The organism is Streptomyces sp. NPDC048419, from assembly GCF_043200415.1.
In the GTDB taxonomy this organism is placed as follows: Bacteria; Actinomycetota; Actinomycetes; order Streptomycetales; family Streptomycetaceae; genus Streptomyces.
In genome coordinates this window covers 1-108770 of record NZ_JBICXT010000021.1, presented here as the reverse complement: position 1 = coordinate 108770, position 108770 = coordinate 1, and the positions used below count along the sequence as shown (strand labels likewise).

Here is a 108770-nt window from a genome sequence, read left to right as displayed (position 1 = left end):
GGGTGGTCGGGCCGGCGGCGTCCAGGGTGTGTGCGAGTGCGTGGAGCCGTTCCCGCTCGACCCCTTCTCCCGTGAGGTCGATCTCGGCGAAGGGGCTGCCGTGTTCGATCACGCCCGGGGCGACGCGGGTCGACTCGACGCGGATGACGGCCGGGGCGACGCGGTCGGGGCGGTAGCGGGCGCGCAGGGCCGCCGGGTGTTCGACGCCGTTCAGGAACGGGACGACGAGTCCGTCGCCGATCGCCGTGGGCGGGACGCGGTCCAGGGCGGCGTCGAGGCTGGTGTGCTTGACCGCGATCAGGCATGCGTCGACCGGTTCGCGCAGCACGGTGTCGGCCTCGACGCGCGCCGTGAAGTCGCCGAACGGTCCGCTGCGGACCTGGATCCCGTCCGTGGTGAGCGTCTTGGCGGTTTCTTCGCCGGCCAGGCAGATCACCCGGTGTCCGGCACGGGCCAGGAGTGCCGCGAGCAGACCGCCGATGCCGCCGGGGCCGAGGACGGCCACTGTGAGTTCTTCGTTCGCCATGATTCGTATGTCCCTCCGTCGGTCGGCCCCGATCGGTGGCCGCCTGGCAAAGGATCATCGCAGCCGCGCGGGAGTTGGGCGAGACTTGTCTCATGTGCCGAAGCATCAAGACACTTCGCCCGCCCGCGTTGCCCGAAGAGGCGACGGAGGAAGACATCAGGGCTGCCGCGCTCCAGTACGTCCGCAAGGTCTCCGGCTTCCGGGCTCCCGCCGCCCACAACCAGGAGGTCTTCGACCAGGCGGTCACCGCGATAGCGGAGGCGACCGCCGAGTTGCTGGCGGGTCTGGAGGTACGGGGCCAGAAGGTACGGGCCTGAGGGCGGGGCCCGGCGGGCGGCTGGCGCAGGGCCCGGCGGGCGGCTGCTGCGGGCCTGTGCGTGTGGCCGCCGGGCTGCCCGCTCCCTGCTGCCGTGTGCCCGGGTCGTCCGGGGGCGTGATCTCGCGGGTGCGTCGCGGGTGGCGCCGGAGCTGAGTGTCGGCGGCCGGTGGGCGGGGCCTCGCGGCTGATGGGTCGTGCGGGCCCCGGGGCCTGCCCCGTCGGACTGACCGCCGCCGCGCGCGGAGAGGCTGGCCGGGGCGCGCCTTCGCGGGCGCAGGGTCGGGCAGGTGGTGCTGGGCTGGAGGATGTCTGTGTTCGGGGCCCGCCAGGCCGGCTGCTGCTGCGCGCCAGTTCGAACCGGGCCCGACCTCGCGGTCGCCGCGCCGCGCAAGGTGGTGCCGGTCGCGACGGCCGGTGAGCCCGTGCACGGGCCCGCGCGTGCCCCGGACCCCCGCCGTCAGGCCTTCGCCGGGCGGCGCATGACGAAGGGCGCGCCCGCGCCCGCGTGCCCCCGGACCTCCGCCGTCAGGCCCTCGCCGGGCGGCGTATGACGGAGGCCGTGCCCGCGCCCGCGCGTGTCCCGGACCCCCCGCCGTGAGGCCTTTGCCGGGCGGCGTATGACGGAGGCCGTGCCCGCGCCCGCGCGTGTCCCGTACCCGCGCCGTCAGGCCTTTGTCGGGCGGCGCATTACGAAGGCCGCGCCCGCGCCCGCGCCGAACAGGGCCAGGACCGATACGGCCGTGGCCAGCCAGGTCGTGCCGAGCCACTGGCCGCCGTAGTAGCCGAGGGCGACGCTGTAGATGGCCCAGGTCAGGCCGGCCAGGGCGGACCAGGGGAGGAAGTCGCGGACTCGGCGGTGGGCGGCTCCGGCGCCGAGGGAGACGACCGAGCGGCCGGCCGGGGCGAAGCGGGCGAGGATGACCAGGGCGCCGCCGCCGCGGGCGAGTGCCGCGCCGAGACGTTCCTGCGCGCCGGTCAGCCGGCGTGAGCGGGCGATCGCGCGGTCCAGGCGTTCGCCGCCGCGCCAGGCCAGCCGGTAGGCCACCAGGTCACCGAGGACGGAGGCGACGGCCGCGCAGGACGTCAGCGCCAGGATGTCGGGGACCGCGTGCGGCACCTTGCCGGTCGCCGAGCCGGCGGCTGCCGCCGTGGCCGCCGTGATCACCAGTACCCCGCTCGGCAGGACCGGCAGGAACACGTCGAGCAGGACCGACAACGCGACCATCGCGTAGATCCAGGGGCCGCCGGTCAGCGACTCCACACTCTCCAGCACCGCATACTCCCCGTGATTCCCCCGTGGCCGGACCCGTGCCGCGACGTCGCGAGGGAGCGGCGGGGGCGGCCATGACAGCCATACAGCGTACGCCCGGAGTGTGGCAGGAGATTCATGGGGGGCGCGTGTGATCGGCACAGGTCGTTCACGATTGTGACCGCGGGCGCGCCCGGGTGCCTCATCCCGACGTCAGCGTCGTGTCCTCCACCGTCTCCAGCACCCCGTTCCCCCGTGCCTGCTCCAGCCGTAGCCGTGCCGAACGGCCCCTCAGCGTCAGCGTCATGAGCTGGTTGCCGAACCAAGGGCCGCCCTTCTTGCGCCACTTGACCGGCGGCTTCTCGCACCGGCCGTGCCGGGCGAAGCGTCGGCCGAGGGCGCGGGCGGGCGCGCTCCAGCCGAAGCGGAAGCCCCAACGTATGTATCCGGGCACGGAGTTGTGGACGGGGGAGCAGGTCAGCTGGAGGACGCGGGCGTCCGGGCCGCCGTCCGGCCACGTCGGCTCGGCCATGTACGCGTGATGGACGTCTCCGGACAGGACCAGCACGCTCGCCGGCGCCTCGGGCCCGGAACCCGCCTCGGCGAACAGGTCGGCCAGTGCGGTGAAGGAGGACGGGAAGGCGGCCCAGTGCTCCAGGTCGGCCTTGCGCCGCAGTTTCTCCCCGAACCGCGCCCAGCGCGCCCCGCGCTCCCCGCGGGACAGGGCCGCGTCCCACGCCTCGGCGTCGTGCACCAGGTGCGGCAGCAGCCAGGGCAGGGAGGTGCCGACGAGGAGGTGGTCGTAGGAACCGCGCTCGTCCAGCGTCTGCTCGCGCAGCCAGGCCTCCTCGCCCGGGTCGAGCATCGAGCGCGCGTCCTCCTTCAGGACGCGGGCCGCCCGGCTGTCCACCATCAGCAGCCGTACGCGGCCGAAGTCGCGCCGGTAGCTCCAGCGCACGGAGGCGGAGTCGGCGTCCGCCTTGCAGGCGAAGGTGCGCAGCTGGTCGGTGGCGTCGGGGCTTTCCCGCACCGTCGCGTAGAGGGGGTCGGTGGCGAGTTCGGCCGGTGAGAGGTTTCCGAGATGCTGGTAGACCCAGTACGACATCAGGCCGCTCAGGATCCGCTCCCGCCACCACGGCGTGGCCCGCATGTCCTTGAGCCAGGCGGCGGAGGTGTTCCAGTCGTCGATGACGTCGTGGTCGTCGAAGATCATGCAGCTCGGCACGGTGGACAGTAGCCAGCGGATCTCGGGGTCGAGCCAGGATTCGTAGTAGAGCCGGGTGTACTCCTCGTAGTCCGCGACCTCGCTGCCCGGCGGGTCGCTCAGGTCGCGCCGTGCGGCGAGCCAGCGCCGGGTCTCCTCGGACGTCTCGTCGGCGTACACCTGGTCGCCCAGCAGCAGGAGTACGTCCGGGCGTTCGCCGTCCGGGTCGGCCGCGACGCGCCCGGCGAGCGTGTCCAGGGCGTCCGGGCCGACGGGGTCGTGCACGTCGGCGTCCGGTGCGGCCCAGCGGCAGGAGCCGAAGGATACGTGGAGGTCGCCGCCTTCGAGGGAGGTCCGGATGACGGAGGGTGGGAAGGCGGAGTCCGGCAGCGGCCACACGCGGGTGCCGTCCAGGAACACCTCGTACGGCGTGGTCGTGCCCGGGGTCAGCCCGGTGACCGGCACCAGCGCGTAGTGATGGCCCGCCACCTGGAAGGTGCGGGCCTCGCCGCGGGCGCCGTCCGCGCAGCGCACCTCGGCGGTGCACGGACGGCTCGCCTCGACCCAGACGGTCGCGGACGAGCCGTCGGCGTACCTCAGCAGTGGACCCAGGCGCAGTTCGACCACGTGATCACTCTCCTCCGTCGACCCGTACGGTACGGAACGACGGAGGCGGGCGGGGAGGTCCGGTGCGTAACGATCAGCAGGACGACAGGTAGTTCGTGAGTGCCGTCTTCTCGGCGGAGTCGACCGAGAGCTTGTAGTAGTACTTCACCTGGACCCAGGCGCGGACGTAGGTGCAGACGTACGCGGACCGGGACGGGACCCAGGTGGAGGGGTCCTGGTCGCCCTTGGACTGGTTGACGTTGTCCGTGACGGCGAGGAGCTGCGGGCGGGTGACGTCGTTGGCGAGGGCCTCGCGCTGGGCCGTGGTCCACTTGCCGGCCCCGGAGTCCCAGGCCTCGGCGAGCGGGACGAGGTGGTCGATGTCTACGTCCGAGGCGGCGGTCCAGGTCGCTCCGTCGTAGGGGGAGTACCAGCTGCCGCTGGTGGCGGTGCAGGCGGAGTTGGTGACGACGTTCGTGCCGTCCCGCTTGAGGATCCACTCGCGGGTGTTGCAGGTGCCGCTGATCGTGTCCCAGGTCGGGAAGAGGTCGCGGTTGTAGCCGGTGCGGTTCTCGGCGGCCACGGTGAGGGAGGCGAGGTAGGTGCGGGCGGTGGCGGCGCTCACCGGGGTGGGCAGGGCGGCGGAGGCGGTCGGGCCGTTGAAAAGGCCGACGGAGGCCACCATTCCGGTGAGCGCGGCGAGTATGCTGAGCCGTCGACGCGCGTAGAATTTCGACATCCGAACTCCCTTGCTGTGTGGGGGTGTTTGGCGGGCGGGCGAGGGAATGCTCGCCGCGCCGCGTTGCGGGAGAGTGTGTGTTCGGTTAGAAGCTAGTGACGTGTGCATGACACGACAAGGTTCAGGTTCGAACTTCTGTCGCGTACCATGGACGGCGCAGAAGGGGAGTAGCTCTTCGCCGGACCGTCGACACACTGCTCAGCTCGTCTGAGCCGGCGCCCGGAGGCAGGTCCTGATCAGGGGCCGGCCAGCGAGACCTTCGGCAGAGCAGTACACATCCGTGTGTGCTGCCGTGCCGAGGTGTCTATCGCGATCACGCACTCTCGGTGGGGCAGCCCCGACCGATTGAGGAATCTTGATCAGCATCACCGTCACCGCGCTCGTGTTCGGCGTGATCTTCCTGGCCGAGCTGCCGGACAAGACCGCCCTCGCCGGGCTCGTGCTCGGCACCCGTTATCGCGCCTCGTACGTCTTCGCCGGCGTCGCCGCGGCCTTCCTGGTGCATGTGGTGCTGGCCGTCGCGGCCGGCAGCGTGCTGACGCTGCTGCCGCAGCAGATCGTGCACGCGGTGACGGGCATCCTTTTCCTGGGCGGCGCCGCGGTGCTGCTGCTGAAGAAGGACGAGGACGACGAAGAGGTCCGCAAGCCCGAGAACCAGACCTTCTGGAAGGTCGCGAGCGCCGGGTTCATGCTCATCCTGGTCGCCGAGTTCGGTGATCTGACGCAGATCATGACGGCGAACCTGGCCGCCCGTTACGACGACCCGCTCTCCGTCGGCCTCGGCGCGGTGCTGGGTCTGTGGGCCGTGGCCGGTCTCGGGATCGTCGGCGGAAAGGCCCTGATGAAGCGGGTTCCGCTGGCCCTCATCACCAAGATCGCGGCGCTGCTGATGATCGCGCTCGGCGTGTGGAGCCTGTGGGAGGCCGTGGCCGGCTGAGCTGAACGGCGGGTGAACTGTTGCCGGGAGCGGTGGCGGATTCGGGCCAGGTTTTGTACCGTGGAGAAACAAAGTGGTCCCCGCCCGTTTTCCCTGACCGGCGGGCGGGGCGCTTTGTCTTTCCGGGGGTCCACCCGCGCACCCCTCACCTTTGTGCCTTGGAGCTGCCGATGACGGTCACCACCGTGCCCACCGTCCTCACCGCCCGCGCCCTCCTGCTGGACATGGACGGCACCCTCGTGAACTCCGACGCCGTCGTCGAGCGCATCTGGCGGCGCTGGGCCGAGCGGCACGGTCTGCACGCGGGCGAGGTCATGAAAGTGGTGCACGGACGTCAGGGCTACGCCTCCATGGCGCTGCTGCTGCCCGACCGCCCCATGGAGCACAACCTCGCGGACAACGCGCGCATGCTCGCCGAGGAGACCGCCGACACGGACGGCGTCGTCGAGATCCCCGGCGCGTCCGGATTCCTGGCCTCCCTGCACGGCCTCCCGCACGCCCTGGTCACCTCGGCCGACGCGGCGCTCGCCACGGCACGGATGGCTGCCGCCGGGCTTTCGCTGCCCGAGGTGCGCGTGACCGCGGAGTCGGTCGGCGCGAGCAAGCCGGATCCCGAGGGGTTTCTCAAGGGCGCCGCGGAACTGGGTGTCGATCCGGCCGACTGCATCGTCTTCGAGGACTCCGCGGCGGGGATCCAGGCGGGGCGCTCCGCGGGGATGCGGGTGGTCGGCGTCGGGCCGCGCGCCGATCTGCACGAGCCTGATGTCGTGGTGTCGGATCTCACCCGGGTGCGGGTGGAGACGGCCGCCGACGGGACGATCGAGTTGTACGTGCGGTAGTCGTGGGTCGCGGTGGTGCTGGGGGCTGCGCCCCCGGACAGGCTGAAAACCAGCCCACCGGCGCTCTTACGGCTCCCGTGTCTCCGACTCCAGGTGTGACCGCGTCTCGGCGCCGTAGACGCCCTGCTCGTCGTCCTGGATTCCCCGGGCCCACTGGTAGCGGCTGACCGCGCTCTCGACCCACTTGTCGTAGTAGCCCTGGGCCTTTCTCGTGTAGAGGCCGAGCTGGGTCAGGCGCAGTTCGAGCTCTGTCACCTCCGCGCCCTGTGAGCCGGGGCGCAGGACGGGGGCCGCGGTCGACTGCCGGTCGGACGGGCCCAGGCTGGCTGTCGCGGTGGCCTTCGGGGAGGGCGATCCGGACGGGCTCGGCGAGGAGCTCGCCGGGGACGGGGGCGCGGAGAGCGAGGGGCTCGTGCTGCCGGTCGGCGTCGGCGTGCCGGACGACGGCGCGGACTGCCGGGCCGAGGTCGCGTTCTCGGGTGAGGGCTCGGACGCAGGGCTCGTGGACGCGTCCGGCACGCTCGCCCGTACGTCGGGGAGGGCGTGGTCGCGCGACGGCTTCTCGTAGGAGAACAGCCCGCTCGCCAGTCCGGCCGCCGCCACCACCGCGACGACGGCACCGCCCGCGCCGAGCAGTACGGTGCGGCGTCTGCCGCGCGGCCGCTTCGCCGCCTCGTCCGCGCCGGCGTACGTGGCCTCGGGGCCCGCCCCCTCGAACAGGCGCAGATCGGCGGGGCTCGGTGTCTCGGGGGACACGGCCCGCAGCGGCATCGTCGCCTCGGCCGGCGCCACCGCGGGGGTGGCCGCGGGAGTCGCCGAGTGGCCGGCCTCGTCGTGCTCCAGCTCCACGTACGGCCGTATGCGCAGCGGATCGAAGTCCTCGGCTGCGGCCTGCTCCGCGGTGCGGGCGTCGCGCAGGGCGTCGGACGCCCGCCGCGTGCAGCCGCAGGACGGAGTGCTGTCCGCCCCTCTGGGCGCACCGCACTCCGGGCACTGGTGACCTGTCGGGTCTGTCACGTGTTCGTCCCTCCCTTCACACGCTCCCCTCGCGAACTCCAGAGGTTATCCAGATCATTTAGCGGCCGTTGCCACCGGCCCCCGGAATATTGCGTTCCAAGGGCACTCGACAGGCCATAACCGGTCACACCGATCACCATGGACGTGTAACGAGAGCCTCGGGAGGTCTTCATGGCCGGGGATGCGCACGGTATGACGGGTGGTGTGCGAGATGCACAGCCCCCGGTCGAGCCCCCGCAACGGGGCAGCGCCGCCCAGGAACACGTGTCCAGGAACGTGCTCGTCTCCATCGGCGCGCTGCTCCTCGGGCTGCTGCTCGCCGCCCTCGACCAGACGATCGTGTCGACCGCGCTGCCCACCATCGTCAGCGACCTCGGCGGCCTGGAGCACCTGTCCTGGGTGGTCACCGCGTATCTGCTGGCCTCGACCGCCGCGACACCGCTGTGGGGCAAGCTCGGCGACCAGTACGGGCGCAAGAAGCTGTTCCAGACCGCGATCGTGATCTTCCTGATCGGCTCGGCACTGTGCGGAATGGCGCAGAACATGCCCGAGCTGATCGCGTTCCGGGCGGTGCAGGGCCTGGGCGGCGGCGGGCTGATCGTGCTGTCGATGGCGATCGTCGGGGACGTCGTCTCACCCCGTGAACGCGGCCGCTACCAGGGCCTGTTCGGAGCCGTCTTCGGCGCGACGAGCGTGCTCGGCCCGCTGCTCGGCGGCCTGTTCACCGAACACCTCAGCTGGCGCTGGGTCTTCTACGTCAACCTGCCCGTCGGTGTCGTCGCGCTCGCCGTGATCGCGACCGCCCTGCACATCCCGCGCAAGTCCACGCAGCACGTCATCGACTACCTCGGCACCCTGCTCATCGCCTCGGTCGCCACCTGCCTGATCCTGGTCGCCTCGCTCGGCGGGACGACCTGGGGCTGGGGCTCGCCGCAGATCATCGGTCTGATCGTGCTCGGCGTCGTGCTGGGCGTGGCGTTCGTCGCCGTGGAGCGCCGGGCGGCCGAACCCGTACTGCCGCTGAAGCTGTTCCGTATCCGCACCTTCACGCTCTCCGCGATCATCAGCTTCATCGTCGGGTTCGCCATGTTCGGCGCGATGACCTATCTGCCGACGTTCCTCCAGGTCGTCCAGGGCGTCACGCCGACCATGTCCGGCGTGCACATGCTGCCGATGGTCTTCGGCATGCTGCTGTCGTCCACCGCGTCCGGGCAGATCGTCAGCCGCACCGGCCGCTGGAAGGTGTTCCCGATCGCCGGCACGGGGGTCACCGCGATCGGGCTGCTGCTTCTGCACCGGCTCGACGAGAACAGCTCCACCGCCGTGATGAGCGTCGACTTCTTCGTCTTCGGCCTCGGCCTGGGCCTGGTCATGCAGGTGCTGGTGCTCATCGTGCAGAACGCGGTCTCCTACGAGGACCTCGGCGTCGCCACCTCGGGCGCGACCTTCTTCCGCTCCATCGGCGCCTCGTTCGGCGTGGCCATCTTCGGCACCGTCTTCGCGAGCCGGCTCGGCGACAAGCTGGCGGAGGCCTTCCAGGGCGTCCGGCTGCCCGGCGGCGTCTCGCCGGACGCGCTCGAGTCCGATCCGCGCGGCATCGGTTCGCTGCCGCCCGCGCTGCGCCCGGCCGCCCTGCACGCGTACGCGTCGTCCATCACCGACGTCTTCCTGTACGCCGCCCCCGTCGCGCTGCTCGGCTTCGTGCTGGCCTGGTTCCTCAAGGAGGACAAGCTGCGCGGCTCGGTCACCGCGCCGGACATCACCGAGACGCTCGCCAGCAACCCGGTCGAACGCTCCTCCGCCGACGAGGTGTGCCGGGCGCTGTCCGTGCTCGGCACCCGCGAGGGCCGCCGGCAGATCTACGTGAAGATCACCGAACGGGCGGGCTACGACCTGCAGCCCGCGTCGAGCTGGCTACTGCTGCGGATCAAGAAGTACGGCTGGGCCGAGCCGGCCGTGCTCGCCGAGCGGACCTCGCTGCCGATGCAGGTCATCATCGCCGCCGCCCGCCAGGTCGAGGAGCGGCGCCTGGGCCGGCGTGAGGGCCTGGATCTCGTCCTCACCGCCAAGGGCCACGCCACGGCCGAGCGGCTCTCCGAGGCGCGCGAGGAGTCGCTGGCCGAACTCCTCGGCGACTGGTGGGGCCCGGACCGGCCCACCGACCTGACCCGGCTGGTCGCGGAGCTCAACGACGAGATGTGCGGCTCGGATCGTGAGCAGCCGCACAGCGGTGCTCCAGAACAGGTCCTGTGAGGTCCTTGCGGAACCAGTGCTCGGCGTAGACGTCGTCGTTGTGCGGCTCGGTCTCGGTGTAGCCCAGCCGCGCGTACAGGGCGCGGGCCTCGACGAGATCGCCGCGGGTGTCGAGGACGATCTCCCCGGCGCCGAGGCCCCGTGCGGCGTCCTCGGCGGCCCGCACCAGGAGCGGGGCGCCGCCCCTGCCGCGCCTCACCTCGTCCACGAACACCCTGGTCAGCTCGGCGGTGGCCGCGTCCAGCAGCCGCACTCCCGCACAGCCGGCCGGGTCGCCCGCGTATCGCGCGACGAGCAACTGCCCGGTGGGCGGCGCCAGTTCGGACCCCGAGCGGGCGGCGATCTCCCGCTCCAGCTCGTCCGGGTCGGTCCGCCGCCCCTCGTGCAGCAGGTACCAGCGGTCGCTGACCTCGGTGTAGTAGGCCCGCCAGAGCGCGAGGGCGGCGGGGGAGTCGTAGGGCTCGGGGGCGACGGTCCAGGTCATGCCCGCCATTGTCGGGAGGCGTGGCCCAGTGGCCGCAACCGAATATGGCCCACCGCTCGGCCCCGCACCGATCGGCCGTTCGCCCTGGTGGAGGGATCGGCTCCGGACCCTCGCTGTTTGAGGGGGGCCATTGGGGCAACTCGAACGTGGACCGGCCCGTCGGGCCGGCTCAGCCGATGTAGCCGACCCGAATCGGAAGGCATCCATGTCCACAGGCTTGATCATTGCTTTGATCGTGATCGTGGCGGCCGTGATCGTAGTCGCGGCCGTGCTCGGCATGCGTAACCGCGGCCCGCGCGGTGGCCGGGACCTCAAGCGGCGCTTCGGTCCCGAGTACGACCGGACGCTGGCCCGGCACGACGGGGACACCAAGGCTGCCGAGCGTGAGCTCGGCGGGCGGGTGGAGCGGCACGGCTCGCTGCGTGAGCAGCCGCTGGAGCCGGCGCAGCGCGAGCAGTTCGAGGCCCGCTGGGCGGCCGCGCAGGAGCGGTTCGTCGACGCACCGCGCGAGGCGGTGGCCGAGGCGGACCAGCTGCTGTCGGAGCTGGCCGCCGTGCGCGGCTTCCCGGACGGCGGTGAGTACGAGGAGCAGCTTGCCGCGCTCTCCGTCCACCACGCCCACCATGTCCACGGATACCGGCACGTCCACCGCGTCGCACGCGTCAGCGCGAGCGGGCAGGACGGCGACCGGGCCGACACCGAGGAGATGCGTGAGGCCATGGTCGAGGGCCGCGCGCTGTTCGAGGAACTGACCGCCGAGGGCCGCCACACGGGCAGGAACGACGGCACCGACCGGACCGAGAAGTCGCCGGCGCGGGCCGCGGACCGTACGGACGGCCGCGACGAGAGCCGCAGCCCTCTGCCCTGGTCCTTCAACCGACGTCACGCGAAGGGGAGTTGATCGACATGACGGACGCGACGACCGGGCGCGGTGCGGGCGATCCCGCGGGTCGTGAGACCCCGGCGGGCCACGACAGGATCGTGACACCGACACCGCACGAGGTGAGCGACCCCGAGGCGCCGGCTCCCGGCACCAGGGCGACGACGGACTTCGACGAGCCCGGGCGCACCGGAACCACGGAGCGCAAGGGTTCCGCGGAGCCCATGAGCCCTGCGGAGCGCATGAGCACCACCGAGCGCAGGAGCCCCACCGGCTCCGGGACCGGCCTGCTGCCCCACGACGAGTGCGACAAGCTCGAACTGCGGCTGCACAACGCCGTCTCCGGGTTCGTCGACAGCCCCAAGCAGGCCGTCGAGGAGGCCGACCAGGTGGTCGAGGAGATCGCCGGCCGCTTCACGGAGGCGCTGACCCGGCGCCGCCGCACCCTGCGCACGTCCTGGCAGGACGGCGGGGCGGACACGGCCACGGACTCCGACACCGAACAGCTCCGGCTGGCCCTGCGGGACTACCGGGAGCTGGCCGATCGGCTCCTGCACAGCTGACCCACGGCTGGTAACGCGCCTACGCGGACGACTCGTCCGCAGCCGACGCCCGGCCCTCCCGCCACCGCGCTACGACCTCTTCGACGTCGTAGGGCTTCATCCCGAGCGGGGGGCCGGGCGGCGGCTTGAACATCATGTCGCGGATCTTGACGTTGACTTCGGTGATGATCTTCCGTGCGATCCGCTCCGAGGAGGCCGCGTACGCCGCCTCGAGCGCGTCCTCGGCCTCCTTGCGCAGGGCGAGACTCGGCGGCAGCACCGAGAGGCCCTCGCGGGCCATCTTGCCCTTGATCCACCACAGTTCGTCGTACGCGGTGTCGGCCGGCAACGGCTTGCCCGCGCCGGGCAGTCGGGCGAACTCTCCGCGCCTCTCGGCGTCACGGATCTGCTTGTCGACCCACGACTCGAACGGGACGCCCGGTGGCTTTCGCTCGGTCATGACTTCATTGTGCCGGACGGGATGTGCTCGGGCGATCTAGTATGCGGCCGCTGTGTCACGACACTTCATGAGGAGCAGCGCGTGCTCGAACTGACCATGGCCACCGTCTCCGGGGAAGAGGGGGCCACGGCCGGCATGCTGATGGCCGACGCGCCGAGCGAGCCCGGTGCCGTGCTGCGGGTGGGCCGGGACAAGGGCGTGTGCCGGCTGGTGACGCCCGACGACTGGCTGTTCGTCTCGCGGGTCCACCTGGAGTTCCAGTGCGGCCCGGAGGGCACCTGGCAGGTCACCTGGCTGCGCGGTTCGCAGCCCGACCCCTCCTCCGAAGTCCGCCTGGTCGTCGGGGAGTACGCCCAGCCTCTCGTCTACGGCGGGACCGTGGCACTGCCCCGCGGCGGCAACGGCGAGATCGTCGTGCAGGACCGCACCGCGCCGCGCAGCGTCAACATCGGCTTCTACCACGAGTTCTGAGCGGCGCGGGTCTGCGTCCGGGCGGCCGGGGTCACGCCAGCACGCGTACGAGCGCGAAGCCGTCGTGGCCCTTGCTGCCCACCGTCTGCAGGGCGGTGCCGCTCAACCTCGGGTGGCGGGCGATCAGTTCGACGGCGGCGCGGCTGCCGACGACGTCGGGGTCGGTGCTGTCCGCGTCGGCGACCCGGCCGTGCCGTACGACGTTGTCGACGACGATCAGGCTGCCCGCGCGCGTGAGGCGCAGCGCCCACTCGACGTAGTGCGGGTTGTTGGCCTTGTCGGCGTCGATGAAGACCAGGTCGAAGGGGGCGGGGTTCTCGTCGGCCAGCTTGGGCAGCGACTCCAGGGCGGGGCCGACGCGCACCTCGGCGATCCGGTCGAGGCCCGCGCGGGCGATGTTGCGGGTGGCGATCTCGGCGTGCCGGGCGCTGTACTCCAGCGAGATCAGGCGGCCGTCCTCGGGCAGCGCGCGGGCCATCCAGATCGTGCTGTAGCCGCCGAGGGTGCCGATCTCCAGGATGGTGCGGGCGCCCTGGATCCGGGCGAGGAGCTGCAGGAACTTGCCCTGCGGGGCGGTGACGGCGACCTGCGGGAGGCCGGCCGCCGCACTGTCGCGCACGGCCGCGTCGAGGGCCTCGTCGTTCGGCGAGAGCTGGGTGGTGAAGTAGTCGTCCACGTCGTGCCACAGCTGCGACTCGCTCATTCACCTGTGCCTTTCGTAGGGCTCGCTACGGCTCCTGATCAGCCGGCCTAACGAGCCCCAGTATGCGCCGGTTGCGGGCGGCGGGAGCGGCGCACGGCGAACACCGCCACGGCTGTCACCAGGACCGCGAGGGTGCCCACGAGGGTCAGCAGCCAGGCCGGGATGCCGGCCACCGTGCGCAGGTGGTCCTCGTAGACGACCTGCTCGAAGGGGGTGTCCGAGGAGGCCCGGCGCAGCTCGTGGTCGCCGGAGATCGAGGACGGGCGGGGGAACTCCTGGCCGATCGCGGTGAGGTACGGCGCGCCCTTGGCGAGCTCGGACAGGGGGCCCCAGTTCGTGCCGACGCGCCCGGCGTAGGTGATGCGGGGGCGCTCGCCGCCGATCGCCGAGCTGGTCCTCATGCGGTGCGCGGCGAGGACGTACAGGCCCAGGGACTGCGGTGTGCGGGCGAGGCGGGACAGGCGCATCGGGTAGACGGGGCTGCCGGCGGCGAAGGTGAGGTGGAGCGGGTCGAGCGTGCCGGTGAGCGGGGCGCCCGCGCGGTCGGGGGCGAGGCGGACGGCGACGTACTCCCAGTGCTGGTCCACGTACGGCTGGAGGGCGTCCTTGAGGCGGGGCGGCATGACGAAGCCGTGGGCGCCGAGCCAGGTGTCCAGGGCGGCCGGGTCGGTGGCGGTCAGGCGGGCCACGTCGAAGGGGCCGAGCTTCTGCCGGCCGACCACGCCCACGCCCTGCGGGGCGGCGGCGCCGGGGAGCGGGGCGCCGGAGTCGTCGCCGGTGACGAGCGGCCAGTCGCCGTCCTGCGGCCAGAAGTGGTAGCGGTCCCGGTGGACGGGGGCGGTGGCGGTGCGGAGCTGGGTGAACAGCTCGGGGTCGCCGAGCTTGACGGTCGCCCGGTGCGGGACGGGCATGATCCACGCGGCCGTGTCGGCGTCCCCGTCGACCGTCAGGCTCATCACGATCTGCTCCTGCCGCCCGTCCCACCGGACGACGGACTCCTCCCGGTCGACCCCCACCCGCTGCCGGGCCCCCGGAATCATGGCCCCGCAGCCACACGCGTACGCGGGTGCGATCAGCGAGCCCAGCTGAATGCCGAGCAGCGCCAGCACGACCGTCAGCACACGCGCGTGCACCCATTTCCGCAGGAAACGGCCCATTCCTCAAAGCCTCCGTAATGCCGTGGACGGGGCTTCAGACGCTTGGGGGGCCGGGGTGGTTCCGGGGTGTTGTTCGGCGGGTTGCGGCGGGTGGGGCGGGAGTTGGACCACGCGGGGCGCTACGTCGCCACCAAAGGGCCGCGTCCGGCGGCCGTGGCACCGTCGCGGGCTCCGTCGCCCGCCGCCGCCGGAGCCTGCGGGGCTACTTCTCCAGCGAAGGTGCCGAGCCCGGCAGCGGGGCCGTCGGCCGGTTCGATCACGAACCGTGTGGCGGCCGGCTGGTCGTGATGCGCGCCGTCATGGGTCGGAGTCCGGTCCAGGCGCGTGCAGCGGTCGCGCGGCCGTGGTGGGCGCCATCGCTCGCCGCCGCCGGAGCCTGCGGGGCTACTTCTCCACCGAAGGTGCCGAGCCCGGCAGCGGACGGCCGGCGGATTCGGTCATGAACCAGACCGCGATGCCGCCGACGACGGCCGCGGCCATCATGTAGTACGCGGGCATCATCATGTTGCCGGTGGCGCCGATGAGAGCCGTGACGACCAGGGGGGTCGTGCCGCCGAAGAGGGAGACGGAGACGTTGAAGCCGATGGAGAGGGAGCCGTAGCGGACCCGGGTGGGGAACAGGGCCGGGAGGGCGGACGGCATCGCGGCGGTGAAGCAGACCAGGAGCAGGCCGAGCGCGGCCATGCCGAGGGCGACCGCGGCCAGGCTGCCCTGGCGGATCAGCAGGATCGCCGGGACGGAGAGGAACAGGAAGCCCGCGCAGCCCGCGGCGATCACGGGGCGCCGGCCGACCCGGTCGGTCAGCGCGCCGGCGAAGGGCTGGACGATCATCATCAGCGCCATCACGCCGAGCACGACCAGCAGTCCGTGCGTCTCGTCGTAGTGGAGCTCGCTGGTCAGGTAGCTCGGCATGTACGACAGCAGCATGTAGTCGGTGACGTTGAAGACCAGGACCAGGCCGACGCAGAGCAGCAGCGCCCGCCACTGCCCGGTGATCATCTCGCGCAGCGGCACCCTCGGCCGGGCCGACTCCGCCTTCTCGACCTCGGCCGCGAACGCGGGCGTCTCCTCAAGACGCATCCGCAGATACAGGCCGACGATGCCCATCGGGCCCGCGATCAGGAACGGGATGCGCCAGCCCCAGGTCACCAGGTCGTGCGAGGACAGCAGCGCGGTCATCAGGGTGACCAGCCCCGCCCCGCCGATGTAGCCGGCCAGCGTGCCGAACTCCAGCCAGCTGCCGAGGAACCCGCGCTTCTTGTCCGGCGCGTACTCGGCGATGAAGGTCGACGCGCCCGCGTACTCGCCGCCGGTCGAGAAGCCCTGCACCAGCCGCGCCAGGAGCAGCAGCAGCGGCGCGCCCACGCCGATGGTGCCGTACGACGGAATCAGGCCGATCGCGAAGGTGCCCGCGGCCATCATGATCATGGTCACCGCGAGGACCTTCTGGCGGCCGACCCGGTCGCCGAGCGGCCCGAAGACCATGCCGCCGAGCGGGCGGACCAGGAAGGCCGCGGCGAAGGCGCCGAAGGTGGACAGCAGCTGGGCGGTGGGGTTGCCCGACGGGAAGAAGACCTTGCCCAGCGTCACCGCGATGTAGCTGTAGACACCGAAGTCGAACCACTCCATCGCGTTGCCCAGCGCGGCCGCCTTCACTGCGCGGCGGACGAGGGCTGAGTCGGTGGTGGTGGTGACTGCGGGGGTGGTGCGTGCGGGTGGGACGGTGACGGTGGCGCTCGCCAAGACTTCGCTCGCCTGCCTTTCGACGGGGACAAGGACGCGGCCCGCTCGGCGGCGATGGCGGGCGGGCCGGACAGCGACCATAGAGGCACTTGTCGCCCTTACGGGTCGCACACAACTCGTTGCGCAGTGCACGGAAATACCGCGCTACAGGCTCGTATGCCCAGGTGTCGATCAGCTTCCGCGAGTGTCCGCTGTGATCCTTCTCGCGTCCGGCGCGGGCAACCTACCCCCCGGCGCACTATCGTCTTTACGACAAAAGCAGGACGGACGCCAGGTGAAGCAGGGGTAGCCTGCGTCTCTCCCAGGGGGACGAAAAAGCGGGGCGGGAGGCCTACGGGGCGTGGCGAACGTGGAGCACAGCGGGCGACCGGCGAAAGCCTTCGGAGCGACCGCCGTCGGCGGCGTCAGAGGCCGGCTGCGCGTGGCGCGCCTGGGTCTGTGGCTGGTCGCGGCGGTCCTCGCCGTGCGTCAGGTGGCCGTCGTCCTCAGCACCCCGAGAGGCGAGCGGCTGACGGACCTGGAGACCTGGGTCGGCCCGAACGGCGTTTTGCATGTGAAGGGGTCGCTCTACGACTCCACGCAGTTCACCGGCACACCCTTCGCCGGACTCGTCCTCAAGCCCCTCACCCGCGCCGCCGAGCAGGCCCTCGGCTGGGGCTGGACCTTCGGCACGCTGCTGCTGGTGGTCGCTCTCGGGCTGGTCGCGGGCCGTGCGCTGCCGCAGCCGGTGAGCAGACGGACCTCGCTGCTGGCCGCGCCGGTGGCGGTCAGCCTGCTGATGCTCTCCCTGCCCGTGCGCAACGCCCTCTGGCTCGGCCAGATCAGCATCCTGCCGGTGCTGCTCGTACTGGTCGGCTGCTTCATCGTTCGCGGGGAGCGCAGCAGCGGCCTGCTCATCGGCGTCGCCGCCGCCCTCCAGCCGACGATCCTGCTCTTCGCGCCGCTGCTGTGGTTCACCGGCCGCCGCCGGGCCGCCGTCTCCACCGCCGTCGCCGCCGCCGCGTGCACCGCGCTCGCGTGGGCCGCGATGCCGCACGACTCGTACGCCTACTGGGTGCACCACATGGCGGGCACCGGCCTGGGCGGACCGGCCGACGACCTCGCCAACCAGTCCCTGCACGGCGGGCTGCTACGGCTGGGCCTGACCGGCCCGCTGGAGATCGCCCTCTTCTTCACCCTCGGCACCGCGGTCGCCGTCCTAGGCGTGCGCCGCGCCGTGCACTACGCGCGCGACGGGCAGCTGCTCCTGGCCGTCGCCATCACCGGCTGCGCGGCGATCGCCGTGTCCCCGACCACCTGGCAGCACCAACTGCTGTGGGTGCTGCTCGCGGTCGTCGGGCGGGTCGGCAGGCGGGTCTCGGACCGGTACGTGTGGCCGGTGGCCGTCGTGCTGGTGATGACGCTGCCCGCGAAGATGATCCTGCCGAACATGTCGGCGCTGTACACGCTGCGCGACGACATCGTCCTGCTCGCCGCCCTCCTCGCGGCGACCGCCGTGCCGTTCCTGTCGCGGACCTCGCCGTACTACCAGTCGCCGATCCCGACCGAGTACGCCGCCCCGGTGCCCGCGCGCTGGAAGCGCGTCCCGCTGCTGCCGTTCCTGCGCCGGGTCCTGACCCGCCCGAACCTGCTGCTGGAACTGCTGCTGATCCGCGTCACCTACGCCGCCTACCAGAAGGTCAGGCTCGCGGCGACCGGCGGCTCCAACTCGGCCGGGCGGGTGCGCGCCGAGCACCACGGCCACCAGATCCTCGACATCGAGCGCTTCCTGCACATCGACATCGAGCACTGGGTCAACCACGCCGTGTTCAAGGTCGACTGGCTGCGCGGCTTCTACGACTTCTACTACGAGTCCTTCCACTTCGTCGTCCCGCTGACCGTGCTCGCCGTCTTGTACTGGCGCCGCCCGGTCGACTACCGCTGGGCGCGCTCGTCGCTGGGCTTCGCCACGCTGCTGGCCCTGGTCGGCTTCTGGCTCTACCCGCTGGCCCCGCCGCGCCTGCTGCCCGGCCTCGGCGTCATCGACACCGTCCACGGCGTCCAGGACTTCTCCAAGCCGGACTACGGCACGCTGACCGCGCTGACCAACCAGTACGCGGCGATGCCCTCGCTGCACTTCGGCTGGGCGTTGTGGTGCGGGGTGGTGATCGCCGTCATCGCGCCCAAGTGGTGGATGAAGGCCCTCGGCCTGCTGCACCCGTTCTTCACGGTCTCGGCGATCGTGGCCACCGGCAACCACTGGGTGCTGGACGCGGCGGGCGGAGCGGCGGTGGTGGGCGCGGGCTTCGGGCTGTCCTACCTGTTCCAGGGACCGCGGGCCGAATTGGCCGTGGCGACGGCCGCGAGCAAGGAGCCGGCAGCACAGAAGGAACCGACGCCGAGCTGACAGGGGTGCCCCGCTTGCGGTGAAATGTGAGCGGAGGCGCCATGGACAGGGACGCTCAAGTCGTACGGGGGCGGGAGGCCGCCCGCGCGCTGGCCTGGACCGAGGCCTACGAAGCGCTGGGCGCGGCCGACGCAGAGCGGCCGCTGGAGAGTGCCGACCTGGAGTTGCTCGCCGAGGCCGCGGACATGCTGGGCAACTGCGACGACGCGGTGGCGCTGCTGCGGCGCGCCTACACCGCGCACGCCGAGTCCGGGGCCGTCGGGCGGGCGCTGCGCTGCGGGTACTGGCTGTGCAAGGCGCTGGCGTGGGGTGGTGAGTTCGCGCAGTCGGGGGCCTGGCTGGCCCGCGCGCGGCGGCTGGCGGCGACCGAGCCGGGTTGCCCGGAGTGCGCGTACCTGGTGCTGCTGGAGATCGAACTGCACTTCCGGGCGGGCGAGTTCACGCAGATGCTGGAGGTGGTGAACCGCCTGCCCGAGACGGCGCGCCCCGGCACGGACCCCGACCTCGCGGCCGGTACGACGATGACGCGCGGCACCTGCCCGTCTTCTGCCCGGACGGCGAACCGGCCCAGCGGCGCGGGGTGGTGGAGTCGCAGCCGGGCCTGTACTTCGTCGGCCGGCTCTTCCAGTACGCGATGGCCTCGTCGATGATCCAGGGCGTCGGCCGCGACGCCGAGCACGTCGTACGGCACCTGGCGGCGCGGGCGCCCGGGGGGCCAACTGGCTCCGTAATTCCCGCCGTTGACGCGCACGGCCGTTCGCCGTCCGGATGAGATCCTGCCCAAGTGGGCAACGGGCCGGCGGCGCCGGGATGCCGCCGGCCCGAGTTCGTCAACCGGCCTGTACCTGGAGGTGTTTGACGCCGTTGATCCAGGCGGAGCGCAGGCGGTCGGGGTCGCCGGTCAGGGTGAGGCCGGGCAGGGCGTCGGCGATGGCGTTGAAGATCAGGTCGATCTCCAGGACGGCCAGGGACTTGCCGAGGCAGTAGTGCGGTCCTCCGCCGCCGAAGCCGAGGTGGGGGTTGGGGTCGCGGAGGATGTCGAAGGTGTCGGGGTCGGTGAAGACCTCGGCGTCGTGGTTGGCGGCGGCGTAGAAGATGCCGACCCGCTCGCCCTTCTTGATCTGCTTGCCGCCGAGTTCGAGGTCCTGGGTGGCGGTGCGCTGGAAGGCGTTCACGGGTGTCGCCCAGCGCACGATCTCCTCGGCGGCGGTCTGCGGCCGCTCCCTCTTGTAGAGCTCCCACTGGTCGGGGTGGGTCAGGAAGGCGTGCATGCCGTGGGTGATGGCGTTGCGGGTGGTCTCGTTGCCCGCGACCGAGAGCATCAGCACGAAGAAGCCGAACTCGTCGGAGTTCAGGTTGCCTTCGTCCTCCGCCGCCACCAGCGTGGTCACGATGTCCTTGGCGGGACACTGCTTGCGGTCGGCGGCCATGTTCATGGCGTAGGCGATGAGTTCGGTGGCCGACTCGGCGCCGACCTCCTCGGTGATGGCGTACTCCGGGTCGTCGTACGAGATCATCTTGTTGGACCAGTCGAAGATCTTGGCCCGGTCGTCCTGCGGGATGCCGATGAGCTCGGCGATGGCCTGCAGGGGCAGTTCGCAGGCGACCTCGGTGACGAAGTCGAAGATGCCGTCCTGGGCGCGGGCGTTGTGCGCGATGGCGTGGGCGCGGTCGCGCAGCCGTTCCTCCAGCGCCCTGATGGCGCGCGGGGTGAAGACACGCTGCACGATCTGGCGGACGCGGGTGTGCTCGGGCGGGTCCATGTTGAGCAGGATCAGCCGCTGCATGTCGATCGCGTCGCGCTCGATGTGCTCGTTGAAGCGGATGATCGCGGTGTTCTGCCACGACGAGAACAGCTCGGGGTGGGTGGAGACGTACTTGACGTCCGCGTGCCGGGTGACGGCCCAGTACCCCTCGTCCCGGAAGCCGGCGACGTTGTCCGACTGCGGGATCCAGCGGACCGGTTCGGCCTGCCGCAGTTCGGCGAACTCCGGCAGGGGCACGCGGTGGTGCAGCAGGTCGGGGTCGGTGAAGTCGAACCCTTCGGGGAGTGCTGGACAGGGCATGGGCGACTCCAGCCTGTGTTCTGACGCTCCATCAGGTTTGCCGTGAAGGTAATAACGGGTTCTACAAGAGGCAAGGGGTGCGGCATACCGAATTGCGTGCACGACCCTTGCGGTTGTGACCGTGGGGTCAGCAGACTGCATACAGAACTAGAACACGTACTAGTTCAGCGTGGCGGGGCCGGCCGGGACGCCCCCGCGCCGCGCGGGTACCGGAGGAGAGGATCCCCCACCATGGCCGCGGAACCCGTGATCGTCGAAGCCGTACGCACCCCGATCGGCAAGCGCGGTGGAGCGCTCGCCAACCTGCATCCCGCCTATCTCCTGGGCGAGACCTACCGTGAACTCCTCGGCCGCACCGGCATTCCCGCCGACGCGGTCGAACAGATCGTCGGCGGCACGGTGACCCACGCCGGCGAGCAGTCCATGAACCCCGCGCGCACGGCCTGGCTCACCATGGGGCTGCCGTACGAGACCGCCGCGACGACGGTCGACTGCCAGTGCGGGTCCTCGCAGCAGGCCTCGCACATGACGGCCAACATGATCGCGGCGGGGGTCATCGACGTCGGGATCAGCTGCGGGGTCGAGGCGATGTCGCGGGTGCCGCTGGGGTCGGGGTCCAAGCACGGCCCGGGCAAGCCGTTCCCCGACGAGTGGAACGTCGACCTGCCCAACCAGTTCGAGGCGGCCGAGCGTATCGCCCGCCATCGCGACCTGAGCAGGGAGAACGTCGACTCGCTCGGCCTGATCTCGCAGGAGCGGGCCGCCGTGGCCTGGGCCGAGGAGCGGTTCAAGAAGGAGACGTTCGCCGTCCAGGTGCCGACCACCGAGGACGAGCAGCGGGCCGGCCAGGGCATGTGGCGGCTCGTCGACCGCGACGAGGGGCTGCGCGACACCACGATGGAGGGGCTGGCGCGGCTGAAGCCGGTCATGCCCACCGCCGTCCACACGGCGGGCAACTCCTCGCAGATCAGCGACGGTGCGGCCGCGATCATGTGGGCGTCGAAACGGATGGCGCGTGCGCTGAAGCTGAAGCCGAGGGCGCGGATCGTGGCCCAGGCGCTGGTGGGCGCCGACCCGCACTTCCATCTGGACGGCCCGATCGACGCGACGCGCGCGGTGCTCGGCAAGGCGGGCATGTCGCTCAAGGACATCGACGTCGTCGAGATCAACGAGGCGTTCGCCTCAGTGGTGTTGAGCTGGGCACAGGTCTTCGAGCAGGACCTGGAGAAGGTCAACGTCAACGGCGGCGCGATCGCCCTCGGGCACCCGGTGGGAGCGACCGGGGCGCGGCTGATCACGACCGCCCTGCACGAACTGGAACGCAGCGACAAGGAGTTCGCGCTCGTCACGATGTGCGCGGGCGGCGGCCTGGCCACCGGGACGATCCTTCAGCGGCTGTAGTTACCGACGGTGGTGAGCAACCACTTGTCGGGGTTGACGCGAACTGATCAACTTACCCCATGCTGATCAACGTAATCCTCCGCGTCCTGCCCTTCTACATCCGTGAACCGCTGATCCTCGCGATCTGCGCCTTCTTCTCCGGCCTCGCCTTCTACTGGTTCTTCACGGCAGGAGGCCTGGGCCGGGCCGGTATCGGCCTGCTGTTCCTCGCGGTCGGCGCCCTGCGCGCCTACTTCTTCCGCAAGGAGTGGAGATCCCACAGAGCGGCGAAGGAAGGCGGTGCCGTGCAGGAGGCGTAACACCGTTCAGTCGTGGTGGAGCGCGGCCAGACGCGGCAGGCGGCGGGTGATCTCGCCGGTGTCGTCGAAGTCGAAGGACCAGGCCGGGTCCAGCGGCGGGTAGGTGATGGTGAACGCGCCGGCCGGCAGCTGCTCGCCGGTCGCCGTCAGGTGCGCGCTCCACGCGATGCCCAGCACGTCCTCGCACTCCAGCTCGCACCACTCCTCCGCCGAAGTCCGCACGACGGGCATCTCCGCGAGGGCGTCGGGGTCGGCCGTCACACGCTCGAAGACCTCGCGCCCCTGCGCGATCAGCCAGCCCCGGAAGTAGTCGAACCCGTCGTCTGAGCAGCCGCCGTTGACGACGTAGGCGGCGGCCCACAGCGGGTTCGTGTACGACTCGGCCAACACGTCCCACAGCGCCTGCTGAGCCGCGACGATCTCCGGCACCGGCCGTTCGGCGAGCAGGGCGGAGGCCCGGCGGGCGACCGCCTCGGCGTCGTCCGGGTCGGGCACCTGGTCGCGGGCGGCCTCGATGAGCTGCCAGAACTGCTCTCTGTCCATGGCCGTGGAGCATGCCACCCGGCACTGACATCCCGGCACTGCCGTCCGGCCGGGACGGCGCACCGCACTACCCTTGCCGCCCGTAGCGGCAACGCGACGGACGGGGTAGGTGGACCATGGACGAGATCGAGGTCGCGATGGGCGGCCCGGTGACGGTGCGGGAGATGCGGCCCGAGGACGAGGCGGGCGTGGGGCGGCTGTTCGTCGCCTGCGAGGACTACTTCGTCGCGGCGACCGGGGCGCCGGCCCTCCCGGCGGACGTGCAGAGCCTGTACTACGCGCTGCCCGAGAGCGCCGACTTCGAGCAGAAGCGGCTGCTGGCGGTGTGCCGGGCCGCGGACGACGTCGTAGGTCTGGTCGATGTGGTGGACCGGCATCCCGATGGGGGCAGTTGCTCGGTCGGGGTGTTCCTCGTCGCGCCCGAGGCCCGGCGTCAAGGAGTCGGTGCCGGGGTCGCGCGGCGGCTGATCGAGGAGGCGGCCGGGCGGGGCATGCGGACCGTGCTCGCCACGTGTCCGGCGGACTGGGAGCCGGGGACGGGATTCCTGCGGAGCCTGGGTTTCGAGATCGGCCCGGCGCAGGAGGCGGCCGGTGCGGCCGTGGGCAACCGGACCCGGCACTCCGGTGAGAACGGCCTGCTGACGGCGCGGCTGAAGGTGGCGGCGGACCGATGAGTTTCGTGCGCCGCTGACGTCTGCCCCTGTGAGAGGGAGGTGGTCGCGGTGGATGCTGCGGCACGGCAGGCAGCGCTGGCCCGGCTGGACGTCCTGGTCGGGGAGTGGGTGGTCGAGGTCGAGTTCCCCGGGCTCGAGGCGCCGCCCGGACGGAGTGTCTTCGAGTGGGCCCTGGACCGGCAGTACGTCGTCCAGCGGGTGGAGGCGCCCAATCCCGCACCGGACGCCATGGCGATCATCGCCGTGGACCCGGAGAGCGGCGGCTACACCCAGCACTACTACGACTCTCGCGGCGTCGTACGGCTGTACGCCATGACCTTCGAGGACGGGGTATGGCAACTCCTGCGCGAGAAGCCGGACTTCTCGCCGCTGAACTTCCGCCAGCGCTACGTCGGTCACCTGAGCGCGGACGGCGACACGATCCGCGGCGCCTGGGAGATGGCCAAGGACGAGACGGGCCCGTACGTGCGGGACTTCGTCCTCAACTACCGCAGGAGCGGCCGCTCATGAGGCCGGACGAGACCGTGCGCGGCATCGTCGACGCCGGCCTCTACATGGTCCTCGCCACCGCCGACGAGGACGGGCGGCCGTGGAGCTCGCCCGTCTACTTCGCGCACGTGGACTGCCGGGAGTTCGTGTGGGTCTCCTCGCCGGACGTGCGGCACTCGCGCAACATCGCGGTACGGCCCGAGGTGGCCATCGCCGTCTTCGACTCGACGGCGGCGATCGGCACCGGGCAGGGTGCCTACATGTCCGCCGTCGCCGGGCTCGTCGAGGCGGAGGACGTCGCCGAGCGCGCGCTCGACGTCTTCTCGCGCCGCTCGCTCTCGCACGGCGGCCGGGTGTGGACACTCGACGACGTGCGGGGCGACACCGGGATACGGCTCTACCGTGCGGTCGCCGAGGACCACTCGATCCTGGCCAAGGACGGCAGGCCGGACCACCGGATCGCGGTCGAGCTGGACTGAGGCCGAGCCGCTGAACACGCGGCTGCGCCGGTCACTCCCGGCCCGAGGACACCACCGCCAGCAGCCCCGCCGCCCCCGCCGCGACCAGCAGCGGGATGCCGAGTCCGTGGTGGAGCACCAGCCATGCGCCCAGGCCGGCGCCCACCGCCATCGCGACCACGGAGGCCGAGCGGCGGGGCGAGCGGTGGCCCGAGCCGCCGCCGGCGCGGGAGTCGGCGGCGAGGCCGGTCAGCGTCATCGTCAGGACCGTGGTCGTCAGGTCGGCGACGCCCAGCTTGCGGACCGTGGCGTTGCGCAGGCCCATCGCGAAGGCGGTGAGGGCGATCAGCGCGTAGACGGAGACCGTGGCGTGCGGGGCGGCGAAGGCGACGGCGGCGGACGCGCCGACCAGGGTCGCCTCGGCGGCGAGGACGAGCCGCGCCCAGGTGCGGCGCGAGCCCTCGCCCCGCCACCGCCCGACCCGGCCGCCGGCCACCGCGCCCAGCAGGAAGCACACCAGGGAGGTCGCGGTGTGCGGCACCGAGAAGCCCGGTGCGCCGGCCGCGGCGAACCCGAGCACGACCACGTTGCCGGTCATGTTCGCGGTGAAGACGTGCCCGAGCCCCAGATAACTGACGGCGTCGATCAGCCCGCTGACCACGGTCAGCCCCAACAGGACGGCCACCAGCCGCAGTCCGCGCGCCTCCCGGCCCGGATCGGCTGCCTGCGTGTCGGTGTTCTGCTCGGCCATGGCCTCTCCGGTGAGCGGTAGGGACGCGGTGTACCCAAGTCCACCACGGAGGCGGGGGACGCTCGGATGTCGGCACGCGGGTCGCGTACGTAGCGTCTAGAACATGAGTGATGAGACGCGCAAATCCCATGAAAGCAGGAGCAGTTGGCGAACGCGGCGGGGACTCGCCGGAGCGGCCGCCCTGCTGCTCGCGGGGCTGGCGGCCGCGCCGGTCGCCGCGGCGGCCGTGCAGCCGGACAGCGGCGGCCACACCGGCGGCCCGACCGGTCACCGCGGCGCCCTGGTCTCCGTCACCCCGGTCGTCGACCACGACGCCGCGCAGGTCAGGGCGTTCCTGGCCGGGCGGCACGTCGCGGCCGACAGGGCGCGGTACGGCGTACGGGCGTACCGGCTGACGTACCGGACGGTCGACCCGCAGGGCAGGCCCACGACCGCGACCGGCCTGCTCACGCTCCCCAGGGGCGGCGCGCACCGGCTCGACCTGGTCTCCGACACGCACGGCACGATGGTCACGCGCGGCTACGCGCCGTCCGCGAGCGAGGACACCGGGCGGGTGCCGTCGTATCTGAACGCCTCGGCCGGGCGGGCGGTCGCCGCGCCCGACTACCTGGGCCTGGGCGAGGGGCCGGGCCCGCACCCGTACATGGACACCCGCTCCTCCGTCACCGCCTCCCTCGACATGCTGCGCGCCGCCCGCACGGCCGCGGCCAGGCTCGGCCGCCCGGTCACCGGCGACGTCTACGCCACCGGGTTCTCCCAGGGCGGCCAGGTCGCGATGGCGCTGGGGAAGGCGCTGCAGTCAGGCGCCGACCGGCACTTCCGCCTCAAGGCCCTGGCACCGATCAGCGGACCGTACGACCTTCAGGGCCAGGAGGTGCCGGCCCTCTTCGACGGCCGCGTCAACGACACCAGCGGCGTCCTCTACATCTCGTACTGGCTGGTCGCGCAGAACAGGCTCCACCACTTCTACGGCGACCCGGCCGAGGCCTTCCGCGCCCCGTACGCGAGCCGCGTCGAGCGCCTCCTGGACGGCGGCCACGAGCAGGGGGAGGTGGTCGAGGGCCTCGCCCCGACGGTGCGGAAACTGCTCACGCCCACCTTCTACGTGCGTCTGCGGCACCCGGCGGGGTGGCTGCTGGCCGCGATGGGCGCGGCCGACCACACCTGCGACTGGAAGCCGGACGTGCCGGTGCGGTTGTACGCGGGCGACGGCGACACCGACGTGCCCATCGGCAACGCCCGGACATGCGAGCGCACCCTCGCCCGGTTCGGGGCGAGGGTGCGCTTGGTGGACCAGGGGGACGTGGACCACTTCGGTTCGCTGGCGGTGTCGGCACCGCAGGTGGTGCGGTTCTTCGACCGTGTGGGCTGATCAGTACCAGCCGTGGGTCTGCCAGAAGGACCAGGCGCCGGTGGGGCTGCCGTAGCGGGAGTTCATGTAGTCAAGGCCCCACTTGATCTGGGTCTTGGCGTTGGTCTTCCAGTCCGGACCGGCGGAGGCCATCTTCGAGCCGGGCAGGGCCTGGACCAGGCCGTAGGCGCCGGAGGAGGAGTTGGTCGCGGTGACGTTCCAGCCGCTCTCCCGCTCGACGATCTTGCTGAAGGCGTTGTACTGGGCGGCGCTCGGGATCATCTTGTGCGCGATCGACCTGGCCTCGGTGACGGAGTTGGCGGTCGCGGCGTGGGCGGGAGCCGCGGTCAGCACCATGCCGGCGGTGGCGGCGGCCACGGCGGCGGAGGCGAGGGCCTTCTTCGGGTTCGTGAGGTGGCGGGCGATGCGGGAGACAGTCACGAGGAACCTTTTCTTCGGGGACAGGGAGCCGCTCGCAAGCCGGGGCATACGTTGACGCCGAGACCCCGGGGGGTACGTCGGCGCCGTGCGACGTCGTCCAGAGAAACAGGCTCGGAAGGCGTCCGCAATGCCCCCTTTTACTAGTTGTGGTCGCATCTGGGATCGGTGGGGTTCGTGTGATCTGGCTCTCAAAGCGCAGGTCGGACGCTGTTTTGGCGTGAACATGGCGTCCGAAATGCACTACTAGGGGGATTAGTGAGTGACGTGAGTCATGTGGGGTGCTTCACCGCTCAACGGGGGTCGAATGTGACCGCGGTCTCGAAGGCGGCACGGCGGGTGGCTCTGCGTAGTGCCTTGAGTACGGCCGGGCCGAGCGCGAGCGTCAGCACCACCGTGACGAGGGCCCGGCCCATGTCCCAGCCCAGCGAGGTGGCCGTGCAGTACGCGACGAAACGGGCCAGGTTGGCGGAGACGGCGGCATGCGGGTCGAAGGCGATGCCGGAGGCCAGCGCGCCCATGAAGGGCCAGCCGGCCAGGTTCATGATCGTGCCGTAGGCGAACGCGGCCAGGAAGCCGTAGCCGGCGAGCAGGCCGATCTCACCGCGGCCGCGCAACCGGTCCGGGCCCGGCAGCAGGCCCGCGCCCATGGTGAACCAGCCCATCGCCAGCATCTGGAACGGCATCCACGGGCCGACCCCGCCCGTCAGCAGCGCCGACGCGAACATCGTGAGCGAGCCCAGGGTGAAGCCGAAGCCCGGGCCCAGGACCCGGCCGCTCAGCACCATCAGGAAGAACATCGGCTCGATACCGGCGGTGCCCGCGCCGATCGGGCGCAGGGCGGCACCGGTCGCCGCGAGCACGCCGAGCATGGCCACGGCCTTCGGGCCGAGCCCGGACTCGGAGATCGTCGCGGCCACGACGGCGACCAGCAGGACCAGCAGACCGGCGAAGAGCCAGGGGGCGTCCTGGGCGTGGGCGTTGAGCGCGGAGCTGGGCGGGGCGAGGAAGGGCCAGCCGAAGGCGGCGACGCCGATGACGCTGACCAGGGCGAGGGCGGCGACGGAACGGGGGCCCAGGCGGATGGCCTTGGCCCGGGTGGGTGCCGCTGTGGTGCGGGTGGCTTCTTCGGCCGGCGCGGTCATCCCAGTGCCTCCCGTACCTGCGCGACCGTGAGCCACTCCTGCGGGGCCAGGATCTTGGTGACCTGCGGGGCGAAGGAGGGGGAGGAGACGACGACCTCGGCGGTGGGGCCGTCGGCGATCACCTCGCCCTCGGCGAGCAGCACCACCCGGTGGGCCAGCTCGGCGGCCAGTTCCACGTCGTGCGTGGCCAGGATGATCGCGTGGCCCTCCGCGGCGAGGGCGCGGAGCAGGGTGACGAGGCGGGCCTTGGCCGCGTAGTCCAGGCCGCGGGTCGGCTCGTCCAGGAGGAGCAGGGGCGGGCTCGCGGTGAGGACGACCGCGAGCGCGAGGGTCAGGCGCTGGCCCTCGGAGAGGTCGCGGGGGTGGGTGTCGTCGGGGATGCCGGGGAGCAGCTTCGTCACCAGGGCGCGGCAGGTGCCGGGATCTGTCTGGGCGTCGCGGTCGGCGGCGGCGCACTCGGCTGCGACCGTGTCCGCGTAGAGGAGGTCGCGGGGTTCCTGGGGGACGAGGCCCACTCGGCGCACGAGGTCCTTGGGGGCCGTGCGGTGGGGGATGACGCCGGTGGTCAGGACCTCGCCGGTGGTGGGGGCGACCAGGCCCACGAGGGTGTTGAGCAGGGTGGATTTGCCGGCACCGTTGCGGCCCATGAGGGCGATGGTCTCGCCGGGGGTGACGGTCAGATTCACGTCGCGCAGGGCCTGTACGGGGGAACGGCGGACGGAGAGGGAGCGGACCTCCGCCACGAACGTCGGAGCCGGACTCACCGGGTTCTTCCGGCGGAAGCGGCGAGAGGAGGGAGCGGGGGTGGGGCGGTGCGCCACGGCGGGAGGTTCATGAGGCGCCGCGGTGAGCCCGGAGAGGCCATCGCGGAAGGCGCCGGCCCGGCGCCGTGCGTCGCGCACCGTCAGCGGCAGCGGGGACCACTCGGCCAGGCGGCCCAGGGCCACCACCGGGGGATACACCGGTGACACGGCCATCATCTCGGCCGGGGCGCCGAGTTGGGGCGGCGCGCCGGGGGAGGGCATCAGGGCGACCTGGTCCGCGTACTGGATGACCCGTTCCAGGCGGTGTTCGGCCATCAGGACCGTCGTGCCCAGGTCGTGGACCAGGCGCTGGAGGACGGCCAGGACTTCTTCCGCGGCCGCCGGGTCCAGGGCGGACGTCGGTTCGTCCAGGACCAGGACCTTGGGGTGCGGGGTGAGGACCGAGCCGATCGCGACGCGCTGCTGCTGGCCGCCGGAGAGGGTGGAGATGGAGCGGTTGCGGAGGTCGGTCAGGCCCAGGAGGTCGAGGGTTTCCTCCACGCGGCGGCGCATCACGTCGGCGGCGAGGCCCAACGACTCCATGCCGTAAGCGAGTTCGTCCTCGACCGTGTCCGTCACGAAGTGGGAGAGCGGGTCCTGGCCCACCGTGCCCACCACGTCGGCGAGTTCGCGCGGCTTGTGGGTGCGGGTGTCGCGGCCCGCGACCGTGACGCGGCCGCGCAGGGTGCCGCCCGTGAAGTGCGGGACCAGGCCGCTGACCGTGCCGAGAACCGTGGACTTGCCGACCCCCGACGGGCCGACCAGGAGCACCAGTTCGCCTTCCGGAACCTCGAAGTCGACGCCGCGCACGGTGGGTTCGGCCATGCCGTCGTACGTCACGCAGACATCCTCGAAGCGGATCACGACGGCTCCTTGGGGGCGATGAAGGCGGGGAGCAGGCCGAGGAGGACGGCCGCGGCCGGCCACAGCGGGAGGGCGGGGGCGACGAGCGGGACGACGCCCGGGTGCAGCGCCGGGTCGTCAGCGGCGGCGAGCGTGAGCAGCGCGGCGACCGCGGCGCCGGAGCCGGCGACCAGCCAGGCGCGGGCGTCCCAGCGGTCCGGGCGGTAGCGCGTGCGCAGGCTGCGGCGGCCGCCCAGGCGCAGGCCGGCCAGGGCCGCGGCGACCCCGGCGAGCAGCAGGGGCAGGCCGTAGGTGCCGCCTTCGGCGGTGAGCAGGCCGTACGTTCCCGCGCAGACGCCGAGCAGGCCGCCGAGGGTGAGGGCGGCGGTGGTGCGGCGTACGGCGGGCGGGACGTCGGCGGTGCGGCCGTAGCCGCGCGCGTCCATCGCGGCGGCCAGGGCGACGGAGCGCTCCAACGCGCCCTCCAGGACCGGCAGTCCGACGTGCAGCAGGCCGCGGACGCCGCTGTCGGGACGGCCGCGCAGCCGGCGGGCGGCGCGCAGCCGCTGGACGTCGGCGATGAGGTTCGGCGCGAAGGTGAGGGCGACGACGACCGCGACGCCCATCTCGTACAGCGCGCCCGGCAGGGACTTCAGCAGACGGGAGGGGTTGGCGAGGGAGTTCGCGGCGCCGACGCAGATGAGGAGCGTGGCCAGCTTCAGGCCGTCGTAGAGGGCGAAGACGAGTGATTCGGCGGTGACCTGTCCGCCCAGGCGGATGCCCTGCGCCCAGTGCGGGAGGGGGACTTCGGGGAGGGTGAGAAGCACGTGCGTGCCGGGGATGGGGGAGCCGAGGGCCACCGCGAAGAACAGGCGGATGACGAGGACGGCGAGGGCGAGCTTGAGGAACACCGAGTAGGAACGGGCCCAGGGGGCGCGGGGGCGGCAGGTGACCACGACGTAGGCGGACGTGGCTATGAGCAGCGCGAGGACGAGCGGGTTGGTGGTGCGGGTGGCCGCGGTGCCGAGGCCGAGCGACCACAGCCACCAGGCACCGGGGTGCAGCGTGGGCCGGCTAGCCATGCCTGCGTCGCCGTGCCTGCCACACTGCCGCCGCACCCAGCAGGGCGACCGCGCCCGCGCCCGCGAACAGGCCCACGGACGGGCCGCTGTCGCTCTTCGGCGCCTCTCCGGCCTTGTTCGCCTTGTCGGCCTTGCCCGTCTCGCCGGGCGCGGCCGTCGCCTTCTTGCCGCCGCTGACCTGCTCGCCGCAGCCCGTCCGCGGATATCCGGCGATCGCGCACAGCAGGGCGTTGGTGTCGTAGCGCAGCGGCTTGGCCACCGAGGCCAGGGCGTCGGCCGTCGTGGCGTCGGCGGGCACCCGTGCGCAGGCCGTGCGCCCCGCCGGCGGGGTCTCGCCGGACGGGGCGTCCGCCGCTGTGCCGAAGTCGAGGACGAGCGCCACGCGCTTGGTGCCCTCTTTCGCCGGAGTCCGCGCGCAGATCGCCGAGAACGACGTCGTCCCGCGCGGCTTCGACGCGTCGCCCGAGTCCTCGCTCACCGAGAAGCGGAAGCCCTGGACGTCGCCGTCGGAGGGGCGGGCGGTGGCGGGGCCCTGGGTGGCGTAGGTCCACCGACCGGCGGCGTGGTCCCAGAAGGACCAGTAGCGGTAGCCGGTGGCGTGGGCCTGGCCGGTGGCGGTCAGGGCCAGCAGCAGCGTGGCGAGCAGGACGGCACAGCGGCGGATCACGGCTGTCACCTCTTGTTGCGGGCGCTGAGCAGGAAGCCGATGCCGATGCCGGCGACGAGGAAGACGGCGACGATCCACCAGACGCCGAAGCCGGAACCGGAGCCCGAGTCGTCCTTCTTGTCGGAGGTCTTGTCCGCGGCCTTGGCCGAAGTGGTGGCGGTGGCGGCCGGCTTCGGGCCGGTCGCGTTGAGGAGCCGCACCAGGTCCTGGCCGCCGAAGTCGTGCACGTTTGCGCCGTAGGCCTTCGCGGCGAGGATCAGTTCCGCGTACGCCGCCGGTCCGGCCTGCTCGGCCCACGGCCCGGCGTTCGCCTCCAGCCAGCGCACGGCGCCGGCCGCCTGGTCGCCCTGGCCGGCGGTCGTGAGGGCGAGGACCGCGTCGGCGGTGTTGCCGTAGTCGGGCTGGGGCTTGGCGCCGGGCAGGGCCGTGGTCAGGTGGTGGTCCTTGGCCAGGGCCTTGGTGAGGTAGGCGGCGCCGTTCTGCGCGGCCTGCTCCGGGGAGCTCGCGTCCTTGCACGTCGCGGCGGTGCCGGTCGGCTTCGCGGCCGCGCCGGTCAGGCCCTTGCCGAGCGCGCCCACGACGGCCGCCGCGGTCGCGTCCGGGTTGGCGGCGAGCTTGCCCTTCTTGTCCGGCTGGAAGGCGAAGGCGCCCGCGTCGGCGCCCGCGTCCTTGCCGTCGCAGGGCAGGGCGAACGTCAGCAGGGCGTCGTAGGGGGACTTGCCGCCCTTGGCGACCTGCGCGGGCTTCTCCCCGGCGGCGTTGAGCGCGCCGATGACGACGGCGGTCGAGTTGGCGTCGCTCGGCCCGCCCGCCGTGTAGCCCCAGCCACCGTCCTTGTTCTGTACGGACTTGAGCCAGGTGACCGCCTTGCCGCGGGCGGCGTCGTAGCCGCCGAGCGCGGCGAGGGCCTGGACGGCGGCGGCCGTGTTGTTGGTGTCGGCCATGACCTTGGCGTCGCAGGCCTTGGCGGCGTCCGCGCGGAACGGCGCGAACGACCCGTTCGCGCACTGCTGCCCGACCAGCCAGTCCACGGCCTGCGCCGCCGGCTTCACGCCGGCCTCGTCCTGCGCGAGCAGGGCCAGTGACTGGCGCCAGACGCCGTCGTACTTGGGGTCGGAGGTGCCGTACAAGCCGGCGGGCAGTGCGGCGGACGGGGACGGCGAGGGGGTCGCGGCGACGGCGGGCGCGGCCGCGCCGATCACGGCTGCGGCTGCCAGGGCCGCTGCGCTGCGGCGGAAGACGTTCATGATCGGCGGGTGCCTCTCCTGCTGGAGCGGGCAGCACGGGGACACCCCGGGCGGCTCGGCTCCGTATGCCTCGACGGTGCGGTGCGCCGGCGGGCTGCCGGCACTGGTGAGCCGGTCACGACCGTACGGAGCAGTCCGGCTGGCCGCCCTGGGCGGGGCGGTTCACGGTTGCGGGTCAGCGCCGGAATTGCACCGGCTTCCCCCCGTACGGGTGTGATACGACCTGGCCACTCTACCGGCCCGTAGAAATGGGCTGAGAGCCGCCTGTGGACAGGGCGGCGCATCAGGTCGGCCCTGTGTCCGGCCGGCCTGGCGGGCTCAGATCGTCCGGCGGGTCGCGCTCATGATCCGTGCCGGTGTCTCGGCCGGCTGGCACAGGACCAGGGCGAGGTCGTCGGTGCGGCGGACGCCGGCGTGGGCGACGACCCGGTCGTAGAGGGAGTCGAGCGCGTCGTCGGGCAGCGGCTCGCGCAGGGCGCCGGTGGCCTCGGGCAGGAGCGGGAAGGGGGTGCCGTCGGGGGAGCGGGCGTCGGTGAGGCCGTCGGTGTAGAGGAGCAGCCGGTCGCCGGGCTGGAGGTGGAAGCGGTGCTGGCGCGGGTCGGGGTGCAGTCCCAACGGCGTTGCCGCAGCGTGGGGTTCGAGCAGTTCCACGCGCTGTCCGGCGCGCAGCGGGGCGGGGTGGCCGCAGTTGACCAGGCGGACCTCGCCGGGTGCGAACTCGGCGAGCACCGCGGTGACGAAGTCCTCGGCGTCGAGCTCCGGGGCGAGCCGCTTGTCGAGGTGGGTGACGAGGGTGGGCAGATCGGGTGCGGTGTAGGCCAGTTCGCGGAAGGCCGCGATCGTCGCCGCGGTCAGCCGCAGGGCCTCCATGCCGTGGCCGCGGACGTCACCGACCAGGATCCTGAGGCCGTACGGCGTCACCGCGACGTCGTACAGGTCGCCGCCGATGGCCGACTCGGCGCCGGCGCAGTGGTAGCGGGTGCACACGTGGGTGCCGGCCAGGTCTCGGGAGAGGGGGCGCAGGATCAGGTGCTGGGTGCTGCGGGCCACTTCGCGGGCCTGGGCGAGTGCCGCCTCCAGGGCGAGCAGGGTGTGCCTGACGTTCAGCCAGACGCAGGTGAGAAGCGCTCCGATCAGGATGGGTGCGATCGGAAGTGTGTGCATGGCATTCATCGGCGTTGCCCTTGCCACCCTCTCTGCTGCCCCCGCACGACGATGTCCGAATATCTCCCTTACGTCGCGCGCCGACATGGACTTGAGCGCAACTCATCGGAATATGCCGCGAACTGTCCAATTCCCGTGATCTTTCTGTCGTGCTTGGCCATGTGGTGCAGGGGTTCGTCCGAGGCGGCGACACTGGTGCGCGTGTCTCGGAAGAACGTGGTGCACAGGCCCGGGAACCTGCCCGCCGACGCCCGTCTGTTCGTCGGAAGACTGGGCGAACTCGACTGCCTGGAAGACGAGTTGGGACCGGGCGGAAACGGGCGTCTGCTGACCCTCCTCGGGGTCGGCGGCGTCGGTAAGACGCGGCTCGCGCTGCGGGCGGCCGAGCGGGCGTCCAAGGCGTACGCCGACGGGGTGTGGCTGGTGGAGCTGTCCGCGCTGCGCGCCCGGGGGCAGGTGCCGCTCGCCGTGATGGAGGCGCTGCGGCTCGCCGACCAGTCGACCGGCCCGGTGACGGACGCGCTGTGCGCATGGGCCCAGGACAAGCAGCTGCTGCTCGTCCTCGACTCCTGCGAGCACCTGCTGGCGGACTGCGCGGACCTCGTCGCCGATCTGCTGATCGCCGCGCCGGGGCTGCGCGTCCTCGCCACCAGCCGCGAACGGCTCGGGCTGCCGGGCGAACGGGTGCTCGCGGTCGACCCGCTGCCCGTCGGCGACCCGGAGGATGATCAACAGGCGGACGCCGAGACGCTGTTCACGCAGCGGGCGGCGCGCGTCGACGCCTGCTTCGAGCTCGACGAGCGGACCCGCCGTGAGGTGGGCGACATCTGCCGTGCCGTCGACGGCATCCCGCTCGCGCTCGAACTCGCCGCCGCCCGGCTGGCCACCCACAGCCTGGGTGCGCTCCACGCACTCCTCACCGACCGCCTGCGCTCCCGCTTCGAGGTCCTCGAGACGGAGGAGTGCGAGGGCGAAGGGCCGCCGCGGCACTGGACCCTGCGCACCACCATCGGCTGGAGCCACGAGCTGTGCGCGCCGCTGGAGCGGCTGCTGTGGGCGAGGCTGTCGGTCTTCGCCGGTACGTTCACCGGCGCCGCCGCCACCTGGGTGTGCGGGGGCGGTCCGCTGGTCGGCGACCAGGTCCGGGGCCTGCTGCTGCGGCTGGTGCAGCAGTCGATCGTGCTGCGCGACCCGGTCGACCCGGACCGCTTCCGGCTCCTGGACACCATCCGCGAGTACGGCGCCGGCTGGCTGCGTGAGCTGGGCGAGGAGGAGGCGCTACGGCTGCGCCACCGCGACCACTACCGGCGCTTCGCCCGCGAGGCGTGCGCCGACTGGAACACGAGCCGGCAGGTGGCCTGGTGCGACCGGGTCGTCGCCGAACACGCCAACCTGCGGGCCGCGGTGGACTGCGCCCTGGCCGCGCCGGGCAGCCCGGTCGCGCTGGAGACGGCGGGCAGCGTCGGCTTCCTGTGGCGCAACTGCGGGATGCCGCGGGACGCCCAGTTGTGTCTGGACCGGGTGCTCGCCGAGGAGCACGCGCCGGGGCCGGACCTCGTGCTGGCGCTGTGGTCGCGCGGGGCCGTGGCGATGAACCAGGGCGACCTCGAAAGGGTGCACGGCTGGGGTGTGCGGTGCGCCGACGTGGCGCGCGAACTCGGCGACCCCGCCCTGATCCGGGCCTCCGCCTACCTCACCGGCGGGTATCTCGCCCTCGTCGGCCGGCTGTCCGAGGCGGTCGACGCCCTGGCGCCGAACCCGCAGGTGCTCATCGGGACGGACTGGCGGGGATCCGCCCTCGTGATGAACAGCCTGGGAGTGACCTACAGCCACCTGTACAGCGGCGACCACGACAAGGCACGCGAGGCGGCCCGGGCGACGAGGGCGAGCAGTGTGCGGTGCGGTGAACGCTGGTCGCGGTCCTTCATCGACGCGATCCTCGCCCAACTGGACGTCGCCCGCGGCGACACGGACGCGGCACGGCGCAACTGCCGCGACGCGCTGGCCGGGCACCGGTCGCTGCACAACACGCTCGGCCTGGCCTTCACCCTCGACATCCTGGCCCAGGCGGAGGCGACGGGCGGCGACGGCCGGTTCGCCGCCCGCGTCCAGGGCGTCAGCGAGCGCATCTGGGAACTCCTCGGGCGCGCCCAGATGGACTCCCCCCAGCAGATCGACGCCCGCCGCGCCCGCGAACGCACCCTGCGCGCCCGCCTCGGCGACGAGGCCTACGAGCAGGCGTACGGGGAGGGCACGGCGATGTCGTACGACGAGGGCCTCGACCACGCCCTGACCGGCGACGCCTGACCCATCGCCCCGGCCGGGTCACGTAGGTAGTTTTCAGCCCATGGGGATCACGGGGAGACTGCTCGGCTCGGGGCGCGTCAACGACGTGTACGAGATCGACGGAACATGGGTGCTGCGGCGGAACCGGGAGGGGTGGGGCGACGCGCTCGCCGAGGGGGCAGTGATGGAGCATGTGCGCGCGTACGGCTATCCCGTGCCCCGCGTCCGGCTCGCCGAGTCGACGCCGACGGAGCTGGTGATGGAGCGGTTGCACGGGCCGACGATGCTGGAGGCCTACGGCGCAGGGCTCATCGGTGCGGCCGAGGCCGGGGAGGTACTCGGCGGGCTGCTGCGGCAGTTGCACGGCATTCCCGGTCGCCGGTCGGCCGATCGCCGCATCCTGCATCTGGACCTGCACCCGGAGAACGTGATGCTCACGCCCGACGGGCCGCGCGTGATCGACTGGAGCAACACCGAGGAGGGCGACCCCGGTCTGGACTGGGGCATGTCCGCCGTCATCCTCGCGCAGGTCGCCGTCGGCGACGAGCCGATCGCCGCTCCCGCGCGCGAACTGCTGGACGTGCTCCTGGCCGATCCCTCCCACCTCACCGAAGACGGGCTGACAAAGGCCCGGCGCCGCCGTGCGGCCGACGTGATGATGAGTCGCCGGGAGGTCGAACTCCTCGGGGAGGCCGAGGAGTTGATCAGGTCGTACTGGCCGTGACCCGTGCCATCGGCACCTGGGCGGACCGTGCCGCTCACCCCACCACGGCCACCGCGTCCACCTCCACCAGCACCCCTTCGCGCACCGGCCGCACCACCACCGTCGTACGGGCGGGCAGCGGTGTGGAGTCGGCGAAGAAGTCGCGGTAGACGCGGTTGAAGTCGCCGAAGTGGGCGCGGTCGGCCAGGTAGCAGGTGCAGCGGACGATCGAGTGCCGGTCTCCGCCGGCCGCCGCGACGACGGCCTCGACGTTGGTGAGGACCTGCTGCGTCTGCGCGGCGAAGTCGGCCGGCATGTCACCGGTGGCCGGATCCAGCGGGCCCTGCCCGGAGGTGAAGAGGTAAGGGCCGCTGCGCACCCCCTGGGAGAGCGGAGGTTCGGTGCCGTCGGGGAAGGGGATGAAGGGGGCCGCATCCGTCTGCACACGCACGGGGCCGCCGCCGAAGGGCAGGACCAAGGTGCGGCCGGCGAGCAGCCAACTGCCGTCGTGGCCACGGCGGAAGGTGTCCTCGTAGTGGCCGACCTGGAACGGCGGCCCGGCCGGCAGCATGCCGCCGCTGTGACCGTCGACGCGGTACGTGGTGAAGTACGAGGTCGCCGAGGCCGTGTCCGCGGAGGTCACCGTCACCAGGACGTTGGACATCATGCGGCGGGAGAGACGGTCGGCGGGACGGGATCCGAAGTACCTGCGCAGCGCGTCCCGGCCCTCGACGCGCCGCCCGTCCCCCGGAGCCGGCCACTCCCACGCCCCGTCCTCGGTGAACAGCTCGGCCACGGACGCCGGTTCGTCCAGATCGAGGCGGTGGACGAAGTCGAGGATCAGGCGTTCACAGGCACGTTCGGCGAGCAGTCGCTCCAAGGGCTCCATGAGTACGCATTCATACGTTGCCGACGGCCAGGTACGCCACCGGATCACTGCCCGCCACCGCCTCCGCCCGCCCCAGCTTCACCAGCCGCCGCAGGTGCGCCTCGGCCTCCGAGACGGCGATGTTCCGTGATCCGTAGGGGATTTGGGCCCAGGGGCGGTTCCACTCCATGCGCTCGGCGAGCTGCCAGGGCGTGAGCGGTTCGACCAGCAGGGCCTGGAGCCCGGTGAGCCGTTCCTCGTGGTGGTCGAGCAACTCCCGTACGCGGGCGGCCGCGTCGGAGAAGACGTACTGGTGGGCGGGGAGTACCTCGGCGGGGGCGAGCCGGCCGACGCGTTCGAGGGAGTCGAGGTAGTCGCCGAGGGGGTCGGTGACGGTGGCGTCGTCGGGGTCCTCGTACAGGCCGATGTGGGGGGTGATCTCGGGGAGCAGGTGGTCGCCGGAGAACAGGCGCCCGCGGCGGCCGGGTTGGCCCGGCGTCCGGGCGGGATGCTCCTCCTCCAGGTGCAGGCAGACGTGGCCGGGTGTGTGGCCCGGGGTCCAGATCGCGCGCAGCCGCCTGCCGGGGAGGTCGAGGAGTTCGCCGGGGACGATCTCGCGGTCGGGCAGGGCGGGGGAGAGGCCCGGAAGGGTGGGGCGGGGAGCGGCGTCGCGCAGGGGTGCCACGTGCTTCTCGGGGGCGCCGGCGGCGGTGAGTTTGGCGGCCATGTAGGAGAGCCAGCGGCCGGGCCTGGTGTCGCGGGTGCGCCGCACGATCGCGGTGTCCGCGGCGTGCATGGCGATCCAGGCGCCGGACGCCTCGCGCACCTTGCCGGACAGGCCGTGGTGGTCGGGGTGGTGGTGGGTGATCACCACGCCGTGGATCTCGCCGGTGGAGGTGCCGCAGGCGGCCAGTCCGTCCGCGAGGGTCTGCCAGGAGTCGGGGTCGTCCCATCCGGTGTCGATGAGGACCGGGCCGCGGTCGGTGTCGACGACGTACACGAGCGTGTGCCCGAGGGGGTTGTCCGGGATGGGTACCTGGACGGACCGTACGCCTCCGCCGTGGTCGGTGACCTGTGCCATGGGTTCCCCTGTCGCCGCGTTCCCGTCACTATAACTAGAACCAGTTCCAATGGGAGCCCAAGTCACCTTTCGCTGCGCTGCGGACTCCTCCTCTGCGACTCCTCCTCTGTGGACTCCTCCGGGGGGAACTGGTATCAGTTCCCGTATCTGATGAACCGTCAGAGCCAGCTCCGGGGAGGCAGTCGGTCATGACCGAGCTCGTGGAACACGGACAGCTGTTCATCGGCGGGGAGTTGACCGATCCCCTCGGCAAGGACGTCATCGAGGTGATCTCCCCGCACACCGAGGAGGTCATCGGACGGGTGCCGCACGCCTCGCCGGCGGACGTGGACCGGGCGGTCGAGGCAGCGCGCCGCGCCTTCGACGAGGGGCCCTGGCCGCGGATGTCGCTGGAGGAGCGCATCGAGGTCGTCACCCGGATCAAGGACGCGATCGCCGTACGGCACGAGGAGATCGCCCGCGTCATCTCCTCCGAGAACGGCTCGCCCTACTCCTGGAGCGTCCTCGCCCAGGCCCTCGGCGCGATGATGGTGTGGGACGCGGCGATCACCGTCGCCCGCAATTACACCTACGAGGAGACCCGCGACGGCGTGCTGGGCAAGATCCTGGTGCGCCGCGAACCGATCGGGGTCGTGGCGGCCGTCGTGCCGTGGAACGTCCCGCAGTTCGTGGCCGCCGCCAAGCTCGCGCCCGCGCTGCTGACCGGCTGCACGGCGATCCTCAAGCCGTCGCCCGAGTCGCCGCTGGACGCCTACATCCTCGCGGAGATCGCGCGCGAGGCCGGGCTGCCGGAGGGCGTGCTGTCCGTCCTGCCCGCCGACCGCGAGGTGAGCGAGTACCTCGTCGGGCACCCGGGCGTCGACAAGGTCTCCTTCACCGGTTCGGTGGCGGCGGGCAAGCGCGTGATGGAGGTCGCTTCCCGCCATCTCACGCGCGTGACACTGGAGTTGGGCGGCAAGTCGGCGGCGGTCGTGCTGCCGGACGCGGACGTGGAGTCCACCGTCGCGGGAGTCGTCCCGGCCGCGTGGATGAACAACGGGCAGGCGTGCGTGGCCCAGACCCGCATCCTCGTACCGCGCTCGCGCTACGACGAGTTCGCCGAGGCCTTCGCCGCCGCCGCGGGTGCGCTCGTGGTCGGCGACCCGCTGGACACCGCGACCCAGGTCGGCCCGCTGGTCGCCAAGCGGCAGCAGCAGCGCAACCTCGACTACATCCGCATCGGCCAGGAGGAGGGCGCCAAGATCCTCACCGGCGGCGGTCGTCCGCCGGGCCTGGAACGCGGCTGGTACGTCGAGCCGACGCTCTTCGGGAGCGTCGACAACTCGATGCGGATCGCCCGCGAGGAGATCTTCGGCCCCGTCATCTGCCTTCTCCCCTACGGCGACGAGTCCGAGGCCGTGAAGATCGCGAACGACTCCGACTACGGGCTGAGCGGCAGCGTGTGGACGGCGGACGTCGCCCACGGCATCGACGTGGCGCGGCAGGTCCGAACCGGCACGTACTCGGTGAACACCTTCAGCCTGGACATGCTCGGCCCCTTCGGCGGCTACAAGAACTCAGGTCTGGGGCGGGAGTTCGGGCCCGAGGGATACGGCGAGTACCTCGAACACAAGATGATCCATCTCCCGGCCGGCTGGGAGGGATGACCGGCATGGGCGACCGCTGGCACGTCGAGGTCGACCGCTCCCTCTGCATCGGCTCGGCCCAGTGCACCCACCGCGCCGAGGGCGCCTTCCGCCTCGACTCCGCCATGCAGTCCCACCCCGTGGAGCCGGAGACCGACGCCAACGAACGCATCCTGGACGCCGCGGAGAACTGCCCCGTCGAGGCGATCGCGATCACCTTGCTGGGCAGCGGGGAGCCGGTCTTCCCGCCGGAGGACTAGGACCGGTTCAGCCTCGGATCATGTGGTTGCGGCGAGGACCTTCAACCACATGATCCGAACCCCGATCAGCTCTAGGCGAGGGGCAGGGTCAGTACGTAGTCCGTGCCGCCCGCCGCTACCAGGTGACCTGCGTGGTAGGTGAGCTCCGCGGGGATCGTGCACGACATCGACATGGCGTCCACCGGGTGGTCGGGCATCGTGCAGCGGTTCGAGGACGGGGTGGCCTTGGCGACGGCTCGTACGCTGCCGGGGCGCACATGGAGGACGTACTCGCTGCTACGGCTGTAGACGTGGGCGTAGACGCCGTCGGCGCCGTCGTCGGTGAGCCAACCCACCTGCAGTGAGGTCAGCTTCTCGGACACGCCCTCGGCTCTCGCGGGCAGTGCCGGACGGCTGACGGTGCCGTCGGGGGCGATGGTGCGCAGGCCGGCGAGTGTCTGGGCGTGGAGGGGGCCGGACGCCGTCCATACCGTGCCCGACCGGTTCACGGCGCCGGCCTCCATCAGCGTGTTGGCGACCTCCTTGGCGCCCGTGGCGGGCAGTTGGAGGAGGCGGGTCAGCCGGCCGTCCTTGAGGGACCACAGCACGTCGGTGTCGACGAGGACGAGGGAGCCGTCGGGACGGACGCCCGCGAGCCACGGGGCGTTGTAGGTGGCGTGGACGGAACCGACCGGCGCGGAGGCCGGCTCCGGGGTGCCCACCTTGCGGTCTTCCGCCGCGAAGGCGGCCACCACCTGGGACGTGCCGTCGGGCCGCCACCGCAGGACGTCGGTGCCGCGGGCGGTGAGGAAGGTCCCACCAGGCTCGGCGACCAGGCCGTGGTTCTCCCAGTCCACCGACTTGCCTCCGCTGACGTCGGTGGCGTGTATCGCGTGGTCGGCGTCGAACCGCAGCAGGTAGGCGGCCATGACGCGCAGCCGCCCGTCGGAGCCGTAGGCGATGCCGGTGGCGTTCGTGTTGAGGGCGTAGAGGGCGCTGACGACGTCGGAGGGCAGCTTGCGCATCGCCGCGGTGTCGTTCACGTCCCACTTGAACTGCTTCGCCGCCTGGCCCTTGTGCGGCTTCTTGCTGCCGCCGCCGCAGCCTGCCACGCCGGCCAGCGCGACCAGGGCCAGTGCCACGGCGAGGACGCCGTTACGAGTGCGCCGCCGGCCGATCCGAATCCGCATGTGTGCGTGCCCCCCAGGCTCCGCCGGCCCGCGTGAGCCGACGTCAGGTGGGACGCGGGAGGAGCACGGGGCGTTCCGAGCGACACCCGGTTGTGATCAATGAGCTGGCGGGAGGCCGGCGCAGGACCTCGAAGACACCCCCTAGCCGGCTTGGAGAGTGGCGACCACGCCCCTGACGCGGGTGCCGTCGGGCTGCGTCCAGGCGCCGCTGACATGGCCGACGGCGTCTCGCGCAGGCGCGTCGCTCCCCACCGGTGTCAGCACGCGGTGCAGCCGCAGCGTGGTGAGCAGCTTGCCGAAGCAGCGCGGCCGGTCTTCGCGTCGGCGGACTCGACCTTGTCACCGGTCTCGATCTTCCCGATCGCCATACGACGCTCTGCCCATCGCGCGCACTCCGCATCCCTTCATGGACAATTCCGGTGGAGCCGGCGCGTATTACCTCTCGCACGCGGAGAAGCAGGCTTCCGTCCTGAATCCGGGGTATGCGATATCGGTCAGCCGAGAAATGTGCGATGACTGCATATCCTGGTTCCAGAGCCGATCCCGGCAGCTTGGAGTTCCGATTTTCGTTTCCGATCCGACAGCGATCCATGTATTCCTGCCGGATGGTGGTTGGCATTCCTTCGACTATCCGTCCTGGTGAAATCGGCTCATCTGAGGTGATGCAGTAGAATCACGCACGGATCTTTTGGTTCTGGAGGCGCATATGGGCGAGAGTGTATTGGATTGGCATCTTTTTCCGGCCGGTGTCTCTGTGGCGGAGTTGATCAGGCGGGCAGAGGATGCCGATGCTCGGGGTGACCTGGTCGGCGCCGGAAACTGGTACTTCCATGCCAAGCGCCGTGGAGCGGCAGGCGTGCGGGACAGGATCGCTGCGCTCGTTCCGGGTCTTGAATCGGCTGTGGCTCAAGGGGACGTCGATGCGAAGGCGCTGCTCGCCGCCATTCTGCTCGATCGGAAAGGCGATCTGAGTCGCGCCGCGCGCCTTTTCGGCGAGGCTGCGGACGCGGGCGTTGTGGAGGGAATGCGCGAGTTGGCGTTCATGCTGACCAACGGTCTGGGTGTGGGGCGTGACCCGGCCCGAGCCAATGCCCTGTTCCGGGCGGCGGCCGACGCTGGGGACGGTTATGCCGCCTTCAATCTTTCAGTCAATTATCATCAGGGTGTCGGTGGCCCACGCAATTTCCGGGATTTCTCGCGCTGGCTGCAGGTTGCGGCCGATCTGCGGATTCCGGAGGCCTGTGCCGTCCTCGGTGACCAATTGGCCAGGAAAGGAGAAGACCAGGAGTCCCTCGGCTGGTATGTCAAGGCCGCTGAGTCGGGGCATGCTCCTGCGATGTTCGCGGCGGCCCGCAGATACCGTGACGGCGTCGGCTGCGAGGCCGATCCCGTGCAGGCGGTGAGATGGTTTCTCGCCATGCTCGACCGGGGCAACGGCGACGGAATTCATGAGGCGATCAGGCTGGCGCCGTCCATGACGTCCGATCAGATCCGGCAGGCCGGGCGACTGTCCGGCCGTGAATCCGAGGCGGAGTCGTTGATACGGCCCTCGTGATCGAGGCCCTGTCCGCGACGGCCTGGCGCCGTCAGCCTTTTGCCGGCGCCTCGGACAACTTTCCTCTCGACGGCCTGGAGGGCTGACCTCATGTCGTATCTGATCACGGGGCTCGTCGGCGTGCTTGCCGGCATCCGGGCGCTCAGGCTGCGGCGGCGGCAGCTGAGTGCAGCTGCCACGCCGTCCTCCGCGCTGGTTCTCCGCCCGGCGCTTCTCGCCGTGGTCGCCGGAATCGCCATCGTTGGCGGGCTCTTTCTGCTGGCGGGCGGAATCCTCGTCCTGGTCCAGGGCTGAGCGCCCAGCCCTGACAGTCCGGCCACAGCGCGGCCAGACGGGCCGGTGCTTGCTGCGCGGGGCGCAGGCATCTGGGTCATGCCGGGCATGAACCGCTGAGTCTGACGGAGGCTCCGGACTGTGCCGAGTTGGGTGGAGCCGAGTCACTTGGTTTCGTGCTACCGCGGAGTTCGAAGTTCGTACTCCACCCGGCTGAGCATGCTCAGCACCGGACATGGGCAGGACCAGGCAGGAGCTCAAGTCCAGTGTTCGTGGTGCTGGCCTGCGCGGCGCGGGACTCGTACTGATCTGTAGGCGTCGCCATCCCGCGGCCACAACTGCGTCATGAGCTTAGGTGGCTTGGAGAGTGGCGACCACGCCCCTGACCCGGGTGCCGTCGGGCTGCGTCCAGACGCCGCTGACGTGACCGACGGCGTCTCGCGCAGGCGCGTCGCTCTCCACCGGTGTCAGCACGCGGTGCAGCCGCAGCGTCAGGTCGCCGCCCGCCACGGTGAACTCGGTTGCGTCCTTGGTGTCTTGGGGTGCGCCGAGGTCGCCGATCGGTCCCTTGCCGGTGTAGGAACGGGCGACCTCCCGGTCGAGGGTGTCGCTGAGACTCTGCGCGTGCGCGGGGGCGCGTCCCTCGACCAGGGCGAGCAACTCCGCGGTCAGTACCGGGTCGTGGCAGCCGTCGTAGGCCCAGCGCGGACCGAGCACGCCGTGCTCCATGGTGCCGACGAGTGCTTGCTCGGCGCCCTCGAGCGGGGCGGCGCGGTAGGTCAGGGGCACGAGGTACGCCCCCGACGCCGCCTCCCTGACGACCATGAACTCGATCCCGACCTCGCCCTCGGGGTCGTCCAGCCGGAACCCGCCGGCCTTTACCAGCTCGGGATCGGCGGTGCCGCGGTACCAGGGGCGGGTGGGCAGCCAGGTGTGGAGGAGTTCGAGCTTGGTGGGTGTCACGGTGGTGCGGTGGATGATCGACATGGAGCGATTGTCCGGCCGGGCCGGGACGTCCCGCCAGACAATTTCGGCCGCGTGTCACACGGGCACCTCGCGCCCCGCGGGACGTCACGCGTGCGCGTCCGGGCGGCCTGTTCCCTTGACCTCCGTGAGGTCTATCAGCCGGCACACCGTCTCGATGTCGATCTTTACCTGGGCGATGGAGGCGCGGCCCGAGAGCCAGGTGATCAGGGCCGAGTGCCAGGTGTGCTCGATGACGCGGACCGCGGAGAGCTGCTCGGGGGTGGGGTTCTCCAGGCCCATCGCGTCCAGGATGATCACCGTGGTCTGGCGGGAGACCTGGTCGACCTCCGGCGAGACGCTGCGGTCGGCGAAGGTGAGCGCGCGGACCATCGCGTCGGCCAGATGCGGCTCGCGCTGCAGCGCGCGGAAGGCCCGCATCAGGGTCTCCGCGACGCGCTGGGCGGCCGTGTCACCCGTCGGCGGCTTCTTGCGCAGCGTGCCGTGCATGTGCTCCAGCTGGTCCTGCATGGTGGCCACCAGCAGATGGATCTTCGAGGGGAAGTACCGGTACAGCGTGCCCAGGGCGACCTGCGAGGACTCGGCGACCTCACGCATCTGCACGGCGTCGAAACCGCCCCGGCTGGCCAGCTGCGCGCTCGCGTGCAGGATGCGTCGGCGACGCGCCTCCTGCCGCTCCGTGAGGGGCGGGGAGGCTGGCTGCGAGGTACTGGCTTCCACCTTGGCCACCTTGGCTTCCGCAGGCATGGGTCCCGATCCGTGACAGTCGGTGAGGGCTGGTGATCGCACCGAGCATGCCAGGGCGTCCGCCGTGGCGCGAATCACCTGATCCACTGCTCACAGCACCCCTACCTGCCGGTAGATTCAGAGCCTCCTGGACGATCAAGTCTGAAACTTGTTCTAGATTAGCGTCCCGGCGTAATCTCGCGGGACAGTGCATGCAGAAGGGGGCCCAGAGTGACCGCTGAGGCCAGTCCGGCAGGGCCCCAGGAGGACCCGGCCGTCGACGGCGAGCGACCGCTCCACATCGCGCTCCTCACCTATAAAGGGAACCCGTTCTGCGGCGGCCAGGGTGTCTACGTCCGCCACCTCTCGCGCGAGCTGGCCCGTCTCGGGCACCGCGTCGAGGTCATCGGCTCCCAGCCCTATCCGGTCCTCGACGAGGGCGCGGACTACGCGCACCGCCTCACCCTCACCGAGCTGCCGAGCCTGGACCTCTACCGCTCGCCCGACCCGTTCCGCACCCCGGGGCGCGACGAGTACCGCGACTGGATCGACGCCCTCGAAGTGGCGACGATGTGGACCGGCGGCTTCCCCGAACCGCTGACCTTCTCCCTGCGCGCCCGCCGCCATCTGCGCGCCCGGCGCGGCGAGTTCGACGTCGTGCACGACAACCAGACCCTCGGCTACGGCCTGTTGGGCGACGTCGGCGCACCGCTGGTGACCACGATCCACCACCCCATCACCGTGGACCGCCAGTTGGAGCTGGACGCGGCGGTGGGCCGGCTGGCCAAGCTGTCCAAGCGGCGCTGGTACGCCTTCACCCGCATGCAGAAGCGGGTCGCGCGCCGCCTGCCCTCGGTCCTCACCGTGTCGGGTACCTCCCGCGCCGAGATCGTCGACCACCTGGGTGTCCGCGAGGACCGTATCCACGTGGTGCACATCGGCGCGGACACCGACCTGTTCTCGCCCGACCCGTCCGTGCCCGTCGTGCCGGGCCGGATCGTGACGACGTCCAGCGCGGACGTACCGCTCAAGGGACTGGTCTTCCTCGTCGAGGCGCTGGCCAAGGTCCGCACCGAGCACGCCTACGCCCACCTCGTCGTCGTCGGCAAGCGCCCCACCGAGGGCCCGGTCGCCCAGGCCATCGAGCGCTACGGCCTGGAAGGCGCTGTCGAGTTCGTCAAGGGCATCTCGGACGCCGAACTGGTCGACCTGGTCCGCTCCGCCGAGGTCGCCTGCGTCCCCTCGCTCTACGAGGGCTTCTCCCTCCCGGCGGCCGAGGCGATGGCCACCGGCACGCCCCTCGTCGCGACCACCGGCGGAGCGATCCCGGAGGTCGCCGGGCCCGACGGCGAGACGTGCCTGGCGGTGCCGCCGGGTGACCCGGGAGCGCTGGCCGCCGCCCTGAGCCGGCTGCTGGGCAACCCCGAACTGAGGGTGCGGCTCGGCCGAGCGGGCCGTGAGCGGGTACTGGCCCGCTTCACCTGGGCCCGCGCCGCTCAGGGCACGGTGTCCCACTACCGCGACGCCATGGCCGGCTCCGCCGGCACACCCCCCGGCCGCTCCGCGGCCCCCCGAACCCCCGAGGCCGGCAGGGCGACGCCCGCACCAGAACTAGCCGTATCCAATCCCGAAAGCAGGGCCACGTGCTGACCGTCGACTTCTCCCGGTTCCCGCTCGCGCCGGGCGACCGCGTCCTGGACCTCGGCTGCGGGGCTGGCCGGCACGCGTTCGAGTGCTATCGGCGGGGCGCGCAGGTCGTGGCCCTGGACCAGAACGCCGAGGAGATCCGCGAGGTCGCCAAGTGGTTCGCGGCGATGAAGGAGGCCGGCGAGGCGCCCGAGGGCGCGAGCGCCACGGCGATGGAGGGCGACGCCCTCGCGCTGCCCTTCCCCGACGAGTCCTTCGACGTCGTCATCATCTCCGAGGTCATGGAGCACATCCCGGACGACAAGGGCGTACTCGCCGAGATGGTACGGGTGTTGAAGCCCGGCGGCCGAATCGCGATCACCGTCCCGCGCTACGGCCCCGAGAAGGTCTGCTGGGCGCTGTCCGACGCCTACCACGAGGTCGAGGGCGGCCACATCCGCATATACAAGGCGGACGAGCTGATCGGCAAGATCCGGGAGGCGGGCCTCAAGCCGTACGGCACGCACCACGCGCACGCGCTGCACTCGCCGTACTGGTGGCTGAAGTGCGCCTTCGGCGTCGACAACGACCAGGCGCTGCCGGTGAAGGCGTACCACAAGCTGCTGGTCTGGGACATCATGAAGAAGCCACTGGCGACCCGGGTCGCCGAGCAGGCGCTGAACCCGCTGATCGGCAAGAGCTTCGTGGCCTACGCGACCAAGCCGCACCTGCCGTCGGTGGACGCCCGGTGACCACTCCCCGGACAGAACACCTCGTCCTGCCCGGGGTCCTCACCGCCGGGCAGGCCGCCGCCACCGTGCAGGGCATCCTCGCCGTACAGCGGGAGGACGGCGCCATCCCGTGGTTCCGCGGCCACCACCTCGATCCCTGGGACCACACCGAGGCCGCGATGGCGCTCGACGCGGCCGGTGAGCACGACGCCGCCGAGCGGGCCTACGAGTGGCTCGCCCGGCACCAGAACGAGGACGGTTCCTGGTACGCGGCCTACGCCGACGGGGACTTCGCGGACGTCACCGACCGCGGCCGGGAGACCAACTTCGTCGCCTACATCGCGGTCGGCGTGTGGCACCACTACCTCTCGACCGGCGACGACACCTTCCTGGACCGCATGTGGCCTTCCGTCTACTCGGCGATCGAGTACGTCCTGGGGCTCCAGCAGCCCGGCGGGCAGATCGGCTGGAAGGGCGAGGACGACGGCACCTTCACCACCGACGCGCTGCTCACCGGCTCCTCCTCCATCCACCACGCGCTGCGCTGCGCGCTCGCCATCGCCGAACAGCGTGAAGAGCCGCAGCCCGACTGGGAGTTGGCTCTTGGAGCCCTGCGGCACGCGATCCGCCGCCACCCCGAGCGGTTCCTGAACAAGGACCGCTACTCGATGGACTGGTACTACCCGGTCCTGGGCGGTGCGCTGACCGAGGCGGAGGCCAAGTCCCGTATGGAGGAGGGCTGGGAGCGTTTCGTCGTCCCCGGCCTCGGCGTGCGCTGCGTCGTCCCCAACCCGTGGGTCACGGGCGGGGAATCGGCCGAACTCGCCCTCGCTCTATGGGCGATGGGCGAGTCCGACCACGCGCTGGACATTCTGAAGTCGATCCAGCACCTGCGCGATGCGGACACCGGCCTGTACTGGACGGGCTATGTCTTCGAGGACGAGGCCATCTGGCCCCGGGAACTGACCACGTGGACCGCCGGCTCCCTCCTCCTCGCCGTCGCGGCCCTCGGGGGCGACGAGGCGACGTGCACGGTGTTCGGAGGGGGAAGCCTGCCGCGAGGGCTCGACCCGGACTGCTGCTGAGCCCCCGGCGGCGATGGATGGGGTGTGCCTTCGCGTCCTTGGTGACGTCTCAGTGACGGTGGACGCGGTTGGCGATGGCATGGCCGATGAAGAGGTAGACGACGGCTGCGAGACCGTAGCCGGCGACCACTCGGGCCCATGCCGCGTCGAAGGTGAACAGGTCGTGCGACCAACCCGCCAGCCACAGAGCCGCGTTGTGGATGAACTGCACGAACTCGTTCGCGCGGTTCGCGTCCAGCAGGTACATCAGGATCCACAGGCCCAGGATGAGGGCCATGATGTCGGCGACGACAGCGATGACCGTTCCGGCCTGATTCGCACCGCGATATCTGGGGGACATGCCTAACGGGTTGCCGCCGAAACGTGGGGCAAACCCGGGTGGTTGAAACGTGCGTGCGATCTGCGGGTCGGCACTCTAGGAGTTGAGCTCGGCCAGCACGCGCAGCGACTCCCGGTCGGGGGAGAGCGCGAGCAGGTCGGTCACCGGGCCCTTGCGCCACAACTCCAGCCGCTCCGCGATCCGTTCACGTGGCCCCACCAGCGAGATCTCGTCGGCGAAGGCGTCCGGGACGGCGAGCACGGCCTCCTCGCGCCGCCCCTCCAGGAACAGCTGCTGAATACGCCGCGCCTGCTCCTCGTAGCCCATGCGTGCCATGAGGTCGGCGTGGAAGTTGCGGGAGGCGTGGCCCATGCCGCCGATGTAGAAGCCGAGCATGGTCTTGACGGGCAGCAGGCCCTCCTTGACGTCGTCGCAGACCTGGACGCGGACCAGGGGAGCGACGAGAAACCCGGGCCGCAGCTGCGCGATGGCCGGCCCGTACACGTCCGGCCGCGTCGGCGACCAGTACAGCGGCAGCCAGCCGTCGGCGATACGGGTCGTCTGCTCGACGTTCCTGGGCCCCTCCGCGCCGAGGAGGATGGGGAGTTCGGGGCGCAAGGGGTGCGTGATGGGTTTGAGCGCCTTGCCCAGCCCGGTCCCGTCCTCGCCCCGGTACGGATGCGAGTGGAAGCGCCCGTCCAGCGCCACCGGCGCCTCACGACGCAACACCTGCCGTACGACGTCGACGTACTCCCGCGTAGCCGTCAGCGGTGACTTGGGGAACGGCCGCCCGTACCAACCCTCCACCACCTGCGGCCCCGACAGCCCCAGCCCCAGCATCATCCGGCCGCCGGAGAGATGGTCGAGGGTGAGGGCGTGCATCGCGGTGGTCGTCGGCGAGCGGGCGGCCATCTGCGCGACTGCCGTACCCAGCTTGATCGTTGAGGTCTGCGCCGCGATCCAGGTGAGCGGCGTGAAGACGTCCGACCCCCAGGACTCGGCGGTCCACACCGAGTCGTACCCGAGCCGCTCGGCCTCCTGCGCGAGCGGCACGTGCTCCGCGGAGGGGCCGCGGCCCCAGTAGCCGAGGGCGAGACCGAGTCGCATGACGCCTCCATCTTCTGACGGCCAGTCAGCTATGTGGCTGTGAGCTGCGACTGTACGACAACGGCCCCCCGCCCGGAAGGGCGAGGGGCCGTGAGCGGTTCGGCGTCGATCAGCCGCGCTGAATACCGGAGGTGTCCTGCAGCACGCCGCGACGGCCGTCCTGCGTCTGCGCGACCAGACCCGGACCGCGCTGCTCGACGGCCAGGTACCAGGTACCGGGCGCCAGTTCGGCGATCGGCGCCGGCGACCCGTCCTCGGCGAACAGCGGCCGCGCGACGGGCACCGCGAACCAGAACGGCGAGAAGTCCCCGGCGGTGGGCTGGGGCTGACCCGGCTGGCCCGGCTGTGGCTGCCCCGGCTGAGGCGCCCCCGCCTGCGGCTGGGCCCCGTAGGGCTGCCCGGGCTGCGGCTGACCGCCGTACTGCGGCGGCTGCTGGGCGGCACCCGGGTAGCCGTAACCACCGGGGGGCTGGGCGCCGTAGGGCGGCTGCGGGGCCTGGGGCTTGGGCGCGGGGACCAAGGCGGCCTTGAGCGCGGGCACGAGAGGCGTGGCGATGGCAGCCGCGGCCATGACCAGGGTCGCGATGAGCGCGAGGATCAGGCCGGTGCCGGCACCGACGCCGTTGCCCGAACCGGAGCCGACGTTGTCCATGCCGCCGAGCGGGTCGAAGACGTTCCCGAGCGCGCACCAGGCGGCGAAGACGGTGAACGCCGTGCCGAACGCGCCGAGCTCGATGCCCGCGACCTTCGGGACCTGCGGCAGCCCGTGGGAGACCACGACGAGCGCGGCGCCGATGATGCCCGCGAGGACGACGCCCATCAAAACGGGACCGCTCTCCCAGGAGTTGGGGAGATTGGCACTGTCAGGTGCCCCATCGACAGAGTAGATGTCGAGAAACGACGCGATGAACAGCAATACCGCTGCTCCGATCACCACGCCGTCGCCTCGAGTGAGGGAGCGGATATTCACTTCAGGTCCTTCGTAGGTCGTCTCGTCGTCGGTAGACACTATCGTCCCCCGACCAGGGTGTCCGCCGGGATCAGCCCGCCTATCACGAAGCGTGCAGGAAACTCACGATTCCATCAGAGATCCCTTGCGCCGCCTTCTGGCGCCACGTGCCACTGGTGAGTAGCGCTGCGTCCTTGCTATCGCGCATGTTGCCGCACTCGATGAAGACCTTGGGAACCGTTGACAGATTGAGACCGCCCAGGTCCTTACGCGTGACGAGACCGGTGCCGTCGCCGATGTAGTTGGAGGGCGCACTGCCCGTGACCCGCACGAAGTTGCCGGCGATGCGCTGGCCGAGTTCGGCGGAGGGGCCGACGATCCTGCGGGTGTCCGCCGAGCCCGCGTCCACGAACCCGGGCATGATCACGTGGAAGCCGCGGTTGCCGGCGGCGGAGCCGTCCGCGTGGATGGAGATCGCGGCGTCGGCATGGTCCTTGTTGCCGATCGCGGCCCGCTGGTCGACACAAGGCCCCCACGCCGGGGAGCCGTTGTCGTGGGTCAGCTTCACCGTGGCGCCCTGCTTCTCGAGCAGCGCCTTCAGCCGGTGGGAGACGTCGAGCGTGAACTGGGCCTCCGCGTAACCCGCGTTGGTGGAGGTGCCGGTGGTGTCGCACTCCTTGCGGTTCGTGCCGATGTCGACCTGGCGGTTGATCTCCGCGGTGTGCTGGAAGTTGCCGGGGTTGTGGCCGGGGTCGATGACGACGACCTTGCCCTTGAGGGAGCCGGTCGCGGCGGGCGCAGAGGAGCGGGGCGAGGAGTGGGTGGCCGACGGGCTCGGCTGCTTGTCGTCGTCGGTGGTGGCGGAGCCGGGCGCACTGGACCGCGCCGACGTGGACGCGGGCGTGGACGCGGACGTCTGCACGGTCGCCTTGTCGTCGCCTCCACCTCCCGTGCCGCCCACGGCTTCGTACACGAGCCACCCCAGCAGGGCGCCGGGTACGAGCGCGGCGATCGCGACGGTCAGGGGACCGCGGCGGGGGCGGCGGGGCTGGGGAGGATCGAAGTCCGGGCCTACGTACGACACGTCTGCCACCCTAGCGGGCGTCCATGTTGTCCATAGGGTGCATGGGCGGTCGACGCAGTGTGCCTGAAGGTGCTCGGGCAGCCGCTCAACTGGGATCAGCCATCCAACTGGGATCAGTCATCGGCTTGCTGCTCGCGACGATGCGAGACCGTGGCCAGCTCCTGCAGCAACTCGTGCTCGCTCTTGCCGGTCTCGCGCGCCATCTTGTGCAGCAGCAGGGCACAGAGGGCGGCCGCACCGTCCATGAGCGTCTCCACCGCCTCGGGATCCTCCCGCCGCCGCTCGACGACGTACTGCGTGAGCAGCTCGTTCCCGGAGACGTAGGCGGTCATGAACTCGATGCCGTTGCGGATGCGGTCGTAATCGTTGCTCATGGCCACACGATCGCATGTCAGGCGGCGAGCATGCGTCCGGGCGGTCGTAGGGGTCCGGCTCAGTCCTCGACCTGCCTCACGCCGACGTCATACTCCAGATCTGGAAATGCTGTGAGCTGCTCCCTCACCGCTTCACGCATGTCACCGGCCAGCGACAGCGATGCCCCGGCCGGGGCGTCGGGAGCGCCTGAGCGGGTGACGGAGGACACGATCGCGTCAGGATCCACGTTCTCCAGAGCGTGCAGAACCTCGTCCAGACGGTCGTTCCGCACGGTCGTCGAGACGTAGGTGCGAACAGTCATGGTTCCTCCCTTGTGCTGGCCCGACTCCTCCGGCCGCCGCTCGATCAGCTCGGCCCTGGCCGCCGTCGGACAGGTAGACGACTACGGGCGTTACGGAGGCCATGCCGCCACTCTGGCCCGCGACTGGTCCGTACGCATCCTCAAGGCCCTCTCGGACTACATAGCCCCGGGGTAGCAGACCAGACGTCGGGAGCGGCCCACCCCGACCCACACGTCCCCCTTCGCACCATTGGGCGCAACAAGAAGCAATATGCGCAACACTGGCAGGCAGGTCAAAACCAAATGCGCGGCGCAGAAGGACGTGGCGACCGCCATCCTCGAATCGACCATCGCACAGGTGGACGCGGTGACCGAGGCCGGCGGTGGACCGGACACGATCGGGTCGCGCCTGCACCGGCCGGCCGAGGCGTACGTCCTCGTCGTTCGCGGCAAGAGCGAATAACGACGCACGTCAACGCCCTGTCGCCCCACTCGGACGACGGTGCGTTGCGCTGTCCGAGTGCGCGCAACCGCGATATAGGACATCGGGCGCGCAATCTGCCGCAATCCTCGGGCGGCCCCATGAGATCCCGCGCATCCTGGTCCTCCAACCTGCACGTACGGAGGAGCGACATGACGCTCAGGTTCCTCGGCACGACCAGCGACGGCGGCGACTGCCCCACCCTCTACGAGGTGGAAGGCACAGGCGAGATCCTCGTGCAGGGCGACATCGAGACCGAGCCCGAGCACCTCGCCCAACTGCGGGACGTGAAGGACACCGAGACCTTCGTCCGTGTCCCACGTGAGCTGCTCGCCCGCTTCGCCCCGCGCAGCGAGCCGTCCGAGGTCATCCCGTTCCGCGAGGTGGCCCACGTCTTCACCGACTTCCGTCACACCGCGTGGCGTCTGGAGACCCGCCGCGGCTACGCCACCGACCGCGGCATCGAACCCTGGGCACGCTGGCAGGCCGGCGAGGACGTCGCCCACGACGAGCCGGACGCGTGGCGCCGCAACGTCGCCGAGCAGGTCGCCCAGGGCAAGACGTTCGGGCGCGTCCGCCTGGTCGACCAGCCGCTGACCGAGGGGCAGCGGTTCCTGCTGACGCGGGCGCCCAGCAACGTGGCCGTGGGCGACGAGATCCGCTACCTCTGGCGCGCGGAAGCAGAACAACTGGGCCTGCCGGGCTTCGACTTCTGGCTCATCGACTCCCGGACCCTGCTGCGGTTCGTGTTCGACAAGCAGGACTCCACGGTGGGCGTCATCGTCTCCGAGGACCCGACCGAGGTCCTGGCCGCCTGCCAGGCCCGCGACGCTGCCTGGCATCACGCCGTGCCTGCCGCTGAGTTCGCCGAGCGGGTACGTTCCACCATGTGACCAGCGACTACCAATCCGGGCGCGTCGCCCTCGGCGCCCGCATGCGTGAGCTGCGCACCGAGACCGGCCTCAACGGCAAGGACTTCGCCGAGCGCCTCGGCTGGCAACGGTCAAAGGTCAGCCGGCTCGAGCACGGGAAGCAGACCCCGAGTCGCGAGGACCTGCGGGAGTGGGCCACGGCCGTCGGCCGCCCAGATGTCCTGACCGAACTGGCGGGGCGTCTCACGGGACTTGAGACCCGCTATCGGTCGCTGCGCAAGCAGTACTCCAACGGCCACCGCGCCCGCCAGGAACAGGGCGTGGTGGAGAGTGAGCAGACGAAGTTGCTGCGCGCCGTCGAGGTGATCCGGATACCCGGCATCTTCCAGACACCCGAGTACGCGCGGGCCGTATTCGCCGCCAACGCCGCATTCCGCGACGTGCCGATCGACGACATCGAGGACGCCGTCCGTGCCCGCATGCGCCGCCAGCAGGCCCTGTACGAGCCTGAGCGCAGCTTTCGCGTCCTGCTGTGGGAGGGCGCCCTTTACGCCTTGAACGCCCCCCGTCCGGTCATGGCTGCGCAGCTGGACCGGCTGCGGTCCATGGTCGGCATGGACACGGTGCAGCTCGGCATCATCCCCTTCGCCGCCGAACTGCGCCGCAGCCCGTCCCACGGGTTCTGGATCTACGACCGGCGCCTCGTCATCGTGGAAACGCTGAGCACGGAAATGTGGCTGGACGACGAGGAGTCCATCGTCCTGTACGAGCGGGCATGGGACTGGCTCGCCGACTCCGCGGTCTACGACGCGGCAGCACACCGTCTCATCGGCCGGGCCACAGCCGCCGTCCAGAAGCTCTCCTGAACAACCCTCGGCAACGCCGCCCACCGCGCGCGCAATCCCGCGCAATCGCCACCCGGCCGCGCAATTGCCCTGCCTACGGTGCTGCTCATGGCCCTCTCGTGGATGCGATTCACTGCCGTGTACGAGGCCGGGGACGCGTGGCTCGCCACTTTCTCCGCGCACCCGACCCTCGTCCGTACGGCGTGGAACTCCGACATGCTCGCCCCGATCACTTCGGGCGCGCGCTGGCTCGTCGCCGAGGCGGCGCTGATGACCACCTTGAAGGCGATCAACCGCATTCGTGAGGAGTACCGCGGGCCCGTCCTCGCCGATTCGGAGGTCGACAAGGCCTGGTGGCTCGTGCCGATCGACGCCGCGAAGGATCTGGCCGACGTACCACAGCTGACGGTTCAGGTACCGGGCCGGCCGCTGCACGTCCCACCGGCGGGCGGGCACCTCGAGACCCGCATGTGGCTGCAACGCCCCGACGGCTCCGGCCTGCTGACTGATCCCGCCGTACTGGCCGCCGCATTCGGCCCCGACGGATACCGACACGCTGCCGAGGCATCGTGACCGCCACAACAAGCAGAGCGCAGGGCGCCACCAGTCCGGACACCCCAGAAGGGACAGTTCATGACCGTCACGCTCGAACAGCCCGCCAGCACGCGCACGAGGGATCCGAAGGAACTCCTCAACGCCGTGGCTCCGCACATCACGGAGCTGACCGTCAACGTGTTCGACTCCGGCATGAGCCTGTGGGACCGCGAGGTCGCCCTCCTGCTCCGCGACCACACCATGGTGCGGGACATGGCCGAACGCATCCTCGGCAGCGCCGTCATGTACGTCATGGGATCCATCGAGAACCCCGGCCGGCACCTCGGCGTGGGCAAACTCGTCGACATCGGCGTGCACCAGCTCATCCTCGACACACCCGTCTGGTGGGGCATCTGCCGCCTCTACAACGGCGGCCGGTTCAAGCACCACGCACCGTTCATCGAGCGACGACGTGACGGCCTGTGCCTGCGCACCGGCGACCTCCTGCGCTTGCAGGGCTGGCCCATCGACGAGGAGCTGTGGGCCATCGACGGCGCGGACTGCTCACCGTGCGACGACAAGGTCCCAGACAGCCATTGACACAGCTACAGTCACCCCCGCCCTCGCTTCCCTCGGAGGGCGGGGGCCCGCCCCGGCCACGACCCAGAGGAACCGCTGTGCCCGTACCTCACGACATCGCTGCCGAGACCGAACTGTGGGACGCCTACGCCGAATCCGCGTTCAAGGCTGACGCTGAGCCCGCGTTCTGCTGGACCCAGTACACGGGCCACGGCCCCGGCCCTGAGCTCCTCGGCTCTCCGGAATCCGCTCTGGAGATCGGCTGCGGTACCGGCCGTGCCCTCGCCCACCTTGCACGACTGGGCGTCAAGGCGACCGGGGTCGACCTGTCCCCGTGCATGGTGCAGCGCGCGGGCGAGAAGTGGGCGCCGCTCGGCGCAAGGATCGAGCAGGGCGAAATCCTCACCTGGCTCGCCGCTGATGGGGACCGCTACGACGCGGTGTACTCGATCTTCGGCGCGGCCTGGTTCGCCGACCCCTCGCGCCTGTTCCCCCTCGTGCGAGAGCGCGTGGCCCCGGGCGGGGTGTTCGTGTTCTCGCAGCCGCCGGCGATCCCCGGTGCGTACGGCCCGCAAGGCATGTACAAGGGCGGCTTCGCGGGGAAGGCCATGTTCACCTATCGGTACAGCTACAAGCCCGCGGTATGGGAGCGGCACCTGCTCCGGGCCGGCTTCTCCACCGCAGCAGCCTGCGTGTTGGACGCGCCGAAGCCCGGACATATCGGCACCCTCATCGTCGTCGCTCATGTGTGAGCGACGGCTGGAGCGGGCGAGCGTGCCCGGTCAGCAAGCCCCGCGGCTCAGGGAACTCGTGGACCACCTGGATCTCGCCGACGATGTGGGCGTTGAAGTCGTCTAGCTCCTCGGCCGGAACCCAGAGCTCTCGGATCGTCTGTCAGCGGTTACGGGACAGCACAGCCCCGAGGAGCTGAACGATCGACCGCCGGGGGGCATCAACCCGGTCCTCAGATCCCTGCGCCCGTTCGCCGCAGGACGCGCAGCGAGTCCGTCGCCGAGATTTCCGTGAAGGCGCCGGACTGAAGGGCGCGGAGGTAGACGCGGTACGGGGCCTGGCCGGTGAACTCGTCCTTGGGGTCCGGGAAGACGTCGTGGATGAGGAGGAGGCCGCCCTCGGCGACGTGCGGGGCCCAGCCCTCGTAGTCGGCGTTGGCGTGCTCGTCGGTGTGGCCGCCGTCGATGAAGACCAGCCCCAGCGGGGAGCCCCAGACCGCAGCCACCTGCGGCGAACGCCCGACCAGCGCCACCACGTGCTCCTCCAGCCCGGCCTGGTGCAGCGTCCGCCGGAAGGTCGGCAGCGTGTCCATCAGGCCGATCTCGGGGTCCACCGTCTCCGGGTCGTGGTAGTCCCACCCGGGCTGCTGCTCCTCGCTGCCGCGGTGGTGGTCGACGGTCAGCGCCATGACCCCGGCCTCGCGCGCGGCGTCGGCCAGGAGGATCGTCGAGCGGCCGCAGTACGTCCCGACCTCCAGCAGCGGCAGCCCGAGCGCCCCCGCCTCGACGGCCGCCGCGTACAGCGCCAGCCCCTCGTCCGCGGGCATGAACCCCTTCGCCGCCTCGAACGCGGCCAGAATCTCGGGCTTGGGTGCGGCGGCCGCGGTCATGGGGGTCCTTCCGGTCATACGTCGCGCGTCGTACATCAGCGGCCCCATGCTGCCGCACCCCCGGCCGAAAATTCGACCGGGGGTGCGTGCAGCAGGTTTTTCGCTTTTGTCTTTAGGGGCGCGGGGAACTGCGCGACCAGCCACAACATCGCCGCACCCGCCGAACAACGAGCCGCGGCACCGCATGTGGCGTTACGCCGTCACAGCCTCACCAGGCAGCGACAGATCCAGATCCTCCGCCCGCTCCGCACCGGAGTGCGTCGCAGAGGAAGCCAACGGCCCATGCCCCGCCGCCCGTGCGGCCAGCACATACGCCCCCTCGGTAGGCACGGCCAGCACATAGCTGCCGTCCTCCTCGGACAGCGTCGACCCCGCCTGCCGCCCACGCCGGTCGATCAGCGTGACCTTGGCGCGGGCGACGGGAGCCCCGTCAGCGCCGAGCACCCGCCCACGGAACCCCCGCAGAACGGCTTCCGCGCGAGCGATCCCCGCCTCCTCGTCGCTGCTGACCCGCAGCTGCGGCGCACGGTTCGGCTTGGGCAGGAACACGGCCATCAGCAGACCGACGGCCACCGCAGCGGTAGCGATCATGAAGGAGACGTGGAAGCCGTGCATGGTCGGGATCGCGACGCCGCCCACGTTGTGCGCGGTGTTCGCCAGCACCATGCCGATGACGGCGCTCGACACGGACGTACCGATCGAGCGCATCAGGGTGTTGAGACCGTTCGCCGCACCCGTCTCGGAGGCCGGCACCGCGCCCACGATCAGCGCGGGAAGCGAGGAGTAGGCGAGGCCGATGCCCGCGCCCAGGATCACCGCGATGACGGCGCTCTCCCACGGCGCGCTCATCAGGCCGAGGCCGGCGCCGTAGCCGATGCCGATGATCAGCATGCCGAGGATGAGGGTGACCTTCGGGCCGTACCGCGCGGACAGGCGGGCGTAGACCGGCGCCGTGACCATCATCGTCAGGCCCAGCGGAGCGACCAGCAGGCCGGCGACGACCATCGACTGGCCGAGGCCGTAGCCGGTGGCCTTCGGCAGCTGGAGGAGCTGGGGCAGGACGAGGGAGACGACGTAGAAGGAGACACCGACCATGATCGAGGCCAGGTTGGTGAAGAGGACGGCCGGGCGGGCCGTGGTGCGCAGGTCGACCAGCGGGGCGGCCTTGCGCAGCTCCATCACGCCCCACAGGAGCAGGACGAGGGCGGAGGCGCCGAACAGGCCGAGCGTGGTGCCCGAGGTCCAGCCCCAGTCGCTGCCCTTGGTGATGGGCAGCAGGAAGAGGACCAGGCCGGCGGAGAGGCCGAGTGCGCCCAGTACGTCGAAGGTGCCCTTGGCGCGCATCGGGGATTCCGGTACGACGGCGAGGGTGAGGACGATGGAGAGGACGCCGAGGCCGGCGGCGCCGTAGAAGAGCGCGTGCCAGTCGGCGTGCTGGGCGATCAGGGCCGCGAGCGGCAGGGCGAGGCCGCCGCCGACGCCGATGGAGGAGCTCATCAGGGCCATGGCCGAGCCGAGCTTCTCGCGGGGCAGCATGTCGCGCATCAGGCCGATGCCGAGGGGGATCGCGCCCATGGCGAAGCCCTGGAGGGTGCGGCCGGCGATCATCGTGAGCAGGTCGCTGGTGAGGGCGCTGACGAGGGCGCCGACCACCATCACGGCGAGGCTGAGGATCAGCATGCGCCGCTTGCCGTACAGGTCGCCGAGCCGGCCCATGATCGGGGTGGCCACGGCGCCGGAGAGCAGTGTCGAGGTCAGGACCCAGGTGGCGTTGCTGGGCGCGGTGTCCAGCAGCTGCGGCAGGTCCTTGATGACCGGGACGAGCAGGGTCTGCATCACCGCGACAACGATGCCCGCGAAGGCGAGGACCGGGACGACGGTCCCGCTCGCCCTCCTGGTGGGCTGTTCGGTCGTCGTGTGTGTCATTGCGTGAGGCCTCCCGCGTTGGATAAGTGCTGGGTAAACCTCGTATGCACAGGCAACTATTCCGTTGCTTCGGGTCTCTAATCAATTCTTGACCCGGCCATGGGAATCTGACTCGTGGTCAGGTCTGGTGGGTGAGTGGAACGTGTTCTAGTCTGCGCGCCATGAAGGCCTACGTCGCCGGTGTCGGCATGACCCGATTCGAGAAGCCCGAGACGCGTGAATGGCAGTACTGGGACATGGTGCGGGAGGCCGGCGGCGCTGCTCTGGCCGATGCGGGGGTCTCCTACGCCGAGGTGGAACAGGTTGCTGCCGGCTACTGCTTCCAGCCCTCGACCGCCGGGCAGCGCGCCGCCTACGAGCTCGGCCTGACCGGCGTCCCCGTCTACAACGTCAACAACAACTGCGCGACCGGCTCGACCGCCCTGATGCTCGCCCGGCAGCTGGTCGAGGGCGGGGCGGCCGACTGCGTGCTGGCGCTGGGCTTCGAAAAGATGAAGAGGGGCGCGCTCGGGGGCGGGGCCGACGGCGGGGACTTCTCCACCTCTCCCGTCGCCCGGCACTACGGTGTGATGGCCGCCCGGCACGGCTTCGAGATGACGCCGCCCACCGCGCAGATCTTCGGCGACGCGGCCCGCGAGCACATGGAGAAGTACGGCACGACCGAGGCGCAGCTCGCCGCCGTCGCCGCCAAGAACCACCGGCACTCGGCGCACAACCCGAACGCGCAGTTCCGGGACGTGTACGAGGTGGCCGACGTCCTCGCCGCCCGTACCGTCCACCGGCCGCTCACCAAGCTCCAGTGCTCGCCGACCTCGGACGGGGCGGCGGCCGCGGTCGTGGTCTCCGAGCGGTTCGCCGAGCGGCACGGGCTGACCGGGCCGGTCGAGATCGTGGCGCAGGCGATGACCACCGACACCGAGGAGTCCTTCGCCTCCGGCTCGTGCATCGACGTCGTGGGACAGCCCATGTCGCGGGAGGCGGCCCGGCAGGTCTACGAGCGGGCCGGACTCGGGATCGAGGACGTGGACGTCGTCGAGCTGCACGACTGCTTCTCGATCAACGAGCTGCTGACGTACGAGGCGCTCGGCATGTGCGCGGCGGGGGAGAGCGGCAAGCTCGTGGAGTCGGGCGCGACGACGTACGGCGGGCGCTGGGTGGTCAACCCGTCCGGCGGGCTGATCTCCAAGGGGCATCCGCTGGGCGCGACCGGGATCGCCCAAGTCGCCGAGCTGGTGTGGCAGTTGAGGGGCGAGGCGGGGGAGCGGCAGGTACCCGGTGCCAGGGTCGGGCTCGCGCACAACATCGGGCTGGGCGGGGCGGCGGTGGTGACGGTGGTGCGGGCGGCCTAGGCCGCCGCCCATGCCGTCGGTCCGCACCCGGTCGGGCAGGCGGTGTGCTGGGTGACGCACGCCGGGGACACCACACATGGCGGTGGCGCGCGCCCCACCGGATCTATTCGGCCCAGGCCTGCTCCAGCAGGGTGCGGAAGGGGGCGGGCTCTCGGCCGATCAGTTCGGCCAGCGTCGGGTCGACGGCGGCGAACTCGCCATTGCGCGCTGCCGCGAAGATGCTCAGCATCAGGTCGGCGATCGGGGCCGGAGCGCCCTGCGCCAGGGCCTGCTCGCGGAAGGCGTCGTCGGGGACGACGGTGCGGGTGAAGGGCCGTCCGCCGGCCTGGGCCGCGATCTCGGCGACGGCGTCGAAGTCGAGTGCCGCCGGGCCGGTGAGCGGCGGGGTGGGCCCCTCGAAGCGGCCCTCGTCGGCGAGGATCGCCGCGGTGGCCTCGGCGAGGTCGTCGTGGCCGGTCCAGGCGACCGGGCCGTCGGCGGGGAGGGCGATGTCGCCGGTGTGGCGCGCGGACTCCAGGAACTGCAGGGCGCTGGCTGTGTAGAAGCCGTTGCGCAGCGCGGTCCAGGGCAGGCCGGTGGCGCGCAGCAGGTCCTCGGTCCGGGCGTGGTCGCGGCATGCTTGGAAGCGGGACTCGTGGGCGGCGCCCATCTGGCTGGTGTAGAGGATGCGGCCGACGCCGGCCTTCACGGCGGCGTCGATGGCGGCGCGGTGGCCGGTGACGCACTCCTCGCCCGTGCGGTCGAGGGAGACGAGGAGCAGTTGCTCGGCGCCCTCGAAGGAGTGCACGAGCGAGGCGGGGTCGTCGAAGCTGCCCTGCCGGACGCGGACGCCGCGGTCGGCGAGGTCCTGAGCCTTGCGGGAGTCGCGGACGCTGACACCGACGCGGTCGGCGGCGACGCGGTCCAGGAGGCGCTCGACGGTGCGGCGGCCGAGCTTTCCGGTGGCTCCGGTCACGATGATCACGGGGGTTCTCCCAACGCTGTTTCCAGTGGAATCACTTCAACGTTAACATCGATACTAACGGTGGAAGCAAGGGTTCGATATCGTTGAATCCATGCCTCTTCGCGACACCACCGACAGCTCTCGCCGTCGCATCGTCGTGGCGGCCGTCGAGCTGCTGGAGAACGGCGGGCCGGACGCGGTGAGCACCCGCGCGGTCGCCGCCGCGGCCGGGATGCAGCCGCCCGCGATCTACCGCCTCTTCGGCGACAAGGAGGGGCTGCTGGAGGCAGTCGCCGAGCACGGCTATGCGCAGTTCCTGGAGAGCAAGCGTGCGCAGCTCGACCCCGCTCCGGAGGACCCGGTGGAGGAGCTGCGCCGCGGCTGGGATTTGGTGGTGGAGTTCGGGGTCTCGCGCCCAGAGCTGTTCGCGGTGATGAACCGGGCCACCGGCCGGGGGCCGGACGCCGCGCACCGCGCGGGCCTGGAGATCCTCCGCGGTCGCGTGCGCCGGCTGGCGGCCGGGGGGTGGTTGCGGGTCGACGAGGAGCTGGCCGCCCAGATCATCCAGGCCACCGGCCAAGGCGCGGTCACCACCTGGCACTCCACCCCGGCGGAACGCCGCAATCCGATGCTGCTGACCGTCCTGCGCGAGTCCATGATCGCCGCAGTCACCCACGCCGAACCGATGGTGTCCGCCGCGGAGTCCGGCCCCGCCCCGGCGGCCCGCGCGCTGCGTGCCGCCCTCCCCGACGACGCGGATGTCCTGAGCGACGCCGAGCAGCGACTGTTGCGCGAGTGGCTGACCCGACTGGCGGCGGACGGTGGCGCGCCGCGGGCCTGATCCCGTGCCAGGCGCCCTCGTGCAGGTCGAACGTCGCGAGGAGAGATCGCTCGATGAAGCGGCGGCCACTGAGATGAGGCCGTGGGCGACCACACCGCTCGTGGTCGATACACCTAGGTGAGGGACTGGGCGCTGGGGCCTAGGACTCGCGGACGAAGCGCTCGTCGGGCGAAATCCCGATGCAAGGGGTGCAACCGGGTTGAGAGCATGACAGGCATGCTGGAAGCCGAAGCCACTGACGTCACCCCGATAGCCCGCCGTAGCGCGCCGCCCACGTGGCTGGTCGTGGCACTCGCCTGTGCCGGACAGTTCCTGGTGGTGCTCGATGTGTCGGTCGTCAATGTGGCGCTGCCGTCGATGCGGACGGACCTGGGGCTGAGCGCGCAGGGCCTGCAGTGGGTGGTGAACGCGTACGCGATCGCCTTCGCCGGGTTCATGCTGCTGGGCGGGCGGGCCGGCGACCTCTACGGGCGCAAGCGGATGTTCCTGGTGGGGCTCGCCCTGTTCACGCTGGCCTCGCTGGGCGGCGGCCTCGCGCAGGAGGGCGGCCAGCTGCTGGTGGCGCGGGCCGTGCAGGGGCTGGGGGCCGCGGTGCTCGCGCCGTCGACGCTCACCATCCTGACCTCCGCCGTGACCGAGGGCGCGGCGCGGGCGCGGGCGATAGCGACGTGGACGGCGGTCGGCGCGGGCGGCGGTGCCGCGGGCGGCCTGGTCGGCGGGGCGCTGGTGGACGGGCTGTCGTGGCGCTGGGTGCTGCTGATCAACGTGCCGATCGGGGCGGTGGTCCTGGTCGGTTCGATGCGCTGGCTGGCGGAGAGCCGCAACGGCGGCGGACGGCGGCTGGACCTGCCGGGCGCGGTGCTGGTGACGGCGGGACTCGCGACACTGGCGTACGGGATCTCGCAGACGGAGGCGCAGGGTTGGACGGCCGCGGCCACGCTCGTGCCGCTGATCGCCGGGCTCGCGCTGATCGGGCTGTTCCTGTTCGTCGAATCGCGTACGGCGGCGCCGCTGATGCCGCTCGGACTGTTCCGGGTGCGGTCGGTGTCGTCGGCGAACGCGGCGATGTTCCTCAGCGGGTCCGCGATGTTCTGCATGTGGTACTTCATGACGCTGTACGCGCAGAACGTGCTCGGCTACTCCCCGCTGGAGGCCGGCCTCGCGCTGGTGCCGAGCTCGCTCGCGGTGCTCCTCGGCTCCAAGTCGGCGCCCCGCTTCATGCCGCTGGTCGGCGCCCGCAACGTGGCCGCGCTCGGCGCCGTCATCGCGGCGGTCGGCTTCGGCTGGCAGTCGGCGATGACGTCGGAGGGCAACTACCTCACCGAGATCATGTTCCCCGGCGTCCTGATGATGCTCGGCGCCGGCCTGATGGCGACCCCGCTCGCCTCGCTCGCCACCTCGGGAGCCGCCCCGGGCGAGGCCGGCCTGGTCTCCGGCCTGATCAACACCTCCCGCACGATGGGCGGTTCACTCGGCCTCGCCATCATGTCGACGATCGCGGCGGCGCGGACGGGCAGCAGCGGTACGCCGGCGGCGCTGACGGAGGGGTACGCCCTGGTGTTCCGGGTCGGTGCGGTGGTGCTGGTGGCGGGTGTCGTGCTGATGCTGGCCTGGCTGCCGCGCAGGCCCTCCGGGCGGTAGCTGGTCGAGCGGCGCTTCCGGTATCCGGGGCGTCGGCGGATCGATGAACGCCGGGTGCTCCACCGAGCCTTCGGTGCTTTGGGCTGCGCGGTCATCTGCCGCGGCGGCTGAAGACCTTGCCCTGATCCTGTTCCTAGAGCTGGGCGGCGTCGTCGCCGAAGTCGGCCACGTCGTCGGCGGACAGCAGGTGTTCGACGCCGTGTTCGAGGGCCGTGGCCGTCTCGATGGAGCGGGGGAGCATCGTCTTCTCGTAGGTGTGGATGGCGTCGTCGACGGTTGCGGCGTTCGCGAGGGCGAGGGCGAGTTCGCAGGCGTCGAGCATGGCGAGGTTGACGCCCACGCCGAGCGGGGGCATGAGGTGGGCGGCGTCGCCGAGCAGGGTCACCGTCGCGTCGTGTTCCCAGGCGTGCGGGACCGGGAGGGCGAGGATCGGGCGGTGGACGTAGGAACCGTCGTTCTCGGTGATCATCCGGCGCATGCGGGGCGACCAGTGGGCGTACGCGTCGAGAAGCGCGGCGCGGATGCCGTCGGTGTCCTCGGCGGTCAGCCCGTTGCTGCTGGTCCAGTCGGCCGGGACGCGTTGGATGATGTAGACGCGGATGTGGTTTCCACTGTTGCGCTGGGCGAACAGGCAGCGTTCGCCGTCGGCCGCGTGGGCGCTGCCCGGACCGACCAGCTCGGCGATCTCGGGGTGTCGGTTCTCGACGTCGGAGAACCGTGCTTCCAGGAAGCTGAACCCGGTGTACTCGGGGACGGCGGGGGACACGGCCGGGCGTACCCGGGAGAAGGCGCCGTCGGCGCCGATGACCAGATCGGTCTCGATGCTCGTGCCGTCGGAGAAGTGCAGTCGCCGCGGCCCGTCGGCGGGTCCGCCGATCGTGTCGAGGGCACGGCCCCAGCGCACGGTTCCCGGCTGTACGGAGTCGAGCAGCAGGTTGCGCAGCTGGCCGCGGTCGATTTCCGGCTTGAAGAGCTCGTCGGGCGCCGGGACTTGATGGGCCGTGATCCTGCCGGTCGGGTCCAGCTGGCGCATTTCCTGCCCTTCGGGACGGGCGAGGGCGAAGAACTCGTCGAGCAGGCCGGCCTCGCGCAGGGCGATCTGACCGTTGTCGGCGTGCAGGTCGAGGGTGCCGCCCTGGTTGCGGGCGTCGGGGCCCGGGTCGCGGTCGTAGACGGTGACCGCGATGCCGCGCTGCTGGAGGATGCGGGCGCAGGTCAGTCCGCCGGGCCCGGCGCCGATGATGCTGATGCCGGCATGGGCGGGCTGTGGGGAGTTCACGGTTGTTCCTCTCGGTCGGGGACGGCGTCGCTCACGTGCTCACGACCTCATAAAATCAGAACAAGCATAAAAGTGCAACGACTCTACTAATCGAAGGGTTCGACTGTCGGATACGCTGTGGCCATGACCGTGCCCCCCGTCAGCCGCCGCGATCGCAAGAAGGCGGCCACCAGGCAGGCGATCGCCGATGCCGCACTGCAGCTCTTCCTGGAGCATGGCTACGACCAGGTAGGCATCCGGGACATCGCCGACGCCGCCGACGTGTCCACCGCTACGGTGTTCAAGCACTTCAGCGGTAAGGAAGCGCTGGTGTTCGACCAGGACCAGGACCGGGAGTCGGAACTGATCGCCGCGGTGCGGGAGCGCCCCTCCGGTCAGAGCGTCCTCGACGCCCTCCGGCAGCACGTCCTCGACAGCTGGCTCTCGATCGATGCACATCCTCAGGGGGCCGAGTTCATCCAGCTGGTGGACTCCACGCCGGCGCTGCGCACGTACGCCGAACGCATGTGGACCCGATACACCGACAGCCTCGGCGCAGCCCTCGCCGAGGAGATCGGAGTGGACCGCGACGACCCCGCATGTGTGGCTCTTGCTCGATTCGTGCTCGACATCCCGGCACTCGCCCGCGGTCGGCAGGACCGCCGGGCCGCCGTCGAGGCGATCTTCGACATCCTCACGCACGGCTGGGAACAGCCCGGCAAGCCGCCGGCGCCGTAGCCCACCCACCCTGCGTTTCGGCCTCAGTTACCAGGCGGTGGACGGTCGGGTCGGGCACCTCGGGCGCGAACGCCGGGCCGAGGACCCGTCGCACCGGGCCGAGATCCTGTGGCACGGGCCCAGAATCCGCCGCACCGGTACGGCGGGCTCCTCGTCCCGTCAGTCGCCGTTCGTCACTGCGACCCGGCGGTTACCAGCTTCGCGGTGATGGGTTCGAGCGCGGCGACCAGTTCGTCGAGCTCGGCGGGGGACAGGGCGTCGTACGGCGCGGTGGCGAGTTCGTCGGTGAGGGCTTCGATGCGTTGCTGGGTCTCGCGGCCGGCGTCGGTGAAGTGGCCCTCGGTGTCGACGAGTCCGCGCTTGCGCAAGCCGTCCATGACCGCGGCCAGCCGTTCCTTCGGCAGGTGGTGGATGCGTCCGAACGTCTCCGGCGGGTGGATGCCCTGCGCCAGGGCGGAGATCACGTGGGCCTCCGTGCCGCCGATGCGCGCGCCGACGAGTGCGGCGATGTGCCCGTCGCCGCGGTGCTCGCGCAGCATGTTCGCGGAATGCCACAGCCGGGCGACCGGGTCACTCGGCACCGGAACGGTGCGCAGCCCGGCGTACATCACCCGGCCCTCCATGGGCGCGCTCGTCGCGGCTTTGGTGGTCAGGTCGGCGGCGCGCTCCAGGCCCGGGGAGCCGGTCAGTTCGGCGCCGAGGATCCGCCGTAGGGAGGCGGCGCTGCCCCGCTCCCGTGCGGCGAGGGACGCCTCGGGCGGGATCGTCTCCCACGCGCTCGGGATGTGCAGCGCGGCCTCCCCGTCGGCGAAGCTGTAGAAGGCCGCGTGCACGACCTCCGCCGGCACCCGCCCCAGCGGCGCGGCACGGCTGGCGAAGTAGCCGTCCCAGTAGGTGCGGTGGCCAAGCGCGGCCAGTTCCTCGTTGCACTCGTCGGCGAAGAAGGTGACCAGGCAGATCGGCTCCAAGAGCTCGAACATACGGCGAGCGGTATGGGTCATGGCCCACATCATGCCTGCGGTCACGCCCCGGTGGGCCAGTACGGGCCGGCCGCCGGGCAGCTCCCGTGCCACGCCGGCTCGGGCTCAGGGTGAGGGGAGCAACTCCAGTTGCTGGAGCATGCTGAGTTGATCGACGACGTGCCAGTGCTCGACGAGCCGGCCGCCGTCCAGCCGGAAGATGTCGACTCCGGCGAAGCGGCATGATCGTCCCGTCGGAGGGATGCCCAGGAAGGTTCCGGAGTGGGTGGCACTGTTGGTCCAACGCACGACGACGCGGTCCCCCTCGGCAATGATGTCGTCGATGCTGAAGGTGGGTGCCAGCCCCTCCACGAGCATGGTCACTCGATCCTTCAGTCCCTCACGGCCCTCACGCTGCCCGGGCAGCGGGTCGTTCTCCTGGTAGTCCGTCGCGGCCAGCTCATCGATGATCTCCATGCGCCGACCGTTGAGCACTTCCTCGAACAACCGGCGTACCAGCGCCTTATTGGTCTCGGTGGACACGTCGCGATCTCCCTGCCAGTGCCATGGGATGCCCTCCATTTACGTCGGCACCCACTCTCCGGCGGACAGCGTCCTCGAAAAGAGCTCAGTGCGGCGCCGTCGCCGCGCCGATGCGGCCTCGGCTTCACCCCACCGGCACTGCGGATGCTGCCTGGCCGACGTGCCGGGAAGCTCAAGCTGAGCCGCTGCCGCTACAGCCACCCCTGCTGCCGAGCCTCCCGCACCGCCTCCATCCGGTTCCGCGTGCCCGTCTTGCCGATCGCCGACGACAGGTAGTTGCGCACCGTGGACTCCGACAGGTGCAGCTTCGTGGCGATGTCGGAGACCGTGGCGCCGTCGACCGACGCCTTGAGGACGTCGCACTCGCGGGCCGTGAGCGGATTGGGACCGGCGCTCAACGCGGCCGCGGCGAGGGCGGGGTCGATGACTGTCTCGCCGGTCAGGACGCGGCGGATGGCGGCGGCCAGGTCCTCGACGGGGCCGTCCTTGACGAGGAAGCCGGCGGCTCCCGCCTCCATGGCGCGGCGAAGGTAGCCGGGGCGGCCGAAGGTGGTGAGGATCAACACCCGGCAGTCCGGGGCCTGTTCGCGTAGTTCGGCGGCCGCGTCGAGGCCGCTCATGCCGGGCAGTTCGATGTCGAGCAGGGCCACGTCGGGCCGGTGGTTCAGCGCGGCGTCCACGATCGCGTCGCCCCTGCCGACCTGGGCGACGACCTCCAGGTCGTCCTCCATGCCCAGCAGGAGGGCGAGTGCGCCCCGCATCATTCCCTGGTCCTCGGCGAGCAGGACCCGCACACTCTTCGACGGCCGGCGCTCCCGGGGCATCTCGTTCACGGCAACAGCGTAGGGCCAGGTCGGGGCCGGGACGCGGGCACGGATGCGGACTGGGACGTGGGCGGAGACCCCTCCCGTCGCCCGCCTAAAGAATTGTCACTGTTCCGTTCCATGAGTCTTGACGGCCCCCTCGATCACCCCAACAATCGCCTCTGCATTGGAAGTTTCCCATTCTTCTCCCGTGCGATTTCTGCGTCTCTGCCCCCACCCGTAATTGTTCGGCATTTCGATCGAAGAAATAGGTTCGGCATTTCGGCCGAACGACGTTCGAGATACCGGACAGTCAAGGAGGTCCTCCGTGTTCTCCAGACTCAGAACCGCGACCCTGGCCGCCCTCTCCGCGCTCGTCACGGTGCTCGCTCTCGCCATCGGCGTCCCGCAGCCCGCCGAGGCCGCGGGCTCGCTGCCCTGCGACATCTACGCCGCCGCGGGCACCCCCTGCGTCGCCGCGCACAGCCTCGCCCGGGCGCTCTACTCCTCCTACAACGGCTCGCTCTACCAGGTGCAGCGGGCCTCCGACAGCGCCACCAAGGACATCGGGCTGCTGGCCACCGGTGGCTATGCCAACGCGGCCACCCAGGACTCCTTCTGCAACGGTACGACCTGCATCATCACCAAGATCTACGACCAGTCCTCGCGCCACAACGACCTCACCATCGAGGGGGCCGGCGGCGCCGGCGCGGCCGATGTCGGCGCGCCCGCGGACGCCCTGCCGGTGACCGTCGGCGGGCACCAGGTCTACGGTCTGGAGATCTCGGCCGGCATGGGCTACCGGGACAACTCCACCTCCGGCGTCGCCGTCAACGGCCAGGCCGAGGGGATGTACATGGTCACCTCCGGCACCCACGTCAACGGCCGCTGCTGCTTCGACTACGGCAACGCCGAGACGAACAACAAGGACACCGGCAACGGCCACATGGACGCGATCAACTTCGGTACGGAGTGCTGGTTCTCGCCCTGCTACGGCGGCGGCCCCTGGGTGCAGGCCGACCTGGAGAACGGCCTGTTCCAGTCGGACGCCGGCTACAGCAAGAACAGCTCGAACACCGGCACCGGAGCCATGCCGTTCGTGACCGCTTTGCTGAAAAACAACGGTCAGGACCATTTCGCGCTGAAATACGGCAACGCCCGATCGGGCGGGCTCACCACGACCTATTCCGGCGGTGAACCCACCGCCGGCGGCTACTCGCCCATGCACCAGGAAGGCGCGATCGTCCTCGGCACCGGCGGCGACAACAGCAACGGTTCCATCGGGTCCTTCTTCGAGGGCGTCATGACCTCGGGCATCCCGACCGACGCCGCCGACAACTCCGTGCAGTCCAACATCGTCTCCGTCGGCTACGGCGGCTCGACCGGCTCGACCGGTTCCCTCACCGCCGGTTCGGAGATCTCGCTGCGCGCCACCACCGCCTGCTGCAGCGGTGACTACATCCGCCACCAGAACAACAACGCGGTCGTCTCGGCGATCACGTCGAGCAGTTCGGCCCTCGACAAGGGCGACGCCACCTGGATCGTGCGCCGGGGTCTGGCGAGCAGCTCCTGCGTCTCCTTCGAGTCGCGCAACTATCCCGGTGACTTCCTGCGCCACTCCAACTTCCAGCTCTACCGCCAGCCCATGGACGGCAGCGCGCTGTTCAGATCCGACGCGACGTTCTGCCCGACGACCGGCAAGAGCGGCACGGGCAGCTCGTTCGCGTCGTACAACTACCCCACGAGGTTCCTGCGCCACTACAACCTCAACGTCTACGTCGCGAGTGACGGCGGCTCCAACGCCTTCGACAGCGCGACCTCGTGGACGGACGACGTGAGCTGGGTGGTCAGCCAGCCCTGGGCGCCGTAGCCAGTACCACGTCCATCAAGTCGCCGACCTCCAAGGGCAGTTCGGCGGTGACGGTGAATCCGCCGCGCGGCGACGGGCCGGCCTCCAGGGAGCCGCCCGCAGCCGCGAGGCGTTCGGTCAGGCCCTTCAGGCCGGTGCCGCCGATGCCCGGCACTGGCGGCGGCACGGACGGCCCGCCGTCCCCGGTGCCGTTGTCGGTGACGGTGAGCCGGACCTGCTCGGCGGTGCTGTTCACGGTGATCTCGCAGCGCGTCGCCCCGGCATGCCGGACGACGTTGGTGACCGCCTCGCGCACCACCCAGCCCAGCAGCACCTCGGTCTGCGGGGCCAGGGGGGTGCCCGAGCGGACGACGGCCGGCTCGACCGAGGCGGCGGTCAACGCCGAGCGTGCGCGGTCCAGTTCGGTGGCGAGGCTGCCCTCGCGGTAGCCGGTGACCGCCTCGCGGATCTCGGTGAGGGCCTGGCGGCCGACGGACTCGATGTCGGTGATCTGCGCGATCGCCGCGTCCATGTTGCGGGGCGCGAGGCGCCGGGCGGCCTCCGACTTGACGACGATGACGGACATGGTGTGTCCGAGCAGGTCGTGCAGGTCGCGGGAGAAGCGCAGGCGTTCTTTCTCGACGGCCTGGCGGGCCAGTTCCTCGCGGGCCTCGCGCAACTCCCGTACGGCTTCGGACAGGGAGAGGATCGCGGCGGTCACCATGGTCGACAGGAAGGTGCCGTAGGCGACGTTCACGGCGTCCCAGCCCGCCCGGTACACGGAGACCGCCGCGGCGAGCGCGGTCAGGCCGAGGCCGATCTGGCCGAGCCGGGGGCCGCGCAGGACGGCGCCGGTGGCGAGGCCCAGCAGCGGGAAGAAGTACAGCCAGCTGCCGCCGTAGCCCAGGGCCAGGCCGACCGTGATCACGGTCATCAGGACCAGGGCCACCTTGGTCCCGGTCGCCTCCCGGGTCACCTTGGCGAAGGCGCGGAAGGTGACGTAGATGTAGAGGGAGTTGAAGGCGAGCAGGCCGATCGCGCCGATCCAGGGGTTGGCGGTCTTGCCCTGCCAGAGGTTGGAGAACGCGCCCATCCCCATCAGCAGCCACGGCAGCAGCGCGAAGCCGCTGGGCGGGGGGCCGGGGTTCTCGGGCATCTTCCCGCCGGTCCTGCGGGCCTCCTTCTGCGCGGCCTTGTAGCGCTGCATGTCCGCGCGCCACTGCGCCCGGGCCTTGCGCCACTGGTGCATCTGGCAGGTGGCCCCTCGCATCAAGGACATGTCCTCACTCCCCCCGTTCAGACGGTCCGGCCGGACCGTCGGTACGACAGCACAGCGTACGAACCGAAGGCCAGCAACCAGAGGGTCAGGACCGCGATCGCCCGGAGTGCGGGTGCGTGGCCCTCGGCGACCGAGGTGCCGAGCTGGGCGAAGCGGTTCGTGGGTGTGTACGCGGACAGCGAGCGCAGCCAGCCGGGGAACAGGGTGATCGGGAACCACAGGCCGCCGAGCACCGACAGGCCCAGGTTGCAGGCCATGTTCGTGACGCCGGTGGTCTGCCCGGTCAGCCGGTAGCCGTTGCCCAGGCCCAGCAGGGTGAAGGGCACCGAGCCCAGCCACAGCAGCGCGGCGATGGCGGCCCACTGCCAGACTTCCAGCCGTACGCCGTTGATCAGGCCGCCCGCGGCGAGGACCGCGACGATGGCCGGCAGCACGGTCACCGAGCCGGTCAGCGTCCGGCCGATCACGACCTGGCGCGAGGTCATGGGGGTCACCCGCAGCTGCCGCAGCCAGCCGATGGCCCGGTCCTCGGCCACTCCGCCGCCGGTGTTCAGGGCGCAGCCGACGGCGCCGTAGCCGGCCATGCCGACCATCGCGCCGGTCTTCCAACTGCCGTCATCCGCACCGAGGTTGGTGAACAGCAGGTACATCAGCACGGGCATCGCGATGCCGCCGACGACGAAGCCCACGTCGCGCAGCGTCCGGCGTACCTCCAGGCGCAGGTAGTCGAACATCACGCAGCCTCCTTCACCGGTGCAGCCGTCAGGGCCAGGAACGCGTCGTCGAGCGACGCCGGGACGACCTCCAAGCCGCGTATCGCGTTCAGCTCGGCCAGCGCGATCACGGTCGCGTCCGGGTCGTCGCTGCGCAGCCGGGCCCGGTCCCCGCGCACCTCCACCGACCGTACGCCGGGCAGCAGCTCCAGGCCCGCCGTGGAGCCGCCCGCCAGGTCGAAGGCGACCAGGCTGCCGCCGACAGCGCGTTTGAGCTGGTCACCGGTACCGTCGGCGACGATCTTGCCCTGGTCGATGACGAGGATGCGGTCGGCGTGCGCGTCGGCCTCCTCCAGGTGGTGGGTGGAGAACAGCACGGTGTGGCCGAGGCGGGCGTAGGAGCGCATCGAGGTCCAGAAGGCGTGCCGGGCCTCGACGTCCAGGGCGGCGGTGGGCTCGTCCAGGACGATCACCGAGGGGTTTCCGGCGAGCGCGACGGCGAAGCGCACGCGCTGCGTCTGGCCGCCGGAGAGCCGGTCCACGCGCCGCCCGGCCAGCTCGGTGATCCCGGCCAGCTGAAGGGCCCGAGCGACGGGCATCGGGGCGGGGTAGCGGCGGGCCACGAAGGAGACCAGTTCCTGCACGGTGACCCGGGGCACCGCGCGTCCCTCCTGGAGCATGGCGCCGACCTTGCCGGCGCGCACCGCCTGCTCCGGGGGTGCGCCGAACAGCCGGACCGTGCCCTCGTCGGGGTCGTTCAGGCCGAGCAGCAGAGAGATCGTCGTCGACTTGCCGGCGCCGTTGCGGCCGAGCAGCGCGACCGTCTCGCCCGCCTCGATCCGCAGGTCCACGCCCCGCACGGCGCGCACGGCGCCGAAGTTCTTGACCGCCCCCGTGAAGGACACGGCGGGTGGTGCCCCGGTCGTTGTCCCAGTCGTTTTCATCATGACCACGACGCTACGGAGACGGGGTGGTTGCCCGGCAGATGCGGTTGTACGGACTCGGGCAGGACAAATGTCACTGCCGGAGAGTCTGTCGCCCCGGAGCTGTATCTGACATACCGTCAGGAGGCTTCACAAGTGCCGAGTGCTGGGTTATACCTGGGGCGCCGGACTGGAACGCGTTCTAGATCGGCCCGTAGCGACCTCGGCGCGGCCGACGGTGCGGACGGCCGCGCCGGGGTCTTGCCGCACCATGTGGACAGCCGCACGACGTCCGCCGCCGGAGCAGAACGCAAGCCGCCGGAGGAGAACGCAAGCCGCCCGAGCAACAGGAGCCGTATGCCCATCGACGCAGCGAAAGCCCTCGCCGCCCCGCCCCACACCGGCGAGATCAGCTGGGACCGCAAGGACGTCCAGCTCTACCACCTCGGCATCGGCGCGGGCATCCCCGCCACCGACCCCGACGAGCTGCGCTACACCCTGGAGTCACGGCTGCACGTCCTGCCGAGCTTCGCCACCGTCGCGGGCGCCGGGTCGCCCGGAGTGATCAGCGGGCTGTCCATGCCGGGCGTCGAGGTCGACCTCGCCAAGGTGCTGCACGGCGGCCAGTCGCTGACCCTGCACCGCGCGATCCCGGTTGCGGGCACGGCCGCCGCCACCGGCAAGATCGCCGCCGTCTACGACAAGGGCAAGGCGGCCGTCCTGGTCATGCGCACCGAGGTCGCCGACGCCGACGGCCCGCTGTGGACCAACGACGCCCAGATCTTCGTACGCGGAGAGGGCGGCTGGGGCGGCGACCGCGGCCCCTCCACCCGCCTGGACCCGCCCGCGGGCGAGCCGGACCGCACGGTCGAGCGGGCGATCCGCGAGGACCAGGCCCTGCTCTACCGCCTCTCCGGCGACTGGAACCCGCTGCACGCCGACCCGGATTTCGCCAAGCTCGCCGGGTTCGAACGGCCCATCCTGCACGGCCTGTGCACGTACGGCATGACGCTCAAGACGGTCGTCGACACCCTCCTCGGCGGCGACGTGACCCGGGTGCGGTCCTACGCCACCCGGTTCGCGGGCGTCGTCTTCCCGGGCGAGACCCTGCGCATCCGCATGTGGCCGGAGGAGGGGCGCGTGCGGGTGGCCGTCAGCGCGGTCGAGCGGGACGACGCGCCCGTCCTCGCCGACACGATCGTCGAACACCAGTGATGTAGAAGGCAGTTGAGGGGAGCCGCACCATGCGCGCAGCCGTACTGCACGAGATCGGCCAGGACAAGCTGGAGGTCCTCGACGACGTCGAGGCGACGGGCTTCGGGCCCGGCAAGGTGAGGATCCGGGTACGGGCCACCGGGCTGTGCCACTCGGACCTGTCCGCGATGAACGGGGTGCTGCCGCAGCCCGCACCGTTCGTCCCCGGACACGAGGGAGCCGGCGAGATCCTCGAAGTCGGCGACGGCGTACGGAACTTGAAGGCCGGCGACCGCGTGGTCGTGTGCTGGCTGCCGGCCTGCGGCGCCTGTCCCGCCTGCAAGCGCGGGCAGACCGAGCTGTGCCTGGCCGGGTTCATGAACGCCGGCACGCCCAACTTCAAGCACCCCGGCGGCGACCTGTTCGGCTTCGCGGGCACCGGCACCTTCACCGAGGAGGTCGTCGTCGACGCGGGCTGCGCGGTGCCGATCCCCGACGACGTGCCCTTCGACATCGCCGCGCTCATCGGCTGCGGAGTGACCACGGGCCTCGGCGCGGCCCTCAACACCGCCGACGTGGAGGCCGGTTCGTCGGTGGCCGTCATCGGCTGCGGCGGCGTCGGCATCTCGGCGATCCAGGGCGCGCGGCTCAAGGGCGCCGCCGAGATCGTCGCCGTCGACCCGGTCGCCTCGCGCCGCGAGTCCGCCCTCAAGTTCGGCGCCACGAAGGCGGTGTCGCCCGACGAGCTCGCCGACGCCAAGCAACAGGTCACCGCTGGCGAGGGCTTCGACTACGTCTTCGAGGTCGTCGGCAGGTCCGCCACCGCCCGCACGGCGTACGAGAACACCCGGCGCGGCGGCACCCTCGTCGTCGTCGGCGCGGGCGCCATGGACGACTTCCTCCAGCTCAACATGTTCGAGCTGTTCTTCGACGAGAAGCGCATCCTGCCCTCGATGTACGGCGGCGGCGACGTCCTGCGCTCCTACGAGCGCACCATCGCCCTGTGGCGGGCGGGCCGCATCGACCTGGAGGGCCTGATCACCCACCGGGTGCCGCTGGCCGACATCAACGAGGCGCTGGACCAGATGCGTTCGGGAACGGCGCTGCGCACCTGCATCGAGATCTGACCGCGCACTGTGTCCACGTGTATCGAGATCTGACGGGAGTGTCCGTGTCACTGCCACTCGAGGGACTGTCCGCGATGGTCACCGGTGCCGGCCGAGGTCTCGGCCGCGCCGAGGCGCTCGAACTCGCCCGGCTCGGCGCAGCCGTGGTCGTCAACGACTACGGCCAACCGGGCCGCGACGGCTCGGGGGCGGCCTCCTCGACTCCCGCCGAGGAGGTCGCCGCCGAGATCCGGGCCGCGGGCGGCAAGGCGCGGGCGCACACCGGCGACGTGGCCGACTTCCAACAGGCGGCAGAACTCGTCGACTTGGCGGTCTCCGAGTTCGGCAAGCTGGACATCCTCGTCAACAACGCCGGCATCCTGCGCGACCGCATGGTCTTCTCCATGACCGAGGACGAGTGGGACTCGGTGATCCGGGTCCACCTCAAGGGACACTTCAACACGACCCACTTCGCCGCCGCGCACTGGCGCGCGAGGTCCAAGGCGGCGAGCGGCCCGGTGTACGGCCGGATCGTGAACACGTCGTCCGAGGCGTTCCTGGCGGGTTCGGCGGGCCAGCCCAACTACGCCGCCGCCAAAGGCGGAATCGTCGGCCTGACCACCTCCACGGCCCTCGCTCTGGCCAAGTATGGCGTCACGGCCAACGCGATCTGCCCGCGCGCCCGCACCCGGATGACCGAGGACGTCTTCGCCGGGTTCGAGCGTCCCGCCGACGCCCTCGACCCGCTCGCCCCCGAACACGTCGCCCCGCTCGTCGGCTACCTCGCCTCACCCGCCGCGTCCCGGGTCAACGGCCAGCTCCTCGTCGTCCACGGCGGTATGGTCGCGGTCGTCGAACGGCCGCGCGTACAGGCGCAGTTCGACAGCAAGCAGGAGACGTTCACGTACGACGAACTCGACGCGCTGCTCACCGCGCACTACGCGGAGCGGCCGCAGGGGGAGACGTTCGCGGCGGCGGAGGTGCTGGGGCTCAAACGGGGCTGAGCAGGCGGAGCCTCAGGAGATTCAAACGGGGCTGAGAACGTGAAGAGGGGGGTGCCCGATGGGCACCCCCCTCTTCCTCTACTACCTACTACCGCCAGACAGCCGCCTCGGCGGTCTCCCCGGCCGGCTTGCGGTGCCGGCCGTGCGAGGAGGACTCACTCTCCTGGGCCGAAACCGCCCCCCGGTGCCGGCCGTGGCCGGTGTCCTCCTGGGAGTCGGCGGACAGCTGCTCCGTCGTACTGGTGTCGCTCATCGGACGTATTCACCCCGTCAAAAACTGATCTTTCTTACAGCCCGGCGAGCATAACCATCCCCCCGTTGTTCGAATCCACACGGGCACGCCCATCGGCACTACTTCGTTACAAGACGTCCCAAGGGCGCTTCCTGCAACGGCACAGGGCGCGGCGCGACAGCCTCCGGAGGATCCGGTTTCGACGGCTCGCCCGGCGCGGGGCCCCAACTCCCCGCCGACGCCTGGGCGTCCGTACTCGTTCGGACCGGATCCTCCGGGCCCGCAGCCCCCGCTTCCCCCGATCCCCCTGATTCCCCCGCTTCCCCCGTGGCCCCCGAGGGCGCCGTCAGCTGCGCCACGCCGCACGGCACCTCGGCCGTGGCGTAGGGCAGTTGGAGCACCCCGTCCCTGGTCCAGAAACCGACGCCGGTCAACCACCCGGCGGGCGCCGCGAGATGGTGGATCCTCCGCCGGTCCGGCCGCCACAGCCCGACCCAGCTGCCGACGGGCCCGTCGATGCGCAGCGCCACCGAGCAGTTCTCCGGGGTCAGCACCTGCCCCGGCTGGATGGCGAACGGCGTGACGACACACTCCGGCAGCCGCAGGAACTCCGGGAAGCGCACCGGCAGCGTGCTGCCCAGCACACCCCAGCCCAGGCGCTCCTCGCCCGGCGACGGCGCGTCGGAGCTGATCAGCAGCAGACCACTGTCCGGGTCGGCGAGCAGCAGCCGGTCGTCGCTGTCGTCGGCGATCTGCAGCAGCGGCGAGGTCTCCCCGTCCCGCTCCAGATCGACCACGACCGTCTTGGTCCGGCCGCCGATCTCCCGGTCCAGGGCCAGCATCCGCCCCGTGTGGTCCAGCCACACCCCGCCCGAGCAGCGCCCCGGGATCTGCGCCACGTGCTCGGGCCCGAACTCGCCGCCCGCCACCTGCCACACCGCGCTGGAGTGCCGGCCCACGGCCAGGGCGTAGGCCTTCTCGCCGCCCGGCGCGGGTGGCAGCAGCCGTAGCCGGGTGGCCTCGTCCGGGCACTCGACCGCGCCGATCATGACCTCGCCGGTGCCGGGGCCGGTCGGGTAGAGCAGGGAGAACACGTGCCGCCCGGCTGTCGGGCGGCGGATCAGCACCCGCCCGTCGCCCATCGGCTGCACCTCGGCGTCGGCCTCCTCGGGCTGGTTCGCGGGCAGCGGCACGGCGTACGGCTCCGGGCCGTCCAGCGTCCAGCGCTCGGGGAAGAGGGAGTCGCCGTCCAGGGCGAGACGGGCGGCGTAGGCGCCGTCCGCGGTGATGGTGCAACCCGAATACGGGGCGCCGTCCTCGGCGGCAGCCTCGGGCTCGATCGCACAGGCCGTCATGGTCTGGTCACCTCCGGCGACGAAACTAGTTTTCGCACGCACACGCGTGGGACGCCGGAGCTTCTGCTTCACACATAAGGGTGGCCCAGGAACGATTCGCCTGAGGGAATGGGGGCGGGTGTGCTGAGCGTGGCCGGAGGTGGGCCCTGCGGTACCCGCGCCGCCCGACCTCTCATTAGGGGTGGAAACGGACTTAGGTTCAGCGGCGCAGATCAGGCAGGTAGCCTTTTGTCCGTGCCCCGTCTGTCTGAAGTCATCGCCGCGCTGGAGAACCTGTGGCCCGCCGCGCGGGCCGAGTCCTGGGACGCGGTCGGCACGGTCGTGGGCGACCCCGACCAGGAGGTCACCCGGGTCCTGTTCGCCGTCGACCCGGTCCAGGAGATCGTCGACGAGGCCGTGAAGCTCGGCGCCGACCTGCTCGTCACCCACCACCCGCTCTATCTGCGCGGTACGACGACGGTCGCGGCCGATCACTTCAAGGGCCGCGTCGTGCACACCCTGATCAAGAACGACATCGCGCTGCACGTCGCCCACACCAACGCGGACACCGCCGATCCGGGTGTCTCCGACGCCCTCGCGGGCGCGCTGGACCTGCGTGTCGTACGGCCCCTCGTACCGGACCCCACGGACGGCGAAGGCCGCCGCGGCCTGGGCCGGATCTGCGAACTGGACCACCCGATGCCACTGCGCGACTTCGCCGCGCGCGCCGCCGCCCGCCTGCCCGCCACCGCACAGGGCATCCGCGCGGCAGGCGACCCCGAGGCTCTGATCCGCACGGTCGCCGTCAGCGGCGGCTCCGGCGACAGCCTCTTCGACGACGTACGCGCCGCCGGCGTCGACGCCTTCCTCACCGCCGACCTGCGCCACCACCCGGCCTCCGAGGCCGTACTCCACAGCCCCCTCGCGCTGCTCGACGCGGCGCACTGGGCCACCGAGTGGCCCTGGTGCGAGCTGGCCGCAACCCAGCTCGACGAGATTTCCGACCGCCATGGATGGGACCTCCGGGTCCATGTCTCCAAGACGGTCACCGACCCCTGGACGGCCCACGCGGCCTCCTCTGATCCCACCGCAGGAGCCCCCAACTGAACGCCGCGCCCGCCGACCAGATCCGACTCCTCGACGTCCAGTCACTCGACGTCCGTCTCCAGCAGCTCGCGCACAAGCGGAGGTCGCTGCCCGAGCACAACGAGATCGAGTCGCTGCACAAGGACCACACCCAGCTGCGCGACCTGCTGGTGGCCGCACAGACCGAGCAGAGCGACACCGCCCGCGAGCAGACCAAGGCCGAGCAGGACGTGGACCAGGTGCGCCAGCGCGCCGTCCGCGACCAGCAGCGCCTGGATTCCGGTGCCGTGACCTCGCCCAAGGACCTGGAGAACCTCCAGCGCGAGATCGCCTCCCTCGCCAAGCGGCAGAGCGACCTCGAGGACGTCGTCCTGGAGGTCATGGAGCGCATCGAGTCCGTGCAGGAGCGGGTCGCCGAGCTCACCGAGCGGGTCTCCTCCGTCCAGTCCAAGGTCGACGACGCCACCGCGCGCCGCGACGCCGCCTTCGAGGAGATCGACGGCGAGGTCGCCACGGCGACCAAGGAGCGCGAGGTCATCGCCGGCACCATCCCCGCCGACCTGCTCAAGCTCTACGACAAGCTGCGCGAGCAGCAGGGCGGCATCGGCGCGGCCAAGCTGTACCAGCGCACCTGCCAGGGCTGCCGCCAGGAACTGGCCATCACCGACATCAACGAGATCCGCGCGGCCGCCCCCGACACGGTGGTGCGCTGCGAGAACTGCCGCCGCATTCTGGTGCGTACGGCGGAGTCCGGACTGTAGGACCGGCCGATCGGGTCTTTGGAACGTCTGAACGTCTGTAAGGGGCTTGTGCCGTGCGGGAGTTCATCGTCGAGGCGGACGGCGGGTCACGGGGAAACCCGGGGCCCGCGGGCTACGGCTCCGTCGTGCTCGACGCGACGACGGGGGAGACGCTGGTCGAGGCGGCCGAGTACATCGGCGTCGCCACGAACAACGTCGCCGAGTACCGGGGCCTGCTCGCCGGGCTGCGGGCGGCACACGAGCTCGACCCCTCGGCGGCCGTCCACGTCCGCATGGACTCCAAGCTCGTCGTGGAGCAGATGTCCGGCCGCTGGAAGATCAAGCACCCGGACATGAAGCCGCTGGCCATGGAGGCGTCACGGGTCTTCCCGGCCGAGCAGGTGACGTACGAGTGGATCCCGCGCGAGCAGAACAAGCACGCGGACCGGCTCGCGAACGAGGCGATGGACGCGGGCAAGCGGGGCGAGCAGTGGTCGGCGGCGGAGTCGACGGCCGAGTTGGAAGCTGCCGCGGCGAAGGCTGAGGCGGATGTGCGGGCTGCTACGGCGGTCGGCAAGGTGAGCAGCCCTGGTTGGGCTCCGGCGGATCTGGGCGCGCCCGCGACCTTCGTGCTGCTACGGCACGGTGAGACGCCACTGACTCCGCAGAAGCGGTTCTCCGGAAGCGGCGGCACGAACCCGTCCCTGTCCGAGGTCGGGCGGGACCAGGCCGAGCGGGCGGGAGCCGCCCTGGCCCAGCGCGGGACGATCCAGGCGATCGTCGCCTCGCCGCTGGCCCGCACCCGGGAGACCGCCGGGATCGTGGCCCGCCACCTCGGCCTTGAGGTGAGCATCGAGGAAGGGCTGCGTGAGACGGACTTCGGCGCCTGGGAGGGCCTGACGTTCGGCGAGGTGCGCGAGCGCTACCCGGACGACCTGAACGCCTGGCTGGGCAACCCGAACGCCCAACCCACCGGCGGCGGCGAGAGCTTCGCCGCGACCGGAACCCGTATCGGGGCCACCCGAGAGAAGCTGGTGGCGGCGTACGCGGGACGCACGGTCCTGCTCGTCTCGCACGTCACCCCGATCAAGACGTTCGTGCAACTGGCCCTGGGCGCACCGCCCGAGGCCCTGTTCCGCATGGAGCTGTCGGCCGCTGCGCTGTCGGCGGTGGCGTACTACGCGGACGGGAACGCGAGCGTGCGGCTCTTCAACGACACGTCTCACCTGCGCTGAGCGGCACGTCTGCGAAGTATCTCCGCGGTCTCAGCGTCGGCCGGCAGGAATGCTTCGAGGTGCAGTTCGGCGAGCGTGACGTCGACGGCGGTGGCGAAGGACGTGAGCGTGGTCAGCAGCCGCAACTCGCCCTCCGGGCAACGGAGTCGGAGTGGGACGGCGAACCCGAGGTAGTCGTCGCCGGGCTCGGCGAGCGGCGGTATGTAGGCGGCGAGTTCGTCCGCCAGCGCGTCCAGCCCGGAGTCCGGACTGCGGAGCCCCCGCGCTCGCAGGTTCTCGATGATGTGCCGCCCCCAGGCGTCCAGGTTCACGACGCGGGAGGCCATGCCGTGCGGATGCAGTGCCAGCCGTAGGACATTGACCGGCGGCTTCAGAAGGTGGGGCGCCGCCCCTTCGGTGAGCACGTCGAACGCCGCGTTGGCTGCCACGAGTTCACCTCGCGGCCCGGCTACCACGGCCGGATACGGCAGATGTCCTTCGAGAATCCCGTCCAACGCTGCCCGTACGGGCTTGAGTTCGGCCGCGTCGAGTGACGACTCGGCGAACGCGGGTGCGTAACCGGCGGCCAGCAGCAGCGCGTTACGCTCGCGCAGGGTCAGCCCCAGCGACTCGGCGAGCCGGATCACGACGGCCCGCCCCGGCACGGAACGCCCCCGCTCGATGAAGCTGACGTATCTCTGCGTGGTCCCCGCCCGCGAGGCAAGCTCCAGCTGACTGACCCGTCGCGTGGTGCGCCAGCGCAGCAGCTCACGGGCGAAGGGTGGAGGTTCGACGGTGCGGGTGGTCATGAATCCAGTTGTACGTCACGGCTACGACAACGGGCCCTCATGCCCAGGCGCGAATTGAGACACGTATCCCCTCTGACCAGCCTGGACAGATGTTGGTGAAGCTTCTCTGACGGCACTTCCTTCCGCGGAACTGCCCCTGTGGGCGCCCGGTGGTCGAACCTGCCTTGGTCGCGAAGGTTAGAACGGGCTGCTGTCTTCCGCGTCGTCGACCACGTCGTCGATGGGGTCGCGATCCACCCGTTGGCCGTTGAAGTGCCCCCTGACCCACTGGATGCATTCCGGCCTGTCTCCGGTGCCGGTGGCGCAGAATTCTTCCAGTGCCTTGCGAACGCTGGCGAGGGGAATTGCGCTGCTCCAATCATGAAATAGGGGATAGCCGGGGTCCGAGATGAGTTTCGGATCGGAGGCGGGCGGTTCGGGATTGTCCGAGATCCAGGCGGATTCGTAAATTCCTCCAGTTCGGGGGCTTTTCATAGTGACACCCCAGACCAGTGCACCGTATCCCGTTTCTCTGTTGACCGATACTCGCAACAGGTTGTCCGTCGTCCATTTCTCGTCGGTGTGCGGCTGCTCGGAGAGGCAAAACCACACGCTAAGTCCCACCGGAGAGTGGTTGAGTGGGCTGTTGACTAGATCATCATTGTCCAGGACCTGGGAAATCAGCTGGCACATTTCGTCCGGCGTTTTGCCGTGATGCCATGTGCGATCGAAATGGGCGCTAAGAATCACTGACTCGCTCCTTAGAGGGCTTCATGATAGTAAATGACCGTGGGACCCAGGGGGTCGTGCGCGACCATGACGCCGTGGCCGTGGGGGACCTCCGGCCGAAGTTCTTGGCGAAGTCCACGATGGCCCGCAAGGCGGCCGATGCCGCGATCGGCGCTACCAAGAAGGCCGCGGGCGAGATGGCTAGGGGAGGAGTCAAGGATTCAGTTGTACGTCGGGATCACGGGTACTACAACGGCCCTCATACCCAGGCGGGAATTGAGCCGCATACCCCCCGCCGACCAGCATGACCGCATGGGCACCTACCGCACCTACCACCTGGAAACCCCCGGCTCCGTCGACGGCATAGTCCCCCGGGATACCCCCGACGGCCCACCCGCACCCGGCCCCCGCGGCATCCTCGTCCGCATCCACGCCGTCTCGCTCAACGAGCGTGATCTGCTGATCCTGGACGGCAGTTACCCCCTGAAGGCAGCCCCCGACGTGATCCCGATCAGCGACGGCGCGGGAGAGGTGGTCGCGGTGGGGGATGAGGTCACGCGCTTCGCGGTCGGTGACCGCGTCACCAGCACTTACTTCCCGCGCTGGCTGGACGGCCGGATCACCCCCGCGCTCATCGACCAGCCCGGCGCGACCCTGCCCGGCATGCTGGCCGAGTACGTCCGCCTCGACGAGAACGCCGCCGTACGGGTGCCCGACCACCTGACCTGGGAGGAAGCGGCCTGTCTGCCCTGCGCGGGAGTCACCGCCTGGAACGCCGTCACCGGCGCCGAGGCGGTCCTCCCCGGCGAAACGGTCCTGACCCTCGGCACCGGCGCACTGTCCCTGTTCGCCGTGCAGTTCGCCAAGACCCTCGGCACGCAGGTCATCGCCACGACGTCCAGCGAGGCAAAGGCCGCACGCCTCAAGGAACTGGGCGCCGACCACGTACTGAACTACCTCGAGAACCCGAAGTGGGCAGCATCAGTAAGGGAGTTGACCGGTGGCCGCGGCGCAGACCTCGTCGTCGAGACCGGCGGCCCGGACACCATCGAACAGTCGGTCCGCGCGACCGCCCTCTACGGCCGCATCGCCCTGATCGCCGCCAACAGCCCGCACAAGGATCGGCTGGAGATCACCACCGACGCGCTCGCGTCGAGCCTTGTGACCCTGCGACGGCTCTTCGTCGGCAGCCGCGCCCACTTCGAGCAGATGAACCGAGCGATCACTTTGCACGGGCTGCGCCCGGTCGTGGACCGCGTGTTCCCGTACGACGACGTGCGGGACGTACACGCGGCCTACCGCTACTACGCGACCGGAGCGGCCTTCGGAAAGGTCGTCATCCGCGTGACGTCGTGACCTCGGGCGAGTGAGATCGGCCGAGTTAGGCCGGCAGAGTGACGTCAGCTGGTCGATGCGAGCCCTGAGGCCTCGCGCGCCAGCGTCTCGATCCGTGCCCAGTCCCCGTTCGCGATGGCATCGGCGGGGATCATCCAAGTCCCGCCGACGCAGGCGACGTTGGGGAGCTGGAGGTAGTCGAGGGCGTTCGCGGCGCCGATGCCGCCCGTGGGGCAGAAGCGTGCCTGCGGCAGCGGTCCGGCGAGGGACTTCAGGTACGGGGCCCCGCCCGCGGCCTGCGCCGGGAAGAACTTCATCTCCTGGATGCCGCGCTCCAGCAGGGCCACCACCTCGGAGGTGGTCGAGACACCCGGCAGGTACGACACCCCGGAGGCCTGCATGGCGTCCAGCAGCAGGTCGGTCCAGCCGGGGCTGACCAGGAAGCGGGCCCCGGCGTTCACTGAGTCCCGCACCTGCTCCGGGGTGATCACGGTCCCGGCCCCGACCAGCGCGTCCGGCACGTCATGGGCGATGGCGCGAATGGCACCCAGCGCGACCGGCGTCCGCAGCGTCACCTCGATCGCGGGCAGCCCGCCGGCCACCAGGGCCTGCGCGAGCGGCACGGCATCGGCGACGTCGTCGAGCACGACGACGGGGATGACGGGCGCGAGATCGAGAACGGAGGCGGGGAGGGACGCGGGCTGCGAGGTCATGGCCTCATCGTGCCCCGTGGCGTGCACCCTGCGCAAAGACCATTGCGCAGAATGCAATCGCGGGCGGCATCAGGGCAGGTCAGTGCACCTCGTCGACCAACACGTCCAGTGTCCAGGCCTTGCCGTTGCCCGTCGGTGGCTCCACCTCGACGACGTATCCGAGGTCGCGCAGCGCCTCCACCAACGCGGCGGGCTTCTTGGGCGCGGCCCCGGCCGTCAGCAGGCTCCGTACGATCCGCCCCTTGGTCGCCTTGTTGAAGTGGCTGACGACCTTGCGGGTCGGCGCGTGCAGCACCCGTACGCTCGCCGTCCGCCCGGCCAGCTCGCCCTTGGGCTTCCAGGCGGCGGCGTATGCGGAGGAGCGCAGGTCCAGCACGAGCCCGTCCCCGGCGGCCTCGGGCAGGACGTCCGCCATCGGGGCCCGCCAGTGTGCGCCCAGCGCGCCGAGACCGGGCAGCTTGACGCCCATCGAGCAGCGGTAGGAGGGGATGCGGTCGTTGACGCGGACCGCGCCCCACAGGCCGGAGAAGACGAGGAGGGAGCGGGTGGCTCGGCGCTTGGCGGCCGCGTCGAGCGAGGCCAGATCGAGGTTGTCGTAGAGGACACCGGTGTAGATCTCCCCGGCGGGCCGCGCCCCCGCGACCGGCAGCTCGACGTTCTTGGCGACCTCGCCGCGCAGTCCCTCGCTCAGTCCGAGCACCTCGCATGCTTTCTCCTCGTCGCCGGCACACAGCTCCACCAGCTCGCGGAGTACGGCCTCACGGGCTTCGCTCAGCCCCGGCAGCGACAGCGACTCCAGCTTGAGCGGGGCGCCACGGCCGGAGGTCGCCTTGCCTTCGGAGGGCGGCAGCAGGACCAGCACGGAAGATCTCCTTCTGTTTGAGCTCCCGAACAGCGTACGGGCCCCGATCCCCATACCCTCGCTGTATGCCCCGCCGCCACATCCGCGTGACCGGCGCCCCCGAAGCTCCCCTCCGGGCCGCCCTCACCGCGCTGCGCACCGAACTAGGCGTCCCCGAGAGCTTCTCGCCCCAGGTGGAGGCCGAAGCCGAACGGACCGCGAAGGCTCCGTCCCTTCCGCCGTACGACGCCACGGACATCCCGTTCTTCACGCTCGACCCGCCGACCTCCCTGGACCTGGACCAGGCGATGCACCTGTCCCGGCAGGGCACCGGCTACCGCGTCCACTACGCCATCGCCGACGTCGCCGCCTTCGTCGCACCAGGCGGAGAGGTCGACGCGGAGGCCCACCGCCGGGCGACGACCCTGTACTTCCCGGACGAGCGGGTGCCGCTGCACCCGGCAGTGCTGAGCGAGGGCGCGGCCAGCCTGCTCCCGGGCGAGACCCGCCCCGCCGCCCTGTGGACCATCGACCTCGACGCGGACGGCCGCACGGTCACGGCCGACGTCCGCCGCGCGGTGGTCCGCAGCCGGGCCCGTCTCGACTACGCCGCCGTACAGAAGCAGATCGACGCCGGGACGGCGGAGGAGCCGCTCGCGCTCCTGAAGGAGATCGGACAGGCAAGGGAACGGCTGGAGGTGGAGCGCGGCGGCATCTCCCTCAACGTCCCCGAGCAGGAGATCGTCCAGCGGAACCACGCCTACGAGCTGAGCTTCCGCGCCCCACTCCCGGCCGACGGCTGGAACGCGCAGATCTCGCTCCTGACCGGAATGGCGGCCGCGGATCTGATGGTGACGGCCGGCACGGGCGTCCTACGAACCCTGCCCGCCGCCCCGGACGGCGCGGTCGGCCGCCTGCGCCGCACCGCGCAGGCGCTGCACATCGAGTGGCCGCACCACGTCTCGTACTCGCAACTGATCCGTTCCCTGGACCCCCATCAGCCGCACCATGCGGCCTTCTTGCAGGAGTGCACGACGCTGCTGAGGGGCGCGGGTTACACGGTCTTCCGCGACCGGCAGTTGCCGGAGATCACCACGCATGCGGCGGTGGCGGCCCCGTACGCCCACTGCACGGCCCCGATCCGACGCCTCGCCGACCGCTACGCCGCCGAGATCTGCCTCGCCGCGGTCGCGGGCGAGACGCCGCCGGACTGGGTGCTCGCCGCCTTGGACACGCTCCCGCACGAGATGGCGGACGGCGCCCGCCGCGCGGGCACTGTCGAGAGGGAGTGCGTCGACATCGTGGAGGCGGCACTGCTCCAGGACCGGGTGGGCGAACTGTTCGACGGCTACGTGGTGGAGGTCGAGGACCACAAACCCGCCGTAGGAAAAGTGCAGTTGGACTCCCCGGCGATCATCGGCCGGATCGAGGGCGGCGGCGATCTGCCCCTGGGAGAACGCCTGCGGGTACGCCTTACGCAGGCAGACCCGGGATCGGCGAAGGTGCGTTTCGCGCCTGCGTGATCGCACGTACGAGGTCTACGAGGCTGTCGGCGTCGTCGGCGTGGAAACGGACGAGCCGGACGTCGCGTCGCCGGCCGAGGAAGGTGAAGTGGGCCACGGGCTCGGCGAGTTCGAGGGTGATGGTGGTCTGCGAGCCGATGGGGAGGTCGAGTTCGCCCTCGGGCCGCTCTTGGCGGTCGGGCGTGATGCGCAACTCGCGCCGTACGGCGCTGATGTGGTGGAGGGGTATGCGCAGGTCGACGTGGACGGCGCGCCGGATGCGCAGGGTGTCGGGGCCGAGCGTGTGCGGTCGTGCGACGGAGGCGGCGTGCAGTCCGACGACGAACAGGACGGTGTAGACGTCCAGGACGAGGACGATCCGGTGCACGGCGGGGTAGTTGCGCAGCAGGACGGACATGGTCAGCGTCTCGACGACGCACACGAACGCGAACCCGAACATCACGAGGCTCTGCCCGCGGGCGTATCCGAAGGCTTGCTTGCCCTGCGTCTCGTGCGTTCGGCGGGTCAGCCAGAGGGTGAGGCTGTGGAGGAGGCGGAGTTCGTGGCGGAGGAGGTGGCGCAGGAGAACGTAGGCCGTTCGCATGGCCGTTCTCATGGCAGTTCTCCCTTCTCTCCCGTGAGGATCTGCAGGGCACGGCGGATGGCCTCCGCCTGGGCCGGGGCGAAGTCGGCGTAGAAGGCGCGCAGGAAACTGCCCTGCTGGTCGACCATGTCCACGGGCAGCATGTCGGCGGGGATCCAGGCGGCGATGGCGCGAGCGGCTTCGTCGACGCGGGGGTCGGAGGGGTCGGCGTCGGCGAGGTCGTCGAGGAGGGCGTAGACCCGGATGGCCTGTGGGATGGAATCCGGGGCTTCGAAGGCGGCGCCCAGCATGGCACTCAGCCGCTCGCGCTCCTCGGGCGCTGTGGTGGTCTCGATGAGGGCGAGCATCTCGCGGTCCTCGGCGGCCATGGGGGAGTGGGTGGCGACGTGCGCCATATCGTGGAAGAGCGCGCTGAGTTGGGGTGAGACGGGCCCTTCGGCGGGGATGCCGTCGGCGGCTTCGAGCAGGGCGCGCAGCCGTACCCGACGCTCCTGGATGGCGGCCTCCTGCCGCGCGAGGTCTTCGTCCAGCTCGGTGAGCACTTCGGCGAGGTCCTTGCCGGCGTCGTCGGCGAGGACGTCCCGAACCTCGGCGAGGCCGAGGCCCAGCTCGGTGAGCCGACGGATCCGGGCGAGCACGACGGCGTGGCGCAGGGTGTAGTCCCGATAGCCGTTGGCCAGCCGGTCGGGCTCGGGCAGCAGGCCCTGGTGGTGGTAGTGCCGCACGGTCCGCGTGGTGACGCCGACGGCAGCGGCGAGTTCTCCGATCCGCATGGGACCAGTAGAGAGGCTGACGTCGCGGCAGGGTCAAGCGGAGGGGTGGGAACGGGCGGGCAAGCTCTTTGCGTCTTGACGGCTAACGCTGTTAGCCGTACGGTCATGGAGGTGAGGCTAACGGTGTTAGCCAATCTGAAGCAGTTCCCTTGTCGTCTGGAGGCAGCCATGAGCACGGTCACCACCACGTCCGCCACCGCCACCGCCCCGCAGCGCTCGACCTGGACGATCGTCCGACGCACGGCGTGGCTCGCGAACGCCCTGTTCTGGTCGGCCTTCGCGGTCCTGGAAACCGTGAACCACGGCTGGCTCGCCGGCACCTTGGCGCTCGTGTTTTTCGTCCTGCCGGACCTGACGTTCCTGGTGGCGCTCGACGACGCGCCCCGGATGGCGAAGGGCCAGCTGCCGCCGCGGGCGGTGCCGTACTACAACGCGATGCACCGCGCCCTGGTCCCGCTGGCGCTGATGGTGGCGTACACGGTGGGACCGTTCGCCTGGGCTCCGGCCTTCGCTGCCCTGTGCGGCTGGATGGCCCACATCTCGTACGATCGCGCCGTCGGCTACGGACTGCGCAGCAAGGAAGGCTTCCAGCGTGCCTGACCGCCTGACTCCCCGAGCCCGCGAGATCGCATCGGCCGCCCGGACCCTCCTGGAGGAGTCCGGGCCGACGGCCTTGACCCTCCGGGCCCTGGCCGACCGCCTGGGCATCAAGGCGCCGTCCCTCTACAAGCACTTCCCCGACAAGCACGCGGTGGAGGTGGAGCTGATCGCGCAGATGCTGGAGGAGTCGGCGGCGGCGCTGGAGGCAGTGGAGACGCGCGAACCGGGCTCGCTCCCGGCCCTGGCGGAGGCGTACCGCACGTACGCACTGGCCCACCCCCACCTGTACTGCCTGGCCACGGAACGCCCCCTCCCTCGCGAGGCCCTCCCATCCGGTCTGGAAGACAGAGCCGCTATGCCGCTGATGCGGGCGTGCGGCGGGGATCTGGATACGGCCCGTTCGGTGTGGGGGTTCGCGCACGGAATGGTGATCCTGGAGATCCACGGACGCTTTCCCGAGGACGCGGACCTGGCGGCGGCATGGAAAAGGGGCTTGAAGGCGTTCCACCCTTAGTTGGGTGAGAGGGGGCAGGAACGGATGGCCGAACAGGCACTGTGGACGAGGACAAGGCTGGGCCGTTGCGGCCCAGCGCTGGACCTCCTGACGGCCCGCTTCGACAAGCACGTCTACGCCCCGCACGCGCACGAGGAGTTCACGATCGGCGTGTGCGTGGACGGCTCCGAGGTGATCGACTACCGAGGCGGCCACATCCGCACCGGCCCGGGTTCGATCGTGGTCCTGGCCCCGGGCGAGATGCACACGGGCGGCCCGGGCAACGCGACGGACGGCTACGCGTACCGGGCGTTGTACGCCGCGCCGACCCTCCTCACCGACGGGGTCTTCACGGACGGCCTCCCTCACTTCCGCGAACCGTTGATCGACGACCCGGAACTGGCAGCGGCGATCCTCCGCACCCACACGGACCTGCGGGAGTGCCCCGACCCCCTGGAGACGGAATCCCGCCTCCCCTGGCTTCTGACGGCCCTGGCCCGCCGCCACTCGGCATCCCGCCCGGTCTCTGATGAGATCCCCGGGGCGGACCGCATAGCCACGGTCGTACGAGACCGCCTGGCAGACGAACTACTGGACCCCCCGTCCCTCGCTTCCCTCGCCACGGACCTGGACCTGTCCCGCTACCAACTCCTGCGAGCCTTCCGTACGACGATGGGGATACCGCCGTACGCATGGCTGGCGCAGTACCGCGTGACGCGGGCGCGGCGCCTGCTGGACACGGGTCTGAGGCCGGCCGAGGTGGCAGCCCTGGTGGGCTTCGCGGACCAGGCGCACCTGACGCGCTGGTTCCGCCGGGTGCTCGGGGTGACGCCGGCGGCGTACCGCAACAGCGTTCAAGACGGCAGGTAGGGGAGGGGCCGAAACTCGCCGTATGACTGCACGCGGCTGGTTCCTGTTCTCCCTGATGGGAGTCGTCTGGGGCATCCCCTACCTGATGATCAAGGTGGCGGTGGACGCCCCGCTGTCCCCCTCCATGGTGGTCTTCACACGCTGCGCCCTGGGCGCGCTCCTCCTGCTCCCCTTCGCAATACGCCAGGGCGGGCTGGTCAAGATGGTCAGGGGGCACTGGCTCCCGATGCTGGGCTTCGCGTGCATAGAGATCATCGGCCCGTGGTTCACGCTGACGGACGCCGAACGGAACCTGTCCAGCTCGACGGCGGGCCTGCTGATTGCGGGTGTCCCGATCGTGGGTGTGGTCCTGTCCCGTTTCTTCGGGAACGTGGAGCACCTGAGCGCGAGGAGGATGACGGGGCTGGGGCTGGGCCTGGCGGGGGTGGGGGTCCTAACCGTCCCCCACCTGACGGGTGGAGACGCCCGGTCGCTGGGCGAGGTCATGCTGACGGTGCTGGGCTACGCGACAGCGCCCCTGATAGCGGCACGCTGGCTGAAGAACGTCCCCACGCTCCAGCTGACGGCGCCTTGCCTGGCACTCGCAGCCTTGGTGTACGCGCCGGCGGCAGGGATGAGCTGGCCGACGGAGATGCCTTCGGCATCGGTCCTGGTGGCGCTGATCGGCTTGGGCACGATCTGCACGGCGCTGGCCTTCGTAGCCTTCCTGGAACTGATCAAGGAAGTAGGCCCGACGCGGGCAACGGTCTTCACGTACGTCAACCCGGCGGTGGCGGTAGCGGCGGGAGCCCTGTTCCTAGGCGAGGACCTGACGCTAGGTATCGGCGCAGCATTCACCCTGATCCTGGCGGGCTCGATCTTGGCGACGGCGGGCCCGGGCACCGGCGCTACTGGCACCGGCCCTGGTAGTGGCTCTGGGAAAGACACCCGCCGGGTAGCATGGTCGACACGGCAGACGAGCCGGGCGGACGGCCGCGTGGAGTCCTCTTAACGGGGGCTTCCCGAGGAACGTCCGGGCTCCACAGGGCAGGGTGATGGCTAACGGCCACCCGGGGTGACCCGCGGGACAGTGCCACAGAAAACAAACCGCCCAGCACTCCGGTGCTAGGTAAGGGTGAAACGGTGGTGTAAGAGACCACCAGTGCCCAGGGCGACCTGGGCAGCTAGGTAAACCCCACCCGGAGCAAGGTCAAAAGGGAGCGCCTCGGCGCTCCTGCGGGGACGTTCGAGGGCTGCCCGCCCAAGTCCCCGGGTAGACCGCACGAGGCCGACGGCAACGTCGACCCTAGATGGATGGCCGTCTCCCCGGCCGCCGCGAGGCAGCCGGGCGACAGAACCCGGCGTACAGCCCGACTCGTCTGCCGCTGTTTGTGGTTTCCGAGAGTTAGCGTTCTAGCTGTCTTGCTCACCGAGAGTCGTTCGGGGGCGAGTCCGTCGAAGTGCGTGCCGAGTACCGCGTCAGCGATCCCACCGCGACCGTTTGCTTGCACTCAACGCGCATACGCACTCCCGAGCCGTGTGCGCAGGTTCGAATCCTGCCGGGGGCACCTTGAATGAGGTGCCTAAAGACCCCGCCATCAGCGCGTTCGCTGAGTGCGGGGTCTTCGCGTATATGCAGGCGGATGCCGTCGCAAGCAGCCGTTTGACAGTGATCACGCTGTAATAGCGTCTTGATCTTGAGGGACTTCATGGCAGGTCAGAAGACGTTCTCCGCACCTCGCAGCGAAGCCGTGTGGACTACCTGTGGACAGGGCGGATCAGCCGTTGTCGACCTTGGGGTGCAGGACGGCCTCTGCGATCTCGCGCACGCGATCCCGGGTGATACCAGTCCGCTGTTCGACGGCGAGCGGATGGTCTGTGGGTTCCAACTCGATCAAGGGGCGCTGGCCCAGCGGACGAGTGTGAGCGTTCGTCTTCAGGTTGAGTGTGCTGGGCGAATACAGACTCAGCTCGGTGGTCAGCCAGCCGAAGTACGGCTTCTCAACTTCGCGACCGGGGGTGTTCCACACGTCAAGGGCTCGGGCGAAGTTGTCTCGGCTCAAGGAGACCCAGACGCCCCAGGAGAAAGAGGCTTCACCGCCGATCACCGGTATCTCGATCAGGCCCTTGATGAAGTAATGCTGGCCTTTGATAATGCACTGATCGGAGGACAGCATGCTGTCGGGATCGTCCGCAAAGCTCTGATCCCAGACATCAGGAGCCATGGTCGAGTAGCCCATCGGAAGTTCTGCGTGGTACTCCCCGCAGCATGAGCACGTGTAGCCGAGATCGTTCGCCATGCCCGGGAGCTTAACCAGCCGGTGATCACAGGCAATCGCGTGCAGGCACGCAGACAGACCAGAGCCCCGGACCAGAAGCGGCCCGGGGCTACCGGCAGTCGGTCATGGAGTTGTTTCAGTCCGCGGAATCGTTCTCCTCCCCCAGGCCCTGCATGATCCGGTCGTTCATCTCCTCCTCCTGGCCGTCGATGCACTTGGCGTAGATCTTCAGAAGGATGTCCACCGAGTGGCCGGCGCGAGCGGCGACCTCTGGCGCTGGGGCCCCGGAGTTGAGCCACTGGGACACGTCGGCGTGGCGAAGGTCGTACGGCCAGAAGGCCAGGACCGAGGAGACCTGATCGGGGACGAGCGCAAGCTCCCGAGCCTGCTTCCAAGCTCGCGAGTACGACGAGGCCGCGATCACGTTGCCCCGCTCGCTGGAGAACAGCCGGCCGTACTTGGCCGTGCGCGCGGCGTACGCATGGCACCCGACGGCCGTTACGTCGAGGCTGACGGCATCCGCTGGACCGATGCTGAGCCGCCCGTAGCCACCCGAACTGATGCCCCGCTTACCCTGGCGGACCTACTCCGCATCCCGCCGGGCGAGCCGATGTTCACGTACGACGCCCTACAGACGGCAGACCATGGCCGACTCCGCCAACTCCACCGGACGTACGTCCCGTTCTCGGTGCTCGTCGACACCAAGTACGAGGAGGAGGCTCCGCCGCCGGCGCCGGAGCTTTACAGCGCGCTCAACGGCCTGGGCCATGAACTCCACGTCACGGAGTACATCCGCACCCGGATGCCCCTGCCGGACCAGGCTCTTGCCCTCCGCCTCTCCGATGGCGTCCCCCTTCTACACGTCATCCGCGTGACGCTGACGGAGGCGGACAAGCCTCTGGCCTTGGAGGAGTTCCACCTGCCGGGCGACGAGTTGGAGCTGTCATTCGGGCTGTAGCCGAACCGAGTTGGCTCAGACTTTCTCCACGTAATCAAGCCCCGGCTGCGCTCCGCTCTGCCGGGCGCGCTCCCGGCTCTGGCCGCGCCCGCGCTCCTGCCTTCGGCCCGCTCGGCGCTGCCGCCGCCGACGCGCGCCCACATGTGGATAGGGCCGGAAGCCATGAGTCGATCACCGTATAGAGCGGGCCACGGTCAAGGCGATGCCTCCGGCGGGGGATCGGCCGGCACCGGGATGGAGGTGGCGCCGTTCGCGACCGCGGGTCCGTAGGGGCGTGCGCGGGGAGCTCCCATCCCGTCCACCATCGACCCAGGCAGAGCCGAGCAGACGCGGCCCATGGCGTCCAGGTCGTTCGTACAGTGGCGCGCTCCACCTGCACGCCATGAACCACGCCCGCTCCACGGTGTGTGGGTCGACGGCGGACGGGATGGAAGCTGGGGTAGTGGTGGGTTACTAATGAGCGGTCCGGAGCGTGCCGCTACCAGATTGGAACCAACACACTCCTCGACACGGCTTACTGCTGGTGGTTCCACCAGTACAGGGCAAGCACTCCGATGCCGCTCAAGCTCGCCTTGACGGCGACGCGCATTAGCTCATCACCAGCGGAATGCAGAAGCCGGTAGAAGTGTCGCCGAGCGGATCGCTCCGCAAGATGAGTGTGTTTACGGTCGCGCTTTCGCGGCCTCTGCGTGATCCTCGAAGTAGGTCGATGTCCGACCTGACGCCTACACTTCCTGTTGTTGGGAATCTCGGCCTCCCTTGGTTGATGCTCCTGACGGTGTTGGCGGCCTCCTGCGTAGGACCAGGGGGCCGCCGCCGTTTCCGGTGGGGCCCTGACGGCCGCGGGTCTAGTCTGACGCACCGCACTGACAGTAGGTGCCCTTCGAGACCAAGAACGATCAAGAGCACTCCTTACGAAAACGGTCGAAGCAGGCATAGGGAACCTGCGCGGGAAAGAGCGCAACGGCAGGTAGCCGACGTCTAGCACTGCACAGGCGGGCGAAGTAGGGAGAAGCGCCCTCTGAGCGACACTCTTGCCGCCGCTGAAGTCGATGCCCGCGCTGGCCAGCTCCTCCAACGCCCTCTAAGAGTAGGACGCCGACGCAGGCACACTCCCTACGATCAACAAAGGTTCAACCCGTGCGGGGAAGAAATCTGGTCGTGTGACGCATGGATGTCATAGAGCTGGGTATAGGAGCCACTTTCCTCTGTGGCGATGCCCGTTCCCTGCCTTCCTCGGTATCCACATCCAGTGAGCGCATCGATCTCGCGCAGCACGTTCTTGATGCGGTTGGTCAGCTCCGTCACCTGGTTGTAGATGGAGCGGCGCTCGGCCATCAGATTGCGGATCTTGCGGTCCGCGTGCATCACCGTGGTGTGGTTGCGGCCGCCGAACAGCGCGCCGATCTTCGGCAGGGAGAGGTCTGTCAGCTCCCGGCACAGATACATGGCGATCTGGCGGGCCGTCACCAGCGCGCGGCCGCGGGAGGTTCCGCACAGGTCCTCGACGGTGAGGCCGAAGTAGTCGGCCGTGGCGCTCATGATGGCGGTCGAGGTGATCTCGGGGGCCGAGTCCTCGCCGCCGGGGATCAGGTCCTTGAGGACGATCTCCGTCAGCCCCAGGTCCACCGGCTGCCGGTTGAGCGAGGCGAACGCCGTCACCCGGATCAGCGCGCCCTCCAGCTCGCGGATGTTGCGCGAGATGCGGGAGGCGATGAACTCCAGTACCTCCGGCGGGGCGTTGAGCTGCTCCTGCACCGCCTTCTTGCGGAGGATCGCGATACGCGTCTCCAGCTCGGGCGGCTGGACGTCGGTGATCAGACCCCACTCGAAACGGTTCCGCAGCCGGTCCTCCAGCGTCACCAGCTGCTTGGGCGGCCGGTCGCTGGAGAGCACGATCTGCTTGTTGGCGTTGTGGAGCGTGTTGAAGGTGTGGAAGAACTCCTCCTGCGTCGACTCCTTGTCCGCCAGGAACTGGATGTCGTCGACGAGCAGGATGTCCATCTCGCGGTAGCGCTTGCGGAAGCTGTCGCCCTTGCCGTCGCGGATGGAGTTGATGAACTCGTTGGTGAACTCCTTCGAGCTCACGTACCGCACGCGCGTGCCCGGGTAGAGGCTGCGCGCCGAAATAAAGGTCCCGACCGGTGAGCAGTCGGGACCTTCATCGTTGCGTGGTCTTAGTTGGCCATCTTGCCGAGGAGGGCGGGGCCTGCCCGGGGTGAGCAGGATCCCGTCTGTCGCCCGGGCGGTCAGGTCACGTACCTGTTGTCAGCGACGCCACCGAGCCCAGAAATACGCAATTGCCATCACGACCACGGCGCCGATCGCTTGCTCCGTCTCGCTGCTGACGCCGACGCTGTACCCCACGCCATAGCCGACGCTGACCGCGGCGACGAGGATCTCATAGCTTGGCGGACGCTCCCGTTCGGGCAGCACACCCTGCATACTGGACATCGTTCTCCTCTATTGAAGGGGTAGGACCATCCGCCGGGACCCGTAGATCTGTGGAAGGTGACGCGGGGACCGGCGGAAGTGTGTGGGTCAGACGGGCTCATCGCCCTCATCTCGGGCGCTTACGGCGTGCGCCAGAAGTTCCTTGAGGCTGTTCTTCTGGTTGATAGGCGCGGCGCGATACAGCTGCCACACCTCCTCGACGGCAGAAACCGGCCGACGGTCCAGTGCCATCCAGGCAAGCAAGCGAGACTGTTCGCCCGGTGACAGCCTCTGCATCCGCAACCAGACCTCTTCCTCGCCTGGCGGCTGAGAGGTACGGTCAGCGTTACATTTCGCGCAAAGGGTGATCAGGTTGTCCGTATCAACGGTCCCGCCCTGCGAAATCGGCACTACGTAGGCGAGGCTCAGGGTGACAGCCCCGGCCTGCGATCCGCAACGCACGCACGCGTGCCCATCCCTTTCTAGGACTATGCGGCGGAGACGGGCAGAAGGCCCCCGGCGAGCGACACGAGCAGCCCTTGTCGCCGGGTCCCAAACAGGTTCGCCGGCCCGCACGAAGAAGAGCTCGTCTTGCTTGAGAGAGACCCGGGTGAGCCTGGTCTCGATCTCCCAACCATGCTCCCGCAGATCGCGGAGACGACGATCCACCTGGGCGTAGTCCGGGAAGGCATCCCTCAACTGCGCTTTGGTGAAGATGTGCCCCTCGCCAACCACGTCGCGAAGCCACAGCGCCACGCGAACCTTGGTGCCGATCTCCTGGTCAGTCCACTTTGGCGACCTAACAACTTCACGTTCGGCCACAGATCCACACCTCCTTCAGCGGCAACGTGCGGCTTGCGATCACCATCCCACGTCCCGGCAGGAGAAGGCAAGGCACGGCAGGAGAAGGCAAGGCACGGCACGGGTTTCTCGGCTGAAATAAACCGGTATCGACTTGAAATCTGGGCGGAGCCCTGCGCAGTAACCACAGTCGCGCACACGATGGCCGCACCGCACTGAAGCATGATCAGAGGCGAGGGCAGCGCGATATGGAGGAGATCGGCCTGTGTCAAGCACGGCGTTGAGGCTGACACCAGCGACTGCTACCAACAACCGCGTACAGGTTCGGACAACAGCGGTGCCCAGCGGTCATCGCGCCGCCGCCGAGCCGGGGTTCTCCTGGCTATCCGGAGGGCTGTGATCGACCTGATAAGGATGAGGTCACAGGTTCGAATCCTGTCAACTCATGTGGCTGAGGTCCACGGCCGTACGGTCGGGGACCTCAGCCTTGGCGCCTAACACCCGCTCCAGACTGTCAGTGGCCACCCGTACCCTTCCGCCATGCGCAAAGGTGCGGTCACACGGGATGCAGTCCTCAAGGCCATCGCCGAGTACGACGAGCTAGGCCGGTCCGAGTTCCTGGCCAAGTACCACTTCAGCGAGGCCCGCTCGTATCTCCTGCTGCACGAGGGGCGGGAGTACGACTCGAAGGCCATTGCCGGAGTGGCGCACAAGTGGGACCACGGCCGCGCGTTGCTGCCGGAGGAGTTCAGCGGCGGGAAAGACCATGCCGCGGCCTGGCTCAAGCGAGCCGGGTTCGAGGTCAAGTCCGTGAAGAACCCCGACTGGGCCCGTGATGAGATCATTCTGGCCTGCCACCTCGTGATGACCAACCGGTGGAAGGGGCTGGACGCCAACAACCCGCGCGTCATCGAGCTGTCCGGCCTCCTGCAGCTCATGCCGATCCACGCCGAGGCCGACCGCAACGAGAAGTTCCGCAACCCCAACGGGGTGGCCCGCAAGACGTTCGACATCGCCACGCGCCACCCGGACTACCGGGGCAAGCCCACCAACGGTGGCGCCCTCGATGTCGACGTGCTGCACGAGTTCCTGGCCCGGGCGGCCGAGATGACCGAGGTGGCCCAACTCATCCGGCAGGGCATCACCGCGGGAGACCTCCAGACGCTGCCGCTGGACGATGACGAGGATCTGGACGACTACAGCGCGCCCGAAGGCCGGTTGCTGATGAGCCGACACAAGCGCCGGGAGCGGAACAAGGGCCTGCGGAAAAAGAAGATCGCCGCAGTGCTCAAGCAGGGCGGAACTCTGGCCTGCGAGGCATGCGGCTTCGACTTCGAAGAGGTCTACGGCGACCGCGGCAGCGGCTACATCGAATGCCACCACGTCGTACCACTGCACGAGGCCGGCGAGGGCCAGACCAAACTCAGCGACCTCGTACTCATCTGCGCGAACTGCCACCGCATGATTCACCGTTGCGCACCCTGGCCGACCCCGAAGGAACTGCGGAGTCTCATCGAGAGCCGCCGGGACGCCGTGGCGCACATCCCCGCCCAGCAGAACGCAGAAGCCACCGAGCCTGCCGCCGACAAGACGTAGCCTTCCGAAGCCCGTGCCCCTGCCGTGCCCGATCGAGCGGGAAACCATGGGGATCCGCGGTCAGCCGCAGGGAACCCGGCACGAGCACGGCCCCTGACCATCAACCCAGGGCAGGGGCCGTTTCTGCTGCTCTCAGAGCGGAGGCGGTGGGATTTGAACCCACGGTGACATCGCTGCCACGACGGTTTTCAAGATCTTCTTGCCGTCACTCGTACATGCCTTCCATGACCTCTCCGTACGCATGCTTTACACGGAGAGCCCAGGCCATGCCGCCTCCCTCGGCCGGCAGCGGCTCGTCCCGCACAAGGGCCCCCAAGCAGTCCAAGGCATGATCACAAAGCGCGCTCAAGATGTTGACCGATCCTCCAAGCTGCGCCTCAGTGACGTCGGACCACGCCAGGAACTCAGCGACCTGGGTGAGCCGGAGCCGGCCGCCCCCGCACATGTTGCTTGATCTGGAAGAACATCTGGATCGCTGCTGCTTTAGAGCCTACCGCCGAGCGCGGTGCCACCCAATCCGAAGACTGCCCCGACCCAAGCCCCCGCATCCACGGCGCCATCATGCCGCTGGGATCGATGAGGGGCCTCGCGTTTTCCGGACAGGCATCTGACTGTCTATTTCACGCGGCGATTCGCAACTTCTCGTACTCGGCGTGGACTTCGCGGGGAGGCCGGTAACCCACCGCCGAGTGAAGGCATTTGCGATTGTACCAGAACTCGATGTAGCGAGTGATGTCTTGTCGCGCCGCCTCTCTGGTCAGGTAAGTCACCCTGGATACACGCTCATTCTTCAGGGCGCCGAAAAATGATTCGGCCATCGCGTTGTCGAAACAGATTCCGGTCCGGCCGGCGGATCTTCGGAGCCCGGCCCGTCCGAGTGTCTTCCCGAACTCGGCTGACATGTAGTTACTTCCGCGGTCGGAATGAAATATCGCGCCCGTGGCGAGCTTTCTGTTCCGTGCCGCGCTACGTATGGCTCTGGAGATCAGAGGAGGGGGCCTCCCCGGTCGCATGTAAGTGATGTCGCCGACGAGCTTTTCGCCAGGCGCGTTTGCGGTGAAGTCGCGGCCCACGAGGTCCGGCACCTGGGCGGCCGCCGCCCTGGTCAGGCTGAACCGCTTCGGCCGCGGCTGGCAGGGCTCAAGTCCCAGCTCGCGCATGAGACGGCGGACCAGTTCCACGCCGACTCCGATGCCCCAGCGGCCCAGCTGGGCCTGGATGCGCCGGTGCCCGTAGGTGCTGTCGGACATCTCGAAGGCCTTCTTGATGAGCAGTTTCAGTTCCTCGCGCCGTTGTGCCGTCGCGGAATCCGGGCGAGACCGCCAGTCGTAGTAGCCGGATCTGGATACGCCGAGCCGGCTGCACATGAACGCGACGCTGTATGCGCACTCCGCAGTGTCGAGCCACATCTCGTCGATGAACTCGTACTTGCTCGCTACCGGGGATCCTTGGCGAAGTACGCTGCGGCTTTTTTCAGGAAGGTAACCTCCATCTCCAGCTCGCGGTTGCGTCGTTCGAGTTCTTTGAGGCGTGCCCGCTCGTTCACCGTCAGTTCCGCGTCGGGAGCTGGTTCCTGCTGCTTCTGGTGCTTCTTCACCCAGCCGCGCAGCGTCTCCGGGTTCAGTCCGAGGTCCCGGGCAACCTCAGAGATCGTCTTGCTCGACCTCAACGCGATCTGGACGGCTTCCTCACGGAACTCCGGTGAGTACTTACTGGGTAGCGCCACTTCTCCCTCGTTTCCTTCTCAGGACAACCCTATTGGGTCCCTGTCCGGAAACCTCGGGGCACCCCACGAGTCTCAGGGGCCTGATCCCGTCATCTGCCGCTCCGACACAGCCAAGCTGGTAAAACCGAGGGATCGCACCAGACAAGGGTGCCAGCGCTCTTGGCCGCAGGTCATCAGGGTGACTCTGGCCAGAAGACCCGAGCTTCCCAGGCGCATGTCTCTGATGGGACCTAGTGACCTGATGCCAAGTAGGCCGTACCCCCCGAGCTTGGGAGCGTCGCCGTACGACAGCTCAGGCTCCGACCCAGCGACTGCGGTCATGCTATACGCGTTGGTCATGCTATACGCGTTAATGATGTAGTCGTCGAGAAATCCCACTACGGCCCTGAGGGCGGTTCAGACTCCGGAAGCGTAGGCAGATCTCCCCGAGGGCGCATATCGAAGTCGTGGGATTGCCGAATCATCTCGCCGAAGTGACTCTCTTCATCTTGCGAAAGGTCACTGAAAAGACGGACGGATGTTTCAATTAGATCTTTTAGCACTACACTCCCTCGCGGAGATTTGACATGTGCAGCGCGAGTAGAGAAGTTGCATTTCAGTGGAACGCCTGATCGTGTCCATGTCTCAATATCTCTGACCACGGCGCCTGGCCCGAGAGCTTCGCTAATATAGTCTAGCTGAGTACTATGTAGGACGCCCAGCACTTTCCCGTGATAGCTCGCCTTCTCCCCACCGTTCATTAGAGTGATGGCTTTTAGTCCCATCCTGAGTAGACTCAAGCGCTCTCGAATTAATTCGAACGGTGGCAAATCGTGCTCAGTGTTCGCATTCAGTTGAGTGAGCTTAGGGGCTACGCGTAGACGGAATCCGGATGCATGGAGAGTCAAAATACCAGAACTTACTGACCAACGCCATTGAGCCTCAAGTCTTGCTGTCGCAAAGGTGGAAGGAATGACGCTGCAAGTGCGAGCCTCCCACAGCGTGAGGGAGTTATGCATGAGGTGTTGCAGATTTGCGGAATCGTACATTTCAGTCTGCAGCAACTCAGGCAGGGTAACGCGTTGAGCAATCCGGATCCAGAATTCGTCGTCAGTAATCTCTTCGCTTTTGAGTAGGTACGTGAGTGACAACTCATCGAGGTGCGGAATATATCTAGGAGCACGCTCCAATGCGGTCAATGTTGAGCCGCTGCCTTGCCACAGCGTAGTCAAAAGGGCTGCCATGCGCTGAGCGGCGACGGGGGTCAGCGCCGTTGCAGCAAGCCCGATTGCCTCGTCCGTCCCCACGGCGTCGCCGTGACGGGCTGCTCGCACCCCAGATGTCACCGTGTTCGCCAGCCTTGCGGCACCATGCTCGTCAAGCACTCCGCGGCCGCCTTCAATAACAGCATTCGAGATCAGCCCGTAGAGTGGGTCCGTAGCTGAATTGGAGGTCAGGGCTGAAAGGGCGGCCAGGTCCAACACCAAAGTGTCCCGCTCAACGGAAGATGAGTGGAGCTCACGCGCATCGTCTGCCGACTCGAAATCTCCGAGCACGAGAATGACTGGGCGATTCTCTCGGGCAAGGCAGGAAATGTCATGCCGCAGATCATCCGGGTTAGTAGTAGTCCGCAGATAAATATATCGCTCGCCCGTGTCGGCATCGTCTGGCCAGTAGGCAACCATGTCCGGGACGTGAGTGTGGTTGAAATAGGTCGTAGTCTTAACATGAATCTGCGGATTCACGTCCACTAGGATTCGAGTAAGGATCCGCTTAATCTGAGCGAATGAGCGATGGGGGTCAAGCTCACCTAGCGCGTTGGCGATTGATTGAACCGCAGTACTCACCATTCTCCCTTACGCGTCAACTCGCTTGCCACGATAGCCCGCCACTCATTCAGCGGAAGGAGTGTTTCCTGCTTCTCGGAAAGGACGATCAGCCAAATGCGTTCAGATACGGCTTTCGCTACAGACACATCCAACTGGCTTTCGGCGTATTCCTCTGAAGTGTTTCCAAACACGCGCTGCCGGTGCAGGATTACCGCTGATTCGACCTTCTCTTGTGAATTCAACTGTGCCCAACTGTTCACGAGGAAGGGAGCCCAAGTGATCCACATGTAATGATCGCCAAGAAGGTATCCCTGGCTGTGGGCAACGTAGCATTTCGCCAGAAACTCGACGAATTGTGTCCCTTGGTCTCCTGGGCTCTGGTAGTTCTTCACCTCTGCACAGAAGTAGTCGGCTTGGTAGGGCTTGCCCCGCATCGAGCCGCCCAGATCGAACGAAAATGTTTGACCGCCGTACGGCCACCCGAGCGTCAGCTTCTTCGCACACGCAGGCGAGTCAGTGTTCGCGAAGGCCCCCGAGATCCTCATGGTCCCCTCAAGGTAGACCTTGGCTCTTCGTGCCCCCGAGATCCCTTTAAAGTGGGCATCTTCTCCAACAGCCACGAAGAGAGTCTAGGACGTACGCACTCCCCGAGCACTCCTTACTGATCCTTGTGATGCGCGTGCGTCAACACCCTGTACGCCGCTCTCGTGGCCGCAGTCGACTCCGACCCCTTTCGAAGGATGACGGCGCTAGGCGAGGACGCGGCCGCCGCACCACAAGCGCACCAGATCGAGCGGGGAACTGCGGGGAATCACGGTGAGAGAGGCCGAGCTTGTCTTGGGCTACGCCTTGCCTGTCCGCCCAGGTCAAGGTCCAAGTAGGTCGCGAATGATCGCAGCTTCCCAAGCTGAGGGTCTGCCGGGTGTAGATGTTCGATCTCCACTGTCGGGCGGCGACCTCGTCGAACCAGGTGACGCACCTCGTCCCCGAGAGCAGACTGGTACACCACGATCAGCAAGTAGGGGGGCGCCATGGGTTTCAGCTACAGGAAGACCTTCAAGGCCGGACCGATCCGCATCACGGCGTCGAAGTCAGGCGTCAGCTACTCGGCAGGGGTGAAAGGGGCCCGAGTCACCAGACGCGCGGACGGCAAGGTTCAGACCACTCTCTCAGTCCCAGGGACGGGTCTGCGCTATACCGAGACCGCCGGCAGGAGTAGGGCGAAGCCAACGGCTAACACCGCGCCACCGGCCAAGCTGCCAGTTCAGTCTGGTCCCACCGCTACAGAACTGAGGGCTGCCTACCAGAAGACCTACACGCTTGCGGTCCAACAACTTCGAGACGGTGTCAGCGGCGCAGAGGTCCGAGGTCATCTACACAATCAGGGTCTTGCCCACCCACAAGTCCTCAAGGCTGTCACAGACGCCGAGAAGTACATCGCCGGTGAGGTGAAGCGCCAAGCCAGGCAACAGGCTAAGCAACAGGCCAAAGCCGCCAAAGAGAAGGGCTTGGAGGCAGAGAACGCTCGGCTCGATGGTCTTGCCGCAGAAGCTGCTGAACAACTTCGCACCGGGGTCGCGTGGCACCTCGTCGACAAGTGGCTCAAGAACGAACGCGGCGTCGGGTTCATCGATCGCAGCAATGTCAGGGGGCGCGCGAAGAAGATCGTCAAAGGCAAAGCGTAGAGGGCAGACGGTAGCGAAGGCGCCGGTTCGAGTGCGGCCCTCAGTACGTCTGCGTCGTGATGAACGCAGGAGCCTGAACCGCACTCGCCCGGAGGAACAAGCGGCCTGACAAGCTCTGCCGTACAGCAGCGAGGTACAGCAACCCCAGCAACCGACAGCGCCCAACACCGCCCGGCATAGCCCTCATGGCGGCCTGTATGACCTCCAATGGCCGATCTCTCTAGCCTCGAAGTTTCGTGACGGTCCACCGATGGAGTCGGTGGACCGTTTTCGTGTCGTGGGCTGAGGTCGTGCATGCCGGGGGCCCGAGTGTCGTCTCGGGGTGGCGCCGGGTTCCACTGCTCCGGGTGTTGAGCTGCTGTCGCAGGGACGGGAATCCGTTGGTCAGCCGGGGTTCGGCAGGAGTGCGAGCCGTTCGAGGGCTGCGGTGATGTCGCTGGTCCAGGGCCAGTGCCGGGCCAGGCGGAGGATCCGCCGACGTGGTCACGAGTTGCCCGGCCGTGGTGAAAAGGCGGAGCCGCAGTCGGCGGGGCTCCCAGCACCTGGCCTTGCCCGTCAGTGCGAACATCGGCATCCACGCCAGCAGGTCCAGTGCGATCTGCACGATCTCCAGCCAGATCCGGTTCTGGGCGGTGCGGTGCAGAGGGAGATTCCGCAGGCCGGTAGCCCGGGCGGCCCGGATGCGGTCCTCGGCCCTCGCTCGCAGCCGGTGACGGAGCTCGAGCTCGGCGATCGGCCGGCCCGAGGTGTTGGTGGCGAAACAGGTCAACCGCATACCGTCCGCGTCCGTGAGCCTCAACTGAGCCCCAGGATGCGGCCGTTCCTTGCGGACGATCAGCCGCATGCCCTTCGGCCAGCCGTTCAGGACATCGCCAGTGAGTTCGGCGACCCAGGCGCCGTCACGGATCTCGCCCTCGGCCTCGACGGCGGGCGTCCAGGCGGATTCCGGAACCTTCAGCACGTGCTGGTGGATGGTGTCGGTGATCACCATGCCAACCGAGTAGGACAGCCACCGTCCTCGCTGAGCGAGCCAGGCGACGAAGTCGTGGGTGCCGCCCGCGGAGTCGGTGCGGATGGGGGTCTGGCGTCCGCGCCGGTACTTCTTCGGCAGCTGGGCGAGGGCCAGTTGGGTGGCGATGATGTGGTCGGCGGCCGTGTTCGAGCCCGCGTTCCCCGGCCTGAGCAGGGCTGCGACGGGTTCACCGGTGCCGCCCGGTCCGTGGTCGACGAACCCCATCAGCGGGTGGTGACCGTAGCTCCTCTTCCACGTCGGTGCGGCGTCCTCCTTGTCCGAATGCGCGATCACCAGCACCCCGTCGAGGTCCACGGTCACCGTCCCGCCCGCATCAGGCGCTTTCCGGTCAGTCAATTGCCAGACACAGCGGCGGACTTCAGCTCGCGCGGCACGGATGGCCCGCAGGGCCTTCTTCCCGGAGGCGGCAAGGGTGTCGATGAGGCGGGAGACCGTCGGGTCGGAGGCCACCGGCCCGAACACGGCCGGTTCGGCCCGCAGCATGCCGACATCCGCGAGGCAGTCCCCGCCCAGCGCGACCGCCAGGGCCACGTCCAGCAAGATCTTGCCCGGATCGTGCACCGCCCGAGCCTTCCGCCACGGCGTCAGCGCCGCTGATATCGCGGTGTCCAGACCGGCCTTGCGGATGGTCTCGACCAGCAGCACACCCCCAGCCTGCGAGACCACCGCCCGCCCGCCGCCCTCGATGCGGACACGCGGGTGCGACCCGATACGCTTCTTCACCTGGAGAGTGCTTCTTCCCCTGCAGCCAACAGGACCCTAGACAAGTCCCATCGTTGCAGGTCAGGAGCACTCTCCGCTTATTTGATCAAGCCTCGGACACTCCACCTCGCGAAAGCGCGAGGCTAGAGCTGTCGGTCTAAAACTGCCGATCATCGTTGACACCTGGGTCTCTGAATCACTACGGAGATCCACATGTCGAAGACACCCCCGCTCGATCGCGAGGCCAAACGACGCCTGGCCGTCATACGCCATGTCGAAGAGGTCACCGGCAACGTCGCCATGAGTTGCCGGTACTTCGGCATCAGTCGGCAGGCGTACTACATCTGGTATCGCCGCTACCAGGCCGAGGGCATCGAGGGGCTGCGCACTCGCTCGAAGGCGCCCAAGCACAGCCCGAACGCCACGCACGTCGAGGTCGTCGGAAAGATCATCTATTTGCGGCAGAACTACCATTTCGGCCCCGAGAAGATCGCGATGTACCTCAAGCGCTACCACGACGTCACCATCAGCAAGTCGGGCGTGTGGCGGATCCTCAACCGCCTGGACATGGGCCGCCTGCCGGCCTCCCAGCGCTACAAGCGCCACGACCGCCGATGGAAACGGTACGAGAAGCAACTGCCCGGCCACCGCGTGCAGATCGACGTGAAGTTCATCGAGCCGCTCGCCTCCATGCCGCAAGGCCGGCGCGGCGGCCGCAACAAGTACTACCAGTTCACGGCTATCGACGACTGCACCCGGCTGCGGGTCCTGAAGATTTATCCGACCCTCAACCAGGCCACTGCCATCCAGTTCGTCGACTACGTCCTGCAACGGCTGCCGTTCCAGGTCGAGGTGATCCAGACGGACAACGGAGCCGAGTTCCAGTCCGCCTTCCACTTCCACGTGCTCGACAAAGGCATCGGCCACGCCTACATAAAGCCCCGCACACCGCGGCTGAACGGGAAGGTCGAACGCTCCCACCGGATCGACGGCGAGGAGTTCTACCGGCTCCTGGAGGGCGTCATCATCGACGACGCCGAGGTCTTCAACGACAAGCTGCGCGAGTGGGAGGACTACTACAACTACCATCGCCCACACGGCGGCCTCGGCGGCCAGAGTCCCTACGAACGCCTCAAGCAGAAGACCGCGCCCCAGGCGTAAACGATCAACGTCGGTTGCACACCGACAAGAGCTACGGATCAGAAGGCTGCAGGTTCGAATCCTGCCCAGTGCACGCAGCTTAGAAGCGCCGGATCACTCCGGGGCTTCTGGCGTTTCAGGGAGCGAGGCCGCAGCACGACCGCCTCACCTACGACCGTGCACGCGGATCATCCGCTTTCCCGAGCCCATCGAGCAGTGCCTGCATGAACGCCCTGTTCCCGCTAGGCGGATTCTCCTTGTCCGCCAACGGCAGACACTCCTTCGGCGTCCGCGGGTCCTTCCGCCACTCACCGGGGTTGAAGTTCCAGTCCTCCCAGCCCGGGGCCGCCTCGGCGACAGCGTCAGTGCACAGGCGCATACTCGCGGCCTGGCTGAGCGACGGGGTCGCGGTGGGTGTGGCTGTGACGGTTTCCTTCTTCGGTTCGCCGCCGGATGAGCATCCTGCGAGCGCGAGCAGGCAGACAGAGAGTAGGGCGATGGTAGTGCGGCGCATGAGTCCCCCGAGGATAGTGCTGACGAGGCATCATGGCGGGCTGCCAGAAGGGTGCGCGGCGAAGTGTCCGTCTTGTGACATGCGATCCAGCTGCCCGTACTTCTGCAACTCGCACACCGTATGGTCCCGCGTGGAACACTCCACCCGTGAAACTCCCTCATGACCCCCGACGCTTGATCACCCTTGTGACGCTCGCGGCCGCAGTTACTGGTGCAGTTCTCGTTGTGGGCTCTACAGTCGGCGGCTGGACGCTGGGGCTTGGAACTCACGACCGAGTGGCCATCGCGAACACGGCCCTGGTGATGTACACCTGCCTTCTGACCGCCGTGGCCGCCTTTGTGGCGCTGCTGGCCTACTTGGCCGCCACAGGCCGTCCTGCTTTGGACATTGAGATCACATTCAACTTCAGCTTCCCGAACGAGCCAGTCTTCCTGTCGGCACCCGATGAGGAGGGGAACTGGGGACGCAAAATACTGGGCTTCAAGCAGGCGATCGCGAGGGTGACGCTACAGAACAAGAGCGTCTACGCCGCCAAGAACGTAGGCGTCCGCGTCGAACTCAAAGGTCTCGGGGGGCTCGGCGATCAGGAGGGGTGGCAACCAGTCGACTTCGTGACCACCGTGGGAGTCACGACAATCCAGTGGGACGGCGGAACCGACAGCATCGTCCACGGACAGTGGTCACGAGCGCTTCCAGCCCTCGACTTCAGCGACGTCCTGGAACTCGGCCGCGACGACACGGCCCTCGTCGTAACCCTTGTGGCGGATGGCGTTGCACCGCTGTCCAGAAGGCTTCCCGTCCGCATCCTGGACCAAGACGAGTACGACGCCTACACGGAGCAGCGGAACGAGAGACTGACACAGGAGTGAGAGCCGCTGACGTAGCGAAGCGCCCTGAGAAAGTGCAAATGACGTCGGTCCTGCCTGAAGCTCATACAGGGTCCAGTCCGCCAGGGATTGTTCGAGGCGCAGGAACCGTGCCATTCACGTGCCAGATCCTGCGGGGAACGATGGGGAACAGCGGGAACTGGCCCTGAGGGCGATAAGGACTCCAATTTCACTGCGCTGTAGGTCAGCGCAGTGACTGCTGCCAAGAGAACCGAGCAAGCTGATGGCGCGGCCGGCAGAGGAGGACAGGCACATGGTGTCGGCGGCGGCTGAATCCTGACCCGGTGTGGGCGGTCGAGTTCTGACCCACCGGGTCTGGTTGCCGGTGCTCAGTCGGTGTCGTGTGTGGCGG

The 108770-nt window shown here is 69.8% G+C and carries 108 protein-coding genes, 1 other RNA gene, 6 pseudogenes and 1 riboswitch (1 of these 116 running past the window's edge); of the genes and pseudogenes, 55 read left to right on the top strand and 60 right to left on the bottom strand.

The genetic code is table 11. The features are described from left to right. A protein-coding gene (locus tag ACGFYN_RS34810) for a ketopantoate reductase family protein (protein ID WP_393869929.1) crosses the window boundary here: on the bottom strand, positions 1-526 show its 5' portion. It extends 380 nt beyond the left edge of the window; only the first 526 of its 906 coding nucleotides appear in the window; the start codon lies at positions 524-526; its stop codon lies off the left edge, out of view. Between the two features lie 92 nt (positions 527-618). On the opposite strand from ACGFYN_RS34810, the gene ACGFYN_RS34805 reads away from it, so the two are divergent. Further along, on the top strand, positions 619-843 hold the full coding sequence (locus ACGFYN_RS34805; RefSeq protein WP_393869928.1) for a DUF2277 domain-containing protein: 225 nt from the start codon (positions 619-621) through the stop codon (positions 841-843). Between the two features lie 666 nt (positions 844-1509). Here the strand turns inward: ACGFYN_RS34805 and ACGFYN_RS34800 are convergent. The 3 genes from ACGFYN_RS34800 to ACGFYN_RS34790 all read right to left on the bottom strand — a co-directional run bounded on the left by ACGFYN_RS34800 (position 1510) and on the right by ACGFYN_RS34790 (position 4643). Further along, positions 1510-2118: a DedA family protein gene (locus ACGFYN_RS34800; RefSeq protein WP_393869927.1), complete on the bottom strand. Its 609-nt coding sequence runs from the start codon at positions 2116-2118 to the stop codon at positions 1510-1512. Between the two features lie 178 nt (positions 2119-2296). Continuing rightward, positions 2297-3925: an alkaline phosphatase D family protein gene (locus tag ACGFYN_RS34795; protein ID WP_393869926.1), complete on the bottom strand. Its 1629-nt coding sequence runs from the start codon at positions 3923-3925 to the stop codon at positions 2297-2299. 73 nt (positions 3926-3998) lie between these two features. Then, positions 3999-4643: an HNH endonuclease family protein gene (locus ACGFYN_RS34790; RefSeq protein WP_393869925.1), complete on the bottom strand. Its 645-nt coding sequence runs from the start codon at positions 4641-4643 to the stop codon at positions 3999-4001. 355 nt (positions 4644-4998) lie between these two features. Between ACGFYN_RS34790 and ACGFYN_RS34785 the strand changes: the two genes are divergently transcribed. Together ACGFYN_RS34785 and ACGFYN_RS34780 are read left to right on the top strand one after the other, a co-directional pair. Then, the gene (locus tag ACGFYN_RS34785) at positions 4999-5580 is read left to right on the top strand and encodes a TMEM165/GDT1 family protein (RefSeq protein ID WP_393869924.1); all 582 of its coding nucleotides are present in this window, start codon (positions 4999-5001) and stop codon (positions 5578-5580) included. A gap of 170 nt (positions 5581-5750) precedes the next feature. After that, positions 5751-6419 (top strand): HAD-IA family hydrolase, encoded by a 669-nt coding sequence (locus tag ACGFYN_RS34780; protein WP_393869923.1) that lies wholly within the window; start codon positions 5751-5753, stop codon positions 6417-6419. Positions 6420-6485: 66 nt separating this feature from the next. On the opposite strand, the gene ACGFYN_RS34775 is transcribed toward ACGFYN_RS34780, so the two are convergent. Next, complete coding sequence (locus ACGFYN_RS34775) at positions 6486-7436, bottom strand: peptidoglycan-binding domain-containing protein (RefSeq protein WP_393869922.1); 951 nt, start codon at positions 7434-7436, stop codon at positions 6486-6488. 171 nt (positions 7437-7607) lie between these two features. On the opposite strand from ACGFYN_RS34775, the gene ACGFYN_RS34770 reads away from it, so the two are divergent. Continuing rightward, positions 7608-9689, top strand: a complete 2082-nt coding sequence (locus ACGFYN_RS34770; RefSeq protein ID WP_393869921.1) for a DHA2 family efflux MFS transporter permease subunit — start codon at positions 7608-7610, stop codon at positions 9687-9689. On the opposite strand, the gene ACGFYN_RS34765 is transcribed toward ACGFYN_RS34770, so the two are convergent. Next, positions 9622-10182 (bottom strand): GNAT family N-acetyltransferase, encoded by a 561-nt coding sequence (locus tag ACGFYN_RS34765; RefSeq protein WP_393869920.1) that lies wholly within the window; start codon positions 10180-10182, stop codon positions 9622-9624. The two genes, ACGFYN_RS34770 and ACGFYN_RS34765, sit on opposite strands and share 68 nt — an antisense overlap. A gap of 196 nt (positions 10183-10378) precedes the next feature. Here ACGFYN_RS34765 and ACGFYN_RS34760 point away from each other — a divergent pair, with 196 nt between their 5' ends. Then, positions 10379-11074 (top strand): hypothetical protein, encoded by a 696-nt coding sequence (locus ACGFYN_RS34760; protein ID WP_393869919.1) that lies wholly within the window; start codon positions 10379-10381, stop codon positions 11072-11074. A gap of 5 nt (positions 11075-11079) precedes the next feature. Further along, positions 11080-11616 carry a hypothetical protein gene (locus ACGFYN_RS34755; RefSeq protein WP_393869918.1) on the top strand — a complete coding sequence of 179 codons (537 nt, stop codon included), beginning with the start codon at positions 11080-11082 and terminating at the stop codon, positions 11614-11616. Positions 11617-11635: 19 nt separating this feature from the next. On the opposite strand, the gene ACGFYN_RS34750 is transcribed toward ACGFYN_RS34755, so the two are convergent. Further along, entirely contained in the window at positions 11636-12055 is a 420-nt protein-coding gene (locus ACGFYN_RS34750) for a DUF1992 domain-containing protein (protein ID WP_393869917.1), read from the bottom strand. Positions 12056-12136: 81 nt separating this feature from the next. On the opposite strand from ACGFYN_RS34750, the gene ACGFYN_RS34745 reads away from it, so the two are divergent. After that, positions 12137-12526, top strand: coding sequence for a hypothetical protein (locus ACGFYN_RS34745; RefSeq protein ID WP_393869916.1), 390 nt, complete (start codon positions 12137-12139; stop codon positions 12524-12526). 31 nt (positions 12527-12557) lie between these two features. On the opposite strand, the gene ACGFYN_RS34740 is transcribed toward ACGFYN_RS34745, so the two are convergent. The 3 genes from ACGFYN_RS34740 to proP form a co-directional block, all read right to left on the bottom strand. Further along, positions 12558-13229, bottom strand: coding sequence for an O-methyltransferase (locus ACGFYN_RS34740; RefSeq protein WP_393869915.1), 672 nt, complete (start codon positions 13227-13229; stop codon positions 12558-12560). Between the two features lie 47 nt (positions 13230-13276). Continuing rightward, a complete protein-coding gene (locus ACGFYN_RS34735; RefSeq protein WP_393869914.1) occupies positions 13277-14386 on the bottom strand; it encodes a DUF2330 domain-containing protein in 1110 nt (369 codons plus the stop codon). 384 nt (positions 14387-14770) lie between these two features. Further along, positions 14771-16129: a glycine betaine/L-proline transporter ProP gene (proP, locus tag ACGFYN_RS34730; protein ID WP_393869913.1), complete on the bottom strand. Its 1359-nt coding sequence runs from the start codon at positions 16127-16129 to the stop codon at positions 14771-14773. A gap of 340 nt (positions 16130-16469) precedes the next feature. On the opposite strand from proP, the gene ACGFYN_RS34725 reads away from it, so the two are divergent. Together ACGFYN_RS34725 and ACGFYN_RS34720 are read left to right on the top strand one after the other, a co-directional pair. Next, a complete protein-coding gene (locus ACGFYN_RS34725; protein WP_393869912.1) occupies positions 16470-18515 on the top strand; it encodes a bifunctional glycosyltransferase 87/phosphatase PAP2 family protein in 2046 nt (681 codons plus the stop codon). 41 nt (positions 18516-18556) lie between these two features. Then, positions 18557-19165, top strand: coding sequence for a hypothetical protein (locus ACGFYN_RS34720; protein WP_393869911.1), 609 nt, complete (start codon positions 18557-18559; stop codon positions 19163-19165). A gap of 180 nt (positions 19166-19345) precedes the next feature. Here ACGFYN_RS34720 and ACGFYN_RS34715 read toward each other — a convergent pair whose 3' ends face one another. Then, positions 19346-20581: a cytochrome P450 gene (locus ACGFYN_RS34715; protein WP_393869910.1), complete on the bottom strand. Its 1236-nt coding sequence runs from the start codon at positions 20579-20581 to the stop codon at positions 19346-19348. Between the two features lie 231 nt (positions 20582-20812). Between ACGFYN_RS34715 and ACGFYN_RS34710 the strand changes: the two genes are divergently transcribed. Continuing rightward, the gene (locus ACGFYN_RS34710; RefSeq protein ID WP_393869909.1) at positions 20813-21982 is read left to right on the top strand and encodes a steroid 3-ketoacyl-CoA thiolase; all 1170 of its coding nucleotides are present in this window, start codon (positions 20813-20815) and stop codon (positions 21980-21982) included. Between the two features lie 59 nt (positions 21983-22041). Then, entirely contained in the window at positions 22042-22281 is a 240-nt protein-coding gene (locus tag ACGFYN_RS34705) for a hypothetical protein (RefSeq protein WP_393869908.1), read from the top strand. Between the two features lie 6 nt (positions 22282-22287). Here the strand turns inward: ACGFYN_RS34705 and ACGFYN_RS34700 are convergent, their stop codons facing one another. Continuing rightward, positions 22288-22824, bottom strand: coding sequence for a DUF4240 domain-containing protein (locus tag ACGFYN_RS34700; protein ID WP_393869907.1), 537 nt, complete (start codon positions 22822-22824; stop codon positions 22288-22290). A 116-nt stretch (positions 22825-22940) separates the two neighbouring features. Here ACGFYN_RS34700 and ACGFYN_RS34695 point away from each other — a divergent pair, with 116 nt between their 5' ends. Genes ACGFYN_RS34695 through ACGFYN_RS34685 form a run of 3 tightly spaced genes read left to right on the top strand, consistent with a single transcriptional unit; the run spans position 22941 to position 24466 of the window. Continuing rightward, complete coding sequence (locus ACGFYN_RS34695) at positions 22941-23498, top strand: GNAT family N-acetyltransferase (protein WP_393869906.1); 558 nt, start codon at positions 22941-22943, stop codon at positions 23496-23498. Between the two features lie 48 nt (positions 23499-23546). Then, positions 23547-24008 (top strand): hypothetical protein, encoded by a 462-nt coding sequence (locus ACGFYN_RS34690; protein ID WP_393869905.1) that lies wholly within the window; start codon positions 23547-23549, stop codon positions 24006-24008. Next, positions 24005-24466 (top strand): pyridoxamine 5'-phosphate oxidase family protein, encoded by a 462-nt coding sequence (locus ACGFYN_RS34685; RefSeq protein WP_393869904.1) that lies wholly within the window; start codon positions 24005-24007, stop codon positions 24464-24466. Before ACGFYN_RS34690 ends, ACGFYN_RS34685 begins: the two co-directional genes overlap by 4 nt. A gap of 31 nt (positions 24467-24497) precedes the next feature. Here the strand turns inward: ACGFYN_RS34685 and ACGFYN_RS34680 are convergent, their stop codons facing one another. Then, positions 24498-25196 carry a YoaK family protein gene (locus tag ACGFYN_RS34680; RefSeq protein ID WP_393869903.1) on the bottom strand — a complete coding sequence of 233 codons (699 nt, stop codon included), beginning with the start codon at positions 25194-25196 and terminating at the stop codon, positions 24498-24500. Between the two features lie 103 nt (positions 25197-25299). Between ACGFYN_RS34680 and ACGFYN_RS34675 the strand changes: the two genes are divergently transcribed. Then, on the top strand, positions 25300-26568 hold the full coding sequence (locus ACGFYN_RS34675) for an alpha/beta hydrolase (RefSeq protein WP_393869902.1): 1269 nt from the start codon (positions 25300-25302) through the stop codon (positions 26566-26568). On the opposite strand, the gene ACGFYN_RS34670 is transcribed toward ACGFYN_RS34675, so the two are convergent. The 7 genes from ACGFYN_RS34670 to ACGFYN_RS34640 all read right to left on the bottom strand — a co-directional run bounded on the left by ACGFYN_RS34670 (position 26569) and on the right by ACGFYN_RS34640 (position 33936). Beyond that, on the bottom strand, positions 26569-26988 hold the full coding sequence (locus ACGFYN_RS34670) for a transglycosylase SLT domain-containing protein (protein WP_393869901.1): 420 nt from the start codon (positions 26986-26988) through the stop codon (positions 26569-26571). It lies immediately after the preceding gene. Between the two features lie 290 nt (positions 26989-27278). Further along, the gene (locus tag ACGFYN_RS34665) at positions 27279-28130 is read right to left on the bottom strand and encodes an ECF transporter S component (protein ID WP_393869900.1); all 852 of its coding nucleotides are present in this window, start codon (positions 28128-28130) and stop codon (positions 27279-27281) included. Next, positions 28127-29797, bottom strand: a complete 1671-nt coding sequence (locus ACGFYN_RS34660; RefSeq protein WP_393869899.1) for an ABC transporter ATP-binding protein — start codon at positions 29795-29797, stop codon at positions 28127-28129. The genes ACGFYN_RS34665 and ACGFYN_RS34660 overlap by 4 nt, the downstream gene beginning before the upstream one ends. After that, on the bottom strand, positions 29794-30858 hold the full coding sequence (locus ACGFYN_RS34655) for an energy-coupling factor transporter transmembrane component T (protein ID WP_393869898.1): 1065 nt from the start codon (positions 30856-30858) through the stop codon (positions 29794-29796). Before ACGFYN_RS34655 ends, ACGFYN_RS34660 begins: the two co-directional genes overlap by 4 nt. Continuing rightward, the gene (locus tag ACGFYN_RS34650) at positions 30851-31525 is read right to left on the bottom strand and encodes an SCO2322 family protein (RefSeq protein WP_393869897.1); all 675 of its coding nucleotides are present in this window, start codon (positions 31523-31525) and stop codon (positions 30851-30853) included. The genes ACGFYN_RS34655 and ACGFYN_RS34650 overlap by 8 nt, the downstream gene beginning before the upstream one ends. A gap of 5 nt (positions 31526-31530) precedes the next feature. After that, on the bottom strand, positions 31531-32772 hold the full coding sequence (locus ACGFYN_RS34645; RefSeq protein WP_393869896.1) for a prenyltransferase/squalene oxidase repeat-containing protein: 1242 nt from the start codon (positions 32770-32772) through the stop codon (positions 31531-31533). A gap of 133 nt (positions 32773-32905) precedes the next feature. After that, positions 32906-32973: riboswitch (cobalamin riboswitch) on the bottom strand. Positions 32974-33090: 117 nt separating this feature from the next. Further along, complete coding sequence (locus tag ACGFYN_RS34640) at positions 33091-33936, bottom strand: PP2C family protein-serine/threonine phosphatase (RefSeq protein WP_393869895.1); 846 nt, start codon at positions 33934-33936, stop codon at positions 33091-33093. Between the two features lie 201 nt (positions 33937-34137). Here ACGFYN_RS34640 and ACGFYN_RS34635 point away from each other — a divergent pair, with 201 nt between their 5' ends. Both ACGFYN_RS34635 and ACGFYN_RS34630 read left to right on the top strand, forming a co-directional pair. Further along, the gene (locus ACGFYN_RS34635) at positions 34138-36243 is read left to right on the top strand and encodes an ATP-binding protein (RefSeq protein ID WP_393869894.1); all 2106 of its coding nucleotides are present in this window, start codon (positions 34138-34140) and stop codon (positions 36241-36243) included. 40 nt (positions 36244-36283) lie between these two features. Continuing rightward, a complete protein-coding gene (locus ACGFYN_RS34630; protein ID WP_393869893.1) occupies positions 36284-36946 on the top strand; it encodes a phosphotransferase in 663 nt (220 codons plus the stop codon). Positions 36947-36980: 34 nt separating this feature from the next. On the opposite strand, the gene ACGFYN_RS34625 is transcribed toward ACGFYN_RS34630, so the two are convergent. From ACGFYN_RS34625 to ACGFYN_RS34615, 3 genes and pseudogenes are all read right to left on the bottom strand, one after another. Then, positions 36981-37370: a RidA family protein gene (locus ACGFYN_RS34625; protein WP_393869977.1), complete on the bottom strand. Its 390-nt coding sequence runs from the start codon at positions 37368-37370 to the stop codon at positions 36981-36983. 12 nt (positions 37371-37382) lie between these two features. Further along, a pseudogene (locus ACGFYN_RS34620) lies at positions 37383-37814 on the bottom strand (nuclear transport factor 2 family protein); the annotation flags it as partial. A 10-nt stretch (positions 37815-37824) separates the two neighbouring features. Continuing rightward, on the bottom strand, positions 37825-38874 hold the full coding sequence (locus ACGFYN_RS34615; protein ID WP_393869892.1) for an MBL fold metallo-hydrolase: 1050 nt from the start codon (positions 38872-38874) through the stop codon (positions 37825-37827). 188 nt (positions 38875-39062) lie between these two features. Here ACGFYN_RS34615 and ACGFYN_RS34610 point away from each other — a divergent pair, with 188 nt between their 5' ends. Beyond that, entirely contained in the window at positions 39063-40520 is a 1458-nt protein-coding gene (locus ACGFYN_RS34610) for an aldehyde dehydrogenase (RefSeq protein ID WP_393869891.1), read from the top strand. Positions 40521-40525: 5 nt separating this feature from the next. Next, positions 40526-40759: a ferredoxin gene (locus tag ACGFYN_RS34605; protein WP_393869890.1), complete on the top strand. Its 234-nt coding sequence runs from the start codon at positions 40526-40528 to the stop codon at positions 40757-40759. 71 nt (positions 40760-40830) lie between these two features. Here the strand turns inward: ACGFYN_RS34605 and ACGFYN_RS34600 are convergent, their stop codons facing one another. After that, a complete protein-coding gene (locus ACGFYN_RS34600; RefSeq protein ID WP_393869889.1) occupies positions 40831-41928 on the bottom strand; it encodes a hypothetical protein in 1098 nt (365 codons plus the stop codon). Between the two features lie 706 nt (positions 41929-42634). Here ACGFYN_RS34600 and ACGFYN_RS34595 point away from each other — a divergent pair. Further along, positions 42635-43483 carry a tetratricopeptide repeat protein gene (locus ACGFYN_RS34595; protein ID WP_393869888.1) on the top strand — a complete coding sequence of 283 codons (849 nt, stop codon included), beginning with the start codon at positions 42635-42637 and terminating at the stop codon, positions 43481-43483. Between the two features lie 90 nt (positions 43484-43573). Next, complete coding sequence (locus tag ACGFYN_RS34590; RefSeq protein WP_393869887.1) at positions 43574-43777, top strand: hypothetical protein; 204 nt, start codon at positions 43574-43576, stop codon at positions 43775-43777. A 330-nt stretch (positions 43778-44107) separates the two neighbouring features. Here the strand turns inward: ACGFYN_RS34590 and ACGFYN_RS34585 are convergent, their stop codons facing one another. Both ACGFYN_RS34585 and ACGFYN_RS34580 read right to left on the bottom strand, forming a co-directional pair. Then, positions 44108-44743: a 1,4-alpha-glucan branching protein gene (locus tag ACGFYN_RS34585; RefSeq protein ID WP_393869886.1), complete on the bottom strand. Its 636-nt coding sequence runs from the start codon at positions 44741-44743 to the stop codon at positions 44108-44110. A gap of 84 nt (positions 44744-44827) precedes the next feature. Continuing rightward, entirely contained in the window at positions 44828-45487 is a 660-nt protein-coding gene (locus tag ACGFYN_RS34580; RefSeq protein WP_393869885.1) for a TetR family transcriptional regulator, read from the bottom strand. A gap of 210 nt (positions 45488-45697) precedes the next feature. Here ACGFYN_RS34580 and ACGFYN_RS34575 point away from each other — a divergent pair, with 210 nt between their 5' ends. Genes ACGFYN_RS34575 through ACGFYN_RS34565 form a run of 3 tightly spaced genes read left to right on the top strand, consistent with a single transcriptional unit; the run spans position 45698 to position 48908 of the window. Beyond that, on the top strand, positions 45698-47116 hold the full coding sequence (locus tag ACGFYN_RS34575; RefSeq protein ID WP_393869884.1) for a glycosyltransferase family 4 protein: 1419 nt from the start codon (positions 45698-45700) through the stop codon (positions 47114-47116). Continuing rightward, positions 47110-47844 carry a class I SAM-dependent methyltransferase gene (locus ACGFYN_RS34570; RefSeq protein ID WP_393869883.1) on the top strand — a complete coding sequence of 245 codons (735 nt, stop codon included), beginning with the start codon at positions 47110-47112 and terminating at the stop codon, positions 47842-47844. The genes ACGFYN_RS34575 and ACGFYN_RS34570 overlap by 7 nt, the downstream gene beginning before the upstream one ends. Beyond that, a complete protein-coding gene (locus tag ACGFYN_RS34565) occupies positions 47841-48908 on the top strand; it encodes a prenyltransferase/squalene oxidase repeat-containing protein (protein WP_393869882.1) in 1068 nt (355 codons plus the stop codon). Before ACGFYN_RS34570 ends, ACGFYN_RS34565 begins: the two co-directional genes overlap by 4 nt. A gap of 49 nt (positions 48909-48957) precedes the next feature. On the opposite strand, the gene ACGFYN_RS34560 is transcribed toward ACGFYN_RS34565, so the two are convergent. From ACGFYN_RS34560 to ACGFYN_RS34535, 6 genes are all read right to left on the bottom strand, one after another. Further along, entirely contained in the window at positions 48958-49248 is a 291-nt protein-coding gene (locus ACGFYN_RS34560) for a hypothetical protein (protein ID WP_393869881.1), read from the bottom strand. 75 nt (positions 49249-49323) lie between these two features. Continuing rightward, positions 49324-50334, bottom strand: a complete 1011-nt coding sequence (locus tag ACGFYN_RS34555; RefSeq protein ID WP_393869880.1) for an LLM class F420-dependent oxidoreductase — start codon at positions 50332-50334, stop codon at positions 49324-49326. A gap of 109 nt (positions 50335-50443) precedes the next feature. After that, on the bottom strand, positions 50444-51304 hold the full coding sequence (locus ACGFYN_RS34550; RefSeq protein ID WP_393869879.1) for a hypothetical protein: 861 nt from the start codon (positions 51302-51304) through the stop codon (positions 50444-50446). Between the two features lie 82 nt (positions 51305-51386). Then, positions 51387-52367: an N-acetylmuramoyl-L-alanine amidase gene (locus ACGFYN_RS34545; RefSeq protein ID WP_393869878.1), complete on the bottom strand. Its 981-nt coding sequence runs from the start codon at positions 52365-52367 to the stop codon at positions 51387-51389. Between the two features lie 113 nt (positions 52368-52480). Then, positions 52481-52741, bottom strand: a complete 261-nt coding sequence (locus ACGFYN_RS34540) for a hypothetical protein (protein ID WP_393869877.1) — start codon at positions 52739-52741, stop codon at positions 52481-52483. A 59-nt stretch (positions 52742-52800) separates the two neighbouring features. Next, entirely contained in the window at positions 52801-53043 is a 243-nt protein-coding gene (locus ACGFYN_RS34535; RefSeq protein ID WP_393869876.1) for a hypothetical protein, read from the bottom strand. On the opposite strand from ACGFYN_RS34535, the gene ACGFYN_RS34530 reads away from it, so the two are divergent. The 7 genes from ACGFYN_RS34530 to ACGFYN_RS34500 all read left to right on the top strand — a co-directional run bounded on the left by ACGFYN_RS34530 (position 53042) and on the right by ACGFYN_RS34500 (position 57085). After that, positions 53042-53218 (top strand): hypothetical protein, encoded by a 177-nt coding sequence (locus ACGFYN_RS34530; RefSeq protein WP_393869875.1) that lies wholly within the window; start codon positions 53042-53044, stop codon positions 53216-53218. The genes ACGFYN_RS34535 and ACGFYN_RS34530 overlap by 2 nt on opposite strands. Before the next feature lie 75 nt (positions 53219-53293). Beyond that, a complete protein-coding gene (locus ACGFYN_RS34525) occupies positions 53294-53485 on the top strand; it encodes a hypothetical protein (RefSeq protein WP_393869874.1) in 192 nt (63 codons plus the stop codon). Positions 53486-53655: 170 nt separating this feature from the next. Beyond that, positions 53656-54396 (top strand): DUF6879 family protein, encoded by a 741-nt coding sequence (locus tag ACGFYN_RS34520; RefSeq protein WP_393869873.1) that lies wholly within the window; start codon positions 53656-53658, stop codon positions 54394-54396. Then, positions 54393-55241: a helix-turn-helix domain-containing protein gene (locus ACGFYN_RS34515; RefSeq protein WP_393869872.1), complete on the top strand. Its 849-nt coding sequence runs from the start codon at positions 54393-54395 to the stop codon at positions 55239-55241. Before ACGFYN_RS34520 ends, ACGFYN_RS34515 begins: the two co-directional genes overlap by 4 nt. A gap of 87 nt (positions 55242-55328) precedes the next feature. Continuing rightward, positions 55329-55793 (top strand): hypothetical protein, encoded by a 465-nt coding sequence (locus tag ACGFYN_RS34510; protein WP_393869871.1) that lies wholly within the window; start codon positions 55329-55331, stop codon positions 55791-55793. 60 nt (positions 55794-55853) lie between these two features. Then, complete coding sequence (locus ACGFYN_RS34505) at positions 55854-56354, top strand: hypothetical protein (protein ID WP_393869870.1); 501 nt, start codon at positions 55854-55856, stop codon at positions 56352-56354. Between the two features lie 77 nt (positions 56355-56431). Further along, positions 56432-57085, top strand: coding sequence for a class I SAM-dependent methyltransferase (locus ACGFYN_RS34500; protein ID WP_393869869.1), 654 nt, complete (start codon positions 56432-56434; stop codon positions 57083-57085). 212 nt (positions 57086-57297) lie between these two features. Here the strand turns inward: ACGFYN_RS34500 and ACGFYN_RS34495 are convergent, their stop codons facing one another. Both ACGFYN_RS34495 and ACGFYN_RS34490 read right to left on the bottom strand, forming a co-directional pair. Further along, entirely contained in the window at positions 57298-57954 is a 657-nt protein-coding gene (locus ACGFYN_RS34495; protein ID WP_393869868.1) for a class I SAM-dependent methyltransferase, read from the bottom strand. A 192-nt stretch (positions 57955-58146) separates the two neighbouring features. Next, complete coding sequence (locus ACGFYN_RS34490) at positions 58147-59904, bottom strand: MFS transporter (protein ID WP_393869976.1); 1758 nt, start codon at positions 59902-59904, stop codon at positions 58147-58149. A gap of 137 nt (positions 59905-60041) precedes the next feature. Between ACGFYN_RS34490 and ACGFYN_RS34485 the strand changes: the two genes are divergently transcribed. Continuing rightward, positions 60042-61229, top strand: coding sequence for a beta-ketoacyl synthase N-terminal-like domain-containing protein (locus tag ACGFYN_RS34485; protein ID WP_393869867.1), 1188 nt, complete (start codon positions 60042-60044; stop codon positions 61227-61229). A 103-nt stretch (positions 61230-61332) separates the two neighbouring features. Here the strand turns inward: ACGFYN_RS34485 and ACGFYN_RS34480 are convergent, their stop codons facing one another. Next, positions 61333-62193: an SDR family oxidoreductase gene (locus ACGFYN_RS34480; protein WP_393869866.1), complete on the bottom strand. Its 861-nt coding sequence runs from the start codon at positions 62191-62193 to the stop codon at positions 61333-61335. A gap of 91 nt (positions 62194-62284) precedes the next feature. Here ACGFYN_RS34480 and ACGFYN_RS34475 point away from each other — a divergent pair, with 91 nt between their 5' ends. Together ACGFYN_RS34475 and ACGFYN_RS34470 are read left to right on the top strand one after the other, a co-directional pair. After that, positions 62285-63013: a TetR/AcrR family transcriptional regulator gene (locus ACGFYN_RS34475; protein ID WP_393869865.1), complete on the top strand. Its 729-nt coding sequence runs from the start codon at positions 62285-62287 to the stop codon at positions 63011-63013. A 207-nt stretch (positions 63014-63220) separates the two neighbouring features. Then, complete coding sequence (locus ACGFYN_RS34470; RefSeq protein ID WP_393869864.1) at positions 63221-64654, top strand: DHA2 family efflux MFS transporter permease subunit; 1434 nt, start codon at positions 63221-63223, stop codon at positions 64652-64654. A 133-nt stretch (positions 64655-64787) separates the two neighbouring features. On the opposite strand, the gene ACGFYN_RS34465 is transcribed toward ACGFYN_RS34470, so the two are convergent. Then, positions 64788-65933: an FAD-dependent oxidoreductase gene (locus ACGFYN_RS34465; protein ID WP_393869863.1), complete on the bottom strand. Its 1146-nt coding sequence runs from the start codon at positions 65931-65933 to the stop codon at positions 64788-64790. 123 nt (positions 65934-66056) lie between these two features. Between ACGFYN_RS34465 and ACGFYN_RS34460 the strand changes: the two genes are divergently transcribed. After that, on the top strand, positions 66057-66650 hold the full coding sequence (locus ACGFYN_RS34460) for a TetR/AcrR family transcriptional regulator (protein WP_393869862.1): 594 nt from the start codon (positions 66057-66059) through the stop codon (positions 66648-66650). Positions 66651-66823: 173 nt separating this feature from the next. Here the strand turns inward: ACGFYN_RS34460 and ACGFYN_RS34455 are convergent, their stop codons facing one another. The 3 genes from ACGFYN_RS34455 to ACGFYN_RS34445 all read right to left on the bottom strand — a co-directional run bounded on the left by ACGFYN_RS34455 (position 66824) and on the right by ACGFYN_RS34445 (position 68976). After that, positions 66824-67651, bottom strand: a complete 828-nt coding sequence (locus ACGFYN_RS34455; RefSeq protein ID WP_393869861.1) for a MarR family transcriptional regulator — start codon at positions 67649-67651, stop codon at positions 66824-66826. 84 nt (positions 67652-67735) lie between these two features. Further along, positions 67736-68152, bottom strand: a complete 417-nt coding sequence (locus ACGFYN_RS34450; RefSeq protein ID WP_393869860.1) for an ester cyclase — start codon at positions 68150-68152, stop codon at positions 67736-67738. A gap of 191 nt (positions 68153-68343) precedes the next feature. Continuing rightward, positions 68344-68976, bottom strand: a complete 633-nt coding sequence (locus ACGFYN_RS34445; RefSeq protein ID WP_393869975.1) for a response regulator — start codon at positions 68974-68976, stop codon at positions 68344-68346. Positions 68977-69283: 307 nt separating this feature from the next. Between ACGFYN_RS34445 and ACGFYN_RS34440 the strand changes: the two genes are divergently transcribed. Next, complete coding sequence (locus ACGFYN_RS34440) at positions 69284-70825, top strand: alpha-L-arabinofuranosidase B (RefSeq protein WP_393869859.1); 1542 nt, start codon at positions 69284-69286, stop codon at positions 70823-70825. On the opposite strand, the gene ACGFYN_RS34435 is transcribed toward ACGFYN_RS34440, so the two are convergent. The 3 genes from ACGFYN_RS34435 to ACGFYN_RS34425 are packed head-to-tail and all read right to left on the bottom strand — an operon-like array spanning position 70803 to position 73743. Next, complete coding sequence (locus ACGFYN_RS34435; protein ID WP_393869858.1) at positions 70803-72083, bottom strand: sensor histidine kinase; 1281 nt, start codon at positions 72081-72083, stop codon at positions 70803-70805. The two genes, ACGFYN_RS34440 and ACGFYN_RS34435, sit on opposite strands and share 23 nt — an antisense overlap. 17 nt (positions 72084-72100) lie before the next feature. After that, positions 72101-72817: an ABC transporter permease gene (locus tag ACGFYN_RS34430; protein ID WP_393869974.1), complete on the bottom strand. Its 717-nt coding sequence runs from the start codon at positions 72815-72817 to the stop codon at positions 72101-72103. Next, the gene (locus ACGFYN_RS34425; RefSeq protein ID WP_393869857.1) at positions 72817-73743 is read right to left on the bottom strand and encodes an ABC transporter ATP-binding protein; all 927 of its coding nucleotides are present in this window, start codon (positions 73741-73743) and stop codon (positions 72817-72819) included. The genes ACGFYN_RS34430 and ACGFYN_RS34425 overlap by 1 nt, the downstream gene beginning before the upstream one ends. Before the next feature lie 333 nt (positions 73744-74076). Between ACGFYN_RS34425 and ACGFYN_RS34420 the strand changes: the two genes are divergently transcribed. Genes ACGFYN_RS34420 through ACGFYN_RS34410 form a run of 3 tightly spaced genes read left to right on the top strand, consistent with a single transcriptional unit; the run spans position 74077 to position 77023 of the window. Continuing rightward, positions 74077-74934, top strand: a complete 858-nt coding sequence (locus tag ACGFYN_RS34420) for a MaoC/PaaZ C-terminal domain-containing protein (protein ID WP_393869856.1) — start codon at positions 74077-74079, stop codon at positions 74932-74934. A gap of 29 nt (positions 74935-74963) precedes the next feature. Next, positions 74964-76040: a Zn-dependent alcohol dehydrogenase gene (locus ACGFYN_RS34415; protein WP_393869855.1), complete on the top strand. Its 1077-nt coding sequence runs from the start codon at positions 74964-74966 to the stop codon at positions 76038-76040. Between the two features lie 44 nt (positions 76041-76084). Further along, positions 76085-77023 carry a 3-oxoacyl-ACP reductase gene (locus ACGFYN_RS34410; protein WP_393869854.1) on the top strand — a complete coding sequence of 313 codons (939 nt, stop codon included), beginning with the start codon at positions 76085-76087 and terminating at the stop codon, positions 77021-77023. Between the two features lie 88 nt (positions 77024-77111). Here ACGFYN_RS34410 and ACGFYN_RS34405 read toward each other — a convergent pair whose 3' ends face one another. Together ACGFYN_RS34405 and ACGFYN_RS34400 are read right to left on the bottom strand one after the other, a co-directional pair. Beyond that, on the bottom strand, positions 77112-77276 hold the full coding sequence (locus ACGFYN_RS34405; protein WP_393869853.1) for a hypothetical protein: 165 nt from the start codon (positions 77274-77276) through the stop codon (positions 77112-77114). A gap of 98 nt (positions 77277-77374) precedes the next feature. Next, entirely contained in the window at positions 77375-78610 is a 1236-nt protein-coding gene (locus tag ACGFYN_RS34400; RefSeq protein ID WP_393869852.1) for a hypothetical protein, read from the bottom strand. Between the two features lie 234 nt (positions 78611-78844). Between ACGFYN_RS34400 and ACGFYN_RS34395 the strand changes: the two genes are divergently transcribed. From ACGFYN_RS34395 to ACGFYN_RS34385, 3 genes are read left to right on the top strand one after another with little or no spacing between them, the layout of a single operon-like run. Then, positions 78845-79696, top strand: a complete 852-nt coding sequence (locus ACGFYN_RS34395) for a Nif3-like dinuclear metal center hexameric protein (RefSeq protein ID WP_393869851.1) — start codon at positions 78845-78847, stop codon at positions 79694-79696. After that, positions 79693-80436 carry a zinc ribbon domain-containing protein gene (locus tag ACGFYN_RS34390; RefSeq protein ID WP_393869973.1) on the top strand — a complete coding sequence of 248 codons (744 nt, stop codon included), beginning with the start codon at positions 79693-79695 and terminating at the stop codon, positions 80434-80436. Before ACGFYN_RS34395 ends, ACGFYN_RS34390 begins: the two co-directional genes overlap by 4 nt. 53 nt (positions 80437-80489) lie before the next feature. Next, the gene (locus ACGFYN_RS34385; RefSeq protein ID WP_393869850.1) at positions 80490-81650 is read left to right on the top strand and encodes a bifunctional RNase H/acid phosphatase; all 1161 of its coding nucleotides are present in this window, start codon (positions 80490-80492) and stop codon (positions 81648-81650) included. Here ACGFYN_RS34385 and ACGFYN_RS34380 read toward each other — a convergent pair. Together ACGFYN_RS34380 and ACGFYN_RS34375 are read right to left on the bottom strand one after the other, a co-directional pair. After that, complete coding sequence (locus ACGFYN_RS34380; RefSeq protein WP_393869849.1) at positions 81638-82438, bottom strand: helix-turn-helix domain-containing protein; 801 nt, start codon at positions 82436-82438, stop codon at positions 81638-81640. The two genes, ACGFYN_RS34385 and ACGFYN_RS34380, sit on opposite strands and share 13 nt — an antisense overlap. A gap of 177 nt (positions 82439-82615) precedes the next feature. After that, entirely contained in the window at positions 82616-83167 is a 552-nt protein-coding gene (locus ACGFYN_RS34375) for an Imm1 family immunity protein (RefSeq protein ID WP_393869848.1), read from the bottom strand. A gap of 53 nt (positions 83168-83220) precedes the next feature. Between ACGFYN_RS34375 and ACGFYN_RS34370 the strand changes: the two are divergent. Together ACGFYN_RS34370 and ACGFYN_RS34365 are read left to right on the top strand one after the other, a co-directional pair. Then, positions 83221-83367: pseudogene (locus ACGFYN_RS34370) on the top strand (RNA-guided endonuclease TnpB family protein); the annotation flags it as partial. Between the two features lie 91 nt (positions 83368-83458). After that, the gene (locus tag ACGFYN_RS34365; protein ID WP_393869847.1) at positions 83459-84502 is read left to right on the top strand and encodes an NAD(P)-dependent alcohol dehydrogenase; all 1044 of its coding nucleotides are present in this window, start codon (positions 83459-83461) and stop codon (positions 84500-84502) included. A 44-nt stretch (positions 84503-84546) separates the two neighbouring features. Here ACGFYN_RS34365 and ACGFYN_RS34360 read toward each other — a convergent pair whose 3' ends face one another. Together ACGFYN_RS34360 and yaaA are read right to left on the bottom strand one after the other, a co-directional pair. Continuing rightward, a complete protein-coding gene (locus ACGFYN_RS34360) occupies positions 84547-85194 on the bottom strand; it encodes a bifunctional 4-hydroxy-2-oxoglutarate aldolase/2-dehydro-3-deoxy-phosphogluconate aldolase (RefSeq protein WP_393869846.1) in 648 nt (215 codons plus the stop codon). A 79-nt stretch (positions 85195-85273) separates the two neighbouring features. Beyond that, the gene (gene yaaA, locus ACGFYN_RS34355) at positions 85274-86056 is read right to left on the bottom strand and encodes a peroxide stress protein YaaA (RefSeq protein WP_393869845.1); all 783 of its coding nucleotides are present in this window, start codon (positions 86054-86056) and stop codon (positions 85274-85276) included. Positions 86057-86121: 65 nt separating this feature from the next. Here yaaA and ACGFYN_RS34350 point away from each other — a divergent pair, with 65 nt between their 5' ends. Continuing rightward, positions 86122-87558, top strand: a complete 1437-nt coding sequence (locus ACGFYN_RS34350; RefSeq protein WP_393869844.1) for an RNB domain-containing ribonuclease — start codon at positions 86122-86124, stop codon at positions 87556-87558. Here ACGFYN_RS34350 and ACGFYN_RS34345 read toward each other — a convergent pair. Both ACGFYN_RS34345 and ACGFYN_RS34340 read right to left on the bottom strand, forming a co-directional pair. Then, complete coding sequence (locus ACGFYN_RS34345) at positions 87509-88153, bottom strand: hypothetical protein (protein ID WP_393869843.1); 645 nt, start codon at positions 88151-88153, stop codon at positions 87509-87511. The genes ACGFYN_RS34350 and ACGFYN_RS34345 overlap by 50 nt on opposite strands. Beyond that, entirely contained in the window at positions 88150-88914 is a 765-nt protein-coding gene (locus ACGFYN_RS34340) for a MerR family transcriptional regulator (RefSeq protein ID WP_393869842.1), read from the bottom strand. Before ACGFYN_RS34340 ends, ACGFYN_RS34345 begins: the two co-directional genes overlap by 4 nt. 168 nt (positions 88915-89082) lie before the next feature. On the opposite strand from ACGFYN_RS34340, the gene ACGFYN_RS34335 reads away from it, so the two are divergent. The 5 genes and pseudogenes from ACGFYN_RS34335 to rnpB all read left to right on the top strand — a co-directional run bounded on the left by ACGFYN_RS34335 (position 89083) and on the right by rnpB (position 92238). After that, complete coding sequence (locus ACGFYN_RS34335; protein WP_393869841.1) at positions 89083-89514, top strand: DUF4260 family protein; 432 nt, start codon at positions 89083-89085, stop codon at positions 89512-89514. Beyond that, positions 89507-90028 (top strand): TetR/AcrR family transcriptional regulator, encoded by a 522-nt coding sequence (locus tag ACGFYN_RS34330; protein WP_393869840.1) that lies wholly within the window; start codon positions 89507-89509, stop codon positions 90026-90028. Before ACGFYN_RS34335 ends, ACGFYN_RS34330 begins: the two co-directional genes overlap by 8 nt. Positions 90029-90052: 24 nt before the next feature. Beyond that, positions 90053-90877: a helix-turn-helix domain-containing protein gene (locus ACGFYN_RS34325; RefSeq protein WP_393869839.1), complete on the top strand. Its 825-nt coding sequence runs from the start codon at positions 90053-90055 to the stop codon at positions 90875-90877. Between the two features lie 22 nt (positions 90878-90899). After that, a pseudogene (locus ACGFYN_RS34320) lies at positions 90900-91682 on the top strand (DMT family transporter); the annotation flags it as partial. Between the two features lie 151 nt (positions 91683-91833). Continuing rightward, positions 91834-92238, top strand: an RNA gene (gene rnpB, locus ACGFYN_RS34315) — RNase P RNA component class A. Positions 92239-92634: 396 nt separating this feature from the next. On the opposite strand, the gene ACGFYN_RS34310 is transcribed toward rnpB, so the two are convergent. Together ACGFYN_RS34310 and ACGFYN_RS34305 are read right to left on the bottom strand one after the other, a co-directional pair. Continuing rightward, positions 92635-93096 (bottom strand): DUF2199 domain-containing protein, encoded by a 462-nt coding sequence (locus ACGFYN_RS34310; RefSeq protein ID WP_393869972.1) that lies wholly within the window; start codon positions 93094-93096, stop codon positions 92635-92637. Between the two features lie 175 nt (positions 93097-93271). Beyond that, positions 93272-93601 (bottom strand): annotated as a pseudogene (locus ACGFYN_RS34305) (site-specific integrase); the annotation flags it as partial. 15 nt (positions 93602-93616) lie between these two features. On the opposite strand from ACGFYN_RS34305, the gene ACGFYN_RS34300 reads away from it, so the two are divergent. Then, positions 93617-94093: a UTRA domain-containing protein gene (locus ACGFYN_RS34300; protein ID WP_393869838.1), complete on the top strand. Its 477-nt coding sequence runs from the start codon at positions 93617-93619 to the stop codon at positions 94091-94093. Between the two features lie 1278 nt (positions 94094-95371). Here ACGFYN_RS34300 and dnaA read toward each other — a convergent pair. The 3 genes and pseudogenes from dnaA to ACGFYN_RS34285 all read right to left on the bottom strand — a co-directional run. Continuing rightward, positions 95372-96217 (bottom strand): annotated as a pseudogene (dnaA, locus tag ACGFYN_RS34295) (chromosomal replication initiator protein DnaA); the annotation flags it as partial. Positions 96218-96361: 144 nt separating this feature from the next. Continuing rightward, positions 96362-96547, bottom strand: coding sequence for a hypothetical protein (locus ACGFYN_RS34290; protein WP_393869837.1), 186 nt, complete (start codon positions 96545-96547; stop codon positions 96362-96364). An 87-nt stretch (positions 96548-96634) separates the two neighbouring features. Next, positions 96635-97348: an HNH endonuclease gene (locus ACGFYN_RS34285; RefSeq protein WP_393869836.1), complete on the bottom strand. Its 714-nt coding sequence runs from the start codon at positions 97346-97348 to the stop codon at positions 96635-96637. 519 nt (positions 97349-97867) lie between these two features. On the opposite strand from ACGFYN_RS34285, the gene ACGFYN_RS34280 reads away from it, so the two are divergent. Beyond that, positions 97868-98923 carry an HNH endonuclease gene (locus ACGFYN_RS34280; RefSeq protein ID WP_393869835.1) on the top strand — a complete coding sequence of 352 codons (1056 nt, stop codon included), beginning with the start codon at positions 97868-97870 and terminating at the stop codon, positions 98921-98923. A gap of 620 nt (positions 98924-99543) precedes the next feature. Here the strand turns inward: ACGFYN_RS34280 and ACGFYN_RS34275 are convergent. The 3 genes from ACGFYN_RS34275 to ACGFYN_RS34265 form a co-directional block, all read right to left on the bottom strand. Continuing rightward, positions 99544-100649, bottom strand: a protein-coding gene (locus ACGFYN_RS34275; RefSeq protein ID WP_393869834.1) for an IS3 family transposase whose coding sequence is annotated in 2 segments (ribosomal slippage) — positions 99544-100385 and positions 100385-100649 — 1107 coding nt in all. Because the reading frame shifts where the segments join, the coding sequence is not laid out codon by codon here. A gap of 377 nt (positions 100650-101026) precedes the next feature. After that, positions 101027-102373: a hypothetical protein gene (locus tag ACGFYN_RS34270; RefSeq protein WP_393869833.1), complete on the bottom strand. Its 1347-nt coding sequence runs from the start codon at positions 102371-102373 to the stop codon at positions 101027-101029. Between the two features lie 98 nt (positions 102374-102471). After that, the gene (locus ACGFYN_RS34265) at positions 102472-103077 is read right to left on the bottom strand and encodes a hypothetical protein (RefSeq protein WP_393869832.1); all 606 of its coding nucleotides are present in this window, start codon (positions 103075-103077) and stop codon (positions 102472-102474) included. Positions 103078-103488: 411 nt separating this feature from the next. Between ACGFYN_RS34265 and ACGFYN_RS34260 the strand changes: the two genes are divergently transcribed. Then, a complete protein-coding gene (locus ACGFYN_RS34260) occupies positions 103489-104142 on the top strand; it encodes a DUF4236 domain-containing protein (protein WP_393869831.1) in 654 nt (217 codons plus the stop codon). A 384-nt stretch (positions 104143-104526) separates the two neighbouring features. Here ACGFYN_RS34260 and ACGFYN_RS34255 read toward each other — a convergent pair. Further along, positions 104527-105898, bottom strand: a pseudogene (locus ACGFYN_RS34255) (IS1380 family transposase). 192 nt (positions 105899-106090) lie between these two features. Here ACGFYN_RS34255 and ACGFYN_RS34250 point away from each other — a divergent pair. Continuing rightward, entirely contained in the window at positions 106091-107038 is a 948-nt protein-coding gene (locus tag ACGFYN_RS34250) for an IS481 family transposase (RefSeq protein ID WP_393869830.1), read from the top strand. A gap of 148 nt (positions 107039-107186) precedes the next feature. Here ACGFYN_RS34250 and ACGFYN_RS34245 read toward each other — a convergent pair whose 3' ends face one another. Further along, a complete protein-coding gene (locus ACGFYN_RS34245) occupies positions 107187-107531 on the bottom strand; it encodes a hypothetical protein (protein ID WP_393869829.1) in 345 nt (114 codons plus the stop codon). A gap of 173 nt (positions 107532-107704) precedes the next feature. Here ACGFYN_RS34245 and ACGFYN_RS34240 point away from each other — a divergent pair, with 173 nt between their 5' ends. Beyond that, on the top strand, positions 107705-108400 hold the full coding sequence (locus ACGFYN_RS34240; RefSeq protein ID WP_393869828.1) for a hypothetical protein: 696 nt from the start codon (positions 107705-107707) through the stop codon (positions 108398-108400). Positions 108401-108770 lie beyond the last annotated feature (370 nt).

What these genes read in the sequence shown, in the direction of transcription:
- ACGFYN_RS34805 (WP_393869928.1), top strand. Translation starts at nt 619, where the DNA reads ATGTGCCGAAGCATCAAGACACTTCGCCCGCCCGCGTTGCCCGAAGAG.
- ACGFYN_RS34790 (WP_393869925.1), bottom strand. Translation starts at nt 4,643, where the DNA reads ATGTCGAAATTCTACGCGCGTCGACGGCTCAGCATACTCGCCGCGCTC.
- ACGFYN_RS34780 (WP_393869923.1), top strand. Translation starts at nt 5,751, where the DNA reads ATGACGGTCACCACCGTGCCCACCGTCCTCACCGCCCGCGCCCTCCTG.
- ACGFYN_RS34770 (WP_393869921.1), top strand. Translation starts at nt 7,608, where the DNA reads ATGGCCGGGGATGCGCACGGTATGACGGGTGGTGTGCGAGATGCACAG.
- ACGFYN_RS34765 (WP_393869920.1), bottom strand. Translation starts at nt 10,182, where the DNA reads ATGGCGGGCATGACCTGGACCGTCGCCCCCGAGCCCTACGACTCCCCC.
- ACGFYN_RS34760 (WP_393869919.1), top strand. Translation starts at nt 10,379, where the DNA reads ATGTCCACAGGCTTGATCATTGCTTTGATCGTGATCGTGGCGGCCGTG.
- ACGFYN_RS34755 (WP_393869918.1), top strand. Translation starts at nt 11,080, where the DNA reads ATGACGGACGCGACGACCGGGCGCGGTGCGGGCGATCCCGCGGGTCGT.
- ACGFYN_RS34750 (WP_393869917.1), bottom strand. Translation starts at nt 12,055, where the DNA reads ATGACCGAGCGAAAGCCACCGGGCGTCCCGTTCGAGTCGTGGGTCGAC.
- ACGFYN_RS34740 (WP_393869915.1), bottom strand. Translation starts at nt 13,229, where the DNA reads ATGAGCGAGTCGCAGCTGTGGCACGACGTGGACGACTACTTCACCACC.
- ACGFYN_RS34735 (WP_393869914.1), bottom strand. Translation starts at nt 14,386, where the DNA reads ATGGGCCGTTTCCTGCGGAAATGGGTGCACGCGCGTGTGCTGACGGTC.
- ACGFYN_RS34720 (WP_393869911.1), top strand. Translation starts at nt 18,557, where the DNA reads ATGGACAGGGACGCTCAAGTCGTACGGGGGCGGGAGGCCGCCCGCGCG.
- ACGFYN_RS34715 (WP_393869910.1), bottom strand. Translation starts at nt 20,581, where the DNA reads ATGCCCTGTCCAGCACTCCCCGAAGGGTTCGACTTCACCGACCCCGAC.
- ACGFYN_RS34710 (WP_393869909.1), top strand. Translation starts at nt 20,813, where the DNA reads ATGGCCGCGGAACCCGTGATCGTCGAAGCCGTACGCACCCCGATCGGC.
- ACGFYN_RS34705 (WP_393869908.1), top strand. Translation starts at nt 22,042, where the DNA reads ATGCTGATCAACGTAATCCTCCGCGTCCTGCCCTTCTACATCCGTGAA.
- ACGFYN_RS34700 (WP_393869907.1), bottom strand. Translation starts at nt 22,824, where the DNA reads ATGGACAGAGAGCAGTTCTGGCAGCTCATCGAGGCCGCCCGCGACCAG.
- ACGFYN_RS34695 (WP_393869906.1), top strand. Translation starts at nt 22,941, where the DNA reads ATGGACGAGATCGAGGTCGCGATGGGCGGCCCGGTGACGGTGCGGGAG.
- ACGFYN_RS34685 (WP_393869904.1), top strand. Translation starts at nt 24,005, where the DNA reads ATGAGGCCGGACGAGACCGTGCGCGGCATCGTCGACGCCGGCCTCTAC.
- ACGFYN_RS34680 (WP_393869903.1), bottom strand. Translation starts at nt 25,196, where the DNA reads ATGGCCGAGCAGAACACCGACACGCAGGCAGCCGATCCGGGCCGGGAG.
- ACGFYN_RS34675 (WP_393869902.1), top strand. Translation starts at nt 25,300, where the DNA reads ATGAGTGATGAGACGCGCAAATCCCATGAAAGCAGGAGCAGTTGGCGA.
- ACGFYN_RS34665 (WP_393869900.1), bottom strand. Translation starts at nt 28,130, where the DNA reads ATGACCGCGCCGGCCGAAGAAGCCACCCGCACCACAGCGGCACCCACC.
- ACGFYN_RS34655 (WP_393869898.1), bottom strand. Translation starts at nt 30,858, where the DNA reads ATGGCTAGCCGGCCCACGCTGCACCCCGGTGCCTGGTGGCTGTGGTCG.
- ACGFYN_RS34645 (WP_393869896.1), bottom strand. Translation starts at nt 32,772, where the DNA reads ATGAACGTCTTCCGCCGCAGCGCAGCGGCCCTGGCAGCCGCAGCCGTG.
- ACGFYN_RS34640 (WP_393869895.1), bottom strand. Translation starts at nt 33,936, where the DNA reads ATGCACACACTTCCGATCGCACCCATCCTGATCGGAGCGCTTCTCACC.
- ACGFYN_RS34630 (WP_393869893.1), top strand. Translation starts at nt 36,284, where the DNA reads ATGGGGATCACGGGGAGACTGCTCGGCTCGGGGCGCGTCAACGACGTG.
- ACGFYN_RS34615 (WP_393869892.1), bottom strand. Translation starts at nt 38,874, where the DNA reads ATGGCACAGGTCACCGACCACGGCGGAGGCGTACGGTCCGTCCAGGTA.
- ACGFYN_RS34610 (WP_393869891.1), top strand. Translation starts at nt 39,063, where the DNA reads ATGACCGAGCTCGTGGAACACGGACAGCTGTTCATCGGCGGGGAGTTG.
- ACGFYN_RS34605 (WP_393869890.1), top strand. Translation starts at nt 40,526, where the DNA reads ATGGGCGACCGCTGGCACGTCGAGGTCGACCGCTCCCTCTGCATCGGC.
- ACGFYN_RS34600 (WP_393869889.1), bottom strand. Translation starts at nt 41,928, where the DNA reads ATGCGGATTCGGATCGGCCGGCGGCGCACTCGTAACGGCGTCCTCGCC.
- ACGFYN_RS34595 (WP_393869888.1), top strand. Translation starts at nt 42,635, where the DNA reads ATGGGCGAGAGTGTATTGGATTGGCATCTTTTTCCGGCCGGTGTCTCT.
- ACGFYN_RS34590 (WP_393869887.1), top strand. Translation starts at nt 43,574, where the DNA reads ATGTCGTATCTGATCACGGGGCTCGTCGGCGTGCTTGCCGGCATCCGG.
- ACGFYN_RS34585 (WP_393869886.1), bottom strand. Translation starts at nt 44,743, where the DNA reads ATGTCGATCATCCACCGCACCACCGTGACACCCACCAAGCTCGAACTC.
- ACGFYN_RS34580 (WP_393869885.1), bottom strand. Translation starts at nt 45,487, where the DNA reads ATGCCTGCGGAAGCCAAGGTGGCCAAGGTGGAAGCCAGTACCTCGCAG.
- ACGFYN_RS34560 (WP_393869881.1), bottom strand. Translation starts at nt 49,248, where the DNA reads ATGTCCCCCAGATATCGCGGTGCGAATCAGGCCGGAACGGTCATCGCT.
- ACGFYN_RS34555 (WP_393869880.1), bottom strand. Translation starts at nt 50,334, where the DNA reads ATGCGACTCGGTCTCGCCCTCGGCTACTGGGGCCGCGGCCCCTCCGCG.
- ACGFYN_RS34540 (WP_393869877.1), bottom strand. Translation starts at nt 52,741, where the DNA reads ATGAGCAACGATTACGACCGCATCCGCAACGGCATCGAGTTCATGACC.
- ACGFYN_RS34530 (WP_393869875.1), top strand. Translation starts at nt 53,042, where the DNA reads ATGGTTCCTCCCTTGTGCTGGCCCGACTCCTCCGGCCGCCGCTCGATC.
- ACGFYN_RS34535 (WP_393869876.1), bottom strand. Translation starts at nt 53,043, where the DNA reads ATGACTGTTCGCACCTACGTCTCGACGACCGTGCGGAACGACCGTCTG.
- ACGFYN_RS34525 (WP_393869874.1), top strand. Translation starts at nt 53,294, where the DNA reads ATGCGCAACACTGGCAGGCAGGTCAAAACCAAATGCGCGGCGCAGAAG.
- ACGFYN_RS34520 (WP_393869873.1), top strand. Translation starts at nt 53,656, where the DNA reads ATGACGCTCAGGTTCCTCGGCACGACCAGCGACGGCGGCGACTGCCCC.
- ACGFYN_RS34510 (WP_393869871.1), top strand. Translation starts at nt 55,329, where the DNA reads ATGGCCCTCTCGTGGATGCGATTCACTGCCGTGTACGAGGCCGGGGAC.
- ACGFYN_RS34505 (WP_393869870.1), top strand. Translation starts at nt 55,854, where the DNA reads ATGACCGTCACGCTCGAACAGCCCGCCAGCACGCGCACGAGGGATCCG.
- ACGFYN_RS34495 (WP_393869868.1), bottom strand. Translation starts at nt 57,954, where the DNA reads ATGACCGCGGCCGCCGCACCCAAGCCCGAGATTCTGGCCGCGTTCGAG.
- ACGFYN_RS34485 (WP_393869867.1), top strand. Translation starts at nt 60,042, where the DNA reads ATGAAGGCCTACGTCGCCGGTGTCGGCATGACCCGATTCGAGAAGCCC.
- ACGFYN_RS34475 (WP_393869865.1), top strand. Translation starts at nt 62,285, where the DNA reads ATGCCTCTTCGCGACACCACCGACAGCTCTCGCCGTCGCATCGTCGTG.
- ACGFYN_RS34470 (WP_393869864.1), top strand. Translation starts at nt 63,221, where the DNA reads ATGACAGGCATGCTGGAAGCCGAAGCCACTGACGTCACCCCGATAGCC.
- ACGFYN_RS34460 (WP_393869862.1), top strand. Translation starts at nt 66,057, where the DNA reads ATGACCGTGCCCCCCGTCAGCCGCCGCGATCGCAAGAAGGCGGCCACC.
- ACGFYN_RS34455 (WP_393869861.1), bottom strand. Translation starts at nt 67,651, where the DNA reads ATGACCCATACCGCTCGCCGTATGTTCGAGCTCTTGGAGCCGATCTGC.
- ACGFYN_RS34445 (WP_393869975.1), bottom strand. Translation starts at nt 68,976, where the DNA reads ATGCCCCGGGAGCGCCGGCCGTCGAAGAGTGTGCGGGTCCTGCTCGCC.
- ACGFYN_RS34435 (WP_393869858.1), bottom strand. Translation starts at nt 72,083, where the DNA reads ATGTCCTTGATGCGAGGGGCCACCTGCCAGATGCACCAGTGGCGCAAG.
- ACGFYN_RS34430 (WP_393869974.1), bottom strand. Translation starts at nt 72,817, where the DNA reads ATGTTCGACTACCTGCGCCTGGAGGTACGCCGGACGCTGCGCGACGTG.
- ACGFYN_RS34425 (WP_393869857.1), bottom strand. Translation starts at nt 73,743, where the DNA reads ATGATGAAAACGACTGGGACAACGACCGGGGCACCACCCGCCGTGTCC.
- ACGFYN_RS34420 (WP_393869856.1), top strand. Translation starts at nt 74,077, where the DNA reads ATGCCCATCGACGCAGCGAAAGCCCTCGCCGCCCCGCCCCACACCGGC.
- ACGFYN_RS34415 (WP_393869855.1), top strand. Translation starts at nt 74,964, where the DNA reads ATGCGCGCAGCCGTACTGCACGAGATCGGCCAGGACAAGCTGGAGGTC.
- ACGFYN_RS34405 (WP_393869853.1), bottom strand. Translation starts at nt 77,276, where the DNA reads ATGAGCGACACCAGTACGACGGAGCAGCTGTCCGCCGACTCCCAGGAG.
- ACGFYN_RS34400 (WP_393869852.1), bottom strand. Translation starts at nt 78,610, where the DNA reads ATGACGGCCTGTGCGATCGAGCCCGAGGCTGCCGCCGAGGACGGCGCC.
- ACGFYN_RS34380 (WP_393869849.1), bottom strand. Translation starts at nt 82,438, where the DNA reads ATGACCACCCGCACCGTCGAACCTCCACCCTTCGCCCGTGAGCTGCTG.
- ACGFYN_RS34365 (WP_393869847.1), top strand. Translation starts at nt 83,459, where the DNA reads ATGGGCACCTACCGCACCTACCACCTGGAAACCCCCGGCTCCGTCGAC.
- ACGFYN_RS34360 (WP_393869846.1), bottom strand. Translation starts at nt 85,194, where the DNA reads ATGACCTCGCAGCCCGCGTCCCTCCCCGCCTCCGTTCTCGATCTCGCG.
- ACGFYN_RS34350 (WP_393869844.1), top strand. Translation starts at nt 86,122, where the DNA reads ATGCCCCGCCGCCACATCCGCGTGACCGGCGCCCCCGAAGCTCCCCTC.
- ACGFYN_RS34345 (WP_393869843.1), bottom strand. Translation starts at nt 88,153, where the DNA reads ATGAGAACGGCCATGCGAACGGCCTACGTTCTCCTGCGCCACCTCCTC.
- ACGFYN_RS34340 (WP_393869842.1), bottom strand. Translation starts at nt 88,914, where the DNA reads ATGCGGATCGGAGAACTCGCCGCTGCCGTCGGCGTCACCACGCGGACC.
- ACGFYN_RS34335 (WP_393869841.1), top strand. Translation starts at nt 89,083, where the DNA reads ATGAGCACGGTCACCACCACGTCCGCCACCGCCACCGCCCCGCAGCGC.
- ACGFYN_RS34325 (WP_393869839.1), top strand. Translation starts at nt 90,053, where the DNA reads ATGGCCGAACAGGCACTGTGGACGAGGACAAGGCTGGGCCGTTGCGGC.
- ACGFYN_RS34310 (WP_393869972.1), bottom strand. Translation starts at nt 93,096, where the DNA reads ATGGGCTACTCGACCATGGCTCCTGATGTCTGGGATCAGAGCTTTGCG.
- ACGFYN_RS34300 (WP_393869838.1), top strand. Translation starts at nt 93,617, where the DNA reads ATGGCACCCGACGGCCGTTACGTCGAGGCTGACGGCATCCGCTGGACC.
- ACGFYN_RS34290 (WP_393869837.1), bottom strand. Translation starts at nt 96,547, where the DNA reads ATGTCCAGTATGCAGGGTGTGCTGCCCGAACGGGAGCGTCCGCCAAGC.
- ACGFYN_RS34280 (WP_393869835.1), top strand. Translation starts at nt 97,868, where the DNA reads ATGCGCAAAGGTGCGGTCACACGGGATGCAGTCCTCAAGGCCATCGCC.
- ACGFYN_RS34260 (WP_393869831.1), top strand. Translation starts at nt 103,489, where the DNA reads ATGGGTTTCAGCTACAGGAAGACCTTCAAGGCCGGACCGATCCGCATC.
- ACGFYN_RS34250 (WP_393869830.1), top strand. Translation starts at nt 106,091, where the DNA reads ATGTCGAAGACACCCCCGCTCGATCGCGAGGCCAAACGACGCCTGGCC.
- ACGFYN_RS34245 (WP_393869829.1), bottom strand. Translation starts at nt 107,531, where the DNA reads ATGCGCCGCACTACCATCGCCCTACTCTCTGTCTGCCTGCTCGCGCTC.